General features: G+C 65.1%; 102 protein-coding genes, 2 tRNA genes and 1 pseudogene (2 of these 105 only partly in view). 59 read left to right on the top strand and 46 right to left on the bottom strand.

Features of this window, described 5'->3' with window-relative positions:
• The 3 genes from ASD87_RS18830 to ASD87_RS18820 form a co-directional block, all read right to left on the bottom strand.
• On the bottom strand, positions 1-1,058 hold the 5' portion of the coding sequence (locus ASD87_RS18830; RefSeq protein ID WP_056325021.1) for an argininosuccinate lyase. 457 nt of this gene lie to the left of the window's left edge; 1,058 of the gene's 1,515 nt are visible here — the first part of the coding sequence; it begins with the start codon at positions 1,056-1,058; the stop codon falls past the left edge of the window.
• A gap of 175 nt (positions 1,059-1,233) precedes the next feature.
• Positions 1,234-3,792, bottom strand: coding sequence for an autotransporter outer membrane beta-barrel domain-containing protein (locus ASD87_RS18825; RefSeq protein ID WP_162256798.1), 2,559 nt, complete (start codon positions 3,790-3,792; stop codon positions 1,234-1,236).
• A 241-nt stretch (positions 3,793-4,033) separates the two neighbouring features.
• Entirely contained in the window at positions 4,034-6,073 is a 2,040-nt protein-coding gene (locus ASD87_RS18820; RefSeq protein WP_056325019.1) for a sensor histidine kinase, read from the bottom strand.
• A gap of 78 nt (positions 6,074-6,151) precedes the next feature.
• Between ASD87_RS18820 and ASD87_RS18815 the strand changes: the two genes are divergently transcribed.
• On the top strand, positions 6,152-6,850 hold the full coding sequence (locus ASD87_RS18815; protein ID WP_056325018.1) for a response regulator transcription factor: 699 nt from the start codon (positions 6,152-6,154) through the stop codon (positions 6,848-6,850).
• A gap of 39 nt (positions 6,851-6,889) precedes the next feature.
• Here ASD87_RS18815 and ASD87_RS18810 read toward each other — a convergent pair whose 3' ends face one another.
• The 3 genes from ASD87_RS18810 to ASD87_RS18800 all read right to left on the bottom strand — a co-directional run bounded on the left by ASD87_RS18810 (position 6,890) and on the right by ASD87_RS18800 (position 11,050).
• Positions 6,890-9,358, bottom strand: coding sequence for a TonB-dependent receptor (locus tag ASD87_RS18810; RefSeq protein WP_082586353.1), 2,469 nt, complete (start codon positions 9,356-9,358; stop codon positions 6,890-6,892).
• Positions 9,359-9,497: 139 nt separating this feature from the next.
• On the bottom strand, positions 9,498-10,490 hold the full coding sequence (locus ASD87_RS18805; protein WP_056325017.1) for a FecR domain-containing protein: 993 nt from the start codon (positions 10,488-10,490) through the stop codon (positions 9,498-9,500).
• Positions 10,487-11,050, bottom strand: a complete 564-nt coding sequence (locus ASD87_RS18800; RefSeq protein ID WP_369818571.1) for a sigma-70 family RNA polymerase sigma factor — start codon at positions 11,048-11,050, stop codon at positions 10,487-10,489. The genes ASD87_RS18805 and ASD87_RS18800 overlap by 4 nt, the downstream gene beginning before the upstream one ends.
• A gap of 162 nt (positions 11,051-11,212) precedes the next feature.
• Between ASD87_RS18800 and ASD87_RS18795 the strand changes: the two genes are divergently transcribed.
• Positions 11,213-12,088 carry a LysR family transcriptional regulator gene (locus tag ASD87_RS18795; protein ID WP_056325015.1) on the top strand — a complete coding sequence of 292 codons (876 nt, stop codon included), beginning with the start codon at positions 11,213-11,215 and terminating at the stop codon, positions 12,086-12,088.
• Between the two features lie 177 nt (positions 12,089-12,265).
• On the top strand, positions 12,266-13,570 hold the full coding sequence (locus tag ASD87_RS18790) for a YbfB/YjiJ family MFS transporter (protein ID WP_056325012.1): 1,305 nt from the start codon (positions 12,266-12,268) through the stop codon (positions 13,568-13,570).
• A 38-nt stretch (positions 13,571-13,608) separates the two neighbouring features.
• On the opposite strand, the gene ASD87_RS18785 is transcribed toward ASD87_RS18790, so the two are convergent.
• From ASD87_RS18785 to ASD87_RS18775, 3 genes are all read right to left on the bottom strand, one after another.
• Positions 13,609-14,385 carry an SDR family oxidoreductase gene (locus ASD87_RS18785; protein WP_056325010.1) on the bottom strand — a complete coding sequence of 259 codons (777 nt, stop codon included), beginning with the start codon at positions 14,383-14,385 and terminating at the stop codon, positions 13,609-13,611.
• 61 nt (positions 14,386-14,446) lie between these two features.
• Entirely contained in the window at positions 14,447-15,361 is a 915-nt protein-coding gene (locus ASD87_RS18780; protein WP_056325008.1) for a 3-keto-5-aminohexanoate cleavage protein, read from the bottom strand.
• Positions 15,362-15,370: 9 nt separating this feature from the next.
• On the bottom strand, positions 15,371-16,588 hold the full coding sequence (locus ASD87_RS18775) for an ABC transporter substrate-binding protein (RefSeq protein ID WP_056325938.1): 1,218 nt from the start codon (positions 16,586-16,588) through the stop codon (positions 15,371-15,373).
• A gap of 147 nt (positions 16,589-16,735) precedes the next feature.
• Between ASD87_RS18775 and ASD87_RS18770 the strand changes: the two genes are divergently transcribed.
• Both ASD87_RS18770 and ASD87_RS18765 read left to right on the top strand, forming a co-directional pair.
• Entirely contained in the window at positions 16,736-17,488 is a 753-nt protein-coding gene (locus tag ASD87_RS18770; protein WP_223573155.1) for a Crp/Fnr family transcriptional regulator, read from the top strand.
• A 246-nt stretch (positions 17,489-17,734) separates the two neighbouring features.
• Complete coding sequence (locus ASD87_RS18765; protein WP_056325007.1) at positions 17,735-18,697, top strand: tripartite tricarboxylate transporter substrate binding protein; 963 nt, start codon at positions 17,735-17,737, stop codon at positions 18,695-18,697.
• Positions 18,698-18,794: 97 nt separating this feature from the next.
• On the opposite strand, the gene ASD87_RS18760 is transcribed toward ASD87_RS18765, so the two are convergent.
• Together ASD87_RS18760 and ASD87_RS18755 are read right to left on the bottom strand one after the other, a co-directional pair.
• Positions 18,795-19,592, bottom strand: coding sequence for a flavin reductase family protein (locus ASD87_RS18760; RefSeq protein WP_056325006.1), 798 nt, complete (start codon positions 19,590-19,592; stop codon positions 18,795-18,797).
• 11 nt (positions 19,593-19,603) lie between these two features.
• Complete coding sequence (locus tag ASD87_RS18755; RefSeq protein WP_056325005.1) at positions 19,604-20,668, bottom strand: LLM class flavin-dependent oxidoreductase; 1,065 nt, start codon at positions 20,666-20,668, stop codon at positions 19,604-19,606.
• Between the two features lie 108 nt (positions 20,669-20,776).
• Between ASD87_RS18755 and ASD87_RS18750 the strand changes: the two genes are divergently transcribed.
• On the top strand, positions 20,777-21,718 hold the full coding sequence (locus tag ASD87_RS18750; protein ID WP_056325002.1) for a LysR family transcriptional regulator: 942 nt from the start codon (positions 20,777-20,779) through the stop codon (positions 21,716-21,718).
• A 14-nt stretch (positions 21,719-21,732) separates the two neighbouring features.
• Here ASD87_RS18750 and ASD87_RS18745 read toward each other — a convergent pair whose 3' ends face one another.
• A complete protein-coding gene (locus ASD87_RS18745) occupies positions 21,733-22,617 on the bottom strand; it encodes an SMP-30/gluconolactonase/LRE family protein (protein ID WP_056325001.1) in 885 nt (294 codons plus the stop codon).
• A gap of 274 nt (positions 22,618-22,891) precedes the next feature.
• On the opposite strand from ASD87_RS18745, the gene ASD87_RS18740 reads away from it, so the two are divergent.
• The 7 genes from ASD87_RS18740 to ASD87_RS18710 are packed head-to-tail and all read left to right on the top strand — an operon-like array spanning position 22,892 to position 30,626.
• Positions 22,892-23,662 (top strand): enoyl-CoA hydratase/isomerase family protein, encoded by a 771-nt coding sequence (locus ASD87_RS18740; protein ID WP_056324996.1) that lies wholly within the window; start codon positions 22,892-22,894, stop codon positions 23,660-23,662.
• 2 nt (positions 23,663-23,664) lie between these two features.
• Positions 23,665-25,797 (top strand): acetate--CoA ligase family protein, encoded by a 2,133-nt coding sequence (locus ASD87_RS18735; protein ID WP_056324992.1) that lies wholly within the window; start codon positions 23,665-23,667, stop codon positions 25,795-25,797.
• Between the two features lie 8 nt (positions 25,798-25,805).
• A complete protein-coding gene (locus tag ASD87_RS18730) occupies positions 25,806-27,011 on the top strand; it encodes an acyl-CoA dehydrogenase family protein (RefSeq protein ID WP_056324991.1) in 1,206 nt (401 codons plus the stop codon).
• Positions 27,008-27,952, top strand: a complete 945-nt coding sequence (locus tag ASD87_RS18725) for an acyl-CoA dehydrogenase family protein (RefSeq protein WP_056324987.1) — start codon at positions 27,008-27,010, stop codon at positions 27,950-27,952. The genes ASD87_RS18730 and ASD87_RS18725 overlap by 4 nt, the downstream gene beginning before the upstream one ends.
• Before the next feature lie 9 nt (positions 27,953-27,961).
• Positions 27,962-28,720 (top strand): SDR family NAD(P)-dependent oxidoreductase, encoded by a 759-nt coding sequence (locus ASD87_RS18720; RefSeq protein WP_056324983.1) that lies wholly within the window; start codon positions 27,962-27,964, stop codon positions 28,718-28,720.
• Positions 28,720-29,901: an SDR family NAD(P)-dependent oxidoreductase gene (locus ASD87_RS18715; RefSeq protein ID WP_056324980.1), complete on the top strand. Its 1,182-nt coding sequence runs from the start codon at positions 28,720-28,722 to the stop codon at positions 29,899-29,901. The genes ASD87_RS18720 and ASD87_RS18715 overlap by 1 nt, the downstream gene beginning before the upstream one ends.
• Positions 29,889-30,626, top strand: a complete 738-nt coding sequence (locus ASD87_RS18710; RefSeq protein ID WP_056324977.1) for a carboxymuconolactone decarboxylase family protein — start codon at positions 29,889-29,891, stop codon at positions 30,624-30,626. Before ASD87_RS18715 ends, ASD87_RS18710 begins: the two co-directional genes overlap by 13 nt.
• 17 nt (positions 30,627-30,643) lie before the next feature.
• On the opposite strand, the gene ASD87_RS18705 is transcribed toward ASD87_RS18710, so the two are convergent.
• From ASD87_RS18705 to ASD87_RS27515, 3 genes and pseudogenes are all read right to left on the bottom strand, one after another.
• The gene (locus ASD87_RS18705) at positions 30,644-32,053 is read right to left on the bottom strand and encodes an amidase family protein (RefSeq protein ID WP_056324971.1); all 1,410 of its coding nucleotides are present in this window, start codon (positions 32,051-32,053) and stop codon (positions 30,644-30,646) included.
• 83 nt (positions 32,054-32,136) lie between these two features.
• Entirely contained in the window at positions 32,137-32,694 is a 558-nt protein-coding gene (locus ASD87_RS27520) for a tripartite tricarboxylate transporter substrate-binding protein (protein ID WP_255357272.1), read from the bottom strand.
• Positions 32,695-32,773: 79 nt separating this feature from the next.
• Positions 32,774-33,112: pseudogene (locus tag ASD87_RS27515) on the bottom strand (Bug family tripartite tricarboxylate transporter substrate binding protein); the annotation flags it as partial.
• Positions 33,113-33,254: 142 nt separating this feature from the next.
• Here ASD87_RS27515 and ASD87_RS18695 point away from each other — a divergent pair.
• From ASD87_RS18695 to ASD87_RS18640, 12 genes are all read left to right on the top strand, one after another.
• Positions 33,255-34,163 carry a LysR substrate-binding domain-containing protein gene (locus ASD87_RS18695; RefSeq protein WP_056324966.1) on the top strand — a complete coding sequence of 303 codons (909 nt, stop codon included), beginning with the start codon at positions 33,255-33,257 and terminating at the stop codon, positions 34,161-34,163.
• An 85-nt stretch (positions 34,164-34,248) separates the two neighbouring features.
• Positions 34,249-34,881, top strand: a complete 633-nt coding sequence (locus tag ASD87_RS18690; protein WP_172802155.1) for a GntR family transcriptional regulator — start codon at positions 34,249-34,251, stop codon at positions 34,879-34,881.
• 27 nt (positions 34,882-34,908) lie between these two features.
• Positions 34,909-35,898: a tripartite tricarboxylate transporter substrate binding protein gene (locus tag ASD87_RS18685; protein WP_056324964.1), complete on the top strand. Its 990-nt coding sequence runs from the start codon at positions 34,909-34,911 to the stop codon at positions 35,896-35,898.
• Between the two features lie 32 nt (positions 35,899-35,930).
• On the top strand, positions 35,931-36,935 hold the full coding sequence (locus ASD87_RS18680) for a tripartite tricarboxylate transporter substrate binding protein (RefSeq protein WP_056324963.1): 1,005 nt from the start codon (positions 35,931-35,933) through the stop codon (positions 36,933-36,935).
• Between the two features lie 32 nt (positions 36,936-36,967).
• On the top strand, positions 36,968-38,029 hold the full coding sequence (locus ASD87_RS18675) for an isocitrate/isopropylmalate dehydrogenase family protein (RefSeq protein WP_056324961.1): 1,062 nt from the start codon (positions 36,968-36,970) through the stop codon (positions 38,027-38,029).
• Positions 38,030-38,031: 2 nt separating this feature from the next.
• The gene (locus ASD87_RS18670) at positions 38,032-38,904 is read left to right on the top strand and encodes an amidohydrolase family protein (protein WP_056324959.1); all 873 of its coding nucleotides are present in this window, start codon (positions 38,032-38,034) and stop codon (positions 38,902-38,904) included.
• Between the two features lie 25 nt (positions 38,905-38,929).
• Positions 38,930-39,844 (top strand): LysR family transcriptional regulator, encoded by a 915-nt coding sequence (locus ASD87_RS18665; RefSeq protein WP_056324957.1) that lies wholly within the window; start codon positions 38,930-38,932, stop codon positions 39,842-39,844.
• A 194-nt stretch (positions 39,845-40,038) separates the two neighbouring features.
• Positions 40,039-41,013 (top strand): tripartite tricarboxylate transporter substrate binding protein, encoded by a 975-nt coding sequence (locus tag ASD87_RS18660; protein WP_056324955.1) that lies wholly within the window; start codon positions 40,039-40,041, stop codon positions 41,011-41,013.
• A 29-nt stretch (positions 41,014-41,042) separates the two neighbouring features.
• Positions 41,043-42,191: a mandelate racemase/muconate lactonizing enzyme family protein gene (locus tag ASD87_RS18655; RefSeq protein ID WP_056324953.1), complete on the top strand. Its 1,149-nt coding sequence runs from the start codon at positions 41,043-41,045 to the stop codon at positions 42,189-42,191.
• Positions 42,188-43,195: a D-2-hydroxyacid dehydrogenase gene (locus tag ASD87_RS18650; protein ID WP_056324951.1), complete on the top strand. Its 1,008-nt coding sequence runs from the start codon at positions 42,188-42,190 to the stop codon at positions 43,193-43,195. Before ASD87_RS18655 ends, ASD87_RS18650 begins: the two co-directional genes overlap by 4 nt.
• 224 nt (positions 43,196-43,419) lie before the next feature.
• Positions 43,420-45,273, top strand: a complete 1,854-nt coding sequence (locus tag ASD87_RS18645) for an ABC transporter ATP-binding protein (protein ID WP_056324942.1) — start codon at positions 43,420-43,422, stop codon at positions 45,271-45,273.
• A gap of 82 nt (positions 45,274-45,355) precedes the next feature.
• The gene (locus ASD87_RS18640; protein WP_235512751.1) at positions 45,356-45,934 is read left to right on the top strand and encodes a hypothetical protein; all 579 of its coding nucleotides are present in this window, start codon (positions 45,356-45,358) and stop codon (positions 45,932-45,934) included.
• A gap of 57 nt (positions 45,935-45,991) precedes the next feature.
• On the opposite strand, the gene ASD87_RS18635 is transcribed toward ASD87_RS18640, so the two are convergent.
• Entirely contained in the window at positions 45,992-46,387 is a 396-nt protein-coding gene (locus tag ASD87_RS18635; RefSeq protein ID WP_056324940.1) for a hypothetical protein, read from the bottom strand.
• A gap of 328 nt (positions 46,388-46,715) precedes the next feature.
• Entirely contained in the window at positions 46,716-47,621 is a 906-nt protein-coding gene (locus ASD87_RS18630) for a LysR family transcriptional regulator (RefSeq protein WP_056324937.1), read from the bottom strand.
• Positions 47,622-47,807: 186 nt separating this feature from the next.
• Between ASD87_RS18630 and ASD87_RS18625 the strand changes: the two genes are divergently transcribed.
• Together ASD87_RS18625 and ASD87_RS18620 are read left to right on the top strand one after the other, a co-directional pair.
• The gene (locus tag ASD87_RS18625; RefSeq protein WP_056324934.1) at positions 47,808-48,557 is read left to right on the top strand and encodes a glucose 1-dehydrogenase; all 750 of its coding nucleotides are present in this window, start codon (positions 47,808-47,810) and stop codon (positions 48,555-48,557) included.
• A 121-nt stretch (positions 48,558-48,678) separates the two neighbouring features.
• Positions 48,679-49,065 carry a VOC family protein gene (locus ASD87_RS18620; protein WP_056325933.1) on the top strand — a complete coding sequence of 129 codons (387 nt, stop codon included), beginning with the start codon at positions 48,679-48,681 and terminating at the stop codon, positions 49,063-49,065.
• Between the two features lie 144 nt (positions 49,066-49,209).
• On the opposite strand, the gene ASD87_RS18615 is transcribed toward ASD87_RS18620, so the two are convergent.
• The 5 genes from ASD87_RS18615 to ASD87_RS18595 form a co-directional block, all read right to left on the bottom strand.
• Positions 49,210-49,283, bottom strand: a tRNA-Gly gene (locus tag ASD87_RS18615).
• A 144-nt stretch (positions 49,284-49,427) separates the two neighbouring features.
• Entirely contained in the window at positions 49,428-50,414 is a 987-nt protein-coding gene (locus ASD87_RS18610) for a tripartite tricarboxylate transporter substrate binding protein (RefSeq protein WP_056324932.1), read from the bottom strand.
• Between the two features lie 74 nt (positions 50,415-50,488).
• Positions 50,489-51,442 (bottom strand): hydroxymethylglutaryl-CoA lyase, encoded by a 954-nt coding sequence (locus ASD87_RS18605; protein WP_056324929.1) that lies wholly within the window; start codon positions 51,440-51,442, stop codon positions 50,489-50,491.
• Positions 51,439-52,632: a CaiB/BaiF CoA-transferase family protein gene (locus tag ASD87_RS18600; protein WP_056324927.1), complete on the bottom strand. Its 1,194-nt coding sequence runs from the start codon at positions 52,630-52,632 to the stop codon at positions 51,439-51,441. Before ASD87_RS18600 ends, ASD87_RS18605 begins: the two co-directional genes overlap by 4 nt.
• A 121-nt stretch (positions 52,633-52,753) precedes the next feature.
• Positions 52,754-53,650: a LysR substrate-binding domain-containing protein gene (locus ASD87_RS18595; RefSeq protein ID WP_056324924.1), complete on the bottom strand. Its 897-nt coding sequence runs from the start codon at positions 53,648-53,650 to the stop codon at positions 52,754-52,756.
• A gap of 127 nt (positions 53,651-53,777) precedes the next feature.
• Here ASD87_RS18595 and trmB point away from each other — a divergent pair, with 127 nt between their 5' ends.
• The 4 genes from trmB to lysM all read left to right on the top strand — a co-directional run bounded on the left by trmB (position 53,778) and on the right by lysM (position 56,535).
• A complete protein-coding gene (gene trmB, locus ASD87_RS18590) occupies positions 53,778-54,632 on the top strand; it encodes a tRNA (guanosine(46)-N7)-methyltransferase TrmB (protein ID WP_056324922.1) in 855 nt (284 codons plus the stop codon).
• Entirely contained in the window at positions 54,632-55,573 is a 942-nt protein-coding gene (gene pip / locus ASD87_RS18585) for a prolyl aminopeptidase (RefSeq protein WP_056324918.1), read from the top strand. The genes trmB and pip overlap by 1 nt, the downstream gene beginning before the upstream one ends.
• Positions 55,574-55,584: 11 nt before the next feature.
• Positions 55,585-55,785 carry a sulfur carrier protein ThiS gene (gene thiS / locus ASD87_RS18580; protein ID WP_056324916.1) on the top strand — a complete coding sequence of 67 codons (201 nt, stop codon included), beginning with the start codon at positions 55,585-55,587 and terminating at the stop codon, positions 55,783-55,785.
• Positions 55,786-56,088: 303 nt separating this feature from the next.
• Entirely contained in the window at positions 56,089-56,535 is a 447-nt protein-coding gene (gene lysM / locus ASD87_RS18575; RefSeq protein WP_056324913.1) for a peptidoglycan-binding protein LysM, read from the top strand.
• 115 nt (positions 56,536-56,650) lie between these two features.
• Here lysM and ffh read toward each other — a convergent pair whose 3' ends face one another.
• The gene (gene ffh / locus ASD87_RS18570; protein ID WP_056324911.1) at positions 56,651-58,057 is read right to left on the bottom strand and encodes a signal recognition particle protein; all 1,407 of its coding nucleotides are present in this window, start codon (positions 58,055-58,057) and stop codon (positions 56,651-56,653) included.
• 107 nt (positions 58,058-58,164) lie between these two features.
• Here ffh and ASD87_RS18565 point away from each other — a divergent pair, with 107 nt between their 5' ends.
• The 4 genes from ASD87_RS18565 (at position 58,165) to ASD87_RS18550 (ending at position 60,577) form a co-directional block, all read left to right on the top strand.
• Complete coding sequence (locus tag ASD87_RS18565; RefSeq protein WP_056324908.1) at positions 58,165-59,007, top strand: inner membrane protein YpjD; 843 nt, start codon at positions 58,165-58,167, stop codon at positions 59,005-59,007.
• 1 nt (position 59,008) lies between these two features.
• Positions 59,009-59,263: a PP0621 family protein gene (locus ASD87_RS26985; RefSeq protein WP_056324905.1), complete on the top strand. Its 255-nt coding sequence runs from the start codon at positions 59,009-59,011 to the stop codon at positions 59,261-59,263.
• A gap of 93 nt (positions 59,264-59,356) precedes the next feature.
• Complete coding sequence (gene ampD, locus ASD87_RS18555; protein WP_056324903.1) at positions 59,357-59,935, top strand: 1,6-anhydro-N-acetylmuramyl-L-alanine amidase AmpD; 579 nt, start codon at positions 59,357-59,359, stop codon at positions 59,933-59,935.
• Positions 59,936-59,953: 18 nt separating this feature from the next.
• On the top strand, positions 59,954-60,577 hold the full coding sequence (locus ASD87_RS18550) for a glutathione S-transferase family protein (protein ID WP_056324899.1): 624 nt from the start codon (positions 59,954-59,956) through the stop codon (positions 60,575-60,577).
• Between the two features lie 9 nt (positions 60,578-60,586).
• On the opposite strand, the gene ASD87_RS18545 is transcribed toward ASD87_RS18550, so the two are convergent.
• From ASD87_RS18545 to ASD87_RS18515, 7 genes are all read right to left on the bottom strand, one after another.
• Positions 60,587-61,537 (bottom strand): tripartite tricarboxylate transporter substrate binding protein, encoded by a 951-nt coding sequence (locus ASD87_RS18545; protein WP_223573203.1) that lies wholly within the window; start codon positions 61,535-61,537, stop codon positions 60,587-60,589.
• An 81-nt stretch (positions 61,538-61,618) separates the two neighbouring features.
• On the bottom strand, positions 61,619-63,040 hold the full coding sequence (locus ASD87_RS18540) for an FAD-binding oxidoreductase (RefSeq protein ID WP_056324894.1): 1,422 nt from the start codon (positions 63,038-63,040) through the stop codon (positions 61,619-61,621).
• Positions 63,037-64,002 (bottom strand): 2-hydroxyacid dehydrogenase, encoded by a 966-nt coding sequence (locus ASD87_RS18535; RefSeq protein ID WP_056324892.1) that lies wholly within the window; start codon positions 64,000-64,002, stop codon positions 63,037-63,039. The genes ASD87_RS18540 and ASD87_RS18535 overlap by 4 nt, the downstream gene beginning before the upstream one ends.
• Complete coding sequence (locus ASD87_RS18530; protein WP_056324889.1) at positions 63,999-64,676, bottom strand: RraA family protein; 678 nt, start codon at positions 64,674-64,676, stop codon at positions 63,999-64,001. Before ASD87_RS18530 ends, ASD87_RS18535 begins: the two co-directional genes overlap by 4 nt.
• Before the next feature lie 38 nt (positions 64,677-64,714).
• Entirely contained in the window at positions 64,715-65,689 is a 975-nt protein-coding gene (locus ASD87_RS18525; protein ID WP_056324886.1) for a tripartite tricarboxylate transporter substrate binding protein, read from the bottom strand.
• A 90-nt stretch (positions 65,690-65,779) separates the two neighbouring features.
• On the bottom strand, positions 65,780-66,814 hold the full coding sequence (locus ASD87_RS18520; protein WP_056324884.1) for an NAD(P)-dependent oxidoreductase: 1,035 nt from the start codon (positions 66,812-66,814) through the stop codon (positions 65,780-65,782).
• Between the two features lie 6 nt (positions 66,815-66,820).
• A complete protein-coding gene (locus tag ASD87_RS18515; protein ID WP_056324881.1) occupies positions 66,821-68,296 on the bottom strand; it encodes an aldehyde dehydrogenase in 1,476 nt (491 codons plus the stop codon).
• A 92-nt stretch (positions 68,297-68,388) separates the two neighbouring features.
• Between ASD87_RS18515 and ASD87_RS18510 the strand changes: the two genes are divergently transcribed.
• From ASD87_RS18510 to ASD87_RS18480, 7 genes are all read left to right on the top strand, one after another.
• A complete protein-coding gene (locus tag ASD87_RS18510; RefSeq protein WP_056324879.1) occupies positions 68,389-69,339 on the top strand; it encodes a LysR family transcriptional regulator in 951 nt (316 codons plus the stop codon).
• 191 nt (positions 69,340-69,530) lie between these two features.
• On the top strand, positions 69,531-71,711 hold the full coding sequence (locus ASD87_RS18505; protein WP_082586351.1) for an ATP-binding protein: 2,181 nt from the start codon (positions 69,531-69,533) through the stop codon (positions 71,709-71,711).
• Between the two features lie 284 nt (positions 71,712-71,995).
• On the top strand, positions 71,996-74,851 hold the full coding sequence (locus tag ASD87_RS18500) for a toxin VasX (protein WP_056324876.1): 2,856 nt from the start codon (positions 71,996-71,998) through the stop codon (positions 74,849-74,851).
• Positions 74,851-75,840, top strand: a complete 990-nt coding sequence (locus tag ASD87_RS18495; RefSeq protein WP_056324873.1) for a hypothetical protein — start codon at positions 74,851-74,853, stop codon at positions 75,838-75,840. The genes ASD87_RS18500 and ASD87_RS18495 overlap by 1 nt, the downstream gene beginning before the upstream one ends.
• Entirely contained in the window at positions 75,725-76,954 is a 1,230-nt protein-coding gene (locus tag ASD87_RS18490; RefSeq protein ID WP_156403468.1) for a hypothetical protein, read from the top strand. The genes ASD87_RS18495 and ASD87_RS18490 overlap by 116 nt, the downstream gene beginning before the upstream one ends.
• Complete coding sequence (locus ASD87_RS18485; protein WP_156403467.1) at positions 76,839-78,098, top strand: hypothetical protein; 1,260 nt, start codon at positions 76,839-76,841, stop codon at positions 78,096-78,098. Before ASD87_RS18490 ends, ASD87_RS18485 begins: the two co-directional genes overlap by 116 nt.
• Before the next feature lie 80 nt (positions 78,099-78,178).
• Positions 78,179-79,117: a hypothetical protein gene (locus tag ASD87_RS18480; protein WP_056324865.1), complete on the top strand. Its 939-nt coding sequence runs from the start codon at positions 78,179-78,181 to the stop codon at positions 79,115-79,117.
• Positions 79,118-79,143: 26 nt separating this feature from the next.
• Here the strand turns inward: ASD87_RS18480 and ASD87_RS18475 are convergent, their stop codons facing one another.
• Positions 79,144-79,965 carry an IclR family transcriptional regulator gene (locus tag ASD87_RS18475; protein WP_056324863.1) on the bottom strand — a complete coding sequence of 274 codons (822 nt, stop codon included), beginning with the start codon at positions 79,963-79,965 and terminating at the stop codon, positions 79,144-79,146.
• 405 nt (positions 79,966-80,370) lie between these two features.
• Here ASD87_RS18475 and ASD87_RS18470 point away from each other — a divergent pair, with 405 nt between their 5' ends.
• From ASD87_RS18470 to ASD87_RS26685, 6 genes are all read left to right on the top strand, one after another.
• Positions 80,371-81,378 (top strand): 2-dehydro-3-deoxygalactonokinase, encoded by a 1,008-nt coding sequence (locus ASD87_RS18470; RefSeq protein WP_056324861.1) that lies wholly within the window; start codon positions 80,371-80,373, stop codon positions 81,376-81,378.
• Between the two features lie 9 nt (positions 81,379-81,387).
• Positions 81,388-82,041 (top strand): 2-dehydro-3-deoxy-6-phosphogalactonate aldolase, encoded by a 654-nt coding sequence (locus ASD87_RS18465; protein ID WP_056324859.1) that lies wholly within the window; start codon positions 81,388-81,390, stop codon positions 82,039-82,041.
• Positions 82,038-83,186, top strand: a complete 1,149-nt coding sequence (gene dgoD, locus ASD87_RS18460; protein WP_056324857.1) for a galactonate dehydratase — start codon at positions 82,038-82,040, stop codon at positions 83,184-83,186. The genes ASD87_RS18465 and dgoD overlap by 4 nt, the downstream gene beginning before the upstream one ends.
• Positions 83,187-83,212: 26 nt before the next feature.
• Positions 83,213-84,523, top strand: coding sequence for an MFS transporter (locus ASD87_RS18455; protein WP_056324855.1), 1,311 nt, complete (start codon positions 83,213-83,215; stop codon positions 84,521-84,523).
• A 296-nt stretch (positions 84,524-84,819) separates the two neighbouring features.
• Positions 84,820-85,143 (top strand): type II toxin-antitoxin system RelE/ParE family toxin, encoded by a 324-nt coding sequence (locus ASD87_RS26690; protein WP_082586350.1) that lies wholly within the window; start codon positions 84,820-84,822, stop codon positions 85,141-85,143.
• Entirely contained in the window at positions 85,140-85,448 is a 309-nt protein-coding gene (locus ASD87_RS26685; protein WP_082586349.1) for a DNA-binding protein, read from the top strand. The genes ASD87_RS26690 and ASD87_RS26685 overlap by 4 nt, the downstream gene beginning before the upstream one ends.
• Before the next feature lie 22 nt (positions 85,449-85,470).
• Here ASD87_RS26685 and ASD87_RS18450 read toward each other — a convergent pair whose 3' ends face one another.
• The 4 genes from ASD87_RS18450 to htpG all read right to left on the bottom strand — a co-directional run bounded on the left by ASD87_RS18450 (position 85,471) and on the right by htpG (position 90,509).
• A complete protein-coding gene (locus ASD87_RS18450; RefSeq protein WP_056324853.1) occupies positions 85,471-86,670 on the bottom strand; it encodes an MFS transporter in 1,200 nt (399 codons plus the stop codon).
• 188 nt (positions 86,671-86,858) lie between these two features.
• Positions 86,859-88,124, bottom strand: coding sequence for a type II toxin-antitoxin system HipA family toxin (locus tag ASD87_RS18445; protein WP_056324850.1), 1,266 nt, complete (start codon positions 88,122-88,124; stop codon positions 86,859-86,861).
• A complete protein-coding gene (locus ASD87_RS18440) occupies positions 88,121-88,372 on the bottom strand; it encodes a helix-turn-helix domain-containing protein (protein ID WP_056324848.1) in 252 nt (83 codons plus the stop codon). The genes ASD87_RS18445 and ASD87_RS18440 overlap by 4 nt, the downstream gene beginning before the upstream one ends.
• A gap of 238 nt (positions 88,373-88,610) precedes the next feature.
• The gene (gene htpG / locus ASD87_RS18435; RefSeq protein WP_056324846.1) at positions 88,611-90,509 is read right to left on the bottom strand and encodes a molecular chaperone HtpG; all 1,899 of its coding nucleotides are present in this window, start codon (positions 90,507-90,509) and stop codon (positions 88,611-88,613) included.
• 208 nt (positions 90,510-90,717) lie between these two features.
• Between htpG and ASD87_RS18430 the strand changes: the two genes are divergently transcribed.
• Positions 90,718-92,109: a uracil-xanthine permease family protein gene (locus ASD87_RS18430; RefSeq protein ID WP_056324844.1), complete on the top strand. Its 1,392-nt coding sequence runs from the start codon at positions 90,718-90,720 to the stop codon at positions 92,107-92,109.
• A gap of 157 nt (positions 92,110-92,266) precedes the next feature.
• Positions 92,267-92,351, top strand: a tRNA-Leu gene (locus ASD87_RS18425).
• A gap of 45 nt (positions 92,352-92,396) precedes the next feature.
• Here ASD87_RS18425 and ASD87_RS18420 read toward each other — a convergent pair.
• The gene (locus ASD87_RS18420; RefSeq protein ID WP_156403465.1) at positions 92,397-92,612 is read right to left on the bottom strand and encodes a hypothetical protein; all 216 of its coding nucleotides are present in this window, start codon (positions 92,610-92,612) and stop codon (positions 92,397-92,399) included.
• Between the two features lie 423 nt (positions 92,613-93,035).
• Entirely contained in the window at positions 93,036-93,758 is a 723-nt protein-coding gene (locus ASD87_RS18415; RefSeq protein WP_056324839.1) for a hypothetical protein, read from the bottom strand.
• 213 nt (positions 93,759-93,971) lie between these two features.
• On the opposite strand from ASD87_RS18415, the gene ASD87_RS18410 reads away from it, so the two are divergent.
• From ASD87_RS18410 to ASD87_RS18400, 5 genes are all read left to right on the top strand, one after another.
• Entirely contained in the window at positions 93,972-94,298 is a 327-nt protein-coding gene (locus tag ASD87_RS18410; protein WP_235512750.1) for a hypothetical protein, read from the top strand.
• 653 nt (positions 94,299-94,951) lie between these two features.
• The gene (locus ASD87_RS26675) at positions 94,952-95,185 is read left to right on the top strand and encodes an antitoxin VbhA family protein (protein ID WP_082586347.1); all 234 of its coding nucleotides are present in this window, start codon (positions 94,952-94,954) and stop codon (positions 95,183-95,185) included.
• Between the two features lie 153 nt (positions 95,186-95,338).
• On the top strand, positions 95,339-98,311 hold the full coding sequence (locus ASD87_RS26670) for a TrlF family AAA-like ATPase (RefSeq protein ID WP_082586346.1): 2,973 nt from the start codon (positions 95,339-95,341) through the stop codon (positions 98,309-98,311).
• Positions 98,312-98,786: 475 nt separating this feature from the next.
• Positions 98,787-99,542, top strand: a complete 756-nt coding sequence (locus ASD87_RS18405; protein ID WP_056324833.1) for a hypothetical protein — start codon at positions 98,787-98,789, stop codon at positions 99,540-99,542.
• A 152-nt stretch (positions 99,543-99,694) separates the two neighbouring features.
• Positions 99,695-100,324, top strand: a complete 630-nt coding sequence (locus tag ASD87_RS18400) for an HAD family hydrolase (protein ID WP_056324831.1) — start codon at positions 99,695-99,697, stop codon at positions 100,322-100,324.
• 29 nt (positions 100,325-100,353) lie between these two features.
• On the opposite strand, the gene ASD87_RS18395 is transcribed toward ASD87_RS18400, so the two are convergent.
• Genes ASD87_RS18395 through ASD87_RS18385 form a run of 3 tightly spaced genes read right to left on the bottom strand, consistent with a single transcriptional unit; the run spans position 100,354 to position 103,878 of the window.
• Positions 100,354-100,566 carry a hypothetical protein gene (locus tag ASD87_RS18395; protein WP_056324828.1) on the bottom strand — a complete coding sequence of 71 codons (213 nt, stop codon included), beginning with the start codon at positions 100,564-100,566 and terminating at the stop codon, positions 100,354-100,356.
• On the bottom strand, positions 100,563-101,732 hold the full coding sequence (locus ASD87_RS18390; RefSeq protein ID WP_056324825.1) for a PepSY domain-containing protein: 1,170 nt from the start codon (positions 101,730-101,732) through the stop codon (positions 100,563-100,565). The genes ASD87_RS18395 and ASD87_RS18390 overlap by 4 nt, the downstream gene beginning before the upstream one ends.
• A 10-nt stretch (positions 101,733-101,742) precedes the next feature.
• On the bottom strand, positions 101,743-103,878 hold the full coding sequence (locus ASD87_RS18385) for a TonB-dependent siderophore receptor (protein WP_235512749.1): 2,136 nt from the start codon (positions 103,876-103,878) through the stop codon (positions 101,743-101,745).
• Positions 103,879-104,511: 633 nt separating this feature from the next.
• Between ASD87_RS18385 and ASD87_RS18380 the strand changes: the two genes are divergently transcribed.
• Both ASD87_RS18380 and ASD87_RS18375 read left to right on the top strand, forming a co-directional pair.
• Complete coding sequence (locus ASD87_RS18380; RefSeq protein WP_218895224.1) at positions 104,512-105,696, top strand: S1 family peptidase; 1,185 nt, start codon at positions 104,512-104,514, stop codon at positions 105,694-105,696.
• 75 nt (positions 105,697-105,771) lie between these two features.
• Complete coding sequence (locus ASD87_RS18375; RefSeq protein ID WP_056324817.1) at positions 105,772-106,068, top strand: hypothetical protein; 297 nt, start codon at positions 105,772-105,774, stop codon at positions 106,066-106,068.
• 28 nt (positions 106,069-106,096) lie between these two features.
• Here ASD87_RS18375 and ASD87_RS18370 read toward each other — a convergent pair whose 3' ends face one another.
• From ASD87_RS18370 to ASD87_RS18360, 3 genes are all read right to left on the bottom strand, one after another.
• On the bottom strand, positions 106,097-106,786 hold the full coding sequence (locus ASD87_RS18370) for a 4-carboxy-4-hydroxy-2-oxoadipate aldolase/oxaloacetate decarboxylase (protein ID WP_056324815.1): 690 nt from the start codon (positions 106,784-106,786) through the stop codon (positions 106,097-106,099).
• Positions 106,783-107,502 carry a PIG-L deacetylase family protein gene (locus ASD87_RS18365; protein WP_056324812.1) on the bottom strand — a complete coding sequence of 240 codons (720 nt, stop codon included), beginning with the start codon at positions 107,500-107,502 and terminating at the stop codon, positions 106,783-106,785. Before ASD87_RS18365 ends, ASD87_RS18370 begins: the two co-directional genes overlap by 4 nt.
• 66 nt (positions 107,503-107,568) lie before the next feature.
• Positions 107,569-108,573 carry a tripartite tricarboxylate transporter substrate binding protein gene (locus ASD87_RS18360; RefSeq protein ID WP_082586344.1) on the bottom strand — a complete coding sequence of 335 codons (1,005 nt, stop codon included), beginning with the start codon at positions 108,571-108,573 and terminating at the stop codon, positions 107,569-107,571.
• A gap of 110 nt (positions 108,574-108,683) precedes the next feature.
• Here ASD87_RS18360 and ASD87_RS18355 point away from each other — a divergent pair, with 110 nt between their 5' ends.
• Complete coding sequence (locus tag ASD87_RS18355; RefSeq protein ID WP_056324810.1) at positions 108,684-109,577, top strand: LysR family transcriptional regulator; 894 nt, start codon at positions 108,684-108,686, stop codon at positions 109,575-109,577.
• Between the two features lie 117 nt (positions 109,578-109,694).
• Entirely contained in the window at positions 109,695-110,540 is an 846-nt protein-coding gene (locus ASD87_RS18350) for a DMT family transporter (RefSeq protein WP_056324807.1), read from the top strand.
• Positions 110,541-110,625: 85 nt separating this feature from the next.
• Here the strand turns inward: ASD87_RS18350 and ASD87_RS18345 are convergent, their stop codons facing one another.
• The 3 genes from ASD87_RS18345 to ASD87_RS18335 all read right to left on the bottom strand — a co-directional run.
• Entirely contained in the window at positions 110,626-114,204 is a 3,579-nt protein-coding gene (locus tag ASD87_RS18345) for an autotransporter outer membrane beta-barrel domain-containing protein (RefSeq protein ID WP_056324804.1), read from the bottom strand.
• Between the two features lie 308 nt (positions 114,205-114,512).
• Complete coding sequence (locus ASD87_RS18340; protein ID WP_056324802.1) at positions 114,513-115,058, bottom strand: GAF domain-containing protein; 546 nt, start codon at positions 115,056-115,058, stop codon at positions 114,513-114,515.
• Positions 115,055-115,343 carry the 3' end of an MFS transporter gene (locus tag ASD87_RS18335; RefSeq protein ID WP_056324799.1) on the bottom strand. The gene runs 1,067 nt beyond the window's last position, so 289 of the gene's 1,356 nt are visible here — the last part of the coding sequence; its start codon lies beyond the right edge, outside the window — the gene reads right to left on this strand; its stop codon occupies positions 115,055-115,057. The genes ASD87_RS18340 and ASD87_RS18335 overlap by 4 nt, the downstream gene beginning before the upstream one ends.

Below are 115,343 nucleotides of genomic sequence, written 5' to 3'. Positions count from 1 at the left end.
TCCGGGCTGATGACCATCGCCTTGAGCACGCGGTCCCAGCGCTTGAGCGCAGAGATCGCGCTGTCGACCATCGCGGAATTCTGCTTCACGTCCTTGGGGTCGCTCATGCCCGGCGTGATGTTGTGCGTCTGCAGCACGGGTCCCATCGCCAGCGTCACGGCGGTGGAGGCGTCGCTGCGCGTGTCGTTGAGCAGGCCCGGATTGCGCTTTTGCGGCATGGCGCTGGACACGTAGGTATTGCCGCCGCCTTCCTGCAGCAGGATCCACGGACGCGATTGCGCATACTGCGTCATCACGTCTTCGACGAAATTGCCGGTACGCAGCGCGATGCTGGTGACGATGGACGCGACCTCGACCGGCTGGTCCATGGACGAGATCTGCGAGGCGTCGTAGGCGTTGTCGACCAGCGCCTCGAAGCCGAGGTATTGCGCCATGCGCTTGCGGTCCAGCGGCCAGCTCGTGCCGTTCAACACGGTCGTGCCCATGGGCGAGCGGTCGATGCGCACGTAGGCTTCACGGATGCGCTGCGCGTCCCGCGCCAGGCCTGCCGCCTGACCCAGCAGGTAATGTCCGTAACTGTTGGGCTGCGCGGCCACGCCATTGGTGTAGTTGGGAACGATGGTGCCCGCATGCTTGGCGGCCAGCTCCACCAGCGTGGTCGACGTGGCGTTCAGCTGGTCGGCCAGTTCCAGCAGCTTGTCGCGCAGGATCGCGCTGCGATAGGTGGCGTGCATGTCCTGGCTGGAACGACCCGCGTGCAGCAGGGTCACATCTTCGCCAGCGGCCTTGATCAGCAGGGGCTCGAAGGTGATGACCGTGGCCGGCCGCTTGGCGCCGGGCTGATTGCCGTCGCTAATGACCTTGGCCACGCCCGCGGCGATTCGCGGCGCCATGGACTTGTCTAGCAGGCCCTCGTCGGTGTTGATCACCGCCGTGGCCTTGTTGATTTCTCCCAACCAGAAAAAGGGATCGCGGGGCGGGGATTGCTGCGCGGCGGCGGCGTTCGCGGCCAGCGATAGCACCAGGGCGGCGCCCAGGGTCGGAAGCATCTGTCTCATGGCGTTCTCGTTATAGGGGTGGCCAAACAGTGTATCGAAGCGCGATGCCGCCGGACACCCGGTATTGCACCGAGCCGCGGGCGCCTGACACCTTGCCGAGCGAAGACGGGCCCCGCACGAAAATAGGCCGGCCTCCAAGAGGCCGGCCTTCGCATCCGATCAGAATCGAATCGCCTTAGAAGCGCCAGCTCACGTTGACCGTGCCGGTGTTCTGGCGGTTGCCGTCGCCGAACTGGCCCGAGTACGCCAGACCCAGCGTGGCGTTCTTGCTCATCGCCAGATCCACGCCCACTTCCATGACCGCCGCGTCACGCGCCAGCGGGTTGCCCGCGACGGTGAACGGCTGGCTGCCGTCGAACGACATCGTGGCTTCCGGGTTGAGGTCGCCGTAAGCATGGCGCCAGCCCAGCATGCCGCGCAGGCGGCCCGCGTTGTCCTTCACGTCGAACGTCGTCTGTGCGCGCAGGCCCAGCGTGGTGGTGCCCACGTTGTTCGTGCTGCGCTTGCCGCTAAGCGCGGCGTCACCGCCGGATTCCGAGAAGCCGCGGGTGCGCAGGTCGCTGAAGTCCGCGCCAAAGAACGGCTCAAGCGTGACGCGGTCGTTCAGCGGGATGGCGTAGCCCACGTCGGTGAAGACCTGGCCGGTGCTGGCGCTGTAGTCGGCCTTCAGCTCCTGATACTGGCCCGCCGCGTTGATGTTGCGCTTGCTGTCGATGTCGTGCCACGTGTAGGCAACGCCGGCGGTGAAGTTGATCTTGCCCGAGCCGGCTTCGAACGACTTGCCGCCGTACAGGATCGCGCTGTAGCTGTTCACGTCGGACTTGGCCGAGCGGTCGTCCACCGTGATGCGGCTATCGGTGTAACCGAACGCGCCACCCAGACGCCAGCCGTTGCCCACGCCATGATCGCCGCCGACAAAGATGCCGACGTCGCGTTCACGGGACTTGGCGACGTCGCCGTTGCCGTCCATCGTGCGCCAGTTGCCGAAGGCCTGCGCCCACAGCGGCTGCGCGTTCGAGCGCGGCAGCATGGAGGCATCGCCACGGCCGACCTGCGCCGTGGGGGGGCCGGCCACGAAACCGGCATTCATGTTGGCGCGCAGCTGTGCCGTGGGCAGGCTGGCGACGTTGTTGCTGACGTTCTGCATCGCCGACACGCTGCTGCCGAACGATTCGCCGGACAGGTCGGCAAACACGCCGGCCGGGGCGCCGTTGGGCAGGTTCAGGACCCGCGTGTACAGCGAGCTGGTCGTGGGCAGGCTTTGCAACGCGTTCGCGGCCGCACGCTGGTTGCCGGTCACGGCCAGGTCGGCGAATTCGATCGGGCGGGTGCCGCCGTTGCCGATGGGCGTGGGGGCCGGTTGGGTCGGCGTGGGAGCCGGCTCGGTCGGCGTGGGGGCCGGTTCGGTCGGGGTGGGAGTCGGCTCGGTCGGCGTGGGGGCCGGTTCAGTCGGCGTGGGAGCCGGCTCGGTCGGCTTGGGATCCGGGTCGGTCGGCACCTGCTTCTTGTCGAGCGTCAGCACGACCTGGTTGCCTTGACGGCTGAGCGACGGTTGCAGGAAGGCCATGTCGCTGGTCGCGCTGTCGAAGTGGCCGTTCAGGGTGTTGGCCGACAGGATGGTATAGGCCGTCGATTCGGCGTACGTGCCGCCCGAACCCACGTGCACCACGGAACCCGCCAGATTGGCCGTGCCGGTGACCTTGACGCGGTCGCTCTTGCCCTCGGCGGTGGCGTCGACGCGATAGGTCGAGCCCGGCTTGAAGGTCAGGTCGCCATTCACCGTGATGGTGCCGATCGGCGACGGCGGGGTGACGACAACCGGCGACACCGACATCATGAGGATGTGGTTCGACTGCGCCGCGGCGTTGGGCGACAGGGTCGATCCCGACTCCAAGGTCGTCGGGCCGACTTCGCCGGAACCCGCCAGCGTGCCCTTCACGTTCACCAGGCCCTTCATAGTGTTGCCGTTCAGCGTCAGCGTCGCGGCCGGCGCGACGTTGATCTGGCCGACGCTGATCTTGGAGGTTGCCCCGAAGTCGCCATTGATGTTCATGATGGCGTCGGGGCCCACGACGCCGCCCGTAATGGTGCCGCCGGTGATGTCCAGGGTGGACGTGCCAAGCATCACGTCGCCGGCGATCGTGCCGCCGTTGACGATCGTCATCGGCGCGCTGGCGCCGGCGACGTCAAGTGCAATGCCATCCATCTTGGGATTGATGACGCCGTTGTTGACGATGCCGCCGGTGACCGTACCGTCCGAGACAACGATGCCCGCGTCGATGCTTCCGTTGTTGATGATCTTGCCCAGGACCGTGCCCGAGGTGATCACTTCGATACCGACGCCCGAACTGTACTCGCCCGAAATCCGATATTCGTTGATGATGTCGCCCTTGACCATGGAACCGGCCGAGATGCTGATGCCGGCGCGATTGCTGGTCAGTTGCCGGGCGGCCTGGTTGATGATCGAGCCATTCACGGTCGATCCCTGTACCTTGATGCCGCCATTGGGGCTGAAGCGCATCGGCCACATCAAGCCATCGTTCACGACGTCGCCGTCCACGATCGTGCCGCCGACCAGGCTGATCGAGGTGTAATCCCCAACGTTGACAACGGTGGGCGCATTACCCGCATGGAGGATGTAGTCGGTGGGCTGTGCAAGCGCCGACGGGGCGGAAAACGGCAGGCTCAGGCTAAGCAAAGCGGCGAGGCGAGTAAGCGGAAAGCGGCGAGACATTTTGTAGTGACCATGTAAATTTCGTGTCTGAAATGTACCGATCATTGCAAAACGGAATCTGAGCGAATCTGAGCAACTTGTAATAGGTGCGGCCGCTTCTCGTCGAATAGGCACAAATAGGCCCAAAACACGGCGCTTTTCCCCCGTTTGAACCGTCGGCGGCCCGCGAGCGCTGGCGCGGAATGGATGCATTTACGCAACAATTGCCGCGCACTTCGCAATATTCGCGGCAGCGCCGCCTTCAGTCGGTTCGCAGGTGAGGCAAGCTAATGCAAAAGCGCACCGGCTCGACGCCTCCGGCCGCTTCCAGTGCCACTGAACCGCCCAGCCGCGCTGCGATGGAACTGACCAGATACAGCCCCAGTCCCGCCCCCGGATGCCGGGTGGCATTCTGCCCCCGATAGTATTTCTGAAACAGCCGTTCTTGCTCTCCGGCCGGAATGGCGCTGCCGGGATTGGAAACCGCAATGCGCAGCTGGTCCCCGTCCTCGCGCACCGACACGCTGACCGTCCCGCCCTCGGCGCAATGCCGGTCGGCATTGGCCAGCAGGTTGCGCAGCGCGATCCGCAGCAGGCCCGCGTCGCAGTCAAGCGTCCGGGTCTGCGTTTCGTAGGCGCACTGCACCCTGCCCGGCGGATACTCGCTTGCCAGATCCTGCAGCAGCGCGGGCAGGTCGCACCGGGTCAGGCGCAGTTCGGCGCGCGGCTCGCGCATGCGGTCATCGGTCAGGTATTCGTCCACCAGCGCCAACAGGCGCATGGCCGCATCGCGGATGTTGGCGCAGCGCGCCAGGCTTTTTTCCAGCGGTGCTGCAAGGTTGCGGCCCAATTGCTGGGCCGACGTCGTGATGATCGCCAGCGGGGTGCGGAACTCGTGCGACACCATCGCCACGAATTCGCGCTGCTCGGTGAACATCTGCCGTTCCTTTTCCAGCGAGGTGCGCAGTTCGCCTTCCAGCGCGACCCGGCGTTCGATCTCGCCCTGCATTTCTGCCGTGCGCAGGGCCACTTCGCGTTCCAGCCAATGACTGTGCTGGCGCGCCAGATCGGCCGCCAGATTGGCCTGCTGCAATTCCCGGACGCGGCGCCGGCGCTCGTAGCGTCCCACGATGAACAGGCTGAGCAGCAGCATGTGCAGCATCGTGCCCAACGTGGACACGTACTCGGTGAAGGCGTTGACCGGGAACACCCCCAGGTTGCGCAGGAAGGCGATCAGCACGCCCACGTAGAACACGCCAAACGCCAGCGCGAAAAAGCGCGCCGGCCGCCAGCCCCGCTTGAGCAGGTACGCGCCCAAGACGATGAACGCGATGATCACCAGCAGCCCCAGCGTCTGGATCGGCAGCATGCCGGCGCCATAATGCCCCGTCACGATCAGCGCCGAGCACACGGCGGCAATGCCCCAGAACAGCCAGTACAGGCCACGCACGGCTCGCGGATACAGCGCCTCCAGATTCAACTGGCGGAACGCGACGCGCAGCGCCACCGGCAGGCTGACGGCAATGCCCACGCCCAGCAGGCGGTCGCTCCAGGCCACGGGCAGGCCCGTCAGCTGCTGCACCAACCCCAGCGACAGCACCTCGTTGAAGACGCAATTGCCGATGTAGGCCAGGAACAGGCCGCTCATGGGCGCGCGCGTCACCAGCCAGAACGCGGCGTGCGCGCAGATCAGGAGCAGGTAAAAGCCGAAGTACAGCCCGAACAGCAGGCCTTCGCGGCGCGACTGGTTGTCGAACGCCAGCCGCTGCCAGACTTCCAACCGCGTCGCCAGCGCGTTCTTGCTTTGAAGCCGCACCAGGATGACGTAGGCGCCGGGTTGCGACGGATTGAACTGGATCACGGGGCTGCGATAGTCCACCGGCCACTTGCGCCGCGCCAGATCCTCGCCGCTGCGCCCCAGCATCGTCCAGCCGCCGGCGTGGCCCACATAGATGCGCACGTCGTCCAGCAGCGAATTGCTCAGGCGCAGCATCCAGCCGCCGTGCATGACCTTGTCCACCTGCACGGGCAGGCGCAGCCAGATCGTCGCGGGCGTGAACCCCGCGCTCAGGCTGCCCGGCAGCGCCGTCCAGCCGTCCGCGGCGGCCGCGTGCGCGACATCAAGCCCGCCATCGGGATCGATCAGCCGCTCAAGATGGCCGCTTGCGTCCTGCACGCGCTCCTGGCCATCCAGGCGCAGCGGCTCGGCGCGCACCGGTCCGGCCGCGGCCACAAGACCCGCGAAGAGGCAGGCCAGCAGCGCCAGCCACAGCGTGGCCCTGGAGTAACATTCCCGTTTCATCAATCGCAATTTACGCAGCATTCCCGTGCAACCCGGCAGATTACACCAGCCCTTCACGCTGCATTCCGCGGGCGCGACATGCCCGAAGTGATCCTGCTCGAAGACGAACCCGTGCTGCGCCAGGAGCTCGGCGAGTTCCTCGAAGAGTTGGGATACGCGCCGTCGTGCGTGTCCAGCCTGCAGGAATTCGACCAGCGCTTCGATCCCGGCCGCCACCATCTTGCCGTCATCGACATCGGCCTGCCGGACGGTTGCGGCCTGGACCTGATCCAGCGGCTGCGCCAGCAAGGCCAGCAGGTCGGCATCGTGGTTTTCAGTGCGCGCCAGACCGGCCGCGACCGGATTTCGGGCCTTGGCATGGGCGCCGATCACTACCTGGGCAAGGGCTGCGACCTGGACGAACTGGCCGCCACACTCGCCGCGCTGGTGCGCCGCCTGGGACTGCCCCAGCCGGGTCAGGATCAGCCGCTTCCCAGCTGGCTGCTGGAAATCGGCCCGCGCCGCCTGCACATTCCCGGCGCCGAGGCCATGCCGCTGTCGCAGCAGGACCTGACCGTGCTGCATGTCCTCATGAGCCAACCCGGCGAAAACATCAGCCGCCGTCAGATCGTCGAGGCGCTGGGCGCCGACTATCTGGAATACGACCAACGCCGGCTGGACACGCAAATGCGCCGGTTGCGCCGCCGCGTCGAAGCCCTGAGCGGGCAGACGCTGCCGGTCAAGACGCTGCGCAGCAGCGGCTACTGCTTTTATCAGTCAGCCCAGGTCAAAGGCTGACTGCCGGGCGGAACGTGGCCCGGCAACCGAAGGCCTGCCTCAGAACTCCGTGCTGACGGACAACAGCACCGTCAGCGGCGCGCCGACCGTCAGGCCCTCGCGCGCCGCCGACTGCCAGTAGTTCTTGTTCAGCACGTTCTCGACCATCGCGCGGACGACCACGGGCTTGCCGTTGGCGTTGAAGGCATAGCGCGCGCCCACGTCGAAACGCGTCCAGCCCGGGATCTCCTGCGTGTTGGCGACGTCGACGATCTGCGAGCTGGTGCGCAGCATGCGCGCCGTCAGTGTCAGGCCCGGCACGAACGGCGTGTCCCATTCGGCCGACGCGTTGAACTGCAGGCGCGGCACGGCGGGCGCGCGGTTGCCGTCGTTCACGCCGCCTTCCGTGCGCGTCAGGCGCGCATCCGTGTAGGCCACGCCGCCCAGCAGCCGCACGCCGCGGGTCGGCTCGCCCTGCACCAGGAATTCCAGGCCGCGATTGCGCTGCTTGCCGTCGGAGACGTAGCGCAGGGAGGCCGGATCCAGGTAGCTGCTGGGGCGCTCGATCTGGAACGCGCTGAGGGTGGTTTCGAACTGGCCGAAGTCGTACTTGGCGCCCACTTCGAACTGCTTGGAGATTTCCGGCGCAAACACTTCACCGGCGTTGACGGCCCCTTGGGGCGCGGTCCCGCCCTGGCTCAGCCCTTCGATGTAGTTGCCGTACAGCGACAGGCGCTCGGTAGGTTTGACGGTCAGCGCAAATGCCGGCGTGACGGCGGACTCGTTGTAGTTCGACGTCTGGCGGCCGCTCATCGCGTCAAAGTTGGTGGATTCCACGCGCTGGTGCCGCACGCCCGCGATGAACTGCACGCGGTCGTCAGCCAGGGAGATCGTATCGGCCAGCGCAATGCTGTACAGCCGCGAGTCGCTGACACGGGGCAGATCCGACGGTCGCGCGATGTTCGGTTTGGCAAGGTCGACGGGGTTATAGATGTTGGAGAACACCGTGCTGGACCGGATCCGCGCCGCCGAATAGTCGATATCCAGCACGCTGGCGCTCAGCGCCGGCTCGTGCTTGAGCGGGCCGGTCTGCACGCGGCCGCGCACGCCCACCTCGCCTGTCTTGCTGATCAGCGACTCGTTCAGGCGGGCCGGCACCGCGCCGATGTCGCCCGCTTCGTTCAGCATGAGCCAGCTGGTCTGCATGCTTTCAAAGTCATGCTTGCGCGCGCCCACCGCGCCGTAGACGGTCCAATCGGGCGACACGTCGTACTCGGCGCGCAGCGCGCCCGACCATTCCTTGGTTTTCCAGTAGGTCCACGACGGAAAGAAATTGCGGCGCGCGTCCGGCGCCCGGCCGATATCGACGCCTGAAGGCGGCGGGAACAGGAGGCCGCTGCGCGCATCGGTGGTGCGGTTCTGGTAGTTGATGTCGCCTTCCAGGCGCAGGCGCTCGCCCTGGTAGTCCAGGCCCAGCGCCACCGCGCCCAGGTCTTCCTTGGACCCGTCCATCGGCAGGTCGCCGCCGCTGCCCGCCACGTTCAGGCGCACGCCCCACTCCTGGCTCTCGCCATAGCGGCGCGACAGGTCGGCGTGCGCGCCGAACTGGCTGTCGCTGATGTAGGACACGGTAAAGCGGTTCAGCGGATCGGCGCCCGCGCGCTTGGGCACGAGGTTGATGGAACCGCCCACCGATCCATACGGCGCCATGCCGTTCAGCAGCGCATTGGGGCCGCGCAGCACTTCCACCCGCTCCACGCCAATCAGCGAGCTCGAATTGCGCGGCGACACGCCGTACAAGCCGTTGAACGATACGTCGTAGTTGAACAGCGTGAACCCGCGGATGTTGAACTCGTCGCGCCCTGCGCCGCGCGAATACGTGTTGCGAACGGTCGGGTCGTTGACCAGCACGTCGCCGATGTTCTGCGCTTGCTGGTCCTCGATCAGCTTGGCGGTGTACTGCGTCGCGCTGAACGGTGTACTCATGTCGTCGCGGTCGCCCAGGAGGCCCAGGCGCCCGCCCCGCGCCACCTGGCCGCCGGCGTAGACGGGCGGCAGGCCGCTGTACAGGCTTGACGCCGTCACGGTCACCGGTTCCAGCGTCGTGGCCTGCGCGGTGGGCAAAAGGCTCAGCCGGTACTGGTTCGGCGCCTCGCGCGTGGCGCGCAGTCCCGTCCCGGCCAGCGCCCGGTCCAGGGCCTCGTGGCTGGTATAGCGGCCCCGCACGCCGTTGCTCTGGCGGTCGGCCACCAGCGACGGCTGGGCGGCCAACAGAATGCCGGACTCGTTCGCCAGCCGCGTCAGCACCTGGTTCAGCGGCGCGGGCGCAATGTCGAAGGTAAAGAGATCGGCCACGCCTGCCGCGGCGGGCGCCGCCTGCGCATGGGCGGGCGGCCCCCAGACGGCGGACATGGCCATCGCCAGGGCCAGCGGCAAGCCCCAGGACGGGATTCGCCCGCGGCGGCGGGCCAGGGCGCGCGCGGGGGTCACGGGGAAGGCCGCGGCGGGGCAAGAATGACGGTGGGACATGACGGGACCAGTGCTCTCGTGCGTAGGGTTCGGGAAGTCAGAGCGGCGCGCCGGCCCCGCGGATGGCAGGGCGCGAGCGTCTCTTACTCTCCTTATTCGAACGAGCCGGCAAAACCCGGAACCGTTTCGCGAATTTTTTTCAGGCCCGCGCTTCGAGGCTGATCCACCAGGGCATCGTGCGGCGCACCTGGACAGGCAGCACCGAGGCCAGCATGTTCAGCGCGCGGTCCGTTTCGCGGATGGGATAGCTGCCAAAGACGTGCAGACCGGCAACGTCAGGCGCCACGGCCAGGTGGCCGAAGTGATACCGGCGCAATTCGGCCACCACGTCGGCCAGCGGCGTGTCGTCGGCCACCAGCACGCCGCGCGTCCAGGCCTCGCGCGCCGGATCCGCGGCCACGAACCCGTCCAGCGCGTTCGCGGTGAATCTCGCCTGCTGCCCCGCCGCCACGATGCCGCTGGCGCGGCTGGCCGCCGTGTCGATCCGAACGGCCCCTTCATGCACGGCGACTACCACGCCATCGTCCTCGCCGCGCACCGTGAAACGCGTGCCCAGCGCCTGCAGCCGCCCCTGGGCGGTGTCGACCACAAAGGGACGCAGGGGATCCTTGGCGGTATCGATCAACAGTTCGCCGGCAACCAGCTGCAACCGGCGCAGCGTGGCGCCATAGTCGACATCGAACGCGCTGAGCGCCTTCAACCAGACCTGGGTGCCGTCCTCAAGGGCGATCTGCCGGGTTTCGCCCAGTCCCGCCCGATGGTCCGCGCCCCAGGTCGAGGCGACAAGCGGCAGCGGCGTCTGCCGCCACGCCGTCCATCCCAGCCCCGCCATGCCCAGCGCGCCCGCCATTCCCAGCAGCAGTTGCCGGCGCGCGCGCGGCCGGGCCGCCGCGGCTTGCCCGAACGCCGTCACGGCGGCATCCCGGTCCGGACTGGATTGCAGGGGAGAAAAGCGGCGGCCGATGCGTTCGACGTAACCCCAGGCTTCACGGTGTTCTGCCGCGCGGTCGATCCATTGCTGCCATTGCTGGCGTTCGGCGGCCGACGCATCGCCCGACCGCAGCAGCGCATACCATTCGGCGGCCTGCTCCATCGCGCGATGGGAGGGCTCGCGCGCTTGCGCGGCGGTCATGGGGCCGCCACCTGCGGCATCGACGGCTCGCCCGCCATCCCCGCCGCCAGCCGCGCTTCCAGTTTCATGCAGCTCAGCATGGCCTGCGCGACATACTTGCGGACCATGCGCGAGGACACGCCCAGGACGTCGGCCACTTCCTGGTCGGTCATCTCGCACGCCACCGCCATCACGAAGGCGTGGGCGGTCTTGGGCGGCAGCCCGCGCAACATGGCATCGATCTCGCCCAGCGCCTGCAGCACCATGGCCTGGTCTTCGGCCGACGACACCGTGGGTTCCGGCCGCGCCGCCAGGGCGTCCAGCCAGGCCTGCTCCAGGTCGCGGCGGCGCCACAGGTCGATGCACATGCCGTTGGCCATCCGGCGCAGATAGGTCCTGGCATGCCGGGCGTTGTCGAACTTGCACGGGCGCGTCAAAAGGCGCACGAACGCGTCGTGCGCCAGGTCGGCGGCATCGGCCGCATTGCCCAGGCGCCAGTTCACCCAGGCCAGCAGCCAGCCGTGGTGATTGCCGTACAGGCTTTCGAAGTCCTGGGATGCCCCTTCCGATCCGCTCACGATCCCGCCCGCGACACCCTCCGCATTGACAATAATGCGAACGGTTATCAGTTAACAAAGCGCAGATTATGGACCGGGGCGGCGGGATTTGGCAACGGGGTTTGGGCGATAATTCCGCTGCCCAGACGGGCCTGGCGATGTCGGCGCACAGCCGCGAAGGAAGCAATGAACTGGGACGATGCGAGGATCTTTCTGGCGCTGCAACGAGAAGGAACGCTGCGACGCGCCGCGCGCGTGGCTGGCGTCGACCAGGCCACGATCGGACGGCGCATCGCCACACTGGAACACACCCTGGGCGCGACGCTGTTCCTGCGCAGTTCCTCCGGTTACACGCTGACGCCCACGGGCGAAAGCGTCCTGCGCGCCGCCGAGCGCATGGAGCAATTCGCCCATGACCTGGTACGGCAGGCCCAAGGCACCGACGGACGGCTCGAAGGCGAGGTCAAGGTCGCAACGACCGACTCGCTGGCCATGGAGTTCGTCATACCGGCCATCGCAGCGCTGCACGCGCAGCACCCCGCCGTGCGCGTCCGCTTGAGCGTGTCGACCCAGATGGCCAATCTTGCACGCCGAGAGGCCGACATCGCCATCCGCAACGTCAAGCCCGACAACCCGGATCTCGTCGCGCGCCAACTGGCGCGCTGGCCGGTGGGCCTGTACGCCAGCGAACAGTATCTGGAACACCGGGGCGCCCCGTCGGAAGGCGAGGGCCTGCAAGGACATGACCTGGTGTACTACCAGCCCTATCTCGAAAGCGGCCGTGCGCCCACCATCGTCGGCGAACCGGCCCAAGCCGGCTGCATCGTGGCCACAGCCAATTCCAGCCTGATGCTGCGTGCCATGATCGCCGACGGAATCGGCATCGGCGAACTGCCCGTGCCCATGGCCGAGCGCGGCGGACTCGTCCGCCTGTGGCCCGCGCGCGAACGCGCGGGCGGCTTCCCGGTGTGGCTGGTGACGCACCAGGACCTGAGGCACACGGCCCGGGTACGGGCATTCATCGACGCCGTGGCGAACCAGTTCGATCCGCCGCATCAATAGGCGGCGATTGCCGGCGTCCCAGCCCTGCGGCCGCCGCCCCCCAAAAGCCAGCGGCGGCGACCGCTGCATTTTTGCATTACTGATAATGAAAATTGCTGCGTGATCGCAGCACCAGGGCTACCTATACTTTTTCGCAGGCCGGTCGGTTTACCCGGCATTCGAAGCGTGAGGTTCCCCATGTCGCATCCATCCGCCGCCGCGCCCTCCGCGGCAACCCCTTCCTTGGCGGCGCCGCCCGGGACAGCAACCTTTGCCTGGCGATATGTTCTTGCCGGGTTCGCCGCCAGCCTGGCCAGCATCGGCCTGGCCCGCTTTGCCTACGCGCCGCTGGTGCCCGCGCTGATCCAGGCACACTGGTTCTCATCGTCCAGCGTGGTGTTCCTGAGCGCCGCCAACCTGACCGGCTACCTGATCGGTGCGCTCATCGGCCAGCCCTTGGCGCGACGCTCTTCCAGCACGCAGGTCCTGCGCGTCATGATGGCGCTCGTCACGCTGGCCTTCGCGGCGTGCAGCCTGCCGCTGTCGATCAGCTGGTTCTTCGGTTGGCGCCTTGCCTCGGGAATTGCGGGCGGCGCCATCATGGTCCTGGCCGCGGCGACGATCCTGCCGCACGTGCCGCCTGAACGGCGCGGCCTGGCAGGCGGCGCCATCTTCCTGGGCATCGGCGTCGGCATCGCAGGCTCCGGCACGGTGGTGCCCTGGCTGCTTGCCATAGGCCTGCAGGCGGCTTGGCTGGGTCTAGCCGCCATCTCTGCCGCGCTGACGTTGCTGACCTGGCACGCGTGGCCGGCGCATGGTCCCGCGTCGCGCCGGTTGGCGGACGCGGCGCCGGGCACACCGGTCACGGCCCGCCAGCGTTCCGATCATCGGGCCGGCGTGATCCTGCTGTTCGGCCAGTATGGGTTGATGGCAGTGGCGCTTGTCCCGGCCATGGTCTTTCTGGTTGACTTCGTCGAGCGCGGACTGGGCGCGGGCGCCGCGGCCGGCGCGCGCTTCTGGATTCTCTACGGCGTCGGCGCCATGATGGGGCCACCGCTCTATGGTTGGCTGGGCGATCGGCTTGGCCCGCGCCAAGCCCTACGCATCGTGCTGGCCGTGCAGGCAGTGGCGATGGGCGTTCTGAGCGTCAGCCACCATCCCGCAGGGCTGGGCGCCGCCGCGCTGGTGGCGGGTACTTTTCCTCCCGGCATCGTGCCGCTCGCGCTGGCGCGAATCCACGACCTGATTCCGCACGATGCCTTTGCGCAGAACCGGGCATGGAGCCGCGCAACGGTCAGTTTTGCCACTTTCCAGGCGCTGGCCGGCTACGGGTACTCGGCCGTGTTCAGCGCAAGCGGCGGACAGCACCGGACGATGTTCGCCATCGGCACGGCGGCGCTGGTCATCGCGGTACTGGCCGAAGCCGGCGCGGTAGAAAGGACGATTGTCCGGATGCTGCAAGGCCGCCGCAAGCCTAGCGGCCCCGCGCCTGACTGCCCCTGACACGCAACGCCCGGCGCTTGCCGGGCGCGCACCCAGCTTCACCCCAGATACTCCACGTTCCCGCACACGGAAATACTCTGCCCGCTGATCATCGCCCCTTGATCCGAACACAGGAACACCACCTGATTCGCCACGTCTTCCGGACGGGTCATGCGGCGCAGCGACACCTTTTCCACAAGCTGTTCGCGCATCACCTCGCGACTGACCCCGCCGGCCTCGGCGCGCGCCGCGATGATGCGCTCGACACGGTCGCCCGACACGACGCCCGGCAGCACGGAATTGACGCGGATGTTCGACGGCCCCAGTTCCATCGCCCAGGTCTGCGTCAGCCCGGCCAGCCCAAATTTGCTGGCGCTGTACGGCGAGCGCAGCGAAAACCCCAGCCGCCCCGCCACCGACGAGATGTTGACGATGGCGCCGCCGCCCGCGGCACGCAGCAGCGGCACCGCGCTGCGCGCGCACAGGAACGTGCCCGTCAGGTTGACGTCCAGCGTGTTGCGCCACGCGTCCAACGTGGTGTCCTCCAGACGGCTGGTCGGCCCGGATACGCCCGCATTGTTGACCAGCACATCCAATGCGCCCCACCGCGCGCCCAGCGCCTCGAACATCGCCAGCACCTGCGATTCGTCAGACACGTCCGTCCGGCTGGCGCTCAAGGCTGGCAGGTTTTCCCGCGCTGCCTGGAGCGACTGTTCGTCCACGTCGCAGATATGCACGTCGGCGCCCAGATCGAGGAACCTGCGCGCGATCGCCAGCCCGATGCCCTGCGCGCCCGCCGTGACCAGTACGCGGGCGCCTTTCAATGATTCGGTCATGTCCTGTCCCGATGATGAATGGCGGCGGCGCGGCCCTGCGCCGCGCCGCCTGACGGTTGCGTCAAAGCGCGAACTCCGGGCGGATGCCGCTTTTGAGCGGCAGGCCCATGATTTCGCGCGCCTCGGCGGGCGTGGCCGGCTCCATGTCCATTTCGCGGATGATGCGCACGATGCGCTCGGTCAGCTGCACATTGGTGGCCAGCTCGCCGTGCCGGTAGTACAGGTTGTCTTCCAGACCGACGCGCGCGTGGCCGCCCAGCAGCAACGCGCTGATGTTGGCCTCCAGTTGCGACGGCCCGATACCGCTGACGCAGAAGACGCTGTTCCTGGGCAGCAGGTCCACCATCATCTGCAGATGCCGCGGCGAAAACGGCATGGCGTTCTGGAAGTTGCGATGCACGTTCATGACCAGGTTGATGAAGTGCGGGCCTTCGTCCAGGTCTTCATTGATGAGCGTGGTCACGTCCTGCAGGATATGCGTGGGACTGAACACCTCCCACTCGGGCTTGATGCCGCGCGCCTTCATGCCGGCCGCCAGCTCGCGCCCCTTGCTGAGCGGCGTGTTCATCAGGTATTCGCGGTCGCCGAACGCCAGGTTCAGCGTGGTGGCGTCCAGCGTGCACATCTCGGCGCCCGCATCCATGCCCTTCAGACGCTCCTCCCACAGGATCTCCCACGTGCCGGGCGACGTCTCGGCCACCATGTCGCCGTGCACGCCGCCGCCGGTGGAGTTGTTCAGGACGATGTCGCACCGCTCCCGGATGAGCTGGTTCATCTTCCGGTACACGCCGGCATCGCACGTCGCCAGGTCATCCGCGCGCCGCGCATGCAGCGCCACGACGCTTGCCCCGGCGTTGTAGCACCGGTAGACATCCTCCGCGATCTCCGCGGGCTGCGTCGGCAGGTGCGGATTCTGGGTCTTCAAGGCCATGCCCCCCGTCGGGGCGATGGTCACGATCACTTTGCGTTTGGCCATGCCGTTCTCCTAGGATTTCCACAGCGCGCAGCGGCTTTCTGACTGCTTCGTGAAGGCCTCGTTGCCGTCGATGGCCTGCACCACCGTGAAGTAGTCCCAAGGCTCTTTCGACTGGTCCGGGCGCTTGACCTGCAGCAGGTACATGTCGTGCACGACGCGGCCATCGGGACGCACGACGCCGTCCTTGATGTAGATGTCGTTCAGCTTGTTTTCGCGCAGGTAAGCCAGCACCTTGTCCGCGTCGTCCGTGCCGGTTGCCTTGACCGCGCGCAGGTACTGCAACGCCGCCGAATAGTCGGCCGCCTGCAAGGACGACGGCATGGCCTGGCGGCGCTCGAAGAACTTGCGCGCCCAGGCGCGCGTTTCGTCCGACGCGTTCCAGTACCAGCTGTCGGTCAGGTACATGCCCTGCGCGGCCGGCAGGCCCATGGCGTGGATGTCGTTGATGAACATGATCATGCCCGCCAGCTTCATCGTCTTGGTGATGCCGAACTCGTTCGCGGCCTTGATCGAATTGGTCGCGTCCGCGCCGGCATTGGCCAGCGCCAGGATCTCCGCCTTGCTGCTTTGCGCCTGCAAGAGGAACGACGAGAAATCGCTGGCGGCCAGCGGATGCTTCACACTGCCCACGACCTTGCCGCCGCCCGCCTCGACGACCTTGGTGGTGTCGGCCTGCAGCGCGTGTCCAAAGGCGTAGTCGGCCGTCAGGAAGTACCAGCTCTTGCCGCCCGTCTTGACCACCGCCGCGCCGGTGCCGCGCGCCTGCGCGACAGTGTCGTACGCGTAGTTCAGCGTGTAGGGCGTGCACTGCTCGTTCGTCAGCGCGGGCGCGCCGGCGCCCACCACGATGATGGGTTTCTTCTTGTCGGCCGCCACCTTGGACATGGCCAGCGCCGTGCTGGAATTGGTGCCGCCGATCAGCATGTCCAGACCGCGCTGGTCGAACCATTCGCGCGCCTTGGCCGAGGCCACGTCGGCCTTGTTCTGGTGGTCTGCCGTCAACAGTTCGATCTTCTTGCCGTCGATCTGGCCGCCCATTTCCTCGATCGCCATCTTGATGGCCTCCGCGCCGCCGGGGCCGTCAGGGCCCGAGTAGACGCCGGACATATCGGTAATGAATCCGATGCGGATCACGTCGTCCGAAATTTGCGCCTGCGCGGCCGTGGCGGGCAGCAGCGTGGCGGACAGGGCGCCGGCGATGGCGGTGGCGGACAGCAGGCGTGGCATTGACAACATACCGGTCTCCTCTTATGGTTTTTGGCCCGTAGGCGTCAAACATTCTGCGGTCCGGCTGCCCTTGCGGACAGTCATCACGTTGACAAAGAATCCTAGGGTTTACCTGGGCCGCATCCCACCTCCAGACAGGGAACGAACATGCGCGAACCGCCTGCCCTGGCGGGCAACGACGTGTCGAACGCAAGCCGCCGGCCGGCGCGCAGCGCGGTCGACAAGATGCTCGACGTGGTGCCCTGGTACAAGGGCCTGCCGGAACTCGAGCGCGACGTGGTGCGCGCCGAGCTGCGAACGGTGTCCCTGGCGGCCGGCGAATACCTGTTTCGCGCGGGATCGCGGTCGCCCGGCTGGTATGGCGTGGTCGAAGGGCTGGTGAAGTGGTCGTCACCCGGCACCGACGGCCGCACGCTGTCGCTGGCCGGCTTCAGCACGGGCAGCTGGTTCGGCGAAGCCACCATGATCCGCCGCGAGCGCTTCGAATACGAAGTCGTTGCCCTGCGGCCCAGCCGGATCGTGATCCTGCCGCGCGACACCTGCGAACGCCTCTGGAACAACAACATCGAATTCACCAAGGCGCTGATGACGCACCTGGCGCAGCGGGTCAACTGGCTGATGGGCTGCTACACGGGCAACGTGCTGCTCGACGTCGACACCACCGTCGCGCGCGCCGTCGCCGCGCAGCTGGACGCCGAGGTCCATTCGGGAACGCAGGGCCGGCTGCGGATCTCGCAGGAAGAAATCGCCGGCCTGTGCGGCGTCTCGCGCCAACGCTGCAACGCCGCGCTGACCCGGCTGGCGCGCGAGGGTGTCCTGCAAACGCATTACGGCGGATTGACGGTGCTGGACAAGGAGGCGCTGTACCGGTGCGCAAAGATCAGCCGCGATCCGGCATAACGCCGGTCACGCGCGCCGCCGCCGCAAGAAGACGATGCCGCCGCAAGCCGCAATATTGCTGGCTTCGCAGAACAGTTCTGCAGATCGATGGGGTAATCGCCCGGTCCGATAAAAATTATCATCGGCTATGAGACAACCCCAGGCCGGACACTGATTCCGGCCGACCCAGCCGCCAGCGTCAAAACAGATGAACCGGCCCGCGGAAGGCACGGTCCCGCATGGCGGCGGGAACCTGGAGAGAGACAGATGCGCAAGCTCACGCGCCGCGGCTTCATCGCGGCCGGCACCCTCATGATGTTCGCCCGTCCGTTGCGGGCCGCGGCCAAGCCCGTGACCCTGATCGTGCCCTATGCAGCGGGCGGCCCCAACGACAATTTCGCGCGCCTGCTAGCCGAAGGCATGGGCGCCGAACTGGGCATCAACTTCATCGTCGAGAACAAGCCCGGCGCCAACGGCATCATCGGCGCCTCGCAGGTTGCGCGCGCGCCCGCCGACGGCAGCATGCTGCTCATGGGCGGTTCCGGCCCCCTATCCCTGAACATCCTGCTGCGCCCCAGCCTGAACTACAGCTTCGACAGCTTCAAATCCGTCGCCATGATGTTCGACGGTCCGCTCACGATCACCGTGCCCGCGAAGATGGGCGTCAATTCCCTGGCGGAACTGGTCGCCTATGCAAAACGCGAGAACCGCGCGCTTACCTACGGCTCGCTGGGCCCGGGCAGCGTCACCGACCTGTACGGGCTGATCATGTCCAAGACCCTGGGCATCCCGCTGACCGCCGTGCCTTACAAGAGCACGCCCACCAGCCTGATCGACCTCATCACCGGACGCAACGATCTTTCCTACATGACGCCCATCGCCCTGGCCGACCACCAGAAGGCCGGCGCGGTGAAGATCCTGGCGCTGACCACCGACCACCGCGATCCGGCGCTGCCGGAAGTGCCCTGCGTGACGGAACTGGGTTATCCCCAGCTGAAGGCCAGCTACTGGACCGCGCTGCATGCGCCCAAGGGCACCCCGGACGCGATCGTGCAGTCCTATTCGGCCGCCGCCATCAAGACCGTCCAATCCGAGAGCTTCCGCAAGCTGCTCGTGGCCAACGGCCAGACCGAGAAAGCCGGCGGCCCGCAGGCGCTGGAAGCCCAGCTGGAAGCCGACCGCCAGTACTGGGGCAAGGTCATCAAGGAAAACGGCATCGTCCTCGATTGAACCCGCGGGCGCTGGCGCAGCGCCCACGCATCCTTTTCCGCCATGCAAAAGCCCGCCAGATGGCGGGCTTGTCGTTCAGGCAAATGCGGTCATCGGTTCATTGCAGCTGCGCTGGCGCAATGCCGTGCGTGGCGGACTTGAAGTTGATCACCGGACGCGCCTCGCGGCAGGACGTCCTGCGAATCTTGCCCACGATCAGATCGTGCGTGCCCAGCTTCTCGGTGCAAACGATGTCGCACTCGATGCTGGCCAGCGCATCGGGCAGCACCGGCGCGCCATGTTCGTTCATCACCCATCCACCCTGGGCGAACCGCGCCTTGCCCTGAGGATTCTTCATGAACGCCTCGATCACCTCGCCGTGGCCTTCTCCCAGGATGTTGGCGACGAAACGGCCGTTGCGCAGCAGCGGCGCATGCGCCGACGCGGTCTGCTGCACAAAGAACCCGACCATCGGCGGGTCGGCCGAGATCGACGTCAGGCTGGAGACGATCATGCCCGCCATGTCGTCGCCGTCACCCGTGCTGACGGCGCTGATGCCGGCCGGCAGCGACCGCATCGCCGCCTTGAAATCATCCACCGACACCACCTCGTCGCATTCGTTGACCACCATGTGCGCACGGATGTCGCCGCGTTCGTCGACCCATCCGTGCCGCGCCGCGTAGTCCACCATCTTCGAGAAGCTGGCTTCCCAGGCCGGATCGCCCGCGTGCTGCGACAGGAAGCGCAGCACTGACGGCGACAGCCGCACGTGCCGCTCGTCCTCGCGCCGGCCGATGCGGGCGATCGCGCGTTCCAGCCGATCCGCGGGCTGCGGGTCCGCCAAAACATCCAGACGGCCGAAATCGGCCGCGTCGCGCAGCGCAATGGCGCCGGCATTGCTCAGGTAGATACGCATGCTGCCCTCCTTCAGGCAAGGACGGTCGTGCTGCCGACTTCCTTGCGGATCGCGGGAATGATCTTGTCGCCCCAGAGTTCGATCTGCTTGAGCATCGTCTTCTGGTCGAAATCGCCAAGCTGCGTTTGCAGCGCAATGTGCTTCGGACGCAGGATGCTGATCTCTTCGAGCATCTTGTCGATGACCTCGTTGACCGAACCTACCGGCAGATTCTTGCGCAATTGCTCGAACGTCGGGTCCGTTTCCGAAGGCACTTCCTTGACCATGTAGCCGTCGTCGCTCTGCGCGCGGCGGAACTTCAGGCTTTCGGAAATGCGGCGCTGAAAGCGCGCGCAATCCAGATAGGCATCGATCTCGGCCTTGTTGTCCGACGCATAGCCACAGCGCAAAAAGCCGAACTTCACGTCGCGGTCCAGGTTCTTGCCGTTGTCCTCGGCCACCTTCTCCAGCCGCCCGCGCAGTTCCGCGATGGCGTCGTTGCCCTTGAGCAGCGCCGTCACGAACAGATTGTGGTTCTCGCGCACGCCGCGGCCAAGCGTCACCGGATTGCCCGACGTGATCCACAGCGGCGGCATCGGATCCTGCACGCAGCGCACCGCGATCGAGCTGGGCGGAATCTTCAGGAACTTGCCGTCATGCTCGAAGATCTTCTGCGTCAGGCCCTTGGGGATGACGTCCAGGAACTCATTGAAGATCGCACCCGACTCCTCGATCTGGACGCCGAAGCGCTCGAATTCGAACTGCTGGTACCCCGACCCGACGCCCAGGTCCAGCCGCCCATTGGACACCGTGTCCACGAAGCCGACTTCCGCCAGAAAGCGCGCGGGGTGATACAGCGGCAGAATGCACACTGCCGTGCCCAGGCGTATCTGGCGCGTCTTGGCCGCGGCATGGGCCACCGTCATCAGCGGCGACGGCGACAGGGAGTAGTTGTTGAAGTGATGCTCGGCGTACCACGCCGTGTTGAATCCGGCTTGCTCGGCCGCCACCGTCTGCTCGATGGAGTTGTTGATGACTTGCGCGGAGGACTGGTGGTAACCTCGTTGCTGCGCCAGAATGAATACGCCGAATTCCATTGTGTCTCCTCATTGATGCTTGAATCCTTGAGGAAATTCTAGAGGCCGGTAGTCATGGGCTGGAATACAAGAAAAGCGGCGTTCTGTGCTGCATAAAGTGGAGGAATGATGGACAGACTGCGCGCCATGGAGCTCTTTCTGTCGATCTCGAAGTCCGAGAGCTTCTCGGAAACCGCGCGCCAGTTCGGCATCTCTGCCACCTCGGTGTCGCGCATGATCACCGACTTCGAAAGCGAGCTCAACGTCAAGCTGCTGCTGCGGTCCACGCGGCAGGTCGTGCTGACCGAAGCGGGCCAGGAATACGCCCGCCAGCTCGAACCCATTCTCTGGAACATCAACGAGGCGCATCGCAACATCACCGAGATCCGCGCCGCGCCCAAGGGCGTGCTGCGCGTGCATTCGCGCATGATGTTCGGCCTGGGCGTGCTGCCGCAGCTGGTCGCGGCCTTTCGCGAGGCCTACCCCGAGATCCACATCGAACTCGTGCTGTCGGAAGCCAAGACGGATCTGCGGCGCAACAACTTCGACATCGATTTCCGCATCTCGCCGCCCGTCGAGGCGGGCCTGAAGCGGCGCATCCTGTTCAAGAGCGAACGCTATCTCGTCGCTTCGCCCGCGTATCTGGCCGATCGCAAGCCGCCCGAAACGCCGGCCGACATCGCCCAGCACGCGTGCCTGGCTTACCTGCTTCCTGGCGACCAGTACCTCTGGCGCTTCAAGCAGGGCGAGGTCATCGATGAAGTGCCGATCCAGCCCAGGCACGTCACCAACAATGGTGTGGCGTTGCTGGAGCTGGCCAGGCTGGGGGAAGGAATCGCGCTGCTGGACGACTACACCGTGCACCACGACATCGCGCGCGGCACGCTGGTGCGGCTTTGTCCGGACTACCGCGTCACCAACACCACCTTCGAAGAAGGCATGTACGCCACCATCCTAGACACGGCCATGATCCCCGTGAAGATCCGGCTGTTCCTGGACTTTGTCGCCTCGCACGTGTCTGGCGCCGAGCTGCGATTCGCCGCGTACGGCAAGCCGGCTGCCGACGCCTGACCCGGCGGTAAGCGTCAGGCGCCGGGCCGGATCGCGCAGCGCGGGCGCGGCGCGCCTGCGTAACCCGCGCCGCGGATGCGCAGCAGCGCGCCGTCCAGGGGGCCATTGGCCGACAGTCGTCCGCTGTCGCTGATGGACGTGACGTAGAGGTCGGTCAGGTCGTCCCCGCCAAAGCACAGCGACGCCGGGTGGGCGACCGGCACGTCGATGCGCCGGTCCAGTTTGCCGTCGCGGTCGAACCGCACGACGGCGCCCGCATGCACCAGCGCCGTCCAAAGCCCGCCGTCCCGATCAAAGCAGCAACCGTCCGGCGCCGATTCAAGCGCGTCCGTGTCGGCAAACACCTCGCGGCCCGATAAGCCTGCCTGCGCATCCATGCGATACCGGTAGATGGTGCGCGCCGCGCTGTCGCACACATGAAGGTGCGTGCCGTCCGGATGCAGGGCCGGGCCGTTGACCACGCCGATCCCCTGCGCGATCCGGGCAAGCGTGCCGCGCGTGTCCAGGCGATACAGTCCGCCCAGCGGCGCCTCGCCGGCCTCGCGGTAAATGTGCATGGTGCCCGCGACAAAGCTGCCGTCCGGCAGGGGCGTGCCGTCATTGAGCCGCAGGTTGGGGTGGCTGACGCCGATATCGGCCAGCGTTCGCAGGCTGCCGTCCGCCGGCCGGAACAGCGCAAACGATTCCTTCAACGCCACGACCAGCTCGTCCTCGCCGTTGAAGGCAAATGACCCGAGCGGCGCCGGCAGCTGCCAGCTTTGCACGCGGCCCGAATCCGGCGTCACGGCCAGGATCAGGCCCTTGCGGCAATCGGCCATCCACAGCCGCCCGCCCGCCGCGTCCCACACCGGGCATTCGCCCAATGCCGCACGCAGCGATCCGATACGTTCGAACTGCATCTGCCTCCCTCTTTCCAACACGCGCGCTGGCGATGATTTTTCCCCATGGTATCGGCTGCGGGGAGCCCGGAATATGCGCCATTCCTGCAGAACACAACCACCGTTTTTGCCGTAGATCGGGCCCAGGCCCCTTCCTAAAATCAAAAAAAGTCCAGTGCCGGCAGGCGTGGACAGCAGACAAGACCGGTCATCAGACCCCGAGGAGACTTACGATGCAGCATGCCCACGGCGCCCGGCGCCCCGCTATGTGTTTCCAATCGAGCGAGGTGCGGGCATGAGCGACACCCCCGTCAAGTTCGAAGTCAATGAGGGCGTGGCGCTGGTCACGCTGAACAACGCGCCGGTCAATGCGCTCAATCGCGCCATGCGCCGCCGCATCGTGGCGATCTTCGACGAGATCTCCGAGCGCGACGACATCCGCTGCGCGGTGCTGACCGGCAGCGGCACGGTCTTTTGCGCCGGCGCCGACCTGAAGGACCGCCCCAACGCCGACATCGCCGGCGACTTTCTTGAACACAACCGCATCACCCGCGAAACCGGCAACGCCATCAAGGAATGCGCCAAGCCGGTCATCGCCGCCGTCAACGGCGCGGCGCTTGGTGCTGGGCTGGGCCTCATGGCCGCCTGCGACATCATGTATGCGTCCGAGAACGCCACCTTCGGCATGCCCGAAATCAACGTCGGCCTGGCCGGCGGCGCGTCCATGCTGCGCACGCTTTTTGGGCGTTCGACATTGCGCCGCATGTTCTTCACCGGCCAGCGCCTGACCGCGCACGACCTGCTTCGCCGCAACGTGCTGGAAGACGTGCTGCCCGCCGACCAGCTTCTGCCCGCCGCGCTGGCGCTGGCGCACGAAATCGCCGGCAAGGCGCCGCTGGCCGTGCTGTACGCCAAGCGCGCCGCGAACATGGTCGACCTCATGCCGCAGCGCGACGCCTACCGCTTCGAGCAGGACTTCACCATGGCGCTGGCCAAAACGGAAGACGCGCGCGAAGCCCGCATGGCATTCCTGGAAAAGCGCCAGCCGCAATTCAAGGGACGTTGAGCATGGATACGCAGCATCAACGCCCCGGCGCGGGGCTGGCGCCCTTCTTCCAGGCCGCGGGCATCGCCGTCATCGGCGCCTCGGACGCCATCACCAAGATCGGCGGCCGTCCCGTCCACATGCTGATCAAGCACGGTTACCGCGGCGCGGTGTACCCCATCAATCCCAAGGGCGGAACCATCCAGGGGCTGCCCGCGTACGCCAGCGTGACGCAGACACCCACGGCGCCCGACCTTGCGATCCTGGCCGTGCCCGCCGCAGCCACGCCCGCCGCGCTGCGCGACTGCGCCGCGCGCGGCGTGAAGGCCGCCATCGTGCTGTCGGCCGGCTTTACGGAGGCCGGCCCCGAAGGCGCCGCGCTGCAGGCCGAACTGGTGGCCATCGCCCGCGAACACGGCATGCGGATCCTGGGCCCCAACTGCCTGGGCACGGTCAATGTGGCCGAGCGCCTGATCGGTTCCTTCTCGATCGCGCTGGAAGAGAACATGCCGCCCGCCGGCCACGTGGGCATCGTGTCGCAGTCGGGCAACGTGGGCAGCCACACCATGCAAAGCGTCGCCCGCCGCGGCATGGGCGTCAGCCGCTTCATCGCGACCGGCAACGAAGCGGATGTGGATGCCGCCGACGGCATCGCCGCGCTGGCCGAAGACGCGGACACGCGCATCATCCTGTGCTGCATGGAAACCTGCCGCGACGCCGGCAAGCTCATCGGCGCGCTGCGCCTGGCGCGCGAGCGCGCCAAGCCCGTCATCATCCTGAAGATTGGTTCCACGGAAAAAGGCCAGGCCGCCGCCGCCTCGCACACCGGCGCCCTCACCGGGTCCGACGCCGTGATCGACGCGGTCTTTCGCCGTCACGGCGTGCTGCGCGTGCGCTCGGTCGAAGCGCTGATCGACATCGGCCACGCCGCCTCGCTGCTCATGCCCCGCCGCCTGCCGGCCAACGATGCGGTGACGCTCGTGGCGGCGTCCGGCGGCTTCGGCATCATGATGGCCGACGCCATGAGCGAGGCGGGCCTGTCCCTGCCCCCGCTCGCGCCCGACACGCAGCGGCGCATCCGGGAAGCCGTGCCCACCGCCAGCACCGGCAATCCGGTGGATGCGTCCGCCCAGATGTCCGCCCGTCCGGACATCCTGCTCAAGATGCTGACCGCCCTGCTGGAGGACCCGTCGGCCAGTTCCGTTGCGCTGTTCATGTCGCTGTCGCTCTACAACGCCCGGCTGCGCGGCATCTACCTGCAAGCGCTGGCCGAGGTGCGCGCCAGCCACCCGGACCGCCTCTTAATGGTCATCAGCCAGGGGCCGGCCGACGCCGTCCAGCAGATCAACGCGCTGGGCATTCCGGTGTTTTCCAGCATCGACGCGGCCGCCACGGGGCTAGCCGGACTGGTGCAGTTGGGCCGCCTGCGCAATTGCATTCCCGATGGCACGGCGCTGCCCGCTTCGGAACCGGTCGACCCGGCCGTGTTCCGCAACGAATTCCACGCCAAGCAGGCGCTGGGCAAAGCCGGCATCGATGTGCCGCGCGAGATCATCGCCCGCGATGCCGACGAGGCCGTGCGCGCGGCCGGCGCCATCGGCTATCCCGTGGTGCTGAAGATCGCCTCCGAGGACGTCGCGCACAAGACAGAAGCCGGCGGCGTGCTGCTCGACCTGGCCGATGCCGGCGCCGTGCGTCAGGGCTACGCGCAAATCCTGGCCAATGTGGCGCGGCACGCGCCGGCCGCGCGCATCGACGGCGTGCTGGTCGCGCCGATGGTCGCGGGCGGCACCGAACTGATCGCCGGGGTATCGCAGGATCCCGTCTTCGGTCCCATCGTGATGGTGGGCATGGGCGGCATCTACGCCGAAGTGTTGAAGGACGTCGCCGTGCAGGCCGCGCCCGTCAGCGAGGACGAAGCCGCCGAGATGATCCGGTCGCTCAAGATGTTTCCCATCCTGGATGGCGCACGCGGGCGGCCCAAGGCCGACATCGCCGCCGCCGCGCGCAGCGTGGCGCGCCTGTCCGAATTCGCGTACCGCCACCGCGCGGACGTGTCCGAAATAGACATGAACCCCATTCTGGTGCGGCCGCAGGGCCAAGGCGTCGTCGTCCTGGACGCGCTGATGATTCCGCGCGCCACCCCCGCCCACTGAGGACAGCCATGCAATACGAACAACACGCCGCAGTCCCCGACCCTGCCGCGGGCCCCGAGGTCTACCGCCAGCACGCGCGCACCTGGCTGCGCGCCAACCTGCCCGGCTTCATGCGCGCCGACAGCCTGGACTGGCGCGCCCCCTCGCTCGCCGAAAGCAGCGCCTGGGAGGCCGCGATGTATCAGGCGGGGCTTGCCGGCATGACGTGGCCCAAGGCCTACGGCGGCCACGGCCTGACGCTGCGCGAGCATCTGGCCGTGAACAAGGAGATTGGCGCACTGCCCATGCCCGAGAGCGTCAGTTCCATCGGCAAGGAACTGGCCGGCCCCATCATCATGGCCGTGGGCACCGAACAGCAGAAGCAGGACTTCCTGCCCGCGATCCTGGCGATGCGCCAGTACTGGTGCCAGGGGTTTTCGGAGCCGGACGCGGGGTCGGACCTGGCCCGCCTGCGCACCAAGGCCGAACAGCAGGGCGATACGTGGCGCATCAATGGCCAGAAAATCTGGACCAGCGGCGCGGCCAAGGCGCACTACTGCCTGCTGCTGACGCGCACCGGCACCGTGGCCGACAAGCATCGCGGCCTGCTGATGTTCGCGGTCCCGATGGACACGCCGGGCATCCGCGTCGTCCCCATCAAATCCATCGACGGCAAGGAGTCCTTTGCCGAGGTGTTCTTCGACGACGTGGTGGTGCCCGACAGCGCACGCCTGGGCGCCCCGGACGAAGGCTGGAACGCCGCCATCCGGGTGCTGTCCATCGAGCGCGCCACCAACCGCATGTACCGCCCGTGGCGCTTCGAATGCGAACTGCGCCAACTCATCGCCGCCTGCAAATCCGATGCGCAACTGGCCCCCGCGCTTGACGACGGCTATGTGCAGCGCCGCGTCGGCGACCTGGTCTGCGAGATCGACGGCTTGAAGGGCCTGGTCGAACTGACCGTGGCGCGCATGCTGCGTGGCGAAACCATCGGCGCGCGCGGTTCGCTCACCAAACTGTATTGGTCGGAATGCCATCAGGCGTTCGCCGGTCTGGCGCTGTCGCTGCTGTCGCAAGTGGGGCCGCATTCCAGTGCCCTGGCGCGCCGCGCGCAGAAGGCCTTCACCACCGCCTACCTGTTCTCGCGCGCCGAGACGATCTACGCCGGCACCACCGAAGTGCAGCTCGACGTCATCGCCCAGCGCGTCATGAATCTGCCCAAGGACCTGACATGAGCCACGAAGAACTGCGTCCCGAGGAATTCGCGCAGGCCGCCGACGCCGCGATCACCGATGCCCTGACCCGCCAGGATCCCCGCGCCATGGCGCAGGTGCTGGCGCTGGCGGGGCTGTGCGGGGTCATGGCCGCCGAAGACGACGGCGGACTGGGCCTCCCGCTCGAATTCGCGCTGCCGATCGCGCATGCGGCCGGCCGTCTGCGTCTGCCCTTGCCGCTTCCCGAACAGATCCTGCTTGCGGGCGCGCTGGCCGGCACGCCGCAGGCCGCGGCCCTGGCCGCCGGCGAATGCCTGGCCGGCATCGCCTGGCATGGCAGCCTGCAGGCCGGTCACGCGCGACTGGATCAGGGCCCCGCCGACTGGGTGCTGGTGGCCGACGGCGCGGGTGCGGCCCTTGTCGATGCCACGGCATTGCCGCGCGACGACCAGGCGGCGCTGGATACCGATCATCCGCAAACCTGGATCGCGCTCGCGGACGCGCCGGTGCTTGCGCGGCTGGACGAAGCCGCATGGGCCGCGCTGCGCCGCCAGGCGCACCTGCTGCTGGCCGAGTTCGCCAACGGCGCCGCCGAAGGCGCACTGCAAGCGGCGGCCGATTACATGGCCACCCGCGTGCAGTTCGGCCGGCCGCTGTCGGCCAAACAGGCCGTGCGCCACTTGCTGGCCCGCATGCGGCTGCTGCAGGACGTCTCCAGCGCCGCAATACGACGGGCTGCGCACGCCGACGAATACGGCGCGCCGCGCGACACGCAGCCCGCGCTGGCTGGCGCGCTTGCCAACGCGGCCTTCGTCATCGAAAAGGCCATCCACCTGCACGGCGGCATGGGCTTCACGTGGGAACTGCCCCTGCATCGCGCGCTGCGCGCGGTGCGCAAGCTGGACGCCGCGTTTGCAGGGCTGTCGCGCGGCGCCGGCCACGCATTCATTCAATCGGTATAGGAAGCAAACATGGCACAAGATCTCGCCGGGCGCGTCGCGCTCGTCACGGGCGCGGGCGCCGGCATCGGCAGGGCCACCGCCCGCCTGCTCGCCGCGCGCGGCGCCACGGTCGGCGTCAACGACCTCAAGCAGGAACTGGTGGATGACGCCGTGGCCGGCATCGTGGCCGAAGGCGGCAACGCCTTTCCCGTGGTGCAGAACGTCGCCACGCGCGAAGGCATCGGCGCAGCCGTGCGGCAGGCCGCCGAGCACGGCGCGCGGCTGGATATCCTGGTCAACAACGCCGCCTGGGTGCGCTACCAGAGCGTGCCCGACATTCAGCCCGACACGCTGGAGCGCATGCTGGACATCGGCTTCAAGGCCGTCATCTGGGGCATTCAGGCGGCGGCCGAGGTCATGGACCCCGAGCGCGGCGGCGCCATCGTCAACGTCGCATCCACCGCCGCGCTCAAGTCCGCACCCAATTCCATCGTGTATTCGGGCATCAAGTCCGGCGTGCTGGGCGTGACGCGCGCGGCCGCCGCCGAACTCGGTGCGCGCCGGATCCGGGTCAACGCAGTCTGCCCGTCGGCGGTGCCCACGGAAGGCACGCAGCGCAACCGCAACGCCGAACGCGACGCGCGCCGCGTCGCCAGCACGCCGATGGGCCGCCTGGGCACGGTGGACGACATCGCCGAGGCCATCGTGTTTCTTGCCAGCGACGAGGCCCGCTTCATCACGGCGCAGGCGCTGGTGGTGGACGGCGGCATCACGTTCACGACCCTTTGATGGACACCGTCCTGCTCACGGGCGCGGCCAGCGGCATTGGCCGTGCGGCGGCCCGCCGGCTCGCGGCCGCGGGCCATCGCTGCGTCCTGGTCGACCGCAATGCGCCGGCGCTGCAGGCGCTGCGGGCCGAGCTGCCCGCGCCCGCCGATGGAGAGCATCTTGCACGCGTCACCGACCTGACCGACGCGTCGCAGATTGCCTCCCTGGCGGACGGCATGCCGCGCCTGGAAGCGCTCATCAACAACGCCGGGATGACCGACAGCAGCAATAGACCCACCGTCGACCAGGCCGCCGGCGACTGGCAACGGCTGCTCGACCTGAACCTGCGCGCGCCGGCCCGCCTGGTGAGCGCCCTGCGCGGCCGCCTCGTCGACGGCGCGCGAGTCGTCAATGTGGCTTCCGGCGCGGGACTGCGCGCCATCCCGTGGCGCGGCGGCTACAGCCCCAGCAAGGCCGGGCTGATCGCGCAGAGCCGTGCGCTGGCCCAGTCCGATCCGGGCCTTCGCGTCACCGTGCTCTGCCCCGGTTACGTGCAGACGGAACTGGTGGCGGGCCTGATCGCCTCGGGCCGCCTGGACCCCGAACGCGCCGTGGCCAAGATCCCGCTGGGCCGGTTGGCCGATCCTGACGAGATCGCATGCGCCCTCGCCTTCCTGGCCAGCACGCACGCGGCCCCGCTTGCCGGCGGACTCGTGTGCATGGATGGCGGTTCGTCGGTGTACGGCGGAAGCCAGACCTATGCCCCTGCCGCCGGACTCGGACGCGTTCCGGCGGATGCGCCCCTATCGCTCACCGTTCGCGGCGACTGGCCGCCGCTGCCCGGTGAATCCGCTGGCGACGGCTACCCCGCGGTGCTGGACGCAACGGTGCTGGCCAGCGCACCGGGGCAACGGCTGACCGCAGCATTGCAGGCCGCGCAGCGCTTTACCGCTGACGGCCCCGCCAGCCTGACGCTGCTGCTGCCCGATGACGACGGCCTGGATTGGGAACACGCCGGCGATCACGCGGCCGCGCGTATGCTGATCGCCTCGCTGGCCTGCGAATGGGGACCGGCGGCGCGCCGCATCAATGCCGTGCAGGTCGCGCAAGGCACGGCGCCCGAGGCGCTGGCGCCCCTGCTGCGCTTCGTGGCCGGCGCGCAGGCCCAATATCTGACGGGGCAAGTGCTATGCAGCCGCTGACCGGTCTGGACGAGATCAAGGCCCGCTTCATCGCCGCGCGCGGCTATTGGCGTCCGTGGACAGACGCGATGCTGCACGCCAATCCGGGCTTTCTGGCGCACTACGCCGACTACGCGGGACACCCGGCCAAGACGGGACCGCTGGCACCCCGCATGGTCGAGCTGATCTACGTGGCGCTCGATGCGTCGGCCACGCATCTTTTCGAGCCGGGCCTGACCACCCATCTGCGCATGGCGCGCGAGGCCGGCGCCACCGATGCCGACGTGTTCGACGTGCTGCACCTGGTCACGATGCAGGGCCTGAGCGCGGTGCTGCAAGCCGCCGACCTGCTGCACGAGGCCGCGCCCCAACCGGCGCTGAATCCGGACGATGCCCTGCGCGCCCGCATCGCCGCGCTGTGGCCGGAACAGGCGGGTAGCCTGCTGCGGCTGGCGGCGATGGACCCGGGCTATGTCGCTGTCCTGCTCGACTTTCTGGAACATGGCGCGCCTGCCGGTGGTTTGACCCGCGCGGAGCGCTTGCTGGTGCGGGTCGCCCTGCACGCCTGCTTCACGCAGGGCGACATGGACACCACGCGTGCGTTGGTCCACGAGGGATTGGCGCAAGGGGTGACGCGCCAAGCCCTGTTGCAGGCCATCCAGTTGGGCGCGCATCTGGCCGTCCACGGCGCGGCGCTGGGCGCCGCCGTCCATGCGCGGTTGAAGGATTCAGGCGCTTCGGGTTAGGTCCGCAAGGGACGCCGTCAGATGCCAAGCCGTTCCAGCACTGACCAGCCGGCCCGCGCCTCGATGACCTCCCCGGCCGCCAGGCACAGGTCTTCGCGGAACCGCCCGGCCACCAACTGCACGCCGACAGGCACACCGTGCGCCAACCCCACCGGCACCGACAGCCCCGGCAGTCCCAGAATCGCCGTCGAGACCAAAGGACTCTGCGCCCGCAGGATGTCCGCCATCACGTCGGCGCCCTGCTGATCCCGATCCACCGGGAAAGGGAGCGCGAACGACACCGGCATTAGCAGAACCCGATAGCGTTCAAAGAAGCGGCCCCATTCGCGCAGCATCGTCGTGCGCATCGCCATGGCTTGAACGAAGCCGTCCTTGTCCCGGCGCGGCGTGTGCGCCAGCATGCTTCGGTACGCGTTCCGGATGGCGCGATCGCCCGCGCGTTCGATCTCGCGCTGCATGGACCCGGCGGCTTCGTTCATCAGCACGTCCAGCCACAGCGCGGCCGCGGCGTCGAACTGCGGCGGCTCGGCGGCCTCGACGATGTAGCCCGCGTCCTGCAACCAGCCGGCGGCACGTTGCAGCGCGTCGGCCACTGCGGCGTCGGCCTTGTGCTGCGCCGTGCCCGCGAACAGCGCGACGCGACGGTTGCCTGGCAAATCGGGAAACGCCAGCGGCGCAGGCACCCACCAAGGATCGCGCGCGTCGCCACCCGACATCGCCGCCACTCCCAAGCGCAGATCGGCGACGGTACGCGCCAAAGGCCCTTGCGTGGCCGCCATCTGCGATACCACCGGGCGCTCCGAGCGCTGCGTGGCGTTGTAGCCCGGCACCCGGCCCTGCGAGGGCCGCAGCCCCGCAACGCCGCAGCAATACGCGGGATAGCGGATCGAGCCGCCCTGATCGCTGCCATGCGCAAGCGGCCCGACGCCCAGCGCCGCCGCCACCGCCGCGCCGCCGCTTGAGCCGCCCGGTGTGCGCGCCACATCGAACGGATTGACGGTGCGGCCGTGCAGATCGTTGTCGCTGAACCAGCGCCACGAAAACGCCGGGACATTCGTGCGTCCGATGACAACCGCGCCCGCGCGGAGCCAGTTGTCGACCGCCGGATTGTTCTCCTGCGCGATGAGGTCCCGATAGGCCGTCACGCCGTTGGTCGTGGCGGTGCCAGCCAGATCCGCGTTGGCCTTGATCGTGACCGGCACGCCATGCAGCGCGCCCAATGCCTGCTTGCCGCGCACCGCCGCGTCGGCGGCATCCGCGGCGCGCAGCGCCTGTTCCGCATACGTCTCCGTCAGCGGATTGAAGGCGGCATTGACCGCGTCGGCGCGGTCCAGGCAGCTCTGCACGGCTTCGCGGCTGGATACTTCACCGTCGCGGATGGCTCGGGCCAGGTCGAGCGCGTTCCAGCGCCAGAGTGCGTTCGTCATGTTGTCTCCCTATTCTGATAACCCTGTTCTGCGCGGACCGCGCCGGCGCACGCGCGCTGCAAAGCCCGTTCCGCGCCGACCGTTCAGTCCGCCGACGCGCCGGACTGCTTGACCATCGCCGCCCAGCGCGGAATCTCCGCAGCGATGAGGCTGGCGAACTGCTCGGGCGTGGACGGCGTGGCATCGACCGACAGCGTCTCGTTCTGCTTCTGCACCGCGGGGTCTTGCAACGCCTTGGCAATGGCGGCGTTCAGCTTGGCGATCACCGGCGCCGGGGTGCCCGCCGGCGTCACGATGCCGCCCCACGACACGACCTCAAATCCCTTCAAGCCCGATTCGTCCAGCGTCGGCACATCCGGCAGCACCGGCACGCGCGTCAGGCTGGTGGCGCCCAGCACCTTGACCTGGCCCGCGCGGATGAAAGGCAGCACGCCCGCCACGTTGTCGATCATCACGTCAAGCTGTCCGCCGGCCAGATCCACCACGGCCTGCTGGCCGCTCTTGTACGGCACATGCAACATGGTGGTGCCGGTTTCGCTCTTGAGCATCTCTCCCGCCAAATGCGCGCTGGATCCGACGCCCAGCGATCCCACGCTGACCTTGCCCGGATGCTGCTTCGCGTACGCGGCCAGCTCCTGCACGTTGCTGGCCGGCAGGCCGTTGCGCGATCAGCACCAGCGCATTGCTGATGGCCAGGCTGACGGGCGCCAGGCTGCGTTGCGGGTCATAGGGCAGCTTGGCGTACATGCTCTTGTTGATCGCCAGCGTGACGATATTGCCGAAGCCGATGGTGTAGCCATCGGGCGCGGCCGACGCCAGCGCCTGCGTGCCGACGATGCCGCCCGCGCCGCCCCGGTTCTCCACGATGACCGGCTGCCCCAGCTCGCGGCCGAGCGCGTCGGCGATCGGCCGCAGCACCACATCCGGGCCCGACCCCGCGGCATACGGGACGATGAGCTTGATCGGCCGCTGCGGCCAGTCGGCGCGGGCGGCGCTGGCGACGGTGGCGGCCACGAGGACCAGAAACAAGGAAACGGCACGGCGGGCAAAGATCGGCATGGCATTCTCCTGAAGCGCTTTTCGGGCCAGGCCATCGGTCTTTCCGGGCCTGATCGACGATCAGCTTAGGGATGGTCCGCGCTGCGTGTAAGGCTATATTTTTGTTAAGGTGACCACCCCAGGTTGTCAGGGGCTCATCGTCGTGAAAGACCATCAATTGCGCGCGTGGCTGAAAGTGGCCGAACTGCGCAGCATCCGCGCCGCCGCGCGCAGCCTGCATCTGAGCCAGGCCGCCGTGACCAAGGCCATCAAGGAACTCGAAACCGAACTGGACGCGCCGCTTCTGACGCGCAGCCCCAAGGGCATCGCCGTCACCGAATGCGGCGAGCACCTCACGGTTCGGGCTCGCCTGGCGCAGGCGCAACTCGCGCTGGCCCGCCAGGACATCCGCCAGCTGCTCAGCGGCGCGCAGGCGCGCGTGGCGGTCGGCGTCACACCCATGGTGATGATGAGCGTGCTGCCCGACGTGCTGGCCGAGTTCCGCGCAAGCATGCCGGCCGCCAGGGTCAAGGTCTCCGAGGGATTGCTCCCCGCGGTGCTGCCCGCGCTGCGAAACGGCGCGCTGGATTTCGCGCTGGCCTCGCGCATGAACGACGGCGCCGGCGGGCAGGAATTCGACTTCGAGGAACTGCGGCCGCTGGAATTCATGATCGCGTGCCGCAAGGGTCATCCGCTGGCGCGCGCAAAGCGTTGGGACGACATCCGCGGCTGCGAATGGCTGCTCAACGTATCGCCCGGCAGCCACACCGAAGCCTTTCTGCGCGGGCTGCGCGCGCACCGCCTGCCCGAACCCCAGCGGGTCATCGAGTGCGACACCTTCGGCGTCATGTGGAACCTGATGACCCGCAGCGACGCGCTCATCCTCTGTCCGTCCGGCATGCTGGACATCAAGCCCTACGGCGACGAGGCACGGCGCATCCGCGCCGACGTGCCCATGCCCGTGGCCAGCATCGGCATCATGACGCTGCAGCGCACGCCGCTGTCGCTGGCGGCGGCCACCATGGCGGACCTGTTCCGGCGTCACGTGTCGCGCGCACCGCTAGGCGGATAACCCGGCCAGGCATCTATTTTCAGGGGCCGGATTGTCGGTCGATTTTTTGTATGCAAAAATATACAAAAAACGCATCGAGACAGCCTTGCCCATTCCCAAGAGCAATTCGCAGGCCTTCGCGGCCTACAACGAGATCAAGCGCCGCATCCTGGCCGGCATGTTCACGCCCAGCCACCGGCTGCGCGAAGTGGAAGTCGCCGACCAGCTCGAAATGGGCCGCACCCCCGTGCGCGAAGCGCTCAAGCGCATCCAGGACGAAGGCCTCATCACGCACGAGCCCGGCCGCGGACTGGTCGTCACCACGATGGACCAGCAGGAAGTCGGCGAGCTCTACTCCATGCGCGAAGTGCTGGAGGGCGCTGCCGCCGCCTTCGCCGCGCGCCATGCCACGGACGCCGAAGTCGCCAACATGCAGGCCATCCTGGACGAAGGCGACGGCGGCGACCCCGTCGCCCAGAACCTGCGCTTTCACCAGGCCATCTACAGCGCCGCGCACAACCGCTACCTGATCCGCTCGCTGCATTCGCTGACCGAGACCACCTACCTGCTGGGACGCAGCACGCTCAGCTCATCGGAGCGGGCCGGCCGCTCCAACCAGGAACACCAGGCCATCGTCGACGCCATCCGCGCCCGCGATGTTCAAGGCGCGCAAGACGCCGCGCAGCACCACATTCACCAGGCCCTGCTGGAACGCCTAAAGATGCTGCGCCAGGGTTAAGCGCGGCCATCGATCGGAGACAAGTCGATGAAGCAGTTCAACGTATCCCCGCAGCGGCTGCTGGCGGGGCTGGCCCTTCTGTTGCCCGCGCTTTGCGCGCCGGTGGCAGCGTCCGCCGATTCCTACTCCAGCCGCCCCATCACGTTGGTGGTGCCGTTTGCGGCGGGCGGCGGCACCGACAGCATTGCGCGCGACATGGCGCGCACGCTGGCCGACAAGCTGGGGCAGTCCGTGGTCGTGGAAAACCGCGGCGGCGGTGGCGGCTCCATCGGCGCCGCGCTGGTCGCCAACGCGCGGCCTGACGGCTACACGCTGCTTTTTGCGACGTCCACATTCGTCACCAACGCCGCCGCCGGCATCAGCACCACCTATGACGTGCGCAAGTCCTTCGCGCCCATCGCGATGCTGGGCCGCGGCCCGCTCTTCGTGGTGACGGCCAAGGACCTGAAGCTGACCTCCATCGCCGACCTGCGCCAGCTCGCCGCCAAGCCGGGCGCGGACCTGAACTTCTGCTCGGCCGGCAACGGCAGCATCAACCATCTGGCCGGCGAACTGTTCAAGCAGAAGACCAACGCCGCCATGACGCACGTGCCCTACAAGGGCAGCGGGCCGGCCACCGTCGATCTGCTGACCGGACGCGTTCAGGTGTTTTTCGCCACCGTGCCCACCATCCTGTCGCAGGTGCGCGACCAGCGCGTGGACCTGCTGGCCGTCACGGGCAAGACGCGCTCGCCGCTGTTCCCCGACACGCCCACCGTGGCCGAGGCAGGCGTTGCCGATTTCGACATCACGACGTGGTGGGGCGTGCTGGCGCCGGCCGGCACGCCGCCCGAGGTCGTCGGCAAGCTGAACCAGGCCATCAACGACGCGGCCGCCGACAAGCTGGTCGCCGACCGCCTGAAGCACGAAGGCGCCCAGGCCATCAGCGGATCGCCCGACGACTTCGGCAAGGCCCTGGCCGCCGAACTGGAGATGTGGCAAGGCGTGGTCAAGAAGTCCGGCATGAAGCTGGACTGACCGGCCCGCCGCACGCACAACAAGGAGACACCATGCAGCAGCCCCGACATCCCCTGAACCCCGCGCGCCGCCGCCTGCTGCAAGGCGCGGCGGCCGGCGTGGCGCTGACCCTTGCCGGCGCGGCGCGGGCGGCGGATGCCTATCCCGCCAAGCCCGTGACGATCATCGTGCCCTATGCCCCCGGCGGGCAGGGCGACGTCTTCGCCCGCATCCTGGCTGAACGCCTGGGCACGGAACTCAAGCAGACCTTCATCGTCGAGAACCGCCCCGGCGCATCGGGCGCGGTCGGATCGCGCATCGTGTTGCGCGCGCCCGCCGACGGCTACACCTTGCTCCTGGGCCAGACCGGCGAAATCGCCGTCAACCCGTACGCCATGAAGTCGCTGGGCTACGACCCGCTGCGCGAGTTCGCGCCGGTGATCCTGGTGGGGGATTCGCCCCTCGTCCTGGCCGTGCCGGAAAAGTCGCCGTATGCGGACCTGGCCGCGCTGATCGCGGCCGCCCGCGCCAAGCCGGACGCCATCGCCTACGCGTCGTCGGGCACCGCCACGCCGGGCCATCTGGCCGCCGCCGCGCTGGCGCTGGGCACGCAAACACGCATGATCCACGCGCCGTACAAGGGCGCCGGCCAGGCCATGTCGGACCTGCTCGGCGGGCATGTCGACTGCTTCTTCTCCAGCGCATCGGCCGCCATGCCGCACATCAACAGCGGCCGGCTGCGGGCGCTGGCGGTATCCTCGCGGGAGCGCCTGGGCATCCTGCCCAAGGTGCCCACCATCAGCGAGGCCGCCGTGCCGGACTTCCAATTCAGCTTGTGGGGCGGCGTCTTCGCGCCCGCGCAGACGCCCCCCGCGGTGGTCGAGCAGCTCAATGCAAAGCTGAATGCCATCCTGGCCGAACCCGCGATCAAGTCGCGGCTCGAAGGCGACGGCGCGGCCGTGCGGCCGAACACGTCCCAGGAATTCACGGCCTTCGTGCGCAGCGAAGCCGCCAAATATCAGAACCTGGTGCAAGCCACCGGGGTCCAGGTCGACTAAACCCGGCCGAATCATCCACAGGAAAACGCTCCATGAAAATCGTTGTACTCCCCGGCGACGGCATCGGCCCCGAAACCATGGCGGTCGCTGTCGACGTGCTTGAAGCCGTCTCGCGCCGCTTCGGCCTGAACCTGCAGTTCGACCACGACATTGCGGGCCACGACAGCCTGAAGCAGCACGGCGCCACCGTCACGCCCGCCCTCCTTGAAAAGGTCAAGGCGGCCGACGGCCTGATGCTGGGCCCCATGGCCACCTATGACTTCAAGGACGAAGCGCGCGGCGAAATCAATCCGTCCATGTACTTTCGCAAGAAGCTGGACCTTCACGCCAACATCCGTCCCGCGCGGACCTACCCCGGCATGCAGGCGCGCCTGGGCGAATTCGACCTGGTGGTGGTGCGCGAGAACACCGAAGGCTTCTATGCCGACCGCAACGTCGAGTCCGGCGGCAGCGAGATGCTGATCACGCCCGACGTCGTCGTGTCCCTGCGCCGCATCACCCGCCAGTGCTGCGAGCGCATCGCGCGCACGGCGTTCGAGCTGGCCATGACGCGCAACAAGCACGTCACGATGGTGCACAAGGCAAACGTGCTCAAGCTGGGCGACGGCATGTTCCTGGAGATGTGCCGCCAGGTCGCGCAGGAATTCCCGGAAGTCCGCGTCGACGACGTGATCGTCGACGCCATGATGGCGCACGTGGTGCGCGCGCCTCAGCGCTACGACGTCATCGTCACCACCAACATGTTCGGCGACATCCTGTCCGATCTCACCGCCGAACTGTCGGGCAGCCTGGGCCTGGGCGGCTCGCTGAACGCGGGCCGCGACTACGCGATGGGACAGGCGGCGCATGGCTCGGCCCCCGACATCGCAGGCCAGAACATCGCCAACCCGATCTCGCTGATCCTGTCGGGCGCGATGCTCCTGAACTGGCACGGCCAAAAGACCGGCAACCAGGCCTTCCTGCAGGCCGCCGCCGCCATCGAGGCCACCATCGCCGACACCATCCTCGCGCAGGAATGCACGCGCGACGTGGGCGGCAAGCTGGGCACGCGCGAAGCCGGCGCGGCCTTCGTCGCGCGCCTGCAGGCGGGCTGACCATGACGGCGCCGCAGCTTGCCGCCGGCGCCTGCGATTGCCACGTGCACGTCGTGGCGCCGCAGGCCGATTACCCCATGCTGGCGGACCGGCCCTACACGCCCGGCCCCGCGTCCGCGGATGCGCTGCGCGCGCATCTGCAACGCCTGGGCCTGGCCCATGCCGTGATCGTGCAGCCCAGCATCTACGGCACCGACAACCGCCTGCTGGTGGACAGCCTGCTGGCGCTGGACGGCGCGGCACGGGGGGTGGCCGTCGTGGATGATGACGTGGCGGACGCTGAACTCTCGCGCCTGCACGACGCCGGCGTGCGCGGCCTGCGCGTCAACCTCGAAAGCACGGGCGCCAGCGACGCCGCCACCGTCAGCCGCGCGCTGTCGGCCTGGGCCGGCCGCCTTGCGGGGCAAGGCTGGCACCTGCAGGTCTACGCTTCGCTCGACGCCATCGCCGCCGCGGCCCCCGCGCTGGCCCGGCTGCCCGTGCCGGTGGTGCTGGACCACTTCGCGATGATTCCGGCAGCGCTGCCGCTGGACGATCCGCGCGTGCGGCAAGTGCTGGCGCTGGTCGGTGACGGCGCCGCGTACGTCAAGCTGTCCGCGTCGTACCGCATCAGCGCCAACCCCGATGACACCGAAGCGGCCACGCGCGTCACCGCGCTGGCCCGCGCCTTCATCGCTTGCAACCCCGAACGCGCCCTGTGGGCCAGCGACTGGCCGCACACCAACCGCGAACCCGGCAAAGGCCCCACTGAAGTCAGCGCCTATCGCGACGTTCCGCCAGAACGCCTGCTGCGCGAAATCGCGGCCTGGCTGCCCGACGCGGCGTTGCGCCGCCAGGTGCTGGCGGCCAATCCCGCGGCGCTGTATGGTTTCTAGTCCTTAGCGCAGCGGAGTCCGCCGCATGAACCTATCGCTACGCCACATGAAGGCCTTCACGGCCCTGGCGGCATTGCGCAGTTTCACGCGCGCGGCCGAGCACTGCTGTCTGACGCAGAGCGCGTTCAGCGCCCTCATTTCCAACCTGGAAAGCGACCTCGGCGTGAAGCTTTTCTCGCGCAGCACACGCAACGTCGAGCTGACCGCCGAGGGCGAGGCCTTTCAGAACATCGTCGCGCACCTGCTGCCTGAAACAGAGCGCGCCCTGGCCGAAATGCGCGACCACGTCGAGCGGCGCAAGGGCCGCGTTGCGCTTGCCGCGCTGCCGTCGATTTCGTCAGGCATCCTGCCCGGGTTGATCGCCCGCTTCGGCGACGACTACCCCGGCATCAGCGTGCAGGTGCAGGACGTGGCCAGCACCGTGTGCATCGACATGGTTCGCAACCGCCAGGTGGATTTCGCGCTGTGCGCGGCTGCCTATCCCAGCACCGACCTCGACATCGAGGTGCTGGCGCGCGACACCTTCCACTTCATCTGTCCCGCCAGCCACCCGCTGGCGGCCCGCCGCCGCCTGTCGGTGCAGGACGTGCTGGACTATCCCATCATCGGCTTCGAGAGCAACAGCAGCATCCGCCAGCACCTGGACGCCGCCATCTATCCCCGGCAGTGGCTGCGTTCGCACCAGGTCAACAGCCTGTCGACGGCGGCCGGGTTCATCGCGGCCGGCCTGGGCGTCACCATTGCGCCAACCCTGGCGCTGTTTCAGTTTCGGCTGGCCGGGCTGAAGGCCGTGCCGCTGTCCCTGCCGATCAACGAACGCGACATCTGCCTGGCACGGCGGCGCGACGCCACCGATTCGTTGGCTGCGCAGGCTTTCCTCGCCCTGCTGCGAGAACACCTGCAGCCCTCCGTCCAGGCGCTGGCCCGCACGCTGGACTGACGCTTTCGCCTGCGATGCCAGACGGGCGGGCGCCTTGCCACCGGCGCACCCCACCCGCATTCACGCGCCCGCTTTTCGCCGCGCGCGCATTTATCGATTTCTTCGATTTTCTTATCAAAATTATCCATTCATCGACTGAGAAGCGGTGCCTATCATGGGGTCACAACAGCAGAACAATTCAAGGAGACAACCCCATGAAGCGCCTCGCCCGTGTTCTCGCTGGCGGCTGCCTGTCCGCCGCCTTCGCCTGCGCCGCCCCGCTGGCATTTGCCGATACCTACCCCGCCAAACCCGTGCGCCTGATGGTTGGCATGGCGCCCGGCGGATCCAACGACACGGTCGCCCGCATGGTGGCGGCCGAATTGTCCAAGACGTGGCCGCAGCCGATGATCGTCGAGAACAAGCCGGGCGCGAACAGCACCATCGCCACCGGTGAACTGAAGCGCTCGCCCGCCGACGGCTACACGTTGATGCTGGTGATCTCCTCGCACGTGACTAATACGCTGCTCTACCCCAACCTCACCTACACGCTCACGGATTTCGCGCCCGTCTCGCTGATCGCCGACACCCCGTTCGTGCTGGTCGCCAATCCCAAGTTCGAGCCCAACACCACCAAAGACCTGATCACGCTGGCCAAGAAGAAAGAGCGCGGCATCGACTTCGGCACGCCGGGCCAGGGCTCCACGCAGCACATCTCGCTGGAGCTGCTGGACCAGATGGCCGGCATCCGCATGAACCACATTCCCTACAAGGGCGGCGCGCCCGCGCAGACCGACGTGATCGGCGGGCTGATTCCGTTGATCTTCGCCACGCCCACGCAGAGCCTGCCCTTCATCAAGCAGAACAAGCTCAAGGCGCTGGCTGTGACGTCAAAGGAGCGCCTGCCGCAACTGCCCGACGTGCCGACGCTTGCCGAATCCGGCGTGCCCGGTTACGAGGCCAACGTCTGGTTCGGCATCATCGCGCCGGCCGGCACGCCGCCGCAGGTCGTCGAATTCCTGCACAAGGAGATCTCGCGCGTGGTCAGCCAGCCTGCCATGAAGGCGCGCCTGGACGAAATGGGCCTGAAGCCGCTGGATGAATCGCCCGCGCAGTTCCAGCAATTAATCGACAGCGAAAAAGTGAAGTGGGCTGGCGTCATCAAGCAAAGCAACCTCAAGTTCGACTGATCCCAATCCAAACCGGAGCATCCCTGCATATGCCTACCATCGAATCCGTCTCAGTCTGCATCGCCCGCGTGCCGCTCGCGAATCCGGTGACGTTCTCCACGCGCCAGGTCAAGGCGCGCGAATACTGCCTGGTGCGTATCCGCTCGACCGACGGCCACGAGGGCCTGGGATACTGCTACGCAGTCAACAGCGCGGGACGCCTGCTGTCCGTAGCGGTGACCGACCTGCTGGCGCCGCGGCTGGTGGGCCAGGAGTCCCTGCGGGTCGAAGGCCTGTGGACCGAGCTGTACCAGGAGGCGCTGCTGCTGGGCCGCGCCGGCGGCGTGATGCGCGCACTGTCCGCCATCGACACGGCGCTGTGGGACTTGAACGCGCGCAGCGCCGGCGTGCCGCTCTTCCAGTACCTGGGCGCCACGGTGAAGGACCGCGTGCCGGCCTACGCCAGCGGCGGGTACTACCAGCCGGGCAAGACGCCGGACAAGCTGGCCGCCGAAATGGCGCAGCACGTCAAAGAGGGCTTTCGCGCCGTCAAGATGAAGGTCGGCCTGGAAAGCGTGGCCGGCGAGCGCAAACGCATTGCTGCCGTGCGCGAGGCCATCGGCGACGACGTGCGCCTGATGCTGGACGCCAACAACGCATGGCGCGACCTGCCCACGGCGCTGGAATACATGCGCGCGTTCGAGCCCTATCACCCCTTCTGGATCGAAGAACCCTTCTCGCCCGACGACATCGACAACCACGTGCGGCTGGCGCGCGCCACGCCGGTCACGGTCGCCACCGGGGAAGTCGAAGCCGGCCGCTGGCGCTTCAAGGACCTGATCGCCAGCGGCGCCACCACCATCCTGCAAACCGACGCGACCGTGTGCGGCGGCATCACCGAATGGCGCCGAATCGCGGCCACGGCGGACAGCCACGGCATCACCGTTGCGCCGCACGCGTGGCACGACGTGCACATCCACCTGGCCGCCAGCGCGCCCAACGCGACCTACGTGGAATGGATGCCGGACGATCACATCGTCAACTTCCGCCGCCTCATCGACCGCCAGCTGCAGGCCGAAGACGGCAACCTGCTGGTGCCCACCGAACCCGGTCTTGCCTTCCGGTTCGACGACGACGCGATCGCCGAATACGGCGTCATCTATCCCGGCGAACGCGACCGCTGGCAGGTCGTCCGTTGAACACGGCCGCCCCCGCGCTGGGCCTGCTGCTGTCGGCCAAGGTCGATGCCGCGCACGGCCCGCGCCTGGACGGCATGGCCCAAGCGGGCGGCGTGCGCCTGCAACGCCATCGTGTCGATGATGCAGACCCCAGGCACATCGACGTGGCCTTCTTTTCGCGGGACCTGTACGAAGGCAGCTCCCTGCGCAAACCCGGGCCGCTATCCGATGCGTTCTTCCGTGTGGCGGACGCCGCGCCCAACCTGCGCTGGCTGCACGTGTGCTCATCCGGCCAGGACTTGCCCCAGTACGCAACTACGTTGGCGCGCGGCATCCCAGTCACCGCGTCAACCGGCGTCACCGCCGCCCCCATTGCCCAGACGGCGGTGGCTGCCATCCTGGCGCAGTCACGCGGCTTCGACCGGTGGCTCGCGTCGCAGGCGCAGCGCGCATGGCAACCCTTGACGGGCGACGCGCGGCCCCGCGACCTCGCGTCGATGCGCGTGGTGGTGCTGGGCGCAGGCGCGATCGGGCAGGAGATCGGGCGTTTGTGCTCGGCGCTTGGCCTGTCCACCACGGCTGTGCGCCGCCGCGCCGAACCCGCGCCAGGCTTTGACACCGTCATAGGTTTGGATCAACTGGACGACGTCCTGCCGCATTGCGATTGGCTGGTGCTGGCGCTGCCCCTGAACGCATCGACCGCTGGCATCGTCGGCGGCCGCCAGCTCGCGCGGCTGCCGCGCGGCGCCCGCATCGTGAACGTCGCCCGGGGCGAGCTGGTCGACCAAGCCGCGCTGACGCACGCGCTGGCCAGCGGACACCTGGCGGGTGCGTACCTCGACACCTTCACCGAAGAGCCGCTGCCCGTGGCGTCGCCCCTCTGGTCGCTGCCCTCGGTGTGGATCAGCCCCCACAACAGCGCGGCGTCGCTCGGCCACGAGGACCGCGTCGTCGACTGCTTTGCGGATCGGTTCCGGCACTGGCTGGCGGCTCACGCGGCAGCGCTGGGCGCTGCGCGCCGCTAACCCGTCTTCCGGGTTCCTTCCGCGTCGATCCCGCCCTTCCCCGCCGGCCAATCGACCAGGCTTTCACCTCGCGCCGCCTAATCCCTCTCTGCATTTCCCGGCGTTTGCCGAATGCGCTTAAATATCGCTTTGCGCCGGGGCATGCTCCCCCCGGGCCCGCCGCGGCCGTGCGCGCCACGCCAGCGCCTCATCGAAAGCCCCATCCAGATTCCGGAGTCTCTGCCTTGTTCCGCAGATTTGAAAGCCAGCTCAACCCCTTCCCTTCCGAGAACGTGCCCCCGCCGCCCACGGGATTCTTCGCGTTCCTCTGGTTCTGCACGCACGGCTCGCGCCGCTACATCGCCGCACTGGCGATCCTGAGCGCGGCCGTCTCCATCTACGAAGCATGGCTCTTCGCCTTCCTGGGCCAGGTCGTCGACATGCTGACCGCCTGGAACGCCGGAGAGCCCGCGTCGGCGCACGAGCAGCGCGTTCTGTGGGGCATCGCCATCGTGCTGTGCGCCAGCGTTGGCGTCGTCGCGCTGCGCACGCTGGTCCAGCATCAGGTCCTGGCCATCAATCTGCCGCTGCGCCTGCGATGGGACTTTCACCGCATGATGCTGCGGCAAAGCCTGTCGTTCTTCTCCGATGAATTTGCCGGCCGCGTCACCACCAAGGTGATGCAAACCGCGCTGGCCGTGCGCGAAGTGCTGCTGACTTTCTGCGAAATCGTGCTCGGCATCGCCGTCTACTTCATCACCATCGTCGCGCTGGCCGGCGGGTTCGACTGGCGGCTCATGCTGCCCTTCATCGGCTGGATGGCGCTTTACGGGCTGGCCATGATGTATTTCGTGCCGCGTCTGGGCAAGGTCGGCAAGGAACAGGCGCATGCCCGCTCGTCCATGACGGGCCGCGTCACCGACGCCTACACCAACATCACCACCGTCAAGCTCTTCTCGCACACCAACCGCGAGGCCCGCTTCGCGCGCGCCGCCATGGAGGACTTCAAGGAAACCGGCTACCGGCAGATGCGTCTGGTCAGCCAGTTCGAGATCGTCAACCAGGCGTTGGTATCGGCGCTGATCCTGGGCGCTGGCGGTTACGCGCTGTGGCTGTGGCATGGCAGCGAAATTGGCACCGGCGCCGTCGCCGCCGTCACCGCCATGGCGCTGCGCGTGAACGGCATGTCGCACTGGATCATGTGGCAGATGACCTCGCTTTTCGAGAACATCGGCACCGTGCAGGACGGCATCGCCACCCTGACTCACGCCCCCAAAGTCCAGGACGCGCCCAACGCGGCCACCCTGCGCGTCACGCGCGGCGAAGTTCAGTTCGACGACGTCTACTTCAACTACAACAATGAGCGCCAGGTCCTGGACGGCCTCACGCTCATCGTGCGCCCCGGCGAAAAGATCGGCCTGGTGGGCCGCTCGGGCGCCGGCAAGTCCACACTCATCAACCTGCTGCTGCGCTTTTACGATGTCGAACGCGGCCACATCCGCATCGACGGCCAGGACATCTCGCAGGTCACGCAAGACAGCCTGCGCAGCGCCATCGGCATGGTCACTCAGGACACGTCCCTGCTGCACCGGTCCATCTGCGACAACATCGCCTACGGCCGCCCCGACGCCAGCCGCGAAGAGATCCGCGCCGCCGCGGCCCGTGCGCAGGCCGACGAATTCATCGAGCAGCTCAGCGATTCGCATGGCAATTCCGGCTACGACACGCTCGTCGGCGAACGCGGCGTCAAGCTGTCTGGCGGACAACGTCAGCGCATCGCGATCGCCCGCGTCATGCTCAAGAACGCGCCCATCCTGCTGCTGGACGAAGCCACCAGCGCGCTCGATTCGGAAGTGGAAGCCGCCATCCAGGAAAGCCTGGACGAAGTCATGCAAGGCAAGACCGTCATCGCGATCGCGCACCGGCTATCGACGATTGCCGCCATGGACCGGCTTATCGTGATGGATCAAGGGCGCATCATCGAACAGGGCAGCCACGCGGAACTGCTGGCGATGAACGGCGTGTACGCGCGCTTGTGGCGGCACCAGAGCGGCGGTTTTCTGGCGGAAGAACCCAGCGAACCCAGCCAGCAGCCGTGACCGGAGAAGTTTCGTTGCACTTTATTAGGGACGCAATAAAGGTCCGATCGGATAATCCTCGCGCCATTCGATAAGGATCTTTATGTTGAAGTTGAAAGCTGCCCTCCTCATCTCGGCGCTCGGCGCCGCCGCCGTTCTGCCCGCGCACGCCGCCTCACAGCGCTCCGTCGATGCCCGCGAGTTCGACGTTGCCGGCGTCAAGACCGGCATGGACTTTGACGAAGCGCTCGCCGCCGCCGCCAAGAATTTTCATGTCGGCAAGAAAGACATCCGGATCGGCTACGCGAGGAACAACCCCGTCACGAACTCCAAGATGCCGATGAATTTCAGCTACGAGAAGGACGGCATCAACTTCATCGTCCACTTCGAACCGCGCGTGCCCGTCGACCAGCAACGCCCGCTCGCGGTGTCGCAGATCCGTTATGAACTGCCCTGGACCCCGGCCAACAAGGAAGCGATGGGCAAGGCGGCGCTGGAGAAGTACGGCCGCCAGTCCAACTACCCCAACGACCTGAATATGGAATGGTGCGCCAAGCCCAGCTCGAATCCCGGCATGGGCTGCTCGAACGACATGACGCAGGCGGTATTGAAATACAGCGGCGTCAGCATCCAGATGGTTGACCCGGCATGGACGAATGCACGGATCGAGTTTGCAGCGTAGCCAGTCGAGAAAGCCCAGCTTCTGATGCGCCGCGGCAAGCGGCGGGACCGCCTGCCGCTACAGCAGCGTCACCGCGGCGGCCGCCCCGGCAATGGCCACCAGCCAGGCCCAGCGCCGTCCCGGAAAAATGGCCTGGAGCAGGCTGCCCCGCTCCAAACGTGCGACGTGATTGTCAATCCCGCGCTGGCACAACGCTTCCATCTCCGCCAGGGCCTGGCGACGCGTGGCGTTGCGGTCGACAGTACCCTCGGTCACGGCCCACTCGAACATCTCGTCCAGATCCAGTTCGGACAGGATGCCCTCGGCCGCCAGCCAGACCAGGGCGCCGCCCAGCGTCATGAAGGGCGCCTGCGGCAGCGCTTGCAGCCTAAGCAGCGCCGCCGCATGGTGGTCAGCGCGAATGACGCCGTCAACGCGCAGGCGCTCAAGAAGCGGGAGGGGCGCCTGCGTCATGCCGGCATGCCAGACAAAAGGAACGCACGCTGGCGCAACATGGAATCAGCACTCCCCGGTAACGAAGTCGATGGCGGGTCCCTTGCGGCCAAAAGGCCGACTCGGATTCCCCTCATGACGGCGAAGACAAGGAACGCTTCGCCATCGTTTTTCGACGTCGTTTTACCAGCCGCTGTCGGCCCTTAGAGCCCTTCCTTGGCTGTCCATTGATCGAGGGCAGGACAGACCTCAATTGCGTGAAACGAACCGCATATTCGAAATGGATCGATGGAAATTTTCCGGCAACCACCCACGCGCCAGGTAATGGAGAATGCCCCGGCAGCCTGGCTCAATCCCCAAGCCGCGCGGGAAGTTGCGCCAAGAGCCAATCGATGAACACGCGCAGCCGGTGCGTGACATGGCGATTGTGCGGATACACCACATGAAAGGGATACGGCTGAGGCCGCCACGGTTTCAGGATCTCGACGAGCGCGCCACGCTTCAACGCGGGGCCCGCCGCATAGGTAAAGGTCTGAACAATGCCCAAGCCCGCCAGCGCCGCCGCCAGATGCGCGTTGCTTTCGTTCACGCCCACGCGGTGTTCGACCTTGATCTCCGTTTTCACGCCGTCGCGTTCAAAGCGGAATGGAAATGCCCGGCCGTTCTGCGGCGACAGGTAGCTGACCAGTTTGTGGCCGTTCTTCAACTCATCCGGATAGGCCGGCGTGCCGAATTGCTTGAGGTATCCCGGCGTGGCGCACGTGATCAGGTCCGCCTTGCCGATCTGCCGGGCCACCAGCGATGAATCGTCAAGCGGACCGCCACGGATCACGCAATCCACGTTGTCGCTGATCAGGTTCACGGCGCGATCCGACACGCCAAGATCGATCCTGATGTCGGGATAACGCGCCAGGAAATCGGGGATCGCGGGGATCAGCACATCACGCGCCGTGGATCCGCCCACATCGATGCGCAGGTGGCCTTTGGGCTTTCCCTGCACGGCCTTGAAGCCGCCGTCGATGTCTTCCAGATCGCGCACGATGCGCAGCGTCTTCTCGTAGTACTCGCGGCCTTCGGGCGTGACCGTCACGCGCCGGGTCGTGCGTTGCAACAGGCGCACGCCAAGGTGCGCCTCCAGGTCCTGGACCATCTTGCTTAGCGTGGCGTTCGGCATGTCCAGCGAATCTGCCGCCCGCGTGAAGCTGCCCGCCTCCACCACGCGGGCAAAGCCGCGAATCGCCGTCAATTGGTCCATGCCGCAGTCTCCTCAAGCGCGTCGATTATCCATAAATATGAATAGTTCTTTTAATCTTACCGGGTTTATTCATTATCCAGGCGGCCCTACAGTACCTCCATGCCCAATCATTACCGGCCTCTCAGCGGAATTCGCCGCACCGGCACATGACGGTCAACCTTCACTTTCAAGAACATGGAGCGCATCATGAACCAACAACTGAACGGCAAAATCGCCCTCGTCACCGGCGGCACCACAGGTATCGGCCTGGCAACCGCCCAGGAACTGGCCGCGCAAGGCGCGCGGGTCTTCATCACCGGACGCCGCCAGGCGGAACTTGACGCCGCCGTGGCCAGCATTGGCGGCGCGGCGACGGGTATTCGCGCCGACGCGTCGGTGCTGAGCGAGCTGGACACGGTCTACGCCCAGATCGCCGAAAGCGCCGGACGGCTCGACATTCTGTTTGCCAACGCCGGCGGCGGCGACATGATGCCGCTGGGCGCCATCACCGAAGAACATTTCGATCGCATATTCGGCACCAACGTGCGCGGCACCTTGTTCACCGTGCAAAAGGCGCTGCCGCTGCTGGTCGACGGCGCGTCGGTGATCCTCACGGCCTCGACCGTTTCGATCCAGGGAACGGCGAACTTCAGCGTCTACAGCGCCAGCAAGGCCGCCGTGCGCAACTTTGCGCGTTCGTGGGCGCTGGACCTCAAGGACCGCGGCATCCGCGTAAACGTCGTCAGCCCCGGCCCTGTCCGCACGCCAGGACTGGGCGGCCTGGTTCCGGACGAGGCGCGTCAAGGCCTGTTCGATCATCTGGCCGCGCAGGTGCCGCTGGGCCGCCTGGGCGAGCCGCAAGAGATCGGCAAGGCGGTTGCGTTTCTGGCTTCCGACGCAGCCAGCTTCGTCAATGGCGTCGAGCTGTTTGTGGATGGCGGCATGGCGCAGGTGTGAGCGACCGCCGCGCCAGCCCCATGCAGTCGCCTCGACTTGCGATACATCGCTTCCTTGCCCGCCCCCATGGCCTATGCTGATCGCTCCGGCCCGGGGGGCCGCCTTGCTGAAGGAGCAGTGCATGCTGGACCACATCACCATCCACGTGAGCGACTTCGCGCGTAGCCGCGCGTTCTACCAGAGCGCGCTGGCGGCCTTGGGCTATGTGCCACGCAAGACTTTCGAGACCGACATGGGCTTTGGCACCGGCGACCCCGCCGATGCCGACAACCCGGGTGGCGAGTTCTGGATCCATGAAGGCACGCCCTGCACCCCGCGCGTGCATGTGGCCTTCCGCGCACGCAGCCGGGACGAGGTCGACGCCTTCCATCGCGCCGCCTTGGCCGCCGGCGGCCGGGATAACGGCCCGCCGGGATTGCGGCCCCACTACCATCCCAACTATTACGGTGCGTTCATCCTGGACCCCGACGGCTACAACGTCGAGGCCGTGTGCCACCGCGCCGCCTGACCGCACGGCGCGCGTGGGAACACCTCCGCGCACGCCAACGCGGACATCCGCACGCGCGGCATTGAATCGATGCAGGGAATGAAATGCCGACGCGGCAGAATCGAAGGATTCGCGTCGCGGGGATGGGAGCTTGCTGGGGATTGATGGAGCGGGTGAAGGGAATCGAACCCTCGTATGAAGCTTGGGAAGCTGCCGTTCTACCATTGAACTACACCCGCTCGGGTGTCGTGCCGCGGCCGTGGGCCGGGCAGAGCCGCGATTATAGCGCGGCTTTTTTCGGGCGGGGCGGCGGTAAACCGCCCCGTTCCGGTCAATCGCTACGATAAATCGCTACGATAAATCGCTACGATCACCCGCAGCGATCAATTCGCCGTGATGTTGGCCGCCTTGACCACCTTGCCCCAGCGGTCCAGTTCGGTCTGCGTGTAGGCGCCCAGTTCCTTCGGACCCATGAACGTCGCCTCGGCGCCCTGCTCGGCCGCCTTCTTGCGGAACTCGTCGGTCTTCATGATCTTCTGGATCTCGCCGGCGATCTTGTCCACGACCGGCGCGGGCGTGTCCTTCGGCGCGTACATGGCGAACCACGACGAGACGATTAGGTCGGGGTAGCCGGCTTCGGCGGCCGTGGGCACGTCGGGCAGCGACGGCAGGCGGGCGTTGCCCGTGACCGCCAGCGCGCGCAGCTTGCCCGCGGCGATCTGGCCCAGGAGCGGCGGCGGCGTGGTGATGGTCATGTCGACGGCGCCGCCCAAGAGATCGTTCAGCGCGGGCCCCGTGCCCTTGTAGGGAATGTGCGTGATCTGCGTGCCGGCCATCTGGTTGAGCAGCTCCGTGGCGACCTGCTGCAGCGAGCCGTTGCCCGACGACGCGTAGTTCAGCTTGCCCGGGTTGGCCTTGGCGTAAGCGACCAGTTCCTTCAGGGACTTGATGGGCAGATCCGGGCGCACGACCACGACCTGCGGCGCCGACAGCACATTGGCGACGGGCGAGAAATCCTTGATGGGATCCCAGCCGGCGGCGGGCGTCACGTGCGGGGTGATGACCTGAAAGCCCGAGTATTGCAGCAGCAGCGTGTAGCCGTCCGGCTTGGCGCGGGCCACGGCCTGCGCGGCGATGCCGCCCGAAGCGCCGGGCTTGTTCTCGACGACGACGCTCTGGCCCAGTGCCGCGCCCAACGGCTGGGCGATCAGGCGGGCGGCGATGTCGGTGGTGCCGCCGGGCGCGGCGGACACGATCAGCGTGACGGGGCGATTCGGAAAATCGGCCTGCGCGCTGGCGGCGCCGGCGGCAAAGGTCAGGGCAAAGGCGGCGCTGGCGCGCAGGGCGGTGGGCAGGCGGAAAGAGGCCATGCGTTGTCTCCTGGGTATTGTTATTTGTGGGTGGTGTCAGGTACTGCAGGTACTGCTGAAAAACGGCCGATCAATCAGGCGCCGGCCGGAAACCGTTCCGCCAGCCACGTCGGCGGCGCATGCAGGGCCAGCCTGGGGCCCGCCTGCAACAGCGCGTTGGACAGATCCCGCTGAACCAGGCCCGGCAGATTGCGGACAATGGCCAGCAGCGGTTCCAGCGACACGCCGGTCTGCACGCCCATGCACGCGAACATGTGGACCAATTCTTCGGTATTGACGTTGCCGCTGGCGCCCGGCGCATAAGGACATCCGCCCAGGCCGCCCGCCGCCGCGTCAAAGCGGGTGATGCCGGTCTGCCAGGCCGCGATGGCGTTGGCGAGCGCCATGCCGCGCGTGTTGTGCAAGTGAACGGTCAGCGGCGTGGCCGGCAGGCGGGCGGCAGCCTGTTCGCACAGCGCCCCCACTTGCGTCGGAAACGCCATACCCGTCGTGTCGCACAGCGTGATGCCGGCAGCGCCCGCATCGACCAGCCGCGCGGCCAGATCCAGCACCGTGTCGGGAGGCACGTCGCCGTCGAAGGGACAGCCGAAAGCGGTCGACAAGGACACGTTGCAAGGCGCGCCGGCCTTCGCCGCGGCAGCCAGCACCTGCGACAGCTCGGCAAACGACTGGTCGCGCGTCATGCGCAGGTTGGCGCGGTTGTGCGTCTCGCTGCACGACATGACCAGGTTCATTTCGTCGGTGCCGGCTTCCAGCGCGCGTTCCAGTCCGCGCACGTTGGGCACCAGCGCGGTGTAGATCACGCCGGGACGGCGGCTGATGCGCCGCATGACGTCGACGGCGTCGGCCAGGGCGGGAATGGCCTTGGGCGACGTGAAGCTGGTGACCTCGATGCGCGCGAAGCCGCATTCGGACAACGCATCCACGAAGGCGACCTTGTCGTCGGTGGACACCAGGGTCTTTTCGATCTGCAGGCCGTCGCGCGGGCCGACCTCGTTGATCTCGATGCGGGCGGGTCCGTGGTTCATGCAATCACTCCCTTGGCGCGCAGCGCGGCGCGCTGTGCTTCAGTCAGGCCAGCGGACGCCAGCACCGCGTCGGTGTGTTCGCCCAGCGTCGGCGCGCGCTCGCGCACCGCGCCGGGGTTGGACGACAGATACGGGAAGACGGCGGGCATCTCGACCTGCACGCCCGCGGCCGATTCCATCGACGTGATGGCGTTGCGGGCGCGGTAGTGCGGGTCTTTGGCGATGTCGGCCACCGAATAGATTCGGCCGGCCGGCACGCCCGCTTCCAGCATCGCGGCCAGCACGTCGTCGATCTGGCGTTGCTGCGTCCACGCGCCGATGGCGGCGTCGATCTCGTCCACGCGGCGCGCGCGTCCGTCGTTGTGCGCCAGCGCCGGATCCTGCCCCAGGTCGTCGCGGCCGATGCGAGCCATCAAGCGGGTGTAGATGGCGTCGCCGTTGCCGGCGATGAGCACGTAGCCGTCCTGGCAGGGATAGGCATTGGAGGGCGCGATGCCGGGCAGCGACGCGCCGGCAGGCTCGCGGACCGCGCCGAACACCGAATACTCGGGCAGCAGGCTCTCGCTGAGATTGAAAAGGCTTTCATACAGCGCGGTGTCGATCACCTGCCCCACGCCGCCCCGCGCATCGCGCTGGTACAGCGCCAGCATCACGCCCAGCGCGCCGTGCAGGCCGGCAATGGTGTCGCCCAGCGACAATCCGGCGCGCACCGGCGCGCGGCCCGGCTCGCCGTTCAGGTAGCGCAGCCCCGCCATGGCTTCGCCAATCGCGGCAAAGCCCGGTTCGCGCGCCTTCGGGCCGGTCTGGCCGTAGCCCGAGATGCGCAGCATGATGAGGCGGGGATTCAATTCGTGCAGCGCCTCCCACGACAGGCCCCACTTTTCCAGCGTGCCGGGGCGGAAATTCTCGATCAGCACGTCGGCCTCGCGCGCCAGCAGGCGCACGATGTCCTGGCCTTCCTGCTGGCGCAGGTCCACGCAGACCGACTGCTTGTTGCGCGACTGCGCCTCCCACCACACCGACGTGCCTTCGTGCAGAAGGCGCCATTTGCGCAGCGGATCGCCTTGGCCCGGAGGCTCGATCTTGATGACCTGCGCGCCAAAGTCGGCCAGGGTCTTGGCCGCAAAAGGCCCTGCGATGAGTTGTCCCAGTTCCAGCACACGAATGCCGGCAAGAATCTGCCCTGCCATATCGCCTCCCAGGCGCGTCCTACGGTAATGATGGGCGGCAGTGTGCGCGCAAAACGTCAGGATGCGGAATGGACAATCGGGGAAAGGGGCATTCCCGGAACGAGAAACCCCGGGCTAACCCTCAGCTCTCGCCGCGCAGATGGGCCAGCAGCAGCCGCGCGGCCACGGTGAGGGTGTCGGCGTCGCGCACGCCCAGCAGCAGCCAGCGGCGCGCCCATTCGTCGGTCAGCGGAATCAGGCGGATCGGCATGGATCGGGCGTGCGGCTCGGCGGCAATGCGCGGCAGGATGCCCACGCCGCGCGTGGCCGCCACCATGCGGCAGATGGCGTCAAAGCTGCGCACCTGAATGCGCAGCCGCATCGCCCGGCCCATGCGGCCGCTTTCCTCGGACAGGCGCGTGGCCAGCGACGTCGCGGGCGGCAGGCCCACGTAGTCGTAGGCCAGCGTGTCCGCGAAGGCGACCTGCGGTTCGGCCGCGAGCGGGTGGCGTTGCGGCACGATCAGCACCAGTTCGTCCAGGCGGTACGGGAAGGTGGCCAGGCCATCTGCCGGCGTGCGATCGGCAAACACGCCGATGTCCGCGCGGTTCTCCAGCACGGCGGTGACGATGTCGATGCTGTTCTGCTCTTCCAGGTCGATCCGCACCGCGGGGTGCTCGTCCATGAACGCGGCCAGGTCCTCAGGCAGGAACTGCGTCAGCGACGAGGTGTTGGCGGCGATCCGCACCTGCCCGCGCACCCCTTGCGCGAAGTCCGACAGCGCGCCGGCCATCTGTTCCACTTCCTGCAGCACGCGCAGCGCGTGCACCAGACACGCCTGGCCGGCGTCGGTCAGTTCCACGCCGGCGGCATTGCGGTACAGCAGGGGCGACCCGAGCGCCGCTTCCAGGTCGGAGATCCGCTTGCTGGCCGCGCCCACCGCCAGATGCGACTGGCGCGCGCCGGCCGAGATGCTTCCCTGGCGAGCCACGGAGACAAACAGGGCGAGCGTGACGAGGTCGATCCGGGCAACGTTCATGAAAAAGGACTACAGCACAGGGAAACCGGGCTGAAACTATAGCCGCAGGTAAGCGGGATAAATGTGTCCCTATTTTAGTCCTTCTGACCGGCTCCGCGCGGGCAAGCCTGCCACTACAATCCCGCCTATGAATACGAATAGCCCCACGAACACCCCCGCCAGCCCCCCTGCAGACACCGCCGCAGACGCGTCCACCCAGCCCGGCGTGAACCCTGCCGCCGCGCCCGCCGCTGCGCACGCCGCTGCGCCCGCCGCCGTCTCCGCCGAAACGCAGGCCGCGCTGGCCAGCGCCGCCTATGCGCCCAACAGCCCCGGCGCCACCCACATCCGCAGCTTCGTGCACCGTCGCGGCCACATCACGCAGGGCCAGCTTGCCGCGCTGGAGCGTCTGATGGGCCAATGGTCCATTCCCTACGCCCCCCGCCGCCTGGATCCGGCCGCCGCCTTCGGACGGCAGGCCCCGACGGTGCTGGAAATCGGCTTCGGCATGGGCGAGACCACCGAAAAGATCGCCCTCGCCCGGCCTGGCGACAACTTCCTGGGCGTGGAAGTCTTCAACGCCGGCGTCGGTTCGCTGCTGCGCCGCATCGAAGACTCCAGCATCCAGAACCTGCGCATCATCCAGCATGACGCCGTGGAGGTCGTGCGCGACATGATCGCTCCGGATTCCCTGGCCGGCGTGCACATCTACTTTCCGGACCCCTGGCCCAAGAAGCGCCATCACAAGCGCCGCCTGATCCAGCCCGCGTTCATCTCGCTGCTCGCCAGCCGCATCGCTCCCGGCGGCTACATCCACTGCGCCACCGACTGGGAAGATTACGCGGTGCAGATGCTGGAAGTGCTGAGCGGCGAGCCGCTCTTGAAGAACACCGCGGACGGTTACGCGCCGCGCCCCGACTACCGCCCCCTCACCAAATTCGAGACACGCGGCCTGCGCCTGGGCCACGGCGTCTGGGACCTGATCTTCAAGCGAGCCGCCTGATGCTCTATCCGCCGATCGAACCCTACCGTCAAGGCATGCTGGACACCGGAGACGGACACCAGATCTATTGGGAATTGTGCGGCAATCCCAACGGCAAGCCCGCCGTCTTCCTGCATGGCGGGCCCGGCAGCGGCTGCTCGCCCGTGCACCGGCAGTTGTTCGATCCGCAACGCTACAACGTGCTGCTCTTTGATCAGCGCGGCTGCGGCCGTTCGCATCCCCACGCCAGCCTGGACAACAACACCACGTGGCATCTGGTCGCCGACATCGAGCGCCTGCGCGAAGAAGTCATGGGCGCGGACAAGTGGCTGGTGTTTGGCGGTTCATGGGGGTCGACGCTGGCGCTGGCCTATTCGGAAACGCACCCGGCGCGCACCAGCGAGCTGGTGCTGCGCGGCATTTTCGGCCTGCGGCGCGCCGAGATCCAGTGGTTCTACCAGGAAGGCGCATCGTGGCTGTTTCCCGACCGCTGGGAAGGGTACCTGGCGCCGATCCCCGAAGCCGAGCGCGGCGACCTGGTCGCGGCGTACCACAAGCGCCTGACGGGCAGCGACCCCGCCGAGCAACTGCGTGCCGCCAAGGCCTGGAGCAAATGGGAAGACAGCACCATCACGCTGCTGCCCAGCCCGCGCCACCAGCAAAGCCATGCCGCCGACCGCGCGGCGCTGGCTTTTGCGCGCATCGAGAACCACTATTTCTTCAATGCCGGCTTCATGGAAGAAGGCCAGCTGATCCGCGACGCGCACAAGCTGCGCGGCATCCCGGGCACCATCGTGCAGGGCCGCTACGACGTGTGCACGCCCGCGCGCACCGCGTGGGACCTGCATCGCGCGTGGCCCGAGGCGCACTTTCATCTGGTGCCCGATGCCGGCCATGCCTTCGACGAACCCGGCACGCTGGCGCGCCTGATCGCCGCCACCGACGACTACGCCAAACAGTGAGGACCCCTGTCATGCACATCACTCTGAACGGAGACGCCCGCGAGTTCCCGCTGGACACCACGGTGAACGAACTGCTCGAAACGCTGGGCTATGCCGGCAAGCGCGTGGCCGTCGAACGCAACGGCGAAATCGTGCCCAAGAGCCAGCACGCCCAGACGACGCTGTCCGATGGCGACCAGATCGAAATCGTCGTGGCGGTGGGCGGCGGCTGACCGCTTTGTTTGCAGCGCCTCGGCGCCGCATCGCACGTCACCTTGAAGGCCGCTGACACACAGCGGCCTTTTTGCATGCCGCCCCGCGCATGAGGCGGCGTACACCCGCGGATACCAACGTCCTGCGAAGGTGCCAGCATTGTTGCGTAGTCTGGCAAGAGGCTAGCAACCTGTTACACCGCGCCCTCTCGTCGTACGGCAAATGTGCGAGTCATAATCGTTTCTGTCGCGCCGCCCTGCCCCCGGCAGGCGCCTTTGGAGCACGCAGGTTTTCTCACCGCAACATCGATAAAAGGAAACACTATGGGTCTGCTCAATTTCATCAAGGACGTTGGAGAAAAGCTCTTCGGCGCCAGCGAGGCCAAGGCCGCGACGGCGGAAGAATTGAAGAAAGAGCTCGATAAGCACGGCCTGAACGCGGATGGCCTGCAAATCACGGTGGACGGCGACAAGGTCACGGTCGCCGGTCAGGCTTTGAGCACCGAAGAGGCCGAGAAGATTTCGCTGGCGCTGGGCAACACCGTGGGTGTGGCCGCAGTGGACAACCAGTTGCAGGTCAAGCAGGCCACGCCGGAAGCCAAGATGTACACCGTGCAAAAGGGCGACAACCTGTGGAAGATCGCCGAAGCGCAATACGGCAAGGGCCAGGGCGCCAAGAACACGCTGATCTTCGAAGCCAACAAGCCCATGCTCACCAGCCCTGACAAGATCTACCCGGGCCAGGTGCTGCGCATCCCGCCGCTGTCGTAAGCGGCCCGCATTCCGACAATCCGGGGGACACCCATGCGTTCCCCGGCTTGTGTCGCGGCGCGGCGCCCCCTGCCCGCCGCGATTGCTTGGCCAGACGCAATGTCTGGCCATTTTTTTACTTCATTCCAAAACGGCCCAAGCCCTTCATGCCGCCCATGGCGCGCATCATCTTGGCCATGCCGCCCTTTTTCATCTGCTTCATCATGCCCTGCATCTGCTCGAACTGAGCCAGCAGGCGGTTGACCTCTTGGACCGGCACGCCGGAGCCGGCCGCGATGCGGCGCTTGCGCGAGGCCTTGATGAGTTCGGGCTTGGCGCGTTCGGCGGCCGTCATGGAATTCAGGATGCCTTCGGTGCGGCGAAGCTGCTTTTCAGCCTGGCCGCCCTGCAACTGACCCGCGGCCTGCTGGAACTGGGCGGGCAGCTTTTCAAGCAGCGAGCCCATGTCGCCCAGCTTTTTCACCTGGCCAAGCTGGTCGCGGAAGTCGTTCAGGTCGAACTTGTTGCCCGACTTGATCTTGGACGCGAGCTTCTGCGCCTCGGCGATGTCGATGTTCTTCTGCGCCTGCTCGACCAGCGAGACGATGTCGCCCATGCCCAGCACGCGCTGCGCCATGCGGTCCGGATAGAAGGGCTCCAGGCCATCCAGCTTTTCCGACACGCCGACGAATTTGAGCGGCTTGCCCGTCACGTGGCGCACCGACAGGGCCGCACCGCCGCGGGCATCGCCGTCCAGCTTGGTCAGGACGACGCCGGTCAGCGGCAGCGCTTCGGCAAAGGCGCGCGCGGTGTTGACCGCGTCCTGGCCCTGCATCGCGTCCACCACGAACAGCGTTTCCACCGGCTTGACCAGGTCATGCAGCGCGCGGATTTCGCGCATCATGGCCTCGTCGATACCCAGACGGCCGGCCGTATCCAGGATCAGCACGTCGTAATGATGGCGGCGCGCGTGATCCACGGCGCCGCGCGCGATGTCTTCGGGCTTCTGGCTGGGGTCGGAAGGCAGGAAATCCACGCCGACCTGCGCGGCCACGCTCTTTAGCTGGTCGATAGCGGCCGGACGATAGACGTCGGCGGACACCACCAGCACTTTTTTCTTGCCGGTCTTGCGGCCGTGCTGGGTATGCTGGCCCTCGGTGAGCCAGCGCGCCAGCTTACCGGTAGTGGTGGTCTTGCCGGCGCCCTGCAGGCCCGCCATCAGGATCACGGCGGGCGGCTGGACGGCGAGCGACAGTTCGTTGGCGTCGGCGCCCAGGTCGCCGCCCATGAGGGCGGTCAGTTCCTTGTGGACGACGCCGACCAGCGCTTGGCCCGGGCTGAGGCTGCCGGCGACTTCTTCGCCCAGCGCCTTTTCCTTCACCCGCGCGACAAAGTCGCGAACGACCGGCAGCGCGACGTCGGCTTCCAGGAGCGCCATGCGCACTTCGCGCAGCATCTCCTGCGTGTTGGCCTCGGTAAGGCGGGCTTCCCCGCGCAGCGTCTTGACGACACGCGACAGGCGTTGAGTTAGGTTATCGAGCATGAGAGGCGTTTCCGCTTAAACTAGTCGATTGAACGGTGGCCGCAGGCGCGGATTCTGCGCTTTCGGGTGACGTGCACCCCAAAGGCCCCATCCAGACAACGGTTTCTATGTCACTAGGCATTGTATTTCACACAGCGGCTGCCTTGGCGTACGCAGTGCTCGGGGGGTCGCTCTGGATCCGCCTGGCCGGCGCCAAGGAAGTGGAACAGACCGGCAAAATTGCCCGTCTGTGCCTGCTGGGCGCCCTGGTTCTCCATGGAATCGGGCTGCAACAATCGATGCTGGGCGCCCAGCACCTGTTCATCGGATGGGCGCTTGCCCTGTCCGCCGCCGTCTGGCTGGGCATGGTGGTGTTCTGGGTGGAAAGCCTGCTCGTGCGCATCGACGGCCTGCAGTTGCTGCTGCTGCCCGCCGCCGCCATCGCCAGCGGGCTTGCCGCCATCTTCCCGCAAGGGCAATTCGTGCCGCATGCCAACGACGCCTGGCTGCGCGTGCACCTCCTGATCGCCCTGGCGGCCTACGGGCTCATCACCATCGCGGCCCTGCACGCCATGATGATGGCTCTCCTGGACCGCCACCTGCACCGGCCCCTGGACGCGCCGGCCGAACGCAGCATCATCGGGCGCGTGCTCGATTCCCAACCGCCGCTGCTGGTGCAGGAGCAACTGCTTTTCCGCATCATCTGGATCGGGTTCGTCGTACTGACGCTGGCGGTGGGCTCGGGCTCGATCGCCTCCATGAAGCTGACCGGCAAGATCCTGCCGTTCGACCACAAGACCGTTTTCACGCTGCTGTCCTGGCTGACCTTCGGGGTCTTGCTGGCCGGGCGGCACGTCTGGGGCTGGCGCGGCCGCGTCGCCCTGCGCTGGACCCTGACGGGTTTCGGGTTTTTGATTCTGGCCTATACCGGCAGCCGGTTCGTGCTGGAAATGATTCTGCATCGAGGCTGACGTGGGCAAGTTGCTTTTCTGGATCGTTCTGATCATCCTGGTCCTGTTTGTTGCCCGCGTCGCCGGCCGCATGGCCGCGCAGCGGCAGGCCGGCCCGAAGAAAAAGGCGCAGGCCGACGCAGCCCCGCCCGCCCTGGAGACCATGGTGCGCTGCGCCCATTGCGGCATCCATCTGCCCCGCTCCGAGGCCTTGCTGCAGAACGGCCAGACCTGGTGCAGCGCCGACCACGCGCGCCTGGGCCCGGCCAAGCGCTGATCCCCATTCCTCTGGGCGGGCCAAGTGGCCGGATAGGGCAATCGGCGGGCCCACGGCATAATGGGCGCCGGAATCCTCACTCGCTCCCTCCCTATGCCTTTGCTCCTGGATCGACATGGCTGGCTGGCGCCGGCTCCGGGCGTTTCCCTATTGCGCTCGCCCAACTGCGACACGCGCCCCGCGGGCGCGCAGGTCTCGCTGCTGGTCCTGCACAACATCAGCCTGCCCCCGGGCAAGTTCGGCGGCCCCGAAGTCGCGGGCCTGTTCCTGAACACGCTCGACTACGGCTCGCATCCCTGGCTGGAACGCCTGCGCGGGCTGCGCGTGTCCGCGCACTTTTTCATTCGTCGCGACGGCGGCATCATGCAATTCGTCTCCACGGACCGGCGCGCCTGGCACGCCGGCGTGTCGCGCTTTGCGGGACGCGAGCGCTGCAACGATTTTTCCCTCGGCATCGAACTGGAAGGCACGGACACGCTGCCCTACACTGACGAGCAATACGCGTCGCTGCGCAAGCTGACCCACACGCTGCGTTCGCGCTATCCCCTGGTGGCCGCCCAGGGACACGAACATATCGCCCCGGGGCGCAAGACCGACCCCGGGCCGGCATTCGACTGGACGCGCTTCGGGCGCGACAGCGGCTTTGCGCGGCGGCACCTGCCGCCGGCCTGACCCTTGAAAGGATTGGCTATGTTGAAGATCTGGGGACGCCTGACATCCGTCAACGTTCAAAAAGTAATGCTGGCTGTACGCGAGCTGGCGCTGCCGCACACCTTTGTCCAGGCAGGCGGCCCCTACGGCGTGGTCGACACCGACGATTACGCGGCAAAGCTCAATCCCAACCGCCTGGTGCCGGTCATCGACGACGGCGGCTTCATTCTTTGGGAATCCAATGCCATCGTGCGCTACCTGGCGGCACGCTACGGCGTGGGCACGCTGTGGCCCGAGGATGTCTGCCTGCGCGCCGACGCCGACCGCTGGATGGACTGGCAGGCGACCGAATGGCAGCCGGCCATGGTGCCGGCATTTCTGGGCCTGATCCGCACGCCCGAAGAAAAGCGCGACAAGGCCGCCATCGAGAAATCCGTCCAGCGCTCGAACGCGCGCGCCCTGATTCTAGACCAGGCCCTGCAAGGCCGCGAGTTCATCGTGGGCCGCCATCTCACGATGGGCGACATCGCGCTGGTCGCGGCCGCCCATCGATGGCTCGCCATGCCGATTGAGCGGCCCGATACGCCCGCGCTATCGGCGTGGTACCGGCGGGTCATGATGCGCCCGGCCCCGCAAGGCGTGCTGACCTTGCCGCTGGCGTAATCGCGCGGGCTACTCCACCCAGGGCGTCTGGGCCCAGATCTGCCGCAGGCGCGCATCGTCGCCCTTCAGGCGCTCCTGCCACTGCGGCCCGTCCACGTAGTCCATTTCCGTGAACTGCTGCTTCATCTGGGTCTGGAACGCCGGATTGGCCGCCACCTTGCCCAGCGCCTGCCGCAGTTTTTCCGACACGTCGGCGGGGAGGCCCTTGGGTCCGACGATGCCGCGTTCCGAGGCAAACACCAGGTTCACGCCCAATTCCTTGAATGTGGGCACATCCGGGCCCAGCGGCGACCGCTTTTCGCTGGCCTGCGCCAACACCCGCATATTCTTGCCGTTGTAGGGCATGACCTCGCCCAGATTCAGGCCGCCAATGACGGTATGCCCACCCAGCACCGAGCTGCGCAAGGGGCCCGCGCCGTTGTACGGAACGTGATTGAGCTTGGTGCCCGTCTGCGCCTGGAACAACACCAGCGCCAGATGATCGTCGGTGCCCACGCCCGTCGATCCATAACTCACCGCATCCGGCCGTTCCTTGGCGGCGGCGATCAACGCCTGCAAGGTCTTGTACGGGCTGTCGCTGGCCACGCTGAACGCGCTGGGGTCGCGGACCAGGTTGGCCAGGTACGTGAAGTCATCGCCGGTGAAGCCCGCCTGACGCTCGATCGGCAGCGACACCAGCCCCGGCATGTTCGTCATTGCCAGCGTATAGCCGTCCGGCTTGGCGCGCGCCACGTAGGACAGGGCGATCGCGCTGGACGCGCCCGGCTTGTTCTGGACAACGACGGTCGTGCCCAGTTCCTTTTCCAGGAAGACGGCCAAGGCACGGGCCGTCAGGTCGGTGCCGCCGCCGGGCGCAAACCCGACCACCAGTTCGATGGGCCGGTCGGGCCAGGCCCATGCCGGCAAAGCGGCGCAAAGGCCGGCAACGGACAGCGCGGCGCGCGCGAGGGTCTTGCTCATCAGCAACATTTTCTTGTCTCCAGTTGTTATGTCATTGGGCCGGAAGGCCGTCATTGAAATGGTGCGCGCCGTCGTGGCGCGCTACGCCAAGGCGCGATCTGCCGAGGCGGACAGCACCTTGCCGGGATTCATCAGCCCTTGCGGGTCCAGGGCATGCTTGATGCGTCGCATCAGGTCCAGTTCCACGGGACTCTTGTATCGCTCCAGGTCGAGCACCCGGCGTTGGCCGATCCCCTGCTCGGCGCTGATAGACCCGCCGGCCTCGTGCACGCGGTCGTGGACGAGCCGCTGGATCGCCGATTCCGGCACGTCCTGCGGCGGCAGCAGGTTGTAATGCAGATTGCCGTCGCCCAGATGGCCGAACACGCGCATGCGCACGCCGGGAAACGCCGTGGCCAAGGCACGGTCGGTGGCCCGCACAAAGGCAGGGATGCGTGAGGCGGGCAGCGAGATGTCATGTTTGACACACGCGCCGGCCTTGGCCAGCGCCAGGGTGATGCTCTCGCGCAGGTGCCAGAATGCGGCGCTTTGCGCGCCGGACACCGACACTGCCGCATCCAGCGCCTCGCCGGCCTCCAGCGCGGCCGCCAGCACGGCCTCCAGCCGCGTCTGCGCGTGCGTTTCGTCCTCGCTGTCCGATAGCTCCAGCAGCGCACACCATGCGTCCGCCGGCAGATCGGCGAATGGCAGGCGCTGCTGCGGGAAAGCCTGGACCACGTCACGCAGGCACGCCGCCGACATCACTTCAAATGCGGTCAGTCCGGCGCCAAAGCCCGCGCGGGCGCGTTGCAGCAGTTGCAGGGCCTGCTCAAGGCTGGCGACCGCGATCAGCGCGGTTCGCTGCGCGACCGGCAACGGATACACCTTGAGCACCGCCGCGGTGATGATGCCCAGCGTGCCCTCGCTGCCGATGTACAGATCGCGCAGGTCGTAGCCCGTGTTGTCCTTGCGAAGGCCGCGCAGGCCATGCCAGATCTCACCCTGCGGGGTGACGACTTCCAGTCCCAGCGCAAGCTCGCGCGCGTTCCCGTAACGCAGCACCTGCGTGCCGCCCGCGTTGGTGGCCAGATTGCCGCCAATGGTGCAGCTTCCTTGCGCCCCCAGCGATAGCGGGAAGAGCCGGCCCGCCTGGCGCGCAGACGCCTGTACCGACTGCAGCACACAACCCGCTTCGACTGTGATGGTGTCGTTGTCCAGATCCAGGGCGCGCACCCGGTTCATGCGCGCCAGCGACAGCACCACGGCAGAACCGCTGACGTCCGGCGTGGCGGCTGCCACCTGTCCGGTGTTGCCGCCTTGCGGGACGATCGGGAACCCGGCTGCCGCGCACAGACGAACGACTTGCGCGACTTCGCCGGTATCGCCCGGCCGCAACACCGCCATGGCCCGGCCCGTCACGGCCTGGCGCCAATCGGTCAAATAGGGCTGGGCATCCGCGCCCGTCAGCACGTTCGCCTCGCCCAGGCAGGCAGTCAACGCCGCCCGCAGCGCAGCCGGGGTCATGCCGGCATCTCCCGGTCGGCGATCGGCGTGACCAGCGCGCCGCTGCGCAGAAACGCTGTGACATTATCGAAAACCAGATCCGCCATCGCGGCCCGCGTCTCGTGCGTGGCGCTGCCCGCATGCGGCATCAGGGAAACCTGGTCCAGATCGGCAAAATCGGCGGCATCGGTGGGCTCCTGCTCCAGCACATCCAGGCCGGCGCCGCCCAGCTCGCCCGAGCGCAACGCCGCCAGCGCCGCCGCCTGGTCCACGACGCTGCCGCGCGCGATGTTGACCAGAATCCCTCGCGGGCCCAGCGCGCGAATGACGGGCGCATTGACCAGATGCCGCGTGGCGGCCCCGCCCACGCAGGCCACCACCAGAAAGTCGGCCCACGCGGCCAGGTCCACCAGGGATGCTTCGTAGGGGTATGGCGACTGCGGCCTGGGGCTTCGATTGTGATAGCGCACCTGCATGTCGAAGCCCGCGCCCCGGCGGGCGATCGCTTCACCGATGCGGCCAAGTCCCAGGATGCCGAGCCGCTTGCCCGATACCCGGGTCGCAACCGGAAATTGCCCGATGGCGCGCCACTGGCCCGTCTTCACGTAGCGGTCGCCCACGGCGGTACGCCGGGCCGCCGAAAGCATCAGCGCCCACGCCAGATCGGCGACGCAGTCGTCCAGCACGTCGGGGGTGACACTGATCCCGATGCGCCGGTTGGCGGCGGCGCGCAGGTCCAGGGTGTCGTAACCCACCCCCCAGCTGCACACGGCCTGCAGATTCGGCAACGCGTCGAACATCGGCTGCGTGAATCCATGCCGGACTGACGTCACCGCGACCCGCGGCTCCACCAATTCGTCGCCAAATGCCGCCAGGCCCAGCGGCTCCCGCCAGGCCTGCAGGACGCGGTAATGGGCGGCCAGGCGCGCATCGAACGCGGCGCCCAGCGATGTGACCTGCACCACCTCGTAGCGGGCAGTCACGCACGGCCTCCGGTGCTGGCGGGAATGTAGTTGGCCGCGGCGGCGGCCTCAGCGAATGACAGGCCGTCCCGAATGCCGCGCTCCACCCGCTCATCCACCTCCAGCGCGTGCTTCGCCGCCGCCAGCACATCCTGCAACCGCGCACGCGGCACAACGACCAGCCCGGTGTCGTCGCCAACGACGAGATCGCCCTCGGCGACCTGCACGCCGCCGATGGTGACGGGATCGCCCATGGCCTGCAGGCGCAGGCGTGTCTTGCCGGTCAACGGGGTGACATGGCGGCTCGCCAGCCACAGTCCGGTCGCACGGATTTCATCGACGTCGCGGCAGGCGCCATCGATGACGACAGCGGTTGCCTGGCGCCGCGAGGCGGCCAACGAGGCAATGCCGCCGAAAGTGGAAATGCAGGTCCCCCCTGCGTCCACCATCAGCACGCGCCCGGGGCCTGTGGCGGCCACCAGGCGTCCCACCGCGAAATCGGCGCGGCCGAAGTCTCCCAGGCCGCCCCAGACGTGGCGCGCGGTGACGGCAAAGCCAGCGATACGGCCTTGCCCGCCCCGGCGCTCAATGCCCTGCACCACGCCGGCAATGCCCAGCGTATCCATCGCATCGGCCCAGGTGCTGGTGCCGATGGCGGCGCAGCGCGCCAGCAGTTCTTGATCGTTGTCGCTCATTCAGTAGGTTCTCCCGTCGGTATCGACCGTGCGGCCGCTCAGTCGATCTGTGCGCCGGAGAGCTTGACGCCCTCGGCCCACCGCTTCGCCTCGTCGTTGATGAAGGCCTGGAACTGCTGGGGCGAGCTGTTGTTCACATCGCCGCCCATCTCCTGCAGCCGCTTGGTCATTTCGGGCGTGGCCACGACGCGGGCGACATCCTGGTAGATCTTCTCGCGCAGGGCGTCCGGCATGCTGGCCGGCGCGAAAAGGCCAAACCAGGTCGCGGCCTCGAAGTTCTTCATGCCCGCCTCGGCCATCGTCGGGACCTGCGCGATGGCCTCGACACGGCGCGGATGCGCCAACGCGATGGCGTTGAGCTTGCCCGACTGGATATGGGGCAGCGCGGCCGACAACGTGACGAAGGCCATCTGCACCTGTCCGCCTATCAGGTCGGTCAGCATCGGCGCATCGCCGCGGTACGGCACATGGACCAGCTTGATTCCCGTCCTGGCCTTGAACAATTCGCCCGTCAGGTGCTGCGGCGTGCCGTTGCCGGTGGACGCCAGGCTCAACCCCTGCGGCGCGGCCTTGGCGTACTTGATCAGATCGTCCAGGGTCTTGACCGGCAGCGAGGGCGAGGTCACGAGCACCAGAGGAATCGTGGACGTGAGCGTCAGCGGCGCGAAATCCTTCAAGGGATCGTAGTTGAGCTTCTTGTACAGGCTGGCGCTGATGGTGTGGGCGGCCGTCGTCATGTAGAGCGTGTAGCCGTCGCCGGGCGAACGCGCCACCTGCTCGGCGGCCACCGTGGTGCCCGCGCCTGGCCGGTTGTTGACGATGACCTGCTGCCCCCATGCGGCCGGCAGCTTCTCCGCGATCAGACGCGCGATGACGTCCGTGGCCCCGCCGGCTGGATACGGCACCACCAGCGTCACGGGCTTGTCGGGGTAGCCCGCTACCTGCGCCGCGGCCCCACCCAATGCCAGCCCCATGCCGATGGCCACGCCGGCAATGCAATGTCGCAACTTCATTGTCCTGTCTCCTGTGGATGTCGTTATCGTGACTACTGAAGTACGTACTGCCCGCCCCGGCGCTCTATGGCGCCGTGAGCGCATTCCTCCTTACGGCGTCTGCACGGCCTCCTGCGCCTCGCGCCAGGCCAGCAGCCGGTTCACGCCCTCCGCCATGCCGACCCGAGGATGCCAGCCGATATGCTGGCCGGCCAGGTCATGCGGGATGTGGAAGGCGCCGCCCGATGTCAGGCGCACCGTGCCGGGCGGATCCGGCTTGATTTCGGGCTGCAGGTCGCTCTTGCAGTAGTCCAGCACCAGCCGCACCAGTTCGCCGGTGGTGATGGGCGCCGGCCCCGACACATTCACCGCGACATCGGTGGCGGCGCTTTCAAAGGCGGCCACGTTGGCGCGCGCCACGTCCGAGACGTGCACGAAATGCTTGGTGTCCGTGCCGTCGCCCGGCAACACGGGCCGCTCGCCCTTGCGCACGCGGTCGTAGGTTTCCATGATGTACAGGGAATTGGCGGCGCGGTAATGCTGCCGTTCGCCGTAGACCGTGGAGTAGCGCAGCACCACGTAGTCCAGCCCGGCCTTCTGGTAGTACTGGCGGCATAACTGCTCGCCCATGATCTTGGACGCGCCATACAGGATGGCCGCGGGAGGCGCGCCCACCGAATGGAAGGGGCCGTTCTCGACCAGCGCGCCCGCAATGCCGGTGCCATAGCCATACACGGCATTGGACGAGGCGAAGACGATCTTCTTCACTTTGTTGGCGCGGCAGGCCTCCAGCATGTTCTGCGCGCCACGGATGTTCACGTCCACGGCCTGCCAGGGCGTCTGGGCAAAACCCAGCGTCATGTAGGCGGCAAGGTGCAGCACGCCGTCCACGCCCTCGGTGGCAGTCAGCAGATCGGGAAGGCGCATCAGGTCGCCGCGCACCACTTTCACGCGGGGGTTGTCCTGCAGATGCGCGATCGCCTCTGGCGTGCCAAACGCGAAGTTATCCAGCAGGATGACCTCCTTGACGCCGGCCGCCAGCAACGCGTCGGCCGTGTGGGAGCCCACCAGGCTGGCCGCGCCGGCAATCAGGATGCGCGCGTCGGCCAGGGACAGCGCCGCGCCTTGTTTCTTTTCAGTCGTCATGTTTGCTCAAAGTCCCATCGGTTTGTCGTGCATGCCCCAGTACAGGCTCTTGACCTGGCTGTAGAGGCGCAGGCCGTGCAGGCCCTTCTCGCGCCCGATGCCGCTGGCCTTGAAGCCGCCGAACGGGGTCGCGATATGCGATTGCTTGTAGGTGTTGATCCAGATGGAGCCGGCCTCGATCTCACGCGCCACGCGCCAGGCGCGGGCGTAGTCGCCGGTCCACATGCCCGCGGCCAGGCCGAAGGCAGTGTCGTTGGCCTGCTGGACCACATCGTCCTCGTCCTCAAAAGGCAGCGCCACCAGCACCGGTCCAAAGATTTCTTCCTGGCACACGCGGGCGCCGTTGCCCAGCCCATCGATCACGGTCGGCAGGTAGAACCATCCGTTGGCCAGTTCGGCCTGCGTGGGCGCCGCGCCGCCGACCAAGACTTTCCCGCCCTCGGCACGGCCGATGTCCACATAGCCCGCCACCTTGTCCCGATGCGCGCGAGAGACCAGCGGCCCCATCTGCGTGGATGAATCGTCGGGCAGGCCGACGCGGACCTGCCGCGTGCGCTCCACCAGCGCCTGCATGAAACGCCCGTAAATGGACTTCTGCACGAACAGTCGCGACCCCGCCACGCAGCTCTGGCCGGCCGACCCGAAAATACCCGACACCACGCCTGCCACCGCGCGATCCAGGTCCGCATCGTCAAAGACGATATGCGGCGACTTGCCGCCCAGTTCCAGTCCGACCGGAATCAGGCGCTGGCCCGCGATGCCACCAATGGCGCGGCCGGTTTCGGTGCCCCCCGTGAACGACACCATGCGCACGCCGGGATGCCTGACCAGCGCCGCGCCCACGTCTTCGCCATGGCCGGGCAGGACGGTCAGCAGACCTTCCGGCAGTCCCGCCTCGGCGCAGATGCGGGCCAGTTCCAGCGCCAGTTGCGGCGTTTCCTCGGACGGCTTGATCAGCACCGCGTTGCCCGCGGCCAGCGCGGGCGCGGCCTTCTGCGCTTCGTTCATGATCGGCGAGTTCCAGGGCGTGATGGCCGCGATCACGCCAAAGGGCTCGGCCAAGGCCATGGAAAAGTATTCCCCGCGCGGCGACGTCATCTCGTTCTGCCACGTCTCGCACACGGCGGCGTAATAGCGGAAATGCCCGGCCGCGCTGTCGACCATGTTCAGGCATTCCTTGTAGGGCTTGCCGCTGTCCAGCATCTGCAGGCGCGCCAACGGCTCGCGCTCGGCGGACAGGCGGCGCCCGATTTCGTACAGCGTGGCGGCGCGCTGGTCGGGACGCAGCTTGCGCCAGGGCTTGTTTTGATATGCGTCCCAGGCGACGGCAACAGCGGTGTCAACGTCCTGCGGCAGCGCGCGCGTGACGATGCCGGCGATGCTGCCGTCGGCCGGGTTGATGGAGGTGATGACGGCGTCGCCGTCTTGGCTCTGGCGCCAGTTGGCGCCCAGCCGGAAGGGCTTGTGGCTCGATGCGTCCATAACGTCTATGAATCCGGAGGGCTTCGGTAGACGTCATCATCGTCCGGTCAATTATTAGACACAAATAGATATTTCTTCACTATTATTAGCCGATGGCTATCAATATCAAATACCGGCCGCTCAAGGCTTTTCTGCTCGCGGTGGACACCGGCTCTTTCACCCACGCGGCCAATCACCTCGGCGTGACGCAACCTTCGTTCACCGCCCTGATCCAGGACCTTGAAGAAGTGCTCGGCCTGCGGTTATTCGAACGCACCACACGCAGCATCAGCCTGACCTCGGCCGGACAGGACTTTTATGCCCGCGTGCAGCGGCCCATCGCCGACCTCGAAGAGGCCTACCGCAGCTTGGCGGATCTGGCTGCCGTGCGGCGCGGCAACGTGGCGTTGGGCGCCCTGCCCTCGGCCGCTCTGACACTTCTGCCCGCCGCCACCGGCACGCTGCGCCAGGCGCATCCGGCGCTGAAGGTGCGTGTGGTCGAGGCCCACAACGACGAACTGGTCGCCCTTTTGCGCACCAACCAGATCGAGTTCGCCGTGGCCGCGCAGGCCGAGCCGGCGTCCGACCTGACGTTCACTCCCTTGGGCGAGGACTGCTTTTGCGCCGTCTTTCCCGCTGGCCACCCGCTGGGCGAGGCGCCGGGGATGCTGCACTGGCGCGACGTGCTGCGCTACGACCTGATCCTGCTCTCGCAGGGGTCCCATGCGCGCCAGCAGTTCGACCGCGCCGTGCGCGATGAGGTCGGGGCGCCGACCACCGCGCTGCGCTACGACGTCACGCACATGGGCACGGCGGCCGGCATGGTGCGCCAGGGGCTCGGCGTCAGTGTGCTGCCGCGGCTGGCGCTGCCGGAGCTGAACCTGTCCGGCCTTCTCTGCACGCCCCTCTGTGACGCGTCGGCGCGCCGCTATATCGGCGTGCTGCATCGCCGCGACCGCACGCTGTCGCCGGCCGCGCAGGCGCTGGTCGAACAACTGGAGACGGCAATGGCCCACATCCAGCAGCGGCTGTTGCCATTGCCCCCGATCACTGCGGACGCCTGAAAGAACTCGACAACTGCGCGACGATCCGTGACGGCTGACCGACAAATTGCAACACTCGCGGGGCGGGATCCATGTAAATATTTAAAGCCGTCGTCAGGCGCACACCGCGGCGACACAGGCCAAACGCCTCCATCCTTGCATCGTTCCCGCCAGATGACTGATGCGTTGGGGGCACCAGGAAGGAGACTTGCTTGACTTGCCCGCCGCCAGAATCCGCAAGCCACACTGCGCTGCATGAAGCGCAACGCCAGATCCTGCTTTCATCGGCGTCCGGCACGCCGGCCAAGGCATGCCTGGAGGCGCTTACCGATGCCGTCGGCCGCTTGCTTCCCGACGCGCGCGCCTGCGTCATTCTGGCCGGCGCGGGCCGCGCCACCGTGGACGACGGATACTCCTCGCAATTGCCTGCCGAATTCGCCGCGGGCCTGCGCGGACAATCGATCGATCAGGCGCTCTTCGCGCCGGGCCTTGCCGCGCGGTGTGATCAGCCAACGGGCTGCCTCGATATCGAGGACGCGGCGATGTGGGCGGCGCCTTGGCAATCCCTTTGCGCGCAACACGGTATCCGGGCCTGCCACGCCCAACCCGCACAGGCTGCCGATGGTGCGCCCGTCGGCTGGTTTCTGTTGTTTCTGCCTCAGGCTGCTGCGTTGAGCACCTGGGAGCAGCGTGTCGCGGAGTTCGGCGCGTTGGCCGCCAGCATCGTGGTCGAACGGGACCGCGCGGCCGCGCATCTTCGGCATGAAGTCCACGCCCTGGCCAGACTGCAGGCGCTGAGCGCCGAACTCGTCGGCCCCGGCGAATTCGAACCGCTTCTGAAAAAAATCCTCGCCGCCGCGGCCGACATTTCCGGCACCGAGAAAGGCAACATCCAGATCTACGACCCCGCCAAGAACACGTTGCGCATTGCCGTGCACCAAGGCCTGAGTGCACGCCTGGTCGAGCATTTCGCGGAGGACGGCTGGGTCGCAAGCTGCGCCGAGGCTGCCCAGAACCTGGAGCGGCTGGTAGTGCCCGACGTGGAACTGCTGACGGACCTGCAAGGCACCCTGGGGCTCGAGATCGTCATGGAGGACAACATCCGGTCGATCCAATGCACGCCGCTGCTCAGCCGCAGCGGCCAGCTGCTCGGCATGCTCAACAACCATTACACGTGGCCCGGCGGCCCCACCCCGGAGGCGCTGCGCTACATCGATCTGCTTGCGCGGCAGGCCGCCGAACTGCTCGAACGTCATATCGCGGAATCGGAACTGGCGCGTGAACGGCGGCACAAGGACGAATTCCTGGCGGTGCTGGCGCATGAGTTGCGCAATCCGCTTGCCGCCCTGCGCAACATGCTCGAGGTGCTCAAGCGCGCCGAACGCGATCCCGCCATGACGGCACGCGCCCGCGAAGTCATGGACCGCCAGTTGCGCCAACTGGTCAGGCTGGTCGACGACCTGCTCGACGTCAACCGCATCAACCGCGGCAAGCTGGAGCTTCGCCTCACCTCCCTCATGCTGGACTCGGTCCTGCAGCACGCGATCGAGGCTTGCCGCCCCGCCTTGGAACAACACGGGCACCGGCTGAGACTGGTGCAGCCGGACGCGCAGATCACGCTGCAGGGCGACGCCGAGCGCTTGACGCAAGTCTTCGGCAACCTGCTCTCAAACGCGGCCAAATACACGCCTCCCGGCGGCGACATCGAGCTCTTCGTCGACCCGGGCCAGGACAGCGTCGACGTCACGGTCCGCGACAACGGCTCGGGCATTCCACCCGACCAGCTCGACCGGATCTTCGAGATGTTCACGCAGGTCGACCGGACGCTCGAACGCGCGCAGGGCGGCCTGGGCATTGGCCTCATGCTCGTCAAGCGCCTGGTGCAAATGCATGGCGGCACGGTGCGCGCCCATAGCGAAGGCCAAGGCAAAGGCAGCACATTCGTCGTCCGGCTGCCTGTCACCTGCATCCAGGCAGCCGCACCCGAGCAATCCACCAGCGCGCTGTCGCCCATCGCGCGCAAGGTGCTGGTGGTCGACGACAACCGCGACGCGGTCGAATCAATGGTCGCCGTGCTTGCCCTGGAAGGCCACGACGTCACTGCCGCTTACGACGGCGAAGAAGCCATTGCCCTTGGCAACCAGGTCCGTCCGCAGGTGATCCTCATGGACATCGGCATGCCCGGCATGACAGGCCACGAGGCCTGCCGCCACATGCGAACCCTCGACTGGGGCGAGCACGCAACGATTCTTGCGCTGAGTGGCTGGGGCCAGGAAGAGGACCGCCGGGAGTCGATGGAAGCCGGCTTCGATGCGCATCTGGTCAAGCCAGTGGATATGGACGTGCTGCTGGAGATGCTGTCTACGATCGAGCGGCGGGGTGGTCGGGGATAGGGGCAAGCATTGCAATCCGCGCTTCAGCGGTGATCAGACTGCAATATCCCTCCCTGACGGTTTTCAAGGCGTTCACTGGCCGACGCCCGGCGCACGCGCGCCTGCAAATTTCGAATATTTCCTAAGTCGAAAAATCTGCCTTCGTCAGATACTTGCCGCCAATGCCTGGCAGCCGGCGGACCACGCACACACAAGCCTCGGTCAATCGCTCAGCCAAGGACTCACTCGCGGTGTCTGCGGCCCACACTGCGCCGCACGCACGTATCGACGAAGGAGCCTTCAGATTGACTGTCATTGCAAAGACCCCGCGAGAGCTTAGCGCCAGCACTACAAGCGACTCCTGCCAGTCAACGCGCAACTGTGCAAAAGTCATCCCATTCTTTCCGCTCCGCTACGCCGTCGCTCCCGCCGAGAAGGGCGGATACGCCTACAACCATCCCAATCTCGAAAACGGCTTCCCTGCATTGGACGGTGCCCAGTACGTTTTGCGCGGGCTCCGCGATGACGACGGCTACCTTTACATCCATGACCCGGACAACCGGGAACAGATTCTATGCTTCGTCTATCGCAGCACGGACGGCAGTACCAATGGGGGCCAACGCGGGCCAGCTAAATTCCAACGGCTTGAATTGGACGCCAAGTTTCGCGCCACGGCACTGGTCGGCGAGCTGCTGCCGTTCCCCTACATCCCAGCTAACGAGCACAAACCTGCACGGGTCTCGATCTGGTTTGCCGACACGTTGTTAAGTCCCCGCAAGCTCACCGCCTTTCTTGGCAATACGAACAACTTGCGAAGCGTGCTGGCCACAGAAGTAAATCTTGTGCCATGGTTGACCGCTTTCAAGGAAAACACCAACCCCGAGATCGCGCCATCCGTCAGACATACCATCCGGTTGGAGGACGTCACCTCGCAACAAGCGGTCGGTCTTGACGGAAATAACCTCCCCTGGTCTGAATACCCGCACGGCAGCCTCTTGCCTACAACGGCCGACATGAGCATGGCGCAGGGCCCAGGCAGTGCGCGGCTGGCGGTCGCCATTCATGATCCTGTCGGCTTGCTCAGCGAATTAAGCGCAATGATCGCGCCAGCGATCACCGCATGGGCCGAATACAACGCGTACTCGCAAAGAGCACTTTGGGTTTCGAAAGCGGCCGACTCGTTGCTGGACCCGCTTTACCGCAAGGCGTATGAAGACAGCTACAACGGCGACTTGGCAGTCCGTGGCTCGCGAGGGACATCGGCAACGGGCTACCCGCGACTGCGTGCGGTCGCCGAAGCCGAACGGGCTGGCAATGCGGCGCGCGACAAGCGCAGGAAGTTTCTGGATGATGACGCACGGCAAGAGTTTCTGAAGAATGACCTCGCGGCGCGCGAGCGGCTAATGAAATCCATCAGCCAGCGGACAGAACCACTTTGGAAATGGTGGAACTATGCAGGCGCGGGCTCCTGGGGACCCTCGCTCGCCTTGTATGACTTGGAGGACGATTTCAGTTTTCGAGCGATGCGCGGCGCGATTGCACGCTGTGTACTCGCCCTTGCCTACCATGAGAAAGGCAGCCAGGCTCTGGCCGACCAGTTGCTGGAACACGGACCAATTGGCGCGTTTTACTACGCGATGCTCGGCCATCCTGCCATTGCCCAATACGTGAACGCGACAGCCTTCGCGCAGACGACTGCCCAGGACAACAGCGACGTGGTCGTGAAGACAGCGTCTCTGAATTTGGACCAAGTGGCGAGCGCGGCCATGAAAGGACTGGAGGAACTATTCAAATCCGTTCCGCCCGACGCTGCCTCGCAACAGATCAGCCAGATTACGCTTGGGCTGCTAGGGAAGAAGGGACTGCTGGCCCCAGAGAGATTCCCCGGATCCCGCTATTCACGAATGCTCGAAGTGCTGGACGGAAGTATCGCATTGAGCGCTCCAGTGCTACTGGACGAAGTCCCCAACACGCTGAGACAAACCTTGCAAGTCAAGGGTTTGACGCCGTTTCGACGCACCAAGCTCAATGCGGTCATAAGTGAATCGATGCCGTTATTTGAGGCCCATGCGGCGAGCTCCAAGGAGACGGAACGAATTGAACACGTCCGCGGTTTGGAACGGCGAATATCCCTGTGGCACGGTCTGAAGCTGGGCGCAAGCACGCTTGGCATGTGGGGCAGCGCGGTCAACCTTTCAACCGCTATCAAGAGGCTTGGCCAGCACGACGGAGATGTCATCGCCAGGCTTCTGGATGTAGGTAATAACGCCGCGGGCACTGTCGCCAGCGGCTATGGTTTCCAGAGCGCAATGCAGTATGTCGCCATGCAAAGAGCCGTGATCCGAGCGAAGGGACTAGGCACAAGTGTCTCAAACGTCGCAACAACCCTGGCAGAGCGTCGGATGATCGGCGCATTGAGCGTGTCTGCTCTGGCGGGCGCACTTAAGGCGGGTGGCGATCAACTTGATGCCCGGGGCAAGGTTCGCACATACATAATCATTGACAGCCTTATGCAGTTTAGCGAAGCGGCAGTCGCCGCCGCTTATTTGTTTGGCGGAAAATGGGGCGAAATGTTTGGGATTGCGGCCCTCACTAAATTCTCATCCAGCCCACCCGGTCCCGTTGGGGTTGGACTGGTCGCCTTCGACGTCCTGCGGACACTGTGGGCAAGCTACGTCGAAGGGCAGAAATCCGAGCAAAAGGTTTGCGACTGGCTAGAACATTGCCTATGGGGCAATCATCCGCAGTGGGACTCAGCAAGCAAGGAACGCCTGGAGTTCACGCGCCTTCACCAGGAACCCCGCATCGAGTCAGACATGCTGTTCAACGAGAAACTCGGCAAAGCCACCATCCCGGTCATCGGACCGGTGCTGGTCAGTCTCATGCCTGTCCGCACCGTAACAGTCCTCCTCCCCGGTTGGCTCCCGCAGGCCAGCGCCTATGCGCTTACTCAATACAAGAACTTCAGCAGCCAAGGCAAGGAGCAAGGCTATGGGGATCCGAACAAAGAACGAGAATTCGGCGACCCAAGCAAGGTCAAGGTGGTCGACGGCGTGGGGTATCTCACTGTAGAGACGGCAACTCTCATCGGAGATACCGTGCTGACCTACTGGCCGAATGCCTTCAGTGATCCAGAAGTTTCCTTCACGGTAAAAAACTGATGGTCAGCACGAGAAAAGCGACGCCCAGCTTCCAGGAGGGCATTGAGATCTGGAAGAACCGGAGCGATACAGCGCCGATGGAGCCTGTCGATCTGGCAATGTGGCCGGGCGATGCGGAATTCAAGGACGACATTAGTGAGGGAACTTTGTTCAACGAGCGGTTCATTGAAAGCCGACTCGGTCGGGACGAGCTCCTTGATGACACTTATATGCTGTCGATGCTGCACACTTTTTGCTTTGTGACAGTGACAGCTTATGTCATCACAAACGCGGCGCTTTGGTACTTGTTCATACCGTATCTGTTGTTCAGTTCGCCATTCTTTCTGTCTTTCGGAGCCCTCACGCGAACGGGCGGCCGCGTGCGGTTTAACCGTCAAGCGCAGCTGGTGCAGACGATGGATGGGAAGGGAAACGTGGTGGCAGTACCCTGGCGTGATGTACAACCGTTTTTCCGACTGAAGGTGCCCGCCCGCGTCGAACTTCGATTAGGCTTTCCTCCCCCGCCGGATAACAAGGCAAAGGTCTACGAGCAAGACGGCGTCTTGTGGCTTGGCGGCGGCTTTGATGCCGTCGATGAGGTGCATACGCTATGTGCCGCGCTGCGATTCGAGTTCATACGCCGATACATGGAAGAAGGTCTTCATGCGATTCAGCCGACCGCCGATCTCCCTGCGTATAAAAAACCCTCTGGTCTGCCGCGAGACCCGTTCTTCTACTGGGTTGGACTTGGTCCCTTGATCGACCGGTGGGACGCCCACCATGCAGCCAAATTCAGATGGCCCGACGAAGTGGAGAGGCTCTGCGCCGAAGGGGCGGACCTGTCTGCCTACGACACCACACCTGTCGCCTCCAACAAGAACATCTTCTATCGCTATGACCGCCGCGCCGGCGGGCTTTACTTATGCGATCGCGATGGTGTCCGGCTGCCGCCGCTGTCCGGCGCAGACGCGCCGGATTCCGATCAGCGCACTCTCACAAACTCCCAGTAGCGCCCAAGGCGAGAATTTCGACCTCACCAGCCACAAGCCGCTGGCGCTTGGCACGAAATACCGACTGGATCTATCGGCAATGCGCCTTCGGCGAGCCGGACATCCTCTACAAGGTTACGAACTGATGGGCCGTAAAAGCAATTCTTCGCTCAGTTTTGAGGAAGGCATCAATCTCTGGAAGAAGCGTGGCGACACCGCGGAGATGGAGCCCGTAAATTTGGCGATGTGGCCAGGCGATGCCCAATTCGGAAACGATATTAGTGATAGCTTTTTATTCAACGACCGATTCATAGAAAGCCAGCTTCGTCAGGACGAGCTCCTCGATGACACGTATATGGTGTCGATGTGGCACACCTTTTGTTTCGTGTCGGTGGCAGCTTATATCATCACCAATGCCTCGCTATGGTATCTGGTCTTCCCGTATCTGTTGTTCAGTTCGTTTTTCTTTTTGTCGATGGCCGCTTTGGCTCGCCCGGGCGGCCGCATCCGGTTTAATCGCCAAGCGCAATTGGTGCAGACGGTCGATGGGAGCGGCAATGTGGTCTCCGTACCTTGGCGCGATGTGCAACCCTTTTTATGGCTGAGAATGCACGCCCGTGTCGGCCTCCGGCTGGGATTCCCCCCACCTCCCGACAACAAGGCCAATATCTACGAGCAAGATGGCGTCTTGTGGGTTGACGGGCGCTTTGATGCCCTCGATGACGGGCATGTTCTATTTGCAGCGCTTCGCTTCGAATTCATCCGCCGGTACATGGAAGAAGGTCTCGACGCGATTCAGCCGACCGCGGATCTGCCTGAGTACAAGAAGCCCTCGGGCATGCCGCGAGATCCGTTCTTTTATTGGGTTGGATTCGGCCCTTTGATCGACCGGTGGGCGGCCCACCATGCAGCCAAATTCAGATGGCCCGACGAAGTGGAGAGGCTCTGCGCCGAAGGGGCGGACCTGTCTGCCTACGACACCACACCAGTCGCCTCCAACAAGAACATCTTCTATCGCTATGACCGCCGCGCCGGCGGGCTTTACTTATGCGATCGCGATGGTGTCCGGCTGCCGCCGTTGTCCGGCGCAGACACGCCGGAATCCGCTCAGCGCACTCTCACAACCTCCCAGTAGCGCCCAAGCCAAGAATTTCAACCTCACCAGCCACAAGCCGCTGGCGCTTGGCACGAAATACCGACTGAATCTATCGGCAATGCGCCTTCGGCGAGCCGGACATCCTCTACAAGGTTACGAACTGATGGGCCGTAAAAGCAATTCTTCGCTCAGCTTTGAGGAAGGCATCAATCTCTGGAAGAAGCGTGGCGACACCGCGGAGATGGAGCCCGTAAATTTGGCCATGTGGCCAGGCGATGCCCAATTCGGAAACGATATTAGTGATAACGCTTTATTCAATGAGCGTTTCATTGAAAGCCAGCTCCGTCAGGACAAGCTCCTCGACGACACATATATGATGTCGATGTGGCACACCTTTTGTCTCGTGACGGTGGCAGCTAGCGTCATCACGAATGTCGAACGTTGGCCACTGATCTTCCCGTACCTCTTGTTCAGTTCGTTTTTCTTTTTGTCGATGGCCGCTTTGACTCGCCCGGGCGGCCGCATCCGGTTTAATCGCCAAGCGCAATTGGTGCAGACGGTCGATGGGAGCGGCAATGTGGTCTCCGTACCTTGGCGCGCTGTACAGCCCTTTTTCTGGCTAAGAATGCACGCCCGTGTCGGCCTCCGATTGGGATTCCCCCCACCTCCCGACAACAAGGCCAAGATCTACGAGCAAGACGGCGTCTTGTGGCTTGACGGGCGCTTTGATGCCCTCGATGACATGCGTGTTCCATCCGCAGCGCTTCGCTTCGAATTCATCCGCCGATACATGGAAGAAGGGCTTGAGGCGATTCAGCCGACCGCGGATCTGCCTGCGTACAAGAAGCCCTCGGGCATGCCGCGAGATCCCTTCTTTTATTGGGTGGGATTCGGCCCGTTGATCGACCGGTGGGCAGCTCACCACGCGGCGAAATTCCAATGGCCCGACGAAGTGGAGCGGCTCTGCGCCGAAGGGGCAGACCTGTCTGCTTACGACACCACACCTGTCGCCTCCAATAAGCACTTCTTCTATCGCTATGACCGTCTGGCTGGCGGCTTCTACCTGTGCGATTACAACGGTGCTCGGGTGCCTCCTTTAGCCCAACTCCTATCAGCCCCCCATCATCAATTTCCCATGGCTCTTGAGCCGAAAATTCCGACGTCGGCGGGCAATTGCCGCTAGCGTGTGCCAGGAAATACCGTCCGGATCTATCGAATCTGCGCCTTCAGCTCCCCGGACATTATCTACAAGGTTACGAACTGATGGGCCGTAAAAGCAATTCTTCGCTCAGTTTTGAGGAAGGCATCAATCTATGGAAGAAGCGTGGCGACACCGCGGAGATGGAGCCCGTAAATCTGGCCATGTGGCCAGGCGACGCCAAATTCGGAAACGACGTTGGCGATTCAACTTTATTCAACGAGCGATACATCGAAAGCCGTCTGGGCCAGGAAGAGCTTCTCGACAACACTTATCTGTTCTCCATTCTCCACACGCTCTACTGCGTGGTCGGGGCGGCGAGCTTCATTACTGAGCCGTCAAATTGGTTCTTCGCACTGCTTTATCCGGTGTTCAACGCGTTTTTCCTTTTGTCACTCGGCGCCTTGGCCCGACCGCCCCAGCGCATCTGGTACAACAGGCAAGCTCAGGTCGTGCAAACCATAGATGGCAAGAGCAACGTCGTTACGGTGCCATGGCATAGTGTTCGCGCTTTCTTGCGCTTCAAACCACCAGGCCGGGCCAAGCTGGACCTCGGATTTCCTGCTCCCCCCAACAACAAGGCCAAGGTTTACGAGCAAAAGGGCGTCTTGTGGCTCAACGGGGCTTTTGACGCCGTCGATGACACGCACGTTCTATTTGCGGCACGTCGCTTCGAATTCATCCGCCGATACATGGAAGAAGGGCTCGAGGCGATTCAGCCGACCGCGGATCTGCCTGCGTACAAGAAGCCCTCGGCCATGCCGCGAAATCCGTTCTTTTACTGGGTGGGATTCGGCCCGTTGATCGACCGGTGGGCAGCTCACCACGCGGCGAAATTCCAATGGCCCGACGAAGTGGAACGACTTTGTGCCGAAGGGGCAGACCTCTCTGCCTACGACACTACTCCCGTCGCGTCCAACAAGCACATCTTCTACCGCTATGATCGGCTCGCCGGCGGTTTTTACCTGTGCGATCAAGATGGTCTGCGGCTTCGTCCAAGATAGAACCTTCCCGCAAGCCGATCCCCCTCTCACCCCCGCTCCACCTTCCACCCCATCTCCGCCGAAATCCCCGCCGCCGCGCCCTGCACTTCCGGCACCATCTCGCGCATGCGCTCCAGCGACATATAAGGCACGGTGCTCGACACGCTGATCGCGGCCACGATGCCGCTGGAGGCATCGCGCACCGGCGCCGCCACGCAGCGGATCGAGGGCTCGTTGTCTTCCAGGTCGAACGCATAACCTTGCGACGCATAGTCGCGCATGCGGTCGCGGAACGCCTCCCATCCCTGCTGCCCGCCCGGCGCGCGGGATGAAACGGGCGCGCCCACGCGATGCAGCGATTTCCATTGCGATTCATCGGCGTCCAGCAGCAGCGCCTTGCCGACGCCGGTTGCGGCAAGCGGCATGCGGTGACCCACCCGCGAACGCATTTCCAATCCCTTCTTGCCCGGGATTTTTTCCAGATACAGCACGTCGTTGTTGTCGCGCACTGCCAGGTGAATCGTGTCGCCGGTCAGATCGGCCAGGCTGTCCAGATAAGGACGTGCCAGCGTCGCCAGCGGAAAAGCCTCGCGCGCCTGGAAGCCCAGCTCGATCAGCTTGGGGCCCAGCACGTAGCCCACGCCTGGCAACGCGCGCAGGTAGCGCTCTTGCACCAGACAACTCGCCAACCGGTGCGTGGTGCTGCGCGCCACGCCGATGCGCGCGCAGATCTCCTTCAGGTCGCGTGCGCCATCGGCCACGGCCTGCACCACGGCAAGGCCGCGCATCAGCGTCTGCGTGCCGGCGGGCGCGGCGGCATCGGGGTCCAGCGGGGCGGATGGCTCGGGGGGCAGTGTGGTGGCGGTCATGTTGCGAAGAGGGCGTTGCGGCGCGGCGGGACAGATCGGCAAGCATACCCGGCGCCGCGGCACGGATACGTGAGCAAAGCGGGAATCCAGGGCGCTTCGCCGGGCGAACAAGGCATGTCGCCTGTCCATACAAAGGCCATGTCAAAGGCAACGTCAAAAGCACTTCAAAAGCACTTCAAAAGCACTTCAAAAGCACTTCAAATTCCCTGTATGTGGGATTTAATTCTATATTTTGAGATTTTTCAAGCGCTGGACTAGAATTTTTGCCATTCGTGTGCTGCGCGTCTCCCGCGCGCGCACGGCAGATTTCAGACAACAAGGTCCGCGCCCCCTCGCCCGGTCCCGCGCCCCCCCAACGGCGCTGCGACGGCGCCCGATGCGCGGCCAGAGACGAGACAGACTCTGATGAATACCGGATCGCCCGCCCGTGCGGCTCTTATCGCGCTGGATTGGGGAACCTCTTCGCTGCGCGCTTACCGCCTGGATGCCACGGGCCGCACGCTCGATACGCGCCATCTGCCCTGGGGCATCATGCGCCTGCCGCAACCGCTGCAGGACGGCGCCGCCACCACCACGCTGTCCGGCTTCGAGCTGGCGTTTGAACAGGCTTGCGGCGACTGGCTGCGCGCCGAGCCCACCCTGCCCGTCATCGCCTGCGGCATGGTCGGCAGCGCGCAAGGCTGGAAGGAAGCCGCCTACCTGGACGTGCCCGTCGACCTGGAACGCATCGGCACACTGTTGACCGTGGTGGACCGCGCGGGCGGCACGCCGGTCCACATCGTGCCCGGCCTCATCCAGCGCCACGGCCTGCCCAACGTGATGCGCGGGGAAGAAACCCAGGTGTTCGGCGTGATGGCGGAAGAAGCCAACGTCAACGCCGACAGCGTGCTCATCGGACTGCCCGGCACGCACTCCAAGTGGGTCAACGCGCGCCGCGGCCGCGTCACTCACTTCGACACGTTCATGACCGGCGAGGTCTACGCGGCGCTGCGCGGCCACACCATTCTGGGCCGCACGATGGCGGACGCCGCCACCCCTGACCTGGGTGCCTTCGAGCGCGGCGTCAAGATCGCCGGCGCGCCAGCGGGCCGCGCGGGCGTCATGTCCACCATCTTCAGCACGCGCGCGCTGGGCCTGACCGGCGAACTGGCGCCCGAATCGCAGGCGGACTATCTGTCGGGCCTCCTGATCGGCCATGAAGTCGCCGCGCTGGCCGAGATGTTGCGCCAGCAGGGCGAATTGCCCCGCATCGTGCTGTGCGGCGACCCGGCGCTGTGCAAGCGCTACACCCTGGCCATGCAGCACTACGGCCTGGGCGTGCCCGAACAGGCGCAGAACGCGACCGAACGCGGGCTGTGGCACCTGGCAATCTGCGCCGGCCTCGTCATCCCCTCCACCCCGATCCCCGCCTAGGAACCTTCGATGAACCATCCCGGTCTCCAAACCGCCATGGCCCACTGCGGCCTGATCGCCATCCTGCGCGGCATCACGCCCGCCGAAGCCGAGCCCGTCGGGCAGGCGCTGTACGACGCAGGTTTCCGCCTGATCGAAGTGCCGCTCAATTCGCCGGATCCGCTGGACAGCATCCGCGCCATGCGCGCCGCGCTGCCCACCGACTGCCTCATCGGCGCCGGCACCGTTCTCAATCCCGACGACTGCGCGCGCATCCAGCAGGCGGGCGGCGAACTCATCGTCATGCCCCACAGCGACCCGGCGGTGATCCGTCAGGCCAAGAAACTGGGCATGGCGTCCTGCCCCGGCGTCGCCACGCCCACCGAAGCCTTCGCGGCGCTGGCCGCCGGCGCCGACGTGCTGAAGATGTTCCCGGCCGAGCAGCTGGGCCCCGCCGTGCTCAAGGCCTGGCGCGCCGTCATGCGCCCGCCGATCGCGCTGGTTCCCGTGGGCGGCATCACGCCCGACAACCTTTCCAATTACGCCCAGGCGGGCGCCAGCGGCTTCGGCCTGGGCTCCGCCTTGTACAAACCCGGCCTGTCGGCCGAAGCAACCGGCCAGAACGCGCGCGCTTTCGTCGCGGCCTGGCAACGCGCCTATCCTGCCCAGGAGACACAAGCATGAAGATCACCAAGCTCACCACCTACATCGTGCCGCCCCGGTGGTGCTTCCTGAAGATCGAGACGGACGAAGGCATCGTCGGCTGGGGTGAACCCGTCGTCGAAGGCCGCGCGCATTCGGTTGCGGCCGCCGTCGAGGAACTGTCGGACTACCTGATCGGCAAGGATCCCCGCAACATTGAAGACCACTGGACGGTCCTGTACCGCGGCGGCTTCTACCGCGGCGGCGCCATTCACATGAGCGCGCTGGCCGGCATCGACCAGGCGCTGTGGGACATCAAGGGCAAGCACCTTGGCGTACCCGTCTCGCAGCTCCTGGGCGGCAACGTGCGCGACCGCATCCGCGTGTACTCGTGGATCGGCGGCGACCGTCCCGCCGATACCGCCGCGGCCGCCAAGAGCGCCGTCGAGCGCGGCTTCACCGCCGTCAAGATGAACGGCACCGAAGAACTGCAGTACATCGACTCGTTCGACAAGGTCGAAAAGTGCCTGGAGAACGTTGCCGCCGTGCGCGACGCCGTCGGCCCGAACGTGGGCATCGGCGTGGACTTCCATGGCCGCGTCCACAAGCCCATGGCCAAGGTGCTGATGAAGGAACTTGATCCGTTCAAGCTCATGTTCATCGAAGAGCCCGTGCTGAGCGAACACTACGAAGCGCTGAAGGAACTGGCGCCGCTGACGTCCACGCCCATCGCGCTGGGCGAGCGCCTGTTCTCGCGCTGGGACTTCAAGCGCGTGCTGTCCGAAGGCTACGTCGACATCATCCAGCCCGACCCGTCGCACGCCGGCGGCATCACCGAGACCCGCAAGATCGCCGCGATGGCCGAAGCCTACGACGTCGCGCTGGCGCTGCATTGCCCGCTCGGCCCCATCGCGCTGGCCACCTGCCTGCAGATCGACGCCGGCTGCTACAACGCGTTCATCCAGGAACAGAGCCTGGGCATTCACTACAACGCCGCCAACGACCTGCTCGACTACGTCAGCAACCGCGAGGTCTTTGCCTACGAGGACGGCATGGTCGCGATCCCGCAAGGTCCCGGCCTGGGCATCGACGTGAACGAGGAATACGTCAAGGAACGCGCGGCAGTGGGTCACCGCTGGCGCAACCCCATCTGGCGCCACGCCGACGGCAGCTTCGCCGAATGGTAAGCCGATAAAAGAGAGAGGAGACACCATTGTCCACCGCCGCCCACACCGGCCTGCAGAGCGCCCAGCGCCCGACCCGCAGCCGCTACATCATCATGGTGATGCTGTTCATCACCGTCGTCATCAACTACCTGGACCGCAGCAACCTGTCCATCGCCGCACCCGCCCTCAAGGACGAGTTCGGCCTGGACACCTGGCATGAAGGCCTGATCCTGTCGGCCTTCGGCTGGACCTACGCCGCCATGCAGATCCCCGGCGGCTGGCTGGTGGACCGCGTGTCCCCCCGCGTGCTGTACGCCGCCGCGCTGATCCTGTGGTCCGCGGCCACGTTCTTCATGGGCTTTGCCGGCAGCTTCGTCATCCTGTTCGTCCTGCGCCTGGCCGTGGGCGCGCTGGAGGCCCCGGCCTACCCCATCAACAACCGCGTCGTCACGACCTGGTTCCCTGAACGCGAACGCGCCACCGCCATTGGCTTCTACACGTCCGGCCAGTTCGTCGGCCTGGCATTCCTGACGCCGGTGCTGGCCTGGCTGCAGCACCACTACGGCTGGCACATGGTGTTCGTCAGCACGGGCCTCCTGGGCATCATCTGGGGCGTGCTGTGGTTCATGATCTACCGCGAACCGCGCCAGTTCAAAGGCGCCAACGCGGCCGAGATCGAACTGATCCAGCAAGGCGGCGGCGTCGTCGACCTGGACACGCGCGTGCGCGAAAAGAAGGCCCCGTTCAACTGGAACGACCTGGGTTTGGTCATGAGCAAGCGCAAGCTGTGGGGCGTGTACCTCGGCCAGTTCTGCCTGACCTCCACGCTGTGGTTCTTCCTGACGTGGTTCCCCACGTACCTGGTCAAGTACCGCGGCATGGACTTCATCAAGTCCGGCTTCCTGGCGTCGGTACCGTTCCTGGCGGCCTTCATCGGCGTGCTGTGCTCGGGCGTCCTATCCGACTTCCTGATCCGCCGCGGCGCCACCGTCGGCATGGCGCGCAAGCTGCCCATCATCTTGGGCCTCTTGATCTCCACGTCCATGATCGGCGCGAACTTCACGGATTCCACGCCCTGGGTCATCTTCTTCCTGGCCGTCGCGTTCTTTGGCAACGGCCTGGCGTCGATCACGTGGTCGCTGGTCTCGACACTGGCGCCTGTGCGCTTGTTGGGCCTGACCGGCGGCGTATTCAACTTCGTCGGCAACCTGTCGTCGATCTGCACGCCCATCGTCATCGGCTTGCTGGTGTCCAAGGACAGCTTTGCGCCGGCGATCGTGTATGTATCGTCGCTGGCGTTGCTGGGTGCGCTGTCGTATATCTTGCTGGTCGGTAAGGTGGAGCGGATCGAGGCTTGAGGACTTGGCCTGGGTTTGAACCCTGGCTTTGAATGAAGGGGCGTCCTGCGGGACGCCCTTTTTTCTTGTCGATCCCAATACGTCCTGTTTCGTCCTTCACCCAGACACAAACGACATCGTCCCCTTCCGCGCGCTCGGCCGCCGGCGTGATGAATCCATCACGCACCTCCATTGCGCCGCTCCTTTCGTTCGCCGGATCATCCGTTAGCTCGCAGCCCCTTTGCGAGGAGATGAAGAGACACGGAGTCAGCGCCCCATACGGCTTGACTTTAATTCGTCAATAAACGAATATCCGCATGGTCGAAATCGAACATTACCTGGCCCCTGATGGGCATACGAATCCTTATCTCGATTGGCTGAACAGTCTGCGAGATAACCGCATCAAGGTCGCCGTCATACGGCGAGTTGCACGAATTGAACTCGGCAATTTCGGTGACCACCGCTTTTGCCGCGATGGCATCTGGGAGCTGCGCATCGACATGGGGCCCGGCTACCGCCTTTACTACACACTGGTGAGGCGCCGGGTCATACTGCTTCTATGTGGCGGCGACAAAAACACCCAATCGGCGGATCTTGCGTGCGCCGTCCGCTATCGCACAGACTGGGAACAAAGACCATGAAAAGCAGATCACACGACGAGGCGATGGCCGAGCTGTACCGCAATGATCCCGGACTGGCCGCGGACCTGATCAACAGCGTTCTGGAAGATGGGGATCAGGCAGAGCTGCTCATCGCGCTGCGTCAACTTACCCAGGCCTTCGGCGGCGTTCAAACCGTGGCATCCACGGCGCGATTGAACCCCACTCAGCTATATCGCACACTCTCCCCAAGTGGAAATCCCGGTCTTAGTAGCCTCACAGCCATCCTGAAGGCAATGGGATTGCGATTGGCCGTACAACCGTTGGAGCGGCGGCAACTCAACTAGCAGTGTCCGGCCATGGATAACCTCAGCAGCCCTGCATCGCCACCTTACGCCGGCGCACATTCCCGGCGCGCTGCACCAGCACCAGCGCCAGGCCAGCCGTTGCAATCAGCGCGCCGGCAATCGGCACCGCCGCGTAGCCCATGCCCGCCGAGATCACCGCGCCCCCGGCCGCCGCGCCCACCGCGTTGCCCAGGTTGAACGCACCCACGTTCATCGACGAGGCCAGCCCCGGCGCATCCGTCGCGGCGCGCATCACGCCCATTTGCAGCGGCGGCACCACCGCGAACGTCGCGATGCCGAAGATCAGGAGCGCGATCGCCGCACCGACCGGCGTCGAGGCCAGCCACGGGAACGCCAACAGGTCCCCAATCACCAGCACCAGAAAGAAAATCAGCGTGCCATCGAGCGAGCGGTCGGCCATTCGCCCGCCCACGCCGTTGCCCAGCGTGAAGCCCAGACCGATCAGCACCAGCATGCCCGTCACGAAAGCCGGCGACGCGCCCGTGATCTCGGCCAGGGTCGGCGCGATGTATGTGTACAGCGTGAACATCGCGCCCGCGCCCAGCACCGTCGTCAGCAGGGCCAGCAACACGGCGGGGCTGCGCAGCACCGCCAGTTCATGACGCACGTTGGGACGACGCCCGGCCTCACCCGCAGGCAGCGCCAGCCACAGCGACAGCATTGCGATCAGGCCCAGAACCGCCGTCGCAAAGAACGACATCCGCCAGCCGATCGTCTGCCCTAGCCACGTCGCGGCCGGCACCCCGCCCACGTTGGCGATGGTCAGCCCCATGAACATCGTCGCGACCGCGCTGGCCTGCTTGTGGCGCGGCACCACGCTGGCGGCCACCAGCGAGCCCAGGCCGAAGAACGCGCCGTGGTTCAGGCTGGTCACCAGGCGGGCCAGCAACAGCGTCGTGTAGTTGGGCGACAGCGCCGACAGGACGTTGCCAATGGTGAAGATCGCCATCAGCAGGATCAGCGCCTTGCGCCGCGACCAGCGCGAGAACGCCAGCGTCATCAGCGGCGCGCCGATCATGACGCCGATGGCGTAGGCGCTGACCAGCATGCCCGCGCTGGGGATGGACACGTTCACCCCCTCGGCGATGACGGGCAACAGGCCCATGGGAGAAAACTCGGTCACGCCGATGCCAAACGCACCGACGGCAAGCGCCAACAACGGCGGGCCGGCCTTCACCGGCTGGGTTTCTTGGGGATTCATGCAAGTTCCTTGGGTTCGACGGCGCCGGCAGGACGTTCCTGGGGCGCGCCCGGCCTGAAATGGCCGGCGCATCGGATAGCGTGCAGTATGACCGCCGGATCCTTGCAGAAAAAGGCGTCTGGCGGGCAAACACTTTTGACTTCAGGTCATTAATCAGCGGATGTCGAACCCGGCACCTGGGCGCGCCGTCAGGGATGCAGTCCCCAGCGCTTTGCGTGCTTGCGCGTGTTGGTCGTGATCCATCGCGTCAGCCGCTCCAGAAGCGTCCGTTCTGTTCCCAACCGTGCTTCGTCCCACAAACGAGCCTTGACCTGGGCCAGCGCGTCCGGCAATGCGCCGACAAGGGATTGCGCCACGGCAGCAACATAGCGCGGGTTAAATCCCAGATCGCTCGCCATGGCATCGAGTTGTTCCTTGCCTATGGCGCCCGGCTTGTCTTCCCCGCCAATGGCAAATGCAAACCGCGCGCTCAACCCCGGGTAAATTGCCGTGCACATCAAGTCGTAGAACGGCGCAAGGACGTATTTCCCGTCGCCATCCAGAAGCACGGAGAGATTCTTTGCGTGGCTGTCGTTGTTGCCCACCATCAGGTTGAACAGAATCCACTGCAAAAAACGCTTTACGTCCGGACCACCGACACCCGTCGCCGCCAGCAACTTGCGGCAATCCAACAGCGTCGGACCGCCATCCGATTCGTACTTCACGTTCGAAGGCCTGCCCGCCAACTGGCACAGGTCCAGCTGATGCAGTCGCCGTAAACCGCCCAGTCCGTCCGGCATGCGGTCGTAACGCTGAATCAGACACGCGCGCGTTTCCGGTTGGTAAACGGCTTGCGCAACGCCCAACCCAAGTGCTGCCGCCAGTTGCATGACCAGCGCCTCGTTCAGGGCCGATGCCCACACCCCATCCAGTCCGCGAATATCCGGCTTGAGGATGTGAGTGGAGGGGGCCGCACCCTCCGGCAGTGCGGGCGAACCGTCAGGCATGACCGTCAGCAGAAGCTTGTCCTGCGCCCCCGCGAGCGAGATCCGCGTGCCTTCAACGTTCTCGGCCACCAGCGCCGGCACGCCTGCCTGCTGCAGACACGCAGCGATTTCCGGCCAAGTCACGGGTCGATAATGTGCGGGCTGGGGAACTTCCCCCCGCGGCAAAATCGTCAAACCGCTCGCGGTGTCGCCGCCGACGCTGCGCAGCAATCCGAACACCGTCGTCGCATGCCGGCTGGCTTGCAGAAACTTGCGCACGTGGCCTTCGGGCAGCAGGTTCTCGAAGAAGGCGTGGACGGCTTCAGTGGATTGATCACCTTGCACAAGCGGTATCGACGGCGAGATTGGACGGGCGTCCGGGTGCGCGATCCACGCGTCGTCATACGCGAAGCGCAGGGGCTGCTCGTCGAACAGGCGCCCGACCTTCTGGCCATCCCGGTAGAGATCGAGCGCGTCTACGTTGCTCATGGCAGCCTCGCGCGCTTGGGTGCGATCTGCACCTCCAGCCCGAGCAGATCCAGCGCATCCAACACCTTCTGCAACTGCAGCGTCGGCTTGCCTCGCTCCAGGTCCACCACGAAGCGATTGCCGGTCCCGGACAGGCCAGCCAGATCCGCTTGCAGCAACCCCTGGGACCGCCGGACGGCTCTTACCAGTTCGCCCACTTCGGCCGAGGTTTGCACCGTCACGGGAAACGCGTCGACGTTCGAAGCCATCGCCACCTCCATTTTTACCGTTCGGGAATTTTAGCTAGGTTTGAGCGCATTTGGGTCTTGTTTTTCCCGATCGGGAAGTTTTTGCAAAATATTCAAAGAAAACGCATTGATATTACCGATCGGGAATTTTTCAACCTGTTTTGCCTGCCTCAGCCACAAAAATTACCGATCGGGAAGCAAAGCTCCCTACAAACAAAAAGGGCGTCCTCCCGGACGCCCTCTATTCACCCCAACGCGCCTACTTCAACAGCAACGCGTTCAAGCGCTTCACGAACGCCGCCGGGTCCGCAATCTGCGCCCCCTCGGCCAGCAGCGCCTGATCCAGCAGCAGACGCGCCCACTGATCGAACTCGCTGTCGTCAGCCGCACGGATACGCGCCAGCAGCGGGTGCTCGGGGTTGATCTCCAGCACCGGCTTCACGTTCGGCGCTTCCTGGCCCGCGGCCTTCAGCATGCGCAGCAGGTGCGGGCTGAGTTCGTTCTGGCCCACGACCACGCACGCCGGCGAATCCACCAGGCGCAGCGTCACGCGCACTTCCTTGACCTGGTCTTCCAGCGTCTTTTGCAGGCGCTCGACCAGCGGCTTGAAGTCCTCGGCCACTTCGGCTTGGTGCTTCTTTTCTTCCTCGTCGGCCAGCTCCGCCAGATCGAGGCCGCCCTTGGCCACCGACACCAACGACTTGCCGTCGAACTCGCGCAGGTACGACAGCATCCACTCGTCAACGCGATCCGACAGCAGCAGGACCTCGATGCCCTTCTTGCGGAAGATTTCCAGATGCGGGCTGTTGCTGGCCGCGGCGAACGTGTCGGCCGTGACGTAATAGATCTTGTCCTGGCCTTCCTTCATGCGCGACACGTAGTCGGCAAACGACACCGTCTGCGCCTGATCGCCCGAGTTCGTCGACGCAAAACGCATCAGCTTGGCAATGCGCTCCAGGTTGGCCGCGTCTTCGCCCGCGCCTTCCTTCAGCACCTGGCCAAATTCCGACCAGAACGTTGCGTAGTCTTCCGGCTTGTTCTCGGCCAGGTCTTCCAGCAGAGACAGGATGCGCTTGGCCGAGCCCTCGCGGATGGCGCGCACGTCGCGGCTTTCCTGCAGGATCTCGCGCGACACGTTCAGCGGTAGGTCCGCCGAATCGATCACGCCGCGCACAAAGCGCAGGTACGACGGCAACAGCTGATCGGCGTCGTCCATGATGAAGACGCGCTTGACGTACAGCTTCACGCCGTGGCGGCCGTCGCGGTCCCACATGTCCATGGGCGCGTGCTTGGGCACGTACAGCAGTTGCGTGTACTCGCTGCGGCCTTCGACGCGGTTGTGCGTCCAGGCCAGCGGGTCGTCATAGTCGTGCGAAACCGTCTTGTAGAACTCGCGGTACTGCTCTTCCGTCACCTCGGACTTGTTGCGGGCCCACAGCGCATTCGCCTGGTTCACCGTCTCCAGTTCGTCGGTCTTGACCTGCTCGCCCTTCTCTTGATCCCACTCTTCCTTGGCCATGCGGATCGGCAGCGAGATGTGGTCGGAGTAGCGGCGCAGGATCTCGCGCAGCTTCCAGCCGTTCAGCAGCTCGTCCTCGTCGGCGCGCAGGTGCAGCGTCACGTCCGTGCCGCGGCCGGCCTTTTCAGCGGCGGCAATCGTGAACTCGCCTTGGCCGTCCGATTCCCACTGGATCGCTTCCGTCGAACCGGCGCGGCGGCTCACCACCGTGACCTTGTCCGCCACGATGAACGACGAATAAAAGCCCACGCCGAACTGGCCGATGAGCTGCGCATCCTTCTGCTTGTCGCCGGTCAGTTGCGAGAAGAACTCGCGCGTGCCCGAGCGGGCGATCGTGCCCAGGTTGGCCACCGCCTCGTCGCGCGACAGGCCGATGCCGTTGTCAGAAATCGTGATCGTGCGGGCGGCCTTGTCGTAGCTGACCGTGATGGCCAGTTCGCCGTTGCCTTCCAGCAACTCCGGCTGGTCGATGGCCTCGAAGCGCAGCTTGTCGCAGGCGTCCGACGCGTTCGACACCAGCTCGCGCAGGAAGATTTCCTTGTTGCTGTACAGCGAATGGATCATCAGATGAAGCAGCTGCTTCACCTCGGCCTGGAACCCCAGGGTTTCGGACGCGGAATTCGTGGCGGTTTGGCTCATAGTTCTACGTGGCTCGGAAAATAAATTAGGGACAAATATCCGGCGGCTAGGGCGATGCGCCTGCGCAGGCGCCGGGAAACCCTACTGATGTGGGGGCCAATGGGAACTTTTCAAGGCCGGGGTGGCGGCCCTGCAACCTGACAACCGGCTGGCCCCGTTAAAATCCCGCACTTTTCTCACCTCCCCCTCCCCGGCCGGCCCTCCCGCCATGCAACCCGCCTCCCTCTCCCAACCCGCCCCCCACGGTGCGCCCGACGACGCCGACGCCCCCCACGACCTGGTCTACGGCCCCGACGACCGCCCCGCGCCGCCCGTCGCCTTCGTCGCCGCCCTGCAGCATCTGCTGGCCATCCTGGTCCCCATCGTCACCCCCGGGCTGCTCATCTGCCAGGCGCTGGGCGTCAGCAGCCGCGACACCACCCTGATCGTTTCCATGTCGCTGGTCATCTCCGGCATCGCAACGTACGTCCAGTGCAAGCGCTTCGGCCCCCTGGGCGCCGGCCTGCTCATCGTGCAGGGCACCAGCTTCAACTTCGTGGGCCCGCTGATCGCCGGCGGCTCGGTCATGGTCAAGCAAGGCACGCCGGTCGAAGCCGTCATGGCCGCCATCTTCGGCGTCGTCATCGCCGGCTCCTTCGTCGAAATGGGCATCAGCCGCATCCTGCCCTTCGTCAAACGCCTCATCACCCCGCTCGTCACCGGCATCGTCGTGCTGCTGATCGGCCTGACCCTCATCAAGGTCGGCCTCATCAGCATGGGCGGCGGCTTCGGCGCCATGGCCAACGGCACCTTCGCCAGCGCCGAGAACCTGACCCTGTCCGGCCTCGTCCTGGGCACCATCATCCTGCTCAACCGCGTCCCGGTCGTCTGGATCCGCAGCACCGCGCTGGTGCTGGCGCTGGCCGTCGGCTACCTCGCCGCCGCCTACATGGGCCGCCTGGACTTCACCGGCGCCCGCGAAGCCGCCCTCTTCCAGGTGCCGGTCCCCCTGCACTTCGGCCTGGGCTTCTCGTGGGCCTTGTTCGTGCCGATGCTGATCATCTACCTGGTCACGTCCCTGGAAGCCATCGGCGACGTCACCGCCACCAGCAAGGTATCGAAGCAGCCGGTTGAAGGTCCCCTGTGGATGCAGCGCATCAAAGGCGGCGTCCTGGTCAACGGTGCAAACTCGCTGCTGGCCGGCGTTTTCAACACGTTCCCCAGCTCGGTATTCGCGCAGAACAACGGCGTCATCCAGCTGACCGGCATCGCCAGCCGTCATGTCGGCGTGTGGATTGCCGGCATGCTGATCCTGCTGGGCCTGTTCCCGGTCGTGGCCGGCGTCCTGCAAGCCGTGCCCGAACCCGTCCTGGGCGGCGCAGCCATGGTGATGTTCGGCGCCGTGGCCGCGTCCGGGATCAACATCCTGGCGGGCATCCAGCTGGACCGTCGTGCGCTGCTCATCATCGCCGTGTCTTTGGCGCTGGGATTGGGAGTGTCGCAAGTGCCGGAAATCCTGTCGCACCTGCCGCACTCGGTGAAGAGCGTCCTGGAATCGGGCGTCGCCACCGGCGGGATTTGCGCGCTGGTGATGAACTGGTTCCTGCCTGAGAAGAAGTAAGGATCGATGGGGTGCGCGTCGGGGGTATGCTGCCCCTGGCCAGCCCCCTGAACGGCAGGGCCGCCCGGCCCTCGCCTGACAAGATGCCAAAGACCGCATATAATCGCGGTCTTCGCATCTCCCGCAGCCGTCATTTGGACGCGCTCGCGACCCCCTAGCCCGGGTGGTGAAATTGGTAGACGCAGGGGACTCAAAATCCCCCGCCGCAAGGCGTGCCGGTTCGATTCCGGCCCCGGGCACCATCAAAATCAGTACTTCCTTCAGTATGCTGACGACGAGTTCGAACGTCAGTCGGCGACTCGCCTCATAGGCATCACTGCCAGGTTCTCAATCGAAAGCGCAGGCTGGAACCAGGCTCTCAGCTCGAAGCGATCCTCGAGCCGCCTTTTCGCCCGAAGAATAAATTCTGTAAATTCAAAGGCGGTTTCGTGCATAGTCTTTCTTACGAAGACATTCAAATGGCACTGACCTGCGTTCGTTTTGGTCATGTCGGACAGCGCCAATATGTTCTCCGAAATCTTACCCGCGTCTCCGATCGAAATTCGCGATGAAGGGCTCGTGATCATCTTCGGATAAGTGGAAGCTCAGGCCTCGAACTTCGTAGTGACTTTCTGGTAATTCCTTGTGATAGACGGCCGAGTATTGATCGCCCCGGAGTAAGCCGGCAACGGCTGTTGAGAAACTGCGTGGTGTGAGTACAGGCATCGCTGTCGCCTTCGCGGCATCGGTTAGCAGAACGTCGCCTACTCGGTTCATCAGGTGCTCGCACGGGCCGCTTCGGACAGGTTCTAGAGTGATCGATGCCTGGATCAGGCTTATACGCTAGTGCTTGGTATAGGCACACTCTTTCATCGCACAGTTAGAAGCTCCCGTGGCGGTAAGTGGTTTGTTAGACCGTTCGGCCATCCCCACCAGAATTTTGAGCTTTAACTGAATTCGCGTTGAGGCTTTCTAACCATGCGTCCCAGCGCTTTCCGAATGAATCGCCCTTTGTACGTCGGTACCCAATCCGCGGCGGTCAACTGTAGAGCTCGGAGCTCCGACTCGACGGCCCGCACAGCCTGATGGAGGTGAATTGAACGCCCGTCGTCATACTGCGCAAGAATTATGCTCTCTTGGCTTCTATGTTGAAGAATCTGGGTCAACTGGTCCGCGATGGACATTGCGAGCGTCAAAGCTCTTCCGCTGGGGAATGCATAGAACGGAGCTTCTTGCAGTCGCCTCAGCAAAAAATTCGGGCCGACCCGGTTGTCATTTGAATAGACCCAACTATGCCCATCCTTTATGCGATCAAGCAATCGCTCGGCAATTATCGTAAAGCTCGCTACATTTCGATAAAACTCATCGTCAAGTTCATCCGCCCGAGCTCCAATTTGGCTGTGCCCTTGCAACCACATGAAGAGCGTCGTGACCCCTAAGGCTCCGAGGGCGATCAAGCCTTGCATCCAACTTGCCAACTGCTTTTCGTCTGACCTCATGGAATCGGAGATCAATTCCAGCAGCAACCCACCATAAAGCGTCATGGCCAGGAGCACCGTCGCGAGCATTAAGAGGGTCACCAACTCGTGAACCCGCCGCCTAGAGCGTCTTGGCTGCCGGACAAAAATTCCACCGCCGCTCATCTTATCGGCCGGATCGCCTCTCGTCATGTTCGCTACGTCCTCGCAAGATCGGTCGATCAAATCATAATAGTTAACGGCCCTTTTTAAACGCGAGTGTGGAGCTCTTTCTTCGGCCTAATCTCCGGTTTTGCAGATGCGATCACGCGCTCAACCTTGATAACGAACCTACCTTCGCGCATCTCCACAACGGCGCTCGATATCTCTCAGAAATACTAAACATCCCTCCCGAGCTTCGATGATGTGCTGTCCATAGCCCGTTTGAAAGCTATTCTTGCCCTTGATCATTTGTTCGTGCAGAGAAAAGCGAGGGGTGTAGGTGCAAGACGGGCTGGCGGCGTCGCCTTTGACGCCGTGACATTCAGGACCATCGCGCAGAATAATGCCGCCGTGGTGAACCCTGCGACGACGTCGCGCAATATGCACTCGGGCATGATGGTTGCCGCTGGCCGAACCAACCTCATGATTGCAGGCAACACCATGTGGAACCCAGCCTATCGGCAACACGTCTTGCAGAACATGGGCGAGAACTGGGGACCGGCAACGGGCGGCTCCGTCAACAGTAAGTGACGTGCATGTGGGCGTCCGCATCGGCCTCGCCATCAGCGAGGCCTTTTCATTCATGGGCGCACATATCTCCGCGCTACGCTTGGGCCACCCCTTCGGTTGCATCCCGCGTCCGTTCCTGCCGGACTGACCGCGGGGGCAGGCCCAGCGGCTTCGCCTTGTGTCTCCCCCCGGCGGGACAGGCTGCATGGCTTCCAGAGGAATCAAGGGTGAAGGGGTCGCCCTGGATCCTCACCCGTTCCCTGAGCTGCGCTTCAGGCTGCGGCTTCCGGCCTCGCCCTTGACACCTCTTCCGGCCAAACGACGTCAGTAGCAGTGCCGTCGAGCGGCTGACGGGTCAAGGGGTTGGTGCGGCCCGCAGCCCACAGGGCGAGGACACGGCCCCTTAACGCGGCAGGAGCGCCCCACGCTATGCCCGGGGGCAGGAGTTCCGGGCCAGAGCCCGCAACCCCTGCTCCCGAGGCTCCCGCCGGCGAGGGTGGAGAGTCCAGAGAGGCAAAGCCTCTTTGGAAACTACGGCTGGTACGCAGCCGATATTCGGGTCCATAGCAGGTAAACCAAGACAATTTCAGCGCACCACCTCTGTGGCTGCGCGTACCTAAACCAAATTACCCACACTTCTTGTAAGATCGAGTTACCTACGGCAAGGAGACACCATGGCTGGCAAGGGTAAATGCAGGCAACAGCCCCCCAAAACCATATCGGATACCGAACGCAGCCGCCGGCAATCGGCAGTTAACTATGCGCGGGCCTCCGTCGGTCTAGAAGGTTTCTCGCTCAGTGAAGCAGATGAGGCTCACGCTCAGCGTTTCGTCGATGGTCAGATAAGCCTTCAAGAGTTTGTGCAGCCACGCGATGACGCATTAGCGCTCCCAAAGTCTTCGTCATGACGAAGGAATTTAGGATTCGGAGAATAGTGCAGGATAGGCTGTCGCCGGTTTTTGTAATGCGCTGTCTGTAACACCTGCACCCAAATAACTTTCAGCACACCGATAAATATGTGCCGCTTTGGATATGCACGATACTTTCAACGGGAGCAATAAGTGAATAAAAATGAGATTAAGGCCTCAGCCTTTTCGACAGGTTCCCAATGGAGACGTTGGGACCTACATGTCCATACTCCGGAAAGTAAGCTAGGTGCCTCATTTGTTGGAGTATCTTGGGAAGACTATATATCAAGCCTAGAAAAGGCCTCCAACGAGCAAGAAATAGCTGTAATTGGTATCACAGATTACATGTCAATAGACGGGTATGAAAAAATTTTTGCGGCAAGAACTTGCGCGGAAAATCCACGCCTATCCTCCGTGGAACTCATTATCCCTAATATCGAGTTTCGAGCTATGCCCCCAACAAGAGACGGCAAAGCTCTAAATATACACATACTGATTGACCCTTCAGACCCCGACCACATAGCAAAAATCAAGCGTGCCCTTAGAAATCTAAAAGTGACGTATACGACACCAGAGGGGCAACATGCTTACGGGTGCATACGTGAAGATCTAATTAGTTTTGCCAAAGCACAGAACCCCTCCATTAAGGATGAGGAAGAGGCTTATAAATTTGGCATTCAGCAATTTAAGCCATCCTACGAAAAGATCATTGACTGGCTCAAGGCTGAGGGCTGGCTACGAAGCAACTGCCTTGTGGGCATTGCCAACGGAAAAGATGGCATCAGTGGGCTGCCCATTGACGGATTTTCCGCCATTCGAGACGAACTACTCAAACACGCCGATTTTATCTTCTCAGGGAACCCAAACGACAGGACCTATTATTTGGGCAAAAAAATTGGGACAGATGCAGAGGAAATAATCCGGATGTACAAAGGGCTGAAGCCATGTCTTCATGGCTCCGACGCTCACGAAATCAAGAAAATGTTCAAGCCGGATGACGATCGTCATTGCTGGATTAAGTCAGATCCCACATTCGAAGGGTTACGACAGGTTTTATGGGAGCCTGACTCCAGAGTGAATATAGGAGCGGGAAAACCTCAACTCTCTGACTCCAGCCGTGTTATTGAAAAAATCCGGATTACGCAATCTAACGGATGGTTTGCAGAGACCTCTATCGAACTGAACCCCGGCTTGGTGACTGTGATTGGCGAGAAAGGTGCCGGAAAAACCGCAATAGCAGATTTAATTGCTTTCGCATCCGGGGTTCCTGTGGATATAAAATCGCAATCGTCTTTTATATCAAAGGGTAGACTTCACTTGGCTGGAGTCAACGTCGAGTTGATATGGGGCTCTGGAACAAAAACAACGGGCGTGCTTACAGATAGGCCCTACCAAACCCCTAAACCCTTAGTTCGGTATCTTTCACAGGATTTTGTAGAACGTCTTTGCTCTGTAGATCATCAAGGTAGTGAACTGCAAGAAGCAATCGAAGAAGTAGTGTTCTCTCATCTGGATGAGGTCCATAAGGAAGACTACTCTACGTTTGAAGAGCTTCGAGCTGCCCGGGAGTCGGCCTCACAAGCCCGCCAAGACAATTTTCGAGGCCAGATTTTTTCGCTCCATCGCGAGATAGAAAGATTACATACCCATATTGAGCAACGTCCATCGAAGGTAGCAACTCGCGACCAGACAAATCAACAAATTGAGGAAATGAGGAAACAACTGCCATCAATTGTTGAGGCGGCTGATGGCGAAGCATTAAAGCGGCTGGACGATGAACAAAAAGGCCTGAAAGCAGTAGAACTTGAATTATCCAAGAAAAGCAGAGCCAAGCGCAGTGTGGAGGATTTCTTAAGGTCTTATTCAGAGTTAAAAGAAAACACAGATCGACTATTGAGAGACCTGATTGAATCATCACAATTCAAAGCGGTCATATCAGAGGACCAAGCGTCTAGGCTCAAGCCAAGTTGGGATGACTCGATTGAAGGTGAATTAAACGCCTTGTCGGATAGAATAGAAAAAGAAATATCTGTTTTGCGTGGAGGAGCGGAGTCCGCCACACCGCACGGCAACAGTATATTTGATATAACATCAAGAATAGGACTGCTGCAAGAATCTCTCAGCAAGGATGAGACCAATCGAAAACGCCTTTTGGATTTGCAGAAACAGATTTCCACGCAGGAAGCGACCGTAAAAAGGCTGACAAGAGAAATAGAAGAAATTGACGATAAAACGGCCAAACTTCTTGCGCAGCGTTCTCAAGAGAGGACTCAACTTTATCTGAAGTATTTTGAGGCGCTAACCGAAGATGAGAAAGGCCTTCAAGAACTTTATGCTCCGATGAAGCAACAGCTTGATGGCCTCGGCGCAGAGATGAAATTCGAACTGTCTGCCGGCTATAGAATTGATCATTCTAGTTGGCTAGAGAAAGCGAATCGTTTTTTCGATGGGCGGCGACCAGCGTCTTCCGCGAAAAAGGATGCTATTGAAAAATTTGTTATTGATACATTATCCCCTGCATGGGGAAGCGGAGATCAAACTAAAATTGAAAACGCGATGGCAGAATTCTCAGACATTGTTTCCCCAATTGAATTCATGGAGAAACATGCCTCTCCAAGTTTGAAACTTCTAGACCTTCTGGACTGGATGTATTCGACCGATCACGTAGGAACGACCTATAAGATCAGGTACGGCGGCACATCCTTAGAGCACCTGTCACCTGGAACCCGTGGAATCGCGCTTCTCGTTCTATATTTGCTCATGGACGAAGATGACAGACGGCCATTGATTATTGATCAACCTGAGGGCAATCTGGACAATTCGTCCATCTACTCGCAGCTCGTTCCATATATCCGCACCGCCAAGAAAAAAAGGCAAATAGTGTTGGTAACACACAATCCAAATTTGGTTGTGGCTACGGATGCAGAACAGATCATTGTTGCACTGGCTGACAGAGTCTCCACTCAAGCGTACCCGAACATAAGCTACATTGCAGGTTCGTTGGAGCACAATGAGGCAGACTCATCTGCAAAAGGAATACGGCAAGCAGTGTGCACGCTTCTGGAGGGTGGTGATAGAGCATTTAAAGAACGCGAAGGGCGTTACTCAATCCGAGAATGGGCTTAACCAGTTTTGGACGTGAGATTATTCGCCCCTACTTGCTAGCTAGCCGAGCTACTGTACCGAAATTTCGGTACAGTACAGGTACAGTGACCAGTTTTAAGCAGTTTCGGTAAAATACGCTAACCTACGGATTTGAAACTGGTTTCACCTATTTCAACCTACGCTAGAATTTGCCCCATTTCCCAGTAGAAACACTGTAAAACACCGACTCAAAATCCCCCGCCGCAAGGCGTGACGGTTCGATTCCGGCCCCGGGCACCAGAAATCGTTCTGGGATTGTTATCAGGCGGTATCTCAAACCCGCACCCGCTAGCGCGCCGCGGGTTTTTTGTTGCCTGGGATAATCCACGGATCATCTAGCGTCAGAAGCGCGAAGCGCGCTTCGATACATGACCTCGAAACAACGATCATGCCCGTCGAATCACCGCTCTTAACCACCGCGCATGAGATTCACCAGCATTTGAATAACTAAGCCCGTATGCCTCTGAACACCTGGATTTCCCGCTTACAGACCAAGCGCTGCAGTTTGCTTGCCGCATTGGCCCTCTGCCTCTACCTGCCCGCAAGTGCCACGCAGGCCACGCCACCAGATGCCGTCCAGCCGCCAACCCTAGTATGGGGCGCCGTTCCCAGCGCGGATCTCTACCTGCTGGTGGCCAGCCCGCGTCTCAGCAAGCCCGAGCTGCAACAACTGGTGGCCGACAAGATCGGTCGTGGCATTGGCGATAACCAAACCATCAACCAGGTCTGGAGCAATGTGCCGGAACCCATCCAGCTGTGGCTTTCGATCGACCCCGCGCGGCTTCGGGAAGCCAAGCTGTCCACGGATCAGGCATTGGAGGCGCTGGCCTCCAAACTGGGGATTTCCGCCCAGTCCGCACAGGGAATCCGCCCGCCCCATGCGTGGATCTATTCCGGCGCCACACGCGAGAAGCTCGAAGCCTGGAGCGATGCGCCCCCAAAGCTGGCGGACGGCACCGTCGTCAACCCATCGGAATGGGCGACATTGGCATACCTGCAAGCGCCGGGATCCTGGGAAGCCTGGAACAAGGTTGGGTTAAGCCTTTCTATGTCCGCGGAGGCACGCCGCGATTCTTTGGAGAACGTCGTCAGCGAACGGCTGAAAGCCCTAGCGTCCCATCTGCCCGATGACGTGTCGGTATTTATCCTGCCGGCGGGTCGCGGATTGAATGAAGCCGACGGCATATTCGTCACGGTCGAACGCGACGAGTAGCCCCTCAACTGGTGCTCCTGCCTCCCATGCGTGCGCGCAGACCGGGGGAGCAATCAAGCTGCCGCACCTTTACCGCTAGAATTCCGTCGCAGACAGGCTGGGCATCACGATCCGGCCGACCAACGGAAAGCTTCATTGGCGCAGGAGGTTCAATGGCAATCAAGGCCGTGGCATTCGACGTATTCGGAACCTTGGTCAACATCGATCGGCCAACCCGTCCGTTCCGCAAGCTGGTCCGCCTGCTGCAGGAAGCGGGCCGCCCGCGCCAACGCGACGACGGCATTCGGGCGATGAGCAGTGCGATCGACCTGCGGCAAGCTGCCCGTTTGTTTGGCGGGATGATCAGCGAACATGCGCTGAACGCACTCGAAGCCGAGCTGCGCGAAGAGATCGAATCCATCACGTTGTTCCCGGACGCTGCGCCAACGTTGCTGGCACTGAAGGCGCGCGGCATCACGGTGGCGCTCTGTTCCAACCTGGCGGCGCCGTACGGCCCGCCCGTCCTGGACTTGCTGCCGTTTCAGCCGGACTTTTGCGCTTGGTCGTACGAGGCCGGGGCAGTGAAGCCGCAGCCCGAGATCTATCAGTATCTGTGCGAGGGCATTGCTTGCCAGCCCGATGAAGTCCTGATGATCGGCGACACCATCGAGGCCGACATGATCGGGCCTCGGAAATTCGGCATGCACGGGTATCATCTGGACCGGCACGCGGCAACATCGAATTCAGCGGAGTCCGTACGTTCGCTGAACGATGTGCTTACGCTGATGGCCGCGCGCCATTGACGCCGGGCAGGCCGAATCAGAAGGCGGCCCTATCCGCCCCGGCGCCGCCAAGCCCACCAGACCGCCCCGATCGGCGCAAAGATCGCCAACCACGACACCCCGTCCCACACCCCATCGCCCAGCAGCGCCGACACCAGCCCCACCACCGAGGCCACGCCTAGCCAGATCGGCACGCGGAACACCTCGCCCGCCGTTTGCAGGTTCTCGGTTCGCGCGGCGCGCGCATCAACGTTCTTGCTCATTGCGCAGCCCCTTGCCGATCCCCCTGCCGCAACGCGCCGGCGGTCTCTGCGGCATCCGGGGTCAACGATTTCGAAGCCGTTGCCGCCTTGGGCTTGCGCAGCCACAGATACAGCCCGCTACCCAGCACCACGATCGCAAGGAGATCGAGCACCGCCCAAAGAATCTTGAGCGGCATGCCGCCGTAATCGCCAAAGTGCAGCGGCTGCGAAAGGAACAGGGTCTTCACGTACCAGGGCATCTCTCGCGTGTCGGTCAGCTCGCCGTTAGTGGCGTCCACCAGCGCGGGCTTTAGCAGGCGCGAGGTCACGGGTGTGTTGCCCTTCATGAAGAACGTGTAGTGATGCGGGCTGGAAAACATCGTCCCCGGAAACGCGACGAGGCTCACCGCCATGTCCGGCACGGCGGCGCGTGCCGTGCGGATGGAAGCTTCCAGATGCGCGGGCTGCGTGACGGGCGGCAGGCCGCGGAACGGCGCGGTCATTTCCGCCATCTGGTCCATCTGCCAGAGGCTAAGCACGACGCGGTTCAGCGTATTGATGCTGCCCGTGATGCCAACAACCAGCAGCCACACCACGGTGACTATGCCCAGCAGGTTATGCCAGTCCAGCCATTTGACGCGGGTGCTGCGCTGGGTGCGCAGCGCGCCAAATTTCAGGCGGCGCATGAAGGGGTAATACAGCACCACACCGGACACGATGGCGACCACCATCAACAGGCCCATCGCGCCCAGGAACAGCATCCCCGGCAAGCCGGCGAACATGTCGGTATGCAGCTTGAGCATGACGTACATGAAGCCTTCGTCGGTGGCCGGTTCGTCCAGGACCTTGGCCGTGCGCGAGTCGATGACGACGGCATTGTTTTCCTCGGGCGGCGCGTCGACGGCGCTGGCCATGGAGACATACGTGATGTCGGGGTGCTCGTCCTGATCCCAGAACATATAGCGGATGACTTCGCCCGGGCGGCGCTCCAGCGCGGTCTGGGCGATCTGGTCCATGCTGGCGTTGGGCGTGCCGGCGGGCATGGGCGGCGCTTCGACCACGCCCGACAGGTGCTCGATCTCTTCGTGGAAGATCAGGGGTAGTCCGGTCAGGCACAGCAGCAGCATGAAGACCGTGCAGACCAGACTGCTCCACTTGTGTATCCAGGACCAGGCTTGCGTGGACATCTCGGCTTCCTTAGAAGGCGATGCTGGTCGAGAACGTGTAGGTGCGCGGCGAGCCCACGAACAGGTAGCCTGCCGTGGCGGTGCCCCAGTAGTTCCGGTTGAACAGGTTCTCGACGTTGAAGCGGAAGGTGACGGGCGTGCCGCTGATCTTGGTCTCGTAGCGGGCGCCGGCGTCAACGCGGGTCCAGCTTGGCACCGACAAGGTGTTGTCGGCGTTGGCATACGTCCTGTCGGTGTAGATGACGCGGCCCAACACCGTCAGGCCCGGGACGAACGGGGTGTCCCACTCGGCGCCCAGGTTGAATTGCCAGTCGGGCACGCCGATGGCCTTGTTGCCCTGCAGGCCAGGCGTGGTGGCCTTGTTGATGACGGCGTCGATGTAGCTGACGCCGCCCAACAGGCGCACACCCTTCGCGACTTCGCCGGCAAAGCTCGCTTCGACGCCTCGGTTACGTTGTTCGCCGAATTCACCAAAGGTGTTGCCCGAGATGCCGGAGCTGGGGCGGGTCAACTCAAAGAGCGCGACAGTGGCCAGCATGTCGTCGTTCAGGTTGTACTTGACGCCGAGTTCTTTCTGCTTGGACTTGAAGGGCGACAGCGTTTCGCCTGGATTGGTGATGGCCGCGCTGGTAGGCGCGGTGTCGCCTTGCGACAGGCCTTCGACGTAGCTGGCGTAGACCGACAGATCCGGCCGCACCTTGAAGACGACGCCGGCCAGCGGCGTGGTGGCGCTCTTGTCATAGCGCGGACCGCTGGGCTCACCGTTGGCGAAGTTGTAGTTCTGGCCCTGCACGTTCTGGCGGCGCGCGCCCAGCGTCAGTTGCAGCCGGTCGTCCATGAAACCCAGGGTGTCGGCCAGCGCGTAGCTGGTCAGCTTGGTGCTCTGGTAGCGGTTAAGCGGATTGCTGATGCCGGAGATGGACGGCGTGTCGAAGATGTTGCCGGCGTAGATATTGGAATTGCCCGGCGGGAAACCGGTGTAGAAACCCAGATCGGACTTCTGGTCCAGCAGCGTGTAGCTGAAGGCGACCTTGTGGCTCACGGGGCCGGTCTTGAAGTTGCTGCGCAGGCCGGCTTCGGTGGACTTGCTGTCCACCGTCATCCGCTGCCAGCCGCCGAAGAAGGAGTAATCGCCCTGCGTGTTCTGCAACACGGGGTTGGCGGCGAAGGCGTCCCAGTCCAGCTTGCGCTGGCCGTAGCCTGCGTAGGCAGTCAGGTAGTCGGTGATGTCGTATTCGATCTTGAACACGCCGGCGGTATTGCGGCCGTCGCTCCAGCCCAGGCCAGGATACGGATTCTTGTTGCTAGGCGCCTCGGGAATCGAGGTCAGGTCCGCACCAAGCTGAAACTGGCGCACGACGTTGTCGATGCGTTCCTTCTGCCAGATCAGGTCCAGGGAGGACCGCAGCTTTTCACCCCGATAGTCCAGCGCAACCGACCCCAGCGCTTCGCGTGTCGACTGGTCCTTGATTGGCGTGTCGCCGTCGCGCAGCATCCCGTTCACGCGGATGCCAAACGCGTTGTCGGGACCGAAGCGGCGTCCCACGTCGGCATGCACGCCAAAGACGGAGTCCGACATGACCGAGCCCGTGACCCGGGTGATGGGCTCATCGGTGGCGCGTTTGGGCACCAGATTGACGACACCCCCCACGCTGCCGCCAGGCGTCATGCCGAAGAGCGCCGCCGACGGTCCCTTGATGATCTCCACGCGTTCCAGGGTCTCGACCGGTGCGCGCCAATAGGGCGTCAGGCCGAACATGCCGTTGAACGCGAAGTCCGCGGTCGGCACATTGAAGCCGCGGATGGTGAGGTCTTCGTTGATGTTGGAACGGGCACTGCTCATGCGCACGGACGGATCCATGGTGGCCACGTCGGCGACCGACCGGGCCTGCTCGTTCTCGATCGTCTGGGCGGTATAGCTGGTGACGCTGAACGGGGTGTCCATGACGGACGTGTTGCCCAGGATGCCCATGCGGGCGCCGCCGCCGATCAGACCGCCGGCGATGGGCGCGGGCGCCTCGCCCAGGGCGACAGGCGCGCTGGTCACCGTAACGGTGGGCAGGACGGTGATCGCGGCCGGCGCCTGCGTCTGCGCCGATACCGAGGCGGCATAAAGCGCGGCGCTGCCCGCCAACGCCTGTTTCACCGCCCGGGCGACGCCCTTCCGCCTGCCTTGACGGCCATTCGATGCTTTACCCACAGCCCCACCCCATGCGTTCTTTTATACAAAACGCGCATGATAATCATTCTTAGTACATATCGCCACGCGGGTTTGTCTGGATGTGGTGCGGACGCATCAATGTCGCGAAATCCGGATCTCATCCGCCACCGCCAATCGCTTGATGTCCATACCAAAAGTTGTCCATACCAAAGCGCGGGGCACCGTCAAATAATGGCCGCATGACCGCTCAAAAGGCCTAATCCGCCGCCAGATCCCGCGGCTTGAAGCGCCTGGCAGCCCGCGCATCGGGCGGACTGCCGCGCGTTTCCCCTTCCTGCGGAGCGCCGAGGCCGATAGCCGGCGGGCTACCGCAGCACACGCCGGTGGCGCGGCGTCCAGCCCTGCCGCCTTCTCCGAGCCCCTCCCCGACATTTCTCTCCAGCCCCGATCCGCCCGCCGCCAACTGCCAGGTGCGCTCGCCGCAAGGCGCGCCCGCGGGCTGGGGCTGCTTTTGTCCGGCCAGACCGGCCATCCATCACAAGGAGCCATCGACAAACCATTTAGTGGCAATCACACGGTTCTAGCTAACGCTTACCCAATCAGTTGGAGGACACTGTCATGTCAGGAAAGAACAACAACACCCCACGGGTGGACAACCCGGGCGAAGAAGACCAAGGCGGGCCGGCCAACGGCAAGTCCGCTTCCGGGGCGCCCGAGAACCCGGACTCTGACGCCGCCGGGCTCGAAGCGCTGGGCCAAGAGGCGGAACAACAAGCCGTATTTGCCGAAGCGGGCGTATCCAATGATCTGCTGGCGCTGCGGGACGCGATCGAGGCGCAGTTGCTGACCGCGTCCGGTGAATTCCGGACGCTTTCGGATGCGGGCTCTTCCGAAGGCATCGTCGGGGTCGGCATAGGACTGCCGGACCCCACCAATGTCACATTCGGACCGGGCGGGCCCGGTGAGCCCGTGCTGACGATCTTCACCGAGAGCGCCATGCCGCAGGAGGCGGTGCTTGGCCAGGTGGCGCAGGCGGCAGGTACACGCGCCCTATCGAGTGTGCCGGTGCAGCAGGTGCCGGTGGGCGTGGTGGACGCGTATTCGCATCGCGCTCGGCATCGGCCCGCGCCTGCGGGCGTGTCGGTCGGTCACGTCAACGTCACGGCAGGTACGCTCGGAAGCCGGGCGATCGGGCTGACGGCGCCGTGGACCAATCGCCATCTGATCCTCAGCAACAACCACGTGCTGGCAAACTCCAACGTCGCCAGCGTGAACGACAGCATCATCCAGCCGGGGACGGCGGACGGTGGCCGGCATCCGGGCGATCAGATTGCCGTGCTGGCACGCTGGGTTCCCATTGCATTTGGCGGCGCGGCGAATTTTGTGGACGCCGCATTCGGCTGGGCGTGGCACGAGCGTATCCGCGGTGATCAATATTATTTATCGGGGGGCAGCGCCGCGTATTACAAAACCGGCACGGCGCCGCTTGCCGCGTCGCTGGGGCTGATCGTCGGCAAAAGCGGCCGTACCACGGGTCTGACTCAGGGCCGCGTGACACAGATTGGCGTGTCGGTTAACGTCAATTACGGCGGCGGCCGCGTCGCGCTGTTCCGTAATCAGATTGCCATTCAGTCCGTCAACGCCAACCCGTTCTCCGCGGGCGGCGATTCCGGTTCGCTGATCTGGCACTGGGCATCCGGGGTGCGACCCGTCGCTTTGCTGTTTGCGGGCGGCGGCGGCACGACGTTTGCCAATCCGATTGCCTCCGTGCTGTCCGCACTGAACATCAGGCTATTGCCCTGATTGACGTTCCGGCCGCCCTGCCCAACCAGGGCGGCCGCTTATCAAGCCATATCCGAAGCACGAGGAGTTGGAGCCATGAGCGACACACGAAAACCCGGACCCGACTTCTCCGGCGCAGGCGCCGTCGAATACAACCCGGATCAAACGCGGCCGGCCGGCGCCGCTGGTCAGACACTCGCCAGCGAGGAAGCAAGGCTGCTTGCCACGCCGGGCGTCGTCTCGGTGGGCGTCACCACGGGGCGCCCCGGCGAAGAAGCGCTTGCCGTGGGCGTGACGGACGCCAACGTCGCGGCGCGCCTGCCCCGCGAAATCAATGGCGTCCCGTTGGTGATTACCGTAACCGGACCGGTGGACGCGCAAGGGCAGCGCTAACGCCCACCCGGTAAGCAGCGCCGGCGTTTCAGCCCCCCGGGGTGCGCTCCACGTAAACCAGCCCCGCAGCCGCCAGCTTTTCGCGCATGCCGTAGATATCCAGCCCTAGTTCCCCGGCGGCCAGCCGCTTGCGCTTGTCTGCCTCGTTGCGCAGGCGCGCGTCGCAGGCATCGGCCACTTGCGCCGCCTGCGCACGCGGCACGATGCACACGCCGTCATCGTCGGCGATGACGACATCCCCGGGTTGCACCAGCGCCCCAGCGCACACGACCGGCACATTCACCGATCCCGGCGTTGCCTTGACCGTGCCCTTGGCCGATACGCACTTGGACCACACCGGAAACTGCATGTCCTTCAACGCGGCGACATCGCGGCAGCCCGCGTCGATCACCAGTCCTTGCACGCCCCGGGCACGCATGGAAGTGGCCAGAAGCTCTCCGAACATGCCGTCTTCATTGGACGACGCGCAGGCCACCACGACGATATCTCCAGGCCGGCAGAGTTCGATGGCGACGTGCAGCATCCAGTTGTCGCCCGGCTGCGCCAGCACCGTGATCGCGCTGCCCGCGATGGATGCGCCAGCGTAGATGGGCCGCAGCGTGGGCTGCAACAGGCCGGTGCGTTGCTGCGCTTCGTGCGCGGTGGCGACGCCTGCCGACGCCAAGCGTGCGATGACCGTGCTGTCCGCCCGCTCGATGTTCCTGACCGCGAGGCTCAACCCAACTCTCCAGTGACCTGCGGGAAAACGCGCTGGTAGCCCTCGGCGTATTTAATCTTCAGGTTCGAGTTGCGCGACGCCTGCACGCCGCGTTGCAGGGCGACGCGGGTGTAGTACTCCCACAGGTGTTCCTGCGCGGCCATGGTCTCGAATGCCCGGCGCTTTTGGTCCCAAACTTCGGAGATATCCAGCAGCACTTCGGGCTTCCACTCGCACTGTTCGGGCTGATGCGGCTCAAAGAGGAATACGGGCGGGGCGCCCAGCACCGCTTGCTCCGGATGATGCCCATGCGCCTGCGCGATCACGCGGGCTTCCTGCGCCACGTGCGTCGCCAGCGGATGGTCGAAGTTGTACGGGTCTTTCTGGGAATGCGTCAGCACGAACTCCGGCTGCAATTCGCGGTAGACGTCCACCAGCTCGAACAGCGCCTCGTCCGATACGCGCAAGGGATAGTCGCCGCAGTCCATGAAGCGGATGTCGGCGCCCAGGATGCCGGCGGCCAAGCGCGCCTCGTCGCGGCGGTCGGCCTTGACCCGCTCCAGCGTCATACCGGGCTGCTTCCACAGCTTGGCCGATTCGCCGCGTTCGCCAAACGACAGGCACACCACGGTGATTTTCCAGCCGCGCTTGGCGTACAGCGCGATGGCGCCACCTGCGCGCCACACAAAGTCCGCGGAGTGCGCGCTGACGACCAGCGCGTTCTTTTGCCGTTCCATTTCAGTTCCTTTATGCAGTGTTTCGCCCGCGGACCGCGCCGCGGCCCCGGGCTGGCGCAAAGGCCATCAATCGGCCTTGATGCCCGCGTCCTTGATGACCTTGGTCCATTTGGTGGTCTCAGCCGCCACGAATTCGCCAAACTGCTTGTCCGAGCCGGGCGTGACCACCGCGCCCATCTCGGCAAAGCGCTTTTTCACGTCGGGGTCATTCAGCGCGGATTGCAGCGCGGCGTTGAGCTTTGCGGTGACGTCGGGCGGCAGATCCTTGGGGCCGATGAGCCCCCACCACACCGTGGCCATCGCGCCCGGCAGGCCTTGCGACACCACGGTGGGCACGTCGGGCAGCATGCTCGCCGGCTCGTCGTCCAGCACGGCCAGCGCGCGCAGCTTGCCCGCCTTGACGTGTGAGACGACTTCCAGCGGATTGATCGACATGAAGGAGATCCGCTGCCCCAACAGATCCGTCACGGCGGGCGATCCGCCCTTGTACGGCACGTGCAGCGCCTTCATGCCGCTCTCGCGCTTGAGCAGTTCGCTGGCCAGATGGCCCGAGCTGCCATTGCCGGCCGACGCGTAGGTCAGCTTGTCCGGGTGCGCGCGGCCGTATTCGGTCAGATCCTTCAAGGTCTTGAACGACGATTCGACGGGCACCACCACCGCCAGCGGCGCGTAACCGATCGCGCCCACCGGCGTGAAGTCGCGCGCGGGGTCAAAGGTCAGCTTGGAGAACAGCGCGCCGTTGGCGGCCAGCGTGTTCGATGCGGTCAGCAGCGTGTAGCCGTCCGCCGGGGCGCGCGCCACCGCGTCCATGCCGATGTTCGTCGCCGCGCCGGGGCGGTTGTCGACGATGATCGTCTGCTTCAGCGCGTCGCCCATTTTCTGGCTGACCAGGCGGGTGACGATGTCGACCCCGCCACCCGCGGCGTAGGGCACCACGATGCGGATCGGCTTGTCGGGATAGGCGCCCTGGGCGACTGCCGGCAGCGGCGCCAGCATGGCGGCCATCAGGGCGCTTACTGCTGCGGCGGCGGCAAAGGTGCGGCGGGACCGGGATGGCGCGTAAGCCTTCATGGTTGTCTCCTGTGTCGTTATGCGTGTTGGTATGGGCGCATGATGCGCGCTGTACACTCATACCGTCCAATACCGTTTTCCACGACGATCTATTTGCTTTCCAAATCGATATGGATTTTCGCCAACTGCGTTACTTCGTCGCCGTCGCCGAGGAACTAAGCTTCAGCCAGGCCGCGCGCCGGCTGCATGTGAGCCAGCCGCCCCTCAGCCTGCAGATCAAGGCGCTGGAAGAAGAGCTGGGGTCGCCGCTCTTGACGCGCACAAGCCGCAGCGTGGAACTGACGCAGGCGGGCGCGTTGTTTCTGGATCAGGCGCGCCGCGCGCTGGCGCATCTGGAACGCGCGGGCGAGGTCGTGCGGCAGTCCGCGCTGGGTGAAACCGGCGAGATCCGCGTGGCATTCACGGCGTCTGTGCCGATGTTCGACGCGTTCCCTCGCATCGTGCACGCCTTTCGCACGGATTTTCCGGGCGTGGGTGTGGACCTGAGCCACCAATCCACCGGACAGCAACTGCGCGCGCTGGCGTCCAAGGACATCGACGTGGGCTTTCTGCGTCCGTCCATTCTGTTCGTGCCGCCGCCCAATATCGCGACGCTGCCGCTGTGGACCGACCGGCTGGTGGCCGCGCTGCCCCAATCGCATCCGCTGGCGCGCCGCAACGCGCCGTTGTCGATGACCGACCTGGCGGACGAGTCCTTCATCCTGTTTCCGCGCGGGCTGGGCTGCGGCTTGTTCGACCACGTTGGCGTGCTGGCCAGCCGGGCGGGCTTCGCGCCGCAAGTGGGCCAGGAGGCGCGCGAAGGTGCGACGATCATCGGCCTGGTGGCGGCGGGGATGGGCATCTCGATCTTGCCCGACACCTACATGAAGACGGGCATTCCCGGTGTGGCCTATCGCGAGCTGGACACGCCGGATGCGCAAAGCCAGGTGTTGCTGGCGTATCGTTCGGAGGATGGGTCCGCGCTGGTGCAGCGCTTTCGCGAGGCCGCCCAGGCCGCGCAGTAAAGGAAGCGGCAGCGGTTTGCGGCGGCGCACGTAGAGCCGGCCTCTCGCCAGGCGTACGATAGCCGTAAGCCGTTCCCACTGAAGACTGGTACCCCAAGGCTTGCCGCGTCCTTCGCCATGACCTTCCGCCTCTTCGCGCTCACCCTATTGGCCATGCTGGCCTTTGCCGGCAACTCGCTGCTTTGCCGGGTCGCGCTCAAGCAGACAGCCATTGATCCCACCACCTTCTTCGCCATCCGCATCGTGTCGGGCGCGCTGATGCTGTGCTTCTTGATGGCGCTTCGCCGGCAGACCGGGCGTGTCGAAGGCACGTGGGCGGGCGCGCTGTCGCTGCTGGGTTATGCGCTCGCGTTCTCGTATGCCTATACGCATGTGCCTGCGGGCACAGGCGCCCTGCTGCTTTTCGGGGCGATCCAGATCAGCATGATTCTTTATGGCCTTGTGGCCGGGGAACGGTTGGCGGCGATGCAATGGGCCGGCACGGCGCTGGCGGTTGCCGGACTCGTCGCGTTGATGTGGCCCAGCGCCAATGCGCCACCGGTGTTTTACGGATTGCTGATGATTCTGTCCGGGGTGGCATGGAGCATCTATTCGCTGTTGGGCCGAGGCGCAAAGAACCCGGCCGCCGCGACAGCCGGAAATTTCATCCGGGCAGCGCCCCTTGCGGTGGCGCTGCTGCTTGCGCAAATGGCCGCCTCCCATGTTCGGTTCGATACCGCCGGCGCGGCCTATGCGGTGGCCTCTGGCGCGGTGACCTCGGGGCTGGGCTACATCCTTTGGTACGCCGCGCTCAAGCAGTTGACCGTGACGCGCGCCGCCACCCTGCAGCTCAGCGTGCCTGTGCTGGCGGCGCTGGGCGGGACGGTGTTCCTGGAGGAACCGATGACCGCGTTGCTGATCGCGGCATCGGCCTTGGTGTTGACCGGCGTGTCGCTGGTGATCTTCAACAAGCGCGCAGCGTGAATCGCCGGGGTGCCTGACGTGGGAGCGCAGACAGCCCCGGCTGGCAAAGGCCGCCCGCATGGCGCGCGGCCTGCGCGGCTTGTGGTTACCAGCGATACCCGACGTTCAGCATGCCGCCGTAGCCCCGCTGACCGCCGTTTCCAGCCTGGCCAAACAGCTCGCCGCTTACCTGCCACGACTCGCGGACATTGCCTGCCACGCCGATTCGCAGTTCCGCGGCGTCGCGCATGGGCGTTGCCTGGAAGGTCGATGCGCCCACGTTGGCTTTCGCGCTGCCCGAGTTGTGCAGCCAATTGGCTTCGACGTAAGGCCGCACCGGGGACGTGGCGGCGTCGTTGCCAAGCGGGTATGCGCGGACACCCACGCGCGAAGTGACTGAACTGGCGGGTGAGTTTTTCAGTGTCATGCTGGGCAGCACAGCGTCCTGGGCGTCGTATCGCGTGTAGGCCAGTTGCGCTTGCGGCACGACGACCATCGCACCCAACGCGGAATCGGCGGCGAAGGGCTTGAACGCATATCCCGCTTCCACCGACGCCGTCCAGGTGTTCGAACGGTATCGGGCCGAGCCCAGTTCGCTACTGATCTCGTTGGAATAGCGGCCGAACTGCAACCACGAATCGGCGTACGCGCCCAAGCGGGTGGCATCGTCGGCGTAAGCGGTGGCGTAAATGCCCACCGAATACCCGGTGACCTTGCCTCGGGCATCGGCACGCAGCGCCATGCCAGTGCCCGGGTGGATGAGTTGAGACGTGGCGTTCGTGCGCGCCTCGCCCGCGCCGGCCATGACCCCTGCCTTGAGGACGCCCTGCTGACCAAGCCGCGTGCTCACGAGGTCGGCGCCCATCTGCAGCATGGCGGTGTCGGTGTCGATGCTTACCTGACCTTCGTTAAGTTTCATGCCGGTGTGCCGCGCGCCCTCGGTACGCGCCCACACCTGCCGGGACGCGCTGGCGGGCGCAGATTGACCTGCCGACGTTTGCGCCACGGTCCGATCCGCCAGGCGATGCACGAACATCCGGGTCGCCGCGACCTGATTGCCAATATGCGCACCGTTTTCCGGTGAGACATTCTGCAGCTTGCCCGGCGCAGAACCGGGCGTGCCGGCGCCACTGCCGGGAGGCGTTTCGGGGCCACTACCCGGCGGAGTTTCAGTGCCGCTGCCAGGAGGCGTCTCGGTGCCGCTGCCGGGAGGCGTCTCGATACCGCTGCCGGGAGGAGTCTCAGTGCCGCTGCCCGGCGGCGTCTCGGTGCCGCTGCCAGGCGGTGTCTCAATGCCGCTGCCCGGAGGCGTCTCAACGCCGCTGCCAGGAGGCGTCTCAATGCCGCTGCCGGGAGGCGTCTCAATGCCGCTGCCAGGCGGCGTTTCAATGCCACTTCCGGGCGGCGTCTGACCGCCCGGATCCGTGGCGCCGCCTTCTTCCGGCGGCGTCGTCGACGTCAGATACCAATCGGACGCCACGCCGCCCGTGCCGCCCTGAACCAGGAAATAGTCGTAGCCATTCAAACCGAGGCTGATGGTTGAGGGCCGGTAGCCAGTCGAGTTGGCGTCCAGATAAAAAGCATTGCCTGAAATCGTGGCCCCGTTGGTGGCCTGCACGAGCCGGATGCCTTGCGTGGTCAACGCGCCTGCGCCGCCGGCGTTCAAGACATGCAGCCCGGTGGTGCCCGTGACCGCGCCGCCGTCCACGACGAGCCGGTCGGTCAGGGACGTATCGTCGCCCAGCTGGGTATTCATGACCAAGGTGCCGCCGCCGATGTAGTCGGAGACGGTAAGCGTCTTGAATCCGGATTGCGCACCGGGAGACACGAACCGCACGACACCCGCGTTGGTCAAGGTCTTGACGGCTGAATCGCCGCGCACGTTCCAAACGCTGCTGGCGTCTAACTCGACGCTGTCCACCGAACCCTGCCCCGCGCGCACCGCGCCGGTCCACTCAGTGCCGCTGGCCAGGCCAATGTCGACGCGGCCGCTGTCGGCGGTCAACACGTCGCCCGTCATGAGCGCGCCTATGGCGTTCAGGGTGACGCGTTGCGTCTGGTACGGTTGCCCGGGGACGATTCCCGCGCTGGGGGTCGCCTGCGTTCTAAGCAGGATTCCGCTGGCTTCGTCGCCGCCGGCTCGGGCCACCACGGTCGCGTTCTGGACGGTGATGTCGTGGTCTCCGCCCCTGACGAGAAACCCCACCCCATCGTGGGTCTGAAGGTTGCTGCCGCCCGCCAATACGAGCGAGTTGGCGCCCTGCGGCTCGTAGCGCACGCTCTGCACGCCGTTTGCGTTCTGACCGGTCATGATGACTTGCGTGCCGCTCAGCGAAACTGCCGTGTCGCCGGCGCCGATGTTTCCAAGCATCTGCACGCCGATCGAGCCTGTGGATTGCCCGTTCAACTGTGAATTGACAGCGTCGATGCGTGCCTCGTCGGTTGCCCGAAGCGCTGCGCCCGTGATGCCGGACACGTCCACGGTAACGCCGTCCAATGTCACTTGCGTGCCACGATGGTTGGCACTCACGCCTACCCCATTCATGACTTCGGCCAGGATATGCGTTCCCACGGCATCGATCGTTGTTGTCGCCGTGTCATCGGTCGAGTGCGCATACAGGCCGGCCCGTCTTCCGCGCAAGGTCCCGCCTTCAATCTGTACCGCCCCATTGCGGCTTCGGATCGCATACAAGTTCGCACGGATGTCGAGGTTCTGTCCGGTCATCGCATGGTTGTTCATCACCGTGACGCCCTCGTTGAACGCGACGGCTTCGCTGCCGATTGTCACGTTCGTCAAAGACGCCGACGACGCACCGGTTTGCGTCGACTCGTTATACAAAAGAACGCCGAAGTCCACCGAATGCGGACCGGCAACCACCGTATCCGTCATGGTCAGGCTGGAACCATCGATAACGGATATCTGGCCTTCAATGGTGCTTCCTTGAACGGTGACGATGGCATTTTGCGAGATATGCATGGATGCCGCCGTGGCATTTTCCGTGCCGCCCGCCTTGACGTGGCTGTCGGTCAGCAACAGCGTGCCGTCCTGCACCGACAGGTCCGCCCCCGTCGCCACGCCCATGTCATCCACGCTGGACACGATGACGTTGGACAGTTCGACGCGCCCGCCAAACTGGACGCGCACGCCATAGTTGTTGACGCCATTGCGATCAATGCTCTTGATCTGCAGGTCACTTGCCGTGATGACGCCCCCATCGGAGGCGCGGACGGTCCCCTGGAACCCGCCCGATCCCGACACGGTTCCGCCAAGCAGATTGATGCGGCCCGCATCGGTCGCAAGCACGGCCGTTGCCTCCGAGGAGATGAGGGAAATGCCGGCGTGGACAAAACTATCTTCCAGGGACGCGGACAATGCAGGCCCGGCTTGCGTCTGGATCGTGCTGTCCACGATCGTGATCGAGCCACCGTCTTGGGCATGCGCACCTCGGGCGTCTGCCTCCGCGGTCACAGTGATGCCGTTGACGAAGACGCTGTTGCCCTGGTTATTGACGCGGATTGCGTCTCCGTTGTTGACCATGATGCTCGCGCCGGGGAACACCTCCATCGACGTGTTGCCTTCCGGATCATCAATGAGGATAGGCGCTGCCGGGGCCGCCAACACCATCAAGGGAAAGGCCGGGATCGTGGCGGCGAGCGCGACAACCGGGGAAAGGGGGAAATGCATTGCAAGCTCCGTAACCCGTGCGCGGCCTCGGAGATGCGAAAAGCCAGATGCCAGCCAAGTGCAGCAACGCCGAACCGCCACGAAAAAAAGCGTCCATTCTCTTGACCTCGCGCAAGCTCGCACATCGAAAGATTTCTAAAGCTCGCTCCCCCTCTTGCAAAAACGCGGTAACACGCAACAATTCAGACCAGTTCCCGCAACAATGTGCAAAACCGGGGCTGTCCCTGTTTCCGGACGAAAAAAGGGCCGCTTTAAAAGCGGCCCGCAAACATCATCCCGCACCGGGACGGATACTCAAATTACGCGGCTCACACGCTGTCCAACGCGGACCGGTCCACGCTAGCTGCCGCGGACGCCGCGTCCTGCATCGCCTCGATGAACACGGGCGCGCACAACCCTGCCACGACCGCCGCCAGATCCGGATCGATATCGTCATAGGCATGACGCGCGGCCAGCATGTTCAGCGAGCCGATCACCCGCCCCGCGTGCCGCACCGGGATGTTGAACGCCGACTGCAGCCCGCGCTCGATCAGCATCGGCGCTTCGGAAAAAACGGTACGCACGTCGTCTTCGTTGCTGGCGACATACAGGCGCCCTTCTTCCAGTACCAGCCGGGACCACGGGCCGTTGCCGGTGGCCTTGAAGCCGCCGAGCGGACTGATGGTGTCGTCCGACGTGTGCAGACGCTTCATCAGCTTGTGGTCCTGCAAGTACAGCAGCGCCGTGAACAGCTTGTGGCCAAAGCAGTCTTGCAGCAGGTTGGAGATCACGCCCCACTGCGCCTGCCGGTCGCCGGCCAGCGCCAGATCGCGGGCGTGGCCAGCCAACGCGTTGAATGCGGAGGCCTTGGTCATGCGTTGATTTCCTCGAGCACGACGCCACGCGTGTTCTTGCCGTAGAACAGGATGCCCAGGCCGCCGACCAGCAGGATCGCGGTCATCATGGCAAACACGCCGGCAAAGCCCAGAACCGGATATGCCACGCCAACGATGGTGGGCGATGCAATGGAGCCGATGCGGGCAAAGGCGGAGGCCGCGCCCATGCCGGTCGCGCGGATCGACGTGGGATAGATTTCGGCGGTGTAGGTGTATTGACCGGCGATCACACCGTTCATGCCGAAGGACAGCAGCATGCTCAGC

It is taken from the genome of Achromobacter sp. Root170, from assembly GCF_001428165.1.
Taxonomy (GTDB): Bacteria; Pseudomonadota; Gammaproteobacteria; order Burkholderiales; family Burkholderiaceae_B; genus Achromobacter; species Achromobacter mucicolens.
Note: the sequence above shows the minus strand (reverse complement) of the source record. Positions and strands in the feature narration are given on the sequence as shown.

Coding starts and splice junctions, on each gene's coding strand:
- ASD87_RS18810 (WP_082586353.1), bottom strand. CDS start 9,358: ATGTCCCACCGTCATTCTTGCCCCGCCGCGGCCTTCCCCGTGACCCCC.
- dgoD (WP_056324857.1), top strand. CDS start 82,038: ATGAAGATCACCAAGCTCACCACCTACATCGTGCCGCCCCGGTGGTGC.
- ASD87_RS18355 (WP_056324810.1), top strand. CDS start 108,684: ATGGATTTTCGCCAACTGCGTTACTTCGTCGCCGTCGCCGAGGAACTA.
- ASD87_RS18660 (WP_056324955.1), top strand. CDS start 40,039: ATGAAGCGCCTCGCCCGTGTTCTCGCTGGCGGCTGCCTGTCCGCCGCC.
- ASD87_RS18395 (WP_056324828.1), bottom strand. CDS start 100,566: ATGAGCAAGAACGTTGATGCGCGCGCCGCGCGAACCGAGAACCTGCAA.
- ASD87_RS18550 (WP_056324899.1), top strand. CDS start 59,954: ATGTTGAAGATCTGGGGACGCCTGACATCCGTCAACGTTCAAAAAGTA.
- htpG (WP_056324846.1), bottom strand. CDS start 90,509: ATGAGCCAAACCGCCACGAATTCCGCGTCCGAAACCCTGGGGTTCCAG.
- ASD87_RS18765 (WP_056325007.1), top strand. CDS start 17,735: ATGCGCAAGCTCACGCGCCGCGGCTTCATCGCGGCCGGCACCCTCATG.
- ASD87_RS18610 (WP_056324932.1), bottom strand. CDS start 50,414: ATGGCCTCTTTCCGCCTGCCCACCGCCCTGCGCGCCAGCGCCGCCTTT.
- ASD87_RS18655 (WP_056324953.1), top strand. CDS start 41,043: ATGCCTACCATCGAATCCGTCTCAGTCTGCATCGCCCGCGTGCCGCTC.
- lysM (WP_056324913.1), top strand. CDS start 56,089: ATGGGTCTGCTCAATTTCATCAAGGACGTTGGAGAAAAGCTCTTCGGC.
- ASD87_RS18795 (WP_056325015.1), top strand. CDS start 11,213: ATGAACTGGGACGATGCGAGGATCTTTCTGGCGCTGCAACGAGAAGGA.
- ASD87_RS18510 (WP_056324879.1), top strand. CDS start 68,389: ATGGCTATCAATATCAAATACCGGCCGCTCAAGGCTTTTCTGCTCGCG.
- ASD87_RS18400 (WP_056324831.1), top strand. CDS start 99,695: ATGGCAATCAAGGCCGTGGCATTCGACGTATTCGGAACCTTGGTCAAC.
- ASD87_RS18705 (WP_056324971.1), bottom strand. CDS start 32,053: ATGACGAACGCACTCTGGCGCTGGAACGCGCTCGACCTGGCCCGAGCC.
- ASD87_RS18785 (WP_056325010.1), bottom strand. CDS start 14,385: ATGACCGAATCATTGAAAGGCGCCCGCGTACTGGTCACGGCGGGCGCG.
- ASD87_RS18725 (WP_056324987.1), top strand. CDS start 27,008: ATGAGCCACGAAGAACTGCGTCCCGAGGAATTCGCGCAGGCCGCCGAC.
- ASD87_RS26675 (WP_082586347.1), top strand. CDS start 94,952: ATGGCTGGCAAGGGTAAATGCAGGCAACAGCCCCCCAAAACCATATCG.
- ASD87_RS18605 (WP_056324929.1), bottom strand. CDS start 51,442: ATGAACCACGGACCCGCCCGCATCGAGATCAACGAGGTCGGCCCGCGC.
- ASD87_RS18780 (WP_056325008.1), bottom strand. CDS start 15,361: ATGGCCAAACGCAAAGTGATCGTGACCATCGCCCCGACGGGGGGCATG.
- ASD87_RS18720 (WP_056324983.1), top strand. CDS start 27,962: ATGGCACAAGATCTCGCCGGGCGCGTCGCGCTCGTCACGGGCGCGGGC.
- ASD87_RS18825 (WP_162256798.1), bottom strand. CDS start 3,792: ATGTCTCGCCGCTTTCCGCTTACTCGCCTCGCCGCTTTGCTTAGCCTG.
- trmB (WP_056324922.1), top strand. CDS start 53,778: ATGAATACGAATAGCCCCACGAACACCCCCGCCAGCCCCCCTGCAGAC.
- ASD87_RS18360 (WP_082586344.1), bottom strand. CDS start 108,573: ATGAAGGCTTACGCGCCATCCCGGTCCCGCCGCACCTTTGCCGCCGCC.
- ASD87_RS18600 (WP_056324927.1), bottom strand. CDS start 52,632: ATGGCAGGGCAGATTCTTGCCGGCATTCGTGTGCTGGAACTGGGACAA.
- ampD (WP_056324903.1), top strand. CDS start 59,357: ATGCCTTTGCTCCTGGATCGACATGGCTGGCTGGCGCCGGCTCCGGGC.
- ASD87_RS18775 (WP_056325938.1), bottom strand. CDS start 16,588: ATGCCACGCCTGCTGTCCGCCACCGCCATCGCCGGCGCCCTGTCCGCC.
- ASD87_RS18735 (WP_056324992.1), top strand. CDS start 23,665: ATGGATACGCAGCATCAACGCCCCGGCGCGGGGCTGGCGCCCTTCTTC.
- ASD87_RS18630 (WP_056324937.1), bottom strand. CDS start 47,621: ATGGACCAATTGACGGCGATTCGCGGCTTTGCCCGCGTGGTGGAGGCG.
- ASD87_RS18440 (WP_056324848.1), bottom strand. CDS start 88,372: ATGGCTTCGAACGTCGACGCGTTTCCCGTGACGGTGCAAACCTCGGCC.
- ASD87_RS18670 (WP_056324959.1), top strand. CDS start 38,032: ATGACGGCGCCGCAGCTTGCCGCCGGCGCCTGCGATTGCCACGTGCAC.
- ASD87_RS18470 (WP_056324861.1), top strand. CDS start 80,371: ATGAATACCGGATCGCCCGCCCGTGCGGCTCTTATCGCGCTGGATTGG.
- ASD87_RS18745 (WP_056325001.1), bottom strand. CDS start 22,617: ATGCAGTTCGAACGTATCGGATCGCTGCGTGCGGCATTGGGCGAATGC.
- ASD87_RS18790 (WP_056325012.1), top strand. CDS start 12,266: ATGTCGCATCCATCCGCCGCCGCGCCCTCCGCGGCAACCCCTTCCTTG.
- ASD87_RS18340 (WP_056324802.1), bottom strand. CDS start 115,058: ATGACCAAGGCCTCCGCATTCAACGCGTTGGCTGGCCACGCCCGCGAT.
- ASD87_RS18740 (WP_056324996.1), top strand. CDS start 22,892: ATGAGCGACACCCCCGTCAAGTTCGAAGTCAATGAGGGCGTGGCGCTG.
- ASD87_RS18475 (WP_056324863.1), bottom strand. CDS start 79,965: ATGACCGCCACCACACTGCCCCCCGAGCCATCCGCCCCGCTGGACCCC.
- ASD87_RS18545 (WP_223573203.1), bottom strand. CDS start 61,537: ATGAGCAAGACCCTCGCGCGCGCCGCGCTGTCCGTTGCCGGCCTTTGC.
- ASD87_RS18520 (WP_056324884.1), bottom strand. CDS start 66,814: ATGACGACTGAAAAGAAACAAGGCGCGGCGCTGTCCCTGGCCGACGCG.
- ASD87_RS26690 (WP_082586350.1), top strand. CDS start 84,820: ATGGTCGAAATCGAACATTACCTGGCCCCTGATGGGCATACGAATCCT.
- ASD87_RS18815 (WP_056325018.1), top strand. CDS start 6,152: ATGCCCGAAGTGATCCTGCTCGAAGACGAACCCGTGCTGCGCCAGGAG.
- ASD87_RS18450 (WP_056324853.1), bottom strand. CDS start 86,670: ATGAATCCCCAAGAAACCCAGCCGGTGAAGGCCGGCCCGCCGTTGTTG.
- ASD87_RS18405 (WP_056324833.1), top strand. CDS start 98,787: ATGCCTCTGAACACCTGGATTTCCCGCTTACAGACCAAGCGCTGCAGT.
- ASD87_RS26685 (WP_082586349.1), top strand. CDS start 85,140: ATGAAAAGCAGATCACACGACGAGGCGATGGCCGAGCTGTACCGCAAT.
- thiS (WP_056324916.1), top strand. CDS start 55,585: ATGCACATCACTCTGAACGGAGACGCCCGCGAGTTCCCGCTGGACACC.
- ASD87_RS18525 (WP_056324886.1), bottom strand. CDS start 65,689: ATGAAGTTGCGACATTGCATTGCCGGCGTGGCCATCGGCATGGGGCTG.
- ASD87_RS18755 (WP_056325005.1), bottom strand. CDS start 20,668: ATGGAATTCGGCGTATTCATTCTGGCGCAGCAACGAGGTTACCACCAG.
- ASD87_RS18820 (WP_056325019.1), bottom strand. CDS start 6,073: ATGAAACGGGAATGTTACTCCAGGGCCACGCTGTGGCTGGCGCTGCTG.
- ASD87_RS18465 (WP_056324859.1), top strand. CDS start 81,388: ATGAACCATCCCGGTCTCCAAACCGCCATGGCCCACTGCGGCCTGATC.
- ASD87_RS18515 (WP_056324881.1), bottom strand. CDS start 68,296: ATGGACGCATCGAGCCACAAGCCCTTCCGGCTGGGCGCCAACTGGCGC.
- ASD87_RS18675 (WP_056324961.1), top strand. CDS start 36,968: ATGAAAATCGTTGTACTCCCCGGCGACGGCATCGGCCCCGAAACCATG.
- ASD87_RS18495 (WP_056324873.1), top strand. CDS start 74,851: ATGGTCAGCACGAGAAAAGCGACGCCCAGCTTCCAGGAGGGCATTGAG.
- ASD87_RS18350 (WP_056324807.1), top strand. CDS start 109,695: ATGACCTTCCGCCTCTTCGCGCTCACCCTATTGGCCATGCTGGCCTTT.
- ASD87_RS18760 (WP_056325006.1), bottom strand. CDS start 19,592: ATGCGTATCTACCTGAGCAATGCCGGCGCCATTGCGCTGCGCGACGCG.
- ASD87_RS18365 (WP_056324812.1), bottom strand. CDS start 107,502: ATGGAACGGCAAAAGAACGCGCTGGTCGTCAGCGCGCACTCCGCGGAC.
- ASD87_RS18805 (WP_056325017.1), bottom strand. CDS start 10,490: ATGACCGCCGCGCAAGCGCGCGAGCCCTCCCATCGCGCGATGGAGCAG.
- ASD87_RS18565 (WP_056324908.1), top strand. CDS start 58,165: ATGTCACTAGGCATTGTATTTCACACAGCGGCTGCCTTGGCGTACGCA.
- ASD87_RS18530 (WP_056324889.1), bottom strand. CDS start 64,676: ATGAGCGACAACGATCAAGAACTGCTGGCGCGCTGCGCCGCCATCGGC.
- ASD87_RS18390 (WP_056324825.1), bottom strand. CDS start 101,732: ATGTCCACGCAAGCCTGGTCCTGGATACACAAGTGGAGCAGTCTGGTC.
- ASD87_RS18620 (WP_056325933.1), top strand. CDS start 48,679: ATGCTGGACCACATCACCATCCACGTGAGCGACTTCGCGCGTAGCCGC.
- ASD87_RS18770 (WP_223573155.1), top strand. CDS start 16,736: ATGCGCGAACCGCCTGCCCTGGCGGGCAACGACGTGTCGAACGCAAGC.
- ASD87_RS18730 (WP_056324991.1), top strand. CDS start 25,806: ATGCAATACGAACAACACGCCGCAGTCCCCGACCCTGCCGCGGGCCCC.
- ASD87_RS18430 (WP_056324844.1), top strand. CDS start 90,718: ATGCAACCCGCCTCCCTCTCCCAACCCGCCCCCCACGGTGCGCCCGAC.
- ASD87_RS18625 (WP_056324934.1), top strand. CDS start 47,808: ATGAACCAACAACTGAACGGCAAAATCGCCCTCGTCACCGGCGGCACC.
- ASD87_RS18345 (WP_056324804.1), bottom strand. CDS start 114,204: ATGCATTTCCCCCTTTCCCCGGTTGTCGCGCTCGCCGCCACGATCCCG.
- ASD87_RS18750 (WP_056325002.1), top strand. CDS start 20,777: ATGGACAGACTGCGCGCCATGGAGCTCTTTCTGTCGATCTCGAAGTCC.
- ASD87_RS18710 (WP_056324977.1), top strand. CDS start 29,889: ATGCAGCCGCTGACCGGTCTGGACGAGATCAAGGCCCGCTTCATCGCC.
- ASD87_RS18415 (WP_056324839.1), bottom strand. CDS start 93,758: ATGACGAGAGGCGATCCGGCCGATAAGATGAGCGGCGGTGGAATTTTT.
- ASD87_RS18480 (WP_056324865.1), top strand. CDS start 78,179: ATGGGCCGTAAAAGCAATTCTTCGCTCAGTTTTGAGGAAGGCATCAAT.
- ASD87_RS18635 (WP_056324940.1), bottom strand. CDS start 46,387: ATGACGCAGGCGCCCCTCCCGCTTCTTGAGCGCCTGCGCGTTGACGGC.
- ASD87_RS18595 (WP_056324924.1), bottom strand. CDS start 53,650: ATGAACGTTGCCCGGATCGACCTCGTCACGCTCGCCCTGTTTGTCTCC.
- ASD87_RS18490 (WP_156403468.1), top strand. CDS start 75,725: ATGACCGCCGCGCCGGCGGGCTTTACTTATGCGATCGCGATGGTGTCC.
- ASD87_RS18445 (WP_056324850.1), bottom strand. CDS start 88,124: ATGAGCAACGTAGACGCGCTCGATCTCTACCGGGATGGCCAGAAGGTC.
- ASD87_RS18665 (WP_056324957.1), top strand. CDS start 38,930: ATGAACCTATCGCTACGCCACATGAAGGCCTTCACGGCCCTGGCGGCA.
- ASD87_RS18640 (WP_235512751.1), top strand. CDS start 45,356: ATGTTGAAGTTGAAAGCTGCCCTCCTCATCTCGGCGCTCGGCGCCGCC.
- ffh (WP_056324911.1), bottom strand. CDS start 58,057: ATGCTCGATAACCTAACTCAACGCCTGTCGCGTGTCGTCAAGACGCTG.
- ASD87_RS18375 (WP_056324817.1), top strand. CDS start 105,772: ATGAGCGACACACGAAAACCCGGACCCGACTTCTCCGGCGCAGGCGCC.
- ASD87_RS18680 (WP_056324963.1), top strand. CDS start 35,931: ATGCAGCAGCCCCGACATCCCCTGAACCCCGCGCGCCGCCGCCTGCTG.
- ASD87_RS18540 (WP_056324894.1), bottom strand. CDS start 63,040: ATGACCCCGGCTGCGCTGCGGGCGGCGTTGACTGCCTGCCTGGGCGAG.
- ASD87_RS18485 (WP_156403467.1), top strand. CDS start 76,839: ATGACCGCCGCGCCGGCGGGCTTTACTTATGCGATCGCGATGGTGTCC.
- ASD87_RS18685 (WP_056324964.1), top strand. CDS start 34,909: ATGAAGCAGTTCAACGTATCCCCGCAGCGGCTGCTGGCGGGGCTGGCC.
- pip (WP_056324918.1), top strand. CDS start 54,632: ATGCTCTATCCGCCGATCGAACCCTACCGTCAAGGCATGCTGGACACC.
- ASD87_RS18380 (WP_218895224.1), top strand. CDS start 104,512: ATGTCAGGAAAGAACAACAACACCCCACGGGTGGACAACCCGGGCGAA.
- ASD87_RS18715 (WP_056324980.1), top strand. CDS start 28,720: ATGGACACCGTCCTGCTCACGGGCGCGGCCAGCGGCATTGGCCGTGCG.